The sequence below is a fragment of the Pseudonocardia sp. Ae150A_Ps1 genome (assembly GCF_001932315.1).
Lineage (GTDB): Bacteria > Actinomycetota > Actinomycetes > Mycobacteriales > Pseudonocardiaceae > Pseudonocardia.
Genome location: NZ_MCIJ01000001.1, coordinates 3,975,657 through 4,085,669, shown reverse-complemented (window position 1 = coordinate 4,085,669; position 110,013 = coordinate 3,975,657). Strand labels below are relative to the sequence as shown.

The 110,013-nt window shown below is 73.0% G+C and carries 113 protein-coding genes, 2 tRNA genes and 3 pseudogenes (1 of these 118 cut by a window edge); 49 read left to right on the top strand and 69 right to left on the bottom strand.

The window, feature by feature from the left end:
• Both Ae150APs1_RS33750 and fxlA read right to left on the bottom strand, forming a co-directional pair.
• Positions 1-1,508 (bottom strand): annotated as a pseudogene (locus tag Ae150APs1_RS33750) (lantibiotic dehydratase family protein) (its annotated part extends 361 nt beyond the left edge of the window); the annotation flags it as partial.
• 130 nt (positions 1,509-1,638) lie between these two features.
• Positions 1,639-1,788 carry an FxLD family lanthipeptide gene (gene fxlA / locus Ae150APs1_RS34360; protein ID WP_139316982.1) on the bottom strand — a complete coding sequence of 50 codons (150 nt, stop codon included), beginning with the start codon at positions 1,786-1,788 and terminating at the stop codon, positions 1,639-1,641.
• Between the two features lie 220 nt (positions 1,789-2,008).
• Here fxlA and Ae150APs1_RS19145 point away from each other — a divergent pair, with 220 nt between their 5' ends.
• Together Ae150APs1_RS19145 and Ae150APs1_RS19140 are read left to right on the top strand one after the other, a co-directional pair.
• Positions 2,009-3,175: a helix-turn-helix transcriptional regulator gene (locus tag Ae150APs1_RS19145; RefSeq protein WP_075299391.1), complete on the top strand. Its 1,167-nt coding sequence runs from the start codon at positions 2,009-2,011 to the stop codon at positions 3,173-3,175.
• Positions 3,176-3,189: 14 nt separating this feature from the next.
• Positions 3,190-3,927, top strand: a complete 738-nt coding sequence (locus Ae150APs1_RS19140; RefSeq protein WP_075299389.1) for a 5-formyltetrahydrofolate cyclo-ligase — start codon at positions 3,190-3,192, stop codon at positions 3,925-3,927.
• Positions 3,928-5,551: 1,624 nt separating this feature from the next.
• Here the strand turns inward: Ae150APs1_RS19140 and Ae150APs1_RS31355 are convergent.
• Positions 5,552-6,196: a hypothetical protein gene (locus Ae150APs1_RS31355; RefSeq protein ID WP_139316981.1), complete on the bottom strand. Its 645-nt coding sequence runs from the start codon at positions 6,194-6,196 to the stop codon at positions 5,552-5,554.
• A 288-nt stretch (positions 6,197-6,484) separates the two neighbouring features.
• Between Ae150APs1_RS31355 and Ae150APs1_RS19135 the strand changes: the two genes are divergently transcribed.
• The gene (locus tag Ae150APs1_RS19135) at positions 6,485-7,675 is read left to right on the top strand and encodes a restriction endonuclease (RefSeq protein ID WP_075299387.1); all 1,191 of its coding nucleotides are present in this window, start codon (positions 6,485-6,487) and stop codon (positions 7,673-7,675) included.
• Positions 7,676-7,742: 67 nt separating this feature from the next.
• Entirely contained in the window at positions 7,743-7,967 is a 225-nt protein-coding gene (locus Ae150APs1_RS19130; RefSeq protein ID WP_075299385.1) for a hypothetical protein, read from the top strand.
• 180 nt (positions 7,968-8,147) lie between these two features.
• Here the strand turns inward: Ae150APs1_RS19130 and Ae150APs1_RS19125 are convergent.
• The 5 genes from Ae150APs1_RS19125 to Ae150APs1_RS19105 all read right to left on the bottom strand — a co-directional run bounded on the left by Ae150APs1_RS19125 (position 8,148) and on the right by Ae150APs1_RS19105 (position 12,630).
• Positions 8,148-8,223, bottom strand: a tRNA-Ala gene (locus Ae150APs1_RS19125).
• 44 nt (positions 8,224-8,267) lie between these two features.
• Positions 8,268-9,629 carry a gephyrin-like molybdotransferase receptor GlpR gene (gene glpR / locus Ae150APs1_RS19120; protein WP_075299383.1) on the bottom strand — a complete coding sequence of 454 codons (1,362 nt, stop codon included), beginning with the start codon at positions 9,627-9,629 and terminating at the stop codon, positions 8,268-8,270.
• A 210-nt stretch (positions 9,630-9,839) separates the two neighbouring features.
• Positions 9,840-10,502, bottom strand: a complete 663-nt coding sequence (locus Ae150APs1_RS19115) for a GNAT family protein (protein WP_170918108.1) — start codon at positions 10,500-10,502, stop codon at positions 9,840-9,842.
• Between the two features lie 5 nt (positions 10,503-10,507).
• On the bottom strand, positions 10,508-11,728 hold the full coding sequence (glp, locus tag Ae150APs1_RS19110; protein ID WP_082399152.1) for a gephyrin-like molybdotransferase Glp: 1,221 nt from the start codon (positions 11,726-11,728) through the stop codon (positions 10,508-10,510).
• 2 nt (positions 11,729-11,730) lie between these two features.
• Positions 11,731-12,630, bottom strand: coding sequence for a UTP--glucose-1-phosphate uridylyltransferase (locus Ae150APs1_RS19105; RefSeq protein ID WP_075299379.1), 900 nt, complete (start codon positions 12,628-12,630; stop codon positions 11,731-11,733).
• A gap of 61 nt (positions 12,631-12,691) precedes the next feature.
• Between Ae150APs1_RS19105 and Ae150APs1_RS19100 the strand changes: the two genes are divergently transcribed.
• The 3 genes from Ae150APs1_RS19100 (at position 12,692) to Ae150APs1_RS19090 (ending at position 14,530) form a co-directional block, all read left to right on the top strand.
• Positions 12,692-13,315 carry a 5-formyltetrahydrofolate cyclo-ligase gene (locus tag Ae150APs1_RS19100; RefSeq protein ID WP_075299377.1) on the top strand — a complete coding sequence of 208 codons (624 nt, stop codon included), beginning with the start codon at positions 12,692-12,694 and terminating at the stop codon, positions 13,313-13,315.
• Between the two features lie 103 nt (positions 13,316-13,418).
• Entirely contained in the window at positions 13,419-13,775 is a 357-nt protein-coding gene (locus tag Ae150APs1_RS19095) for an FmdB family zinc ribbon protein (protein ID WP_075299375.1), read from the top strand.
• Positions 13,776-13,885: 110 nt separating this feature from the next.
• A complete protein-coding gene (locus Ae150APs1_RS19090; RefSeq protein WP_212567231.1) occupies positions 13,886-14,530 on the top strand; it encodes an SAF domain-containing protein in 645 nt (214 codons plus the stop codon).
• Positions 14,531-14,557: 27 nt separating this feature from the next.
• On the opposite strand, the gene Ae150APs1_RS32160 is transcribed toward Ae150APs1_RS19090, so the two are convergent.
• On the bottom strand, positions 14,558-14,725 hold the full coding sequence (locus tag Ae150APs1_RS32160) for a hypothetical protein (protein WP_162832149.1): 168 nt from the start codon (positions 14,723-14,725) through the stop codon (positions 14,558-14,560).
• Between the two features lie 161 nt (positions 14,726-14,886).
• Between Ae150APs1_RS32160 and Ae150APs1_RS19080 the strand changes: the two genes are divergently transcribed.
• Positions 14,887-15,270 carry an antitoxin gene (locus Ae150APs1_RS19080; protein WP_075299373.1) on the top strand — a complete coding sequence of 128 codons (384 nt, stop codon included), beginning with the start codon at positions 14,887-14,889 and terminating at the stop codon, positions 15,268-15,270.
• A gap of 64 nt (positions 15,271-15,334) precedes the next feature.
• Here the strand turns inward: Ae150APs1_RS19080 and Ae150APs1_RS19075 are convergent, their stop codons facing one another.
• The 5 genes from Ae150APs1_RS19075 to Ae150APs1_RS19055 all read right to left on the bottom strand — a co-directional run bounded on the left by Ae150APs1_RS19075 (position 15,335) and on the right by Ae150APs1_RS19055 (position 20,898).
• A complete protein-coding gene (locus Ae150APs1_RS19075) occupies positions 15,335-15,832 on the bottom strand; it encodes a MogA/MoaB family molybdenum cofactor biosynthesis protein (protein WP_033200263.1) in 498 nt (165 codons plus the stop codon).
• A gap of 229 nt (positions 15,833-16,061) precedes the next feature.
• Complete coding sequence (locus Ae150APs1_RS19070) at positions 16,062-17,723, bottom strand: trypsin-like peptidase domain-containing protein (protein WP_139316980.1); 1,662 nt, start codon at positions 17,721-17,723, stop codon at positions 16,062-16,064.
• 58 nt (positions 17,724-17,781) lie between these two features.
• On the bottom strand, positions 17,782-19,266 hold the full coding sequence (locus tag Ae150APs1_RS19065; protein ID WP_139316979.1) for a HAMP domain-containing sensor histidine kinase: 1,485 nt from the start codon (positions 19,264-19,266) through the stop codon (positions 17,782-17,784).
• Positions 19,263-19,961 (bottom strand): response regulator transcription factor, encoded by a 699-nt coding sequence (locus Ae150APs1_RS19060; RefSeq protein WP_075299371.1) that lies wholly within the window; start codon positions 19,959-19,961, stop codon positions 19,263-19,265. The genes Ae150APs1_RS19065 and Ae150APs1_RS19060 overlap by 4 nt, the downstream gene beginning before the upstream one ends.
• A 79-nt stretch (positions 19,962-20,040) precedes the next feature.
• A complete protein-coding gene (locus tag Ae150APs1_RS19055) occupies positions 20,041-20,898 on the bottom strand; it encodes an NAD(P)-dependent oxidoreductase (RefSeq protein WP_075299369.1) in 858 nt (285 codons plus the stop codon).
• A gap of 60 nt (positions 20,899-20,958) precedes the next feature.
• Between Ae150APs1_RS19055 and Ae150APs1_RS19050 the strand changes: the two genes are divergently transcribed.
• Complete coding sequence (locus tag Ae150APs1_RS19050; RefSeq protein WP_060574032.1) at positions 20,959-21,645, top strand: SGNH/GDSL hydrolase family protein; 687 nt, start codon at positions 20,959-20,961, stop codon at positions 21,643-21,645.
• Here the strand turns inward: Ae150APs1_RS19050 and Ae150APs1_RS19045 are convergent.
• Positions 21,642-22,838, bottom strand: a complete 1,197-nt coding sequence (locus Ae150APs1_RS19045) for an MFS transporter (protein ID WP_075299367.1) — start codon at positions 22,836-22,838, stop codon at positions 21,642-21,644. The two genes, Ae150APs1_RS19050 and Ae150APs1_RS19045, sit on opposite strands and share 4 nt — an antisense overlap.
• Positions 22,839-22,996: 158 nt before the next feature.
• Between Ae150APs1_RS19045 and ppk2 the strand changes: the two genes are divergently transcribed.
• Both ppk2 and Ae150APs1_RS19035 read left to right on the top strand, forming a co-directional pair.
• Positions 22,997-23,797, top strand: a complete 801-nt coding sequence (ppk2, locus tag Ae150APs1_RS19040) for a polyphosphate kinase 2 (RefSeq protein ID WP_010240989.1) — start codon at positions 22,997-22,999, stop codon at positions 23,795-23,797.
• Between the two features lie 147 nt (positions 23,798-23,944).
• Positions 23,945-25,048, top strand: coding sequence for an SDR family oxidoreductase (locus Ae150APs1_RS19035; protein ID WP_075299365.1), 1,104 nt, complete (start codon positions 23,945-23,947; stop codon positions 25,046-25,048).
• Between the two features lies 1 nt (position 25,049).
• Here Ae150APs1_RS19035 and Ae150APs1_RS19030 read toward each other — a convergent pair whose 3' ends face one another.
• A complete protein-coding gene (locus Ae150APs1_RS19030) occupies positions 25,050-26,249 on the bottom strand; it encodes an FAD-dependent monooxygenase (RefSeq protein ID WP_075299363.1) in 1,200 nt (399 codons plus the stop codon).
• A gap of 137 nt (positions 26,250-26,386) precedes the next feature.
• Here Ae150APs1_RS19030 and Ae150APs1_RS19025 point away from each other — a divergent pair, with 137 nt between their 5' ends.
• From Ae150APs1_RS19025 to Ae150APs1_RS19015, 3 genes are read left to right on the top strand one after another with little or no spacing between them, the layout of a single operon-like run.
• The gene (locus tag Ae150APs1_RS19025) at positions 26,387-27,082 is read left to right on the top strand and encodes an ABC transporter ATP-binding protein (RefSeq protein WP_075299361.1); all 696 of its coding nucleotides are present in this window, start codon (positions 26,387-26,389) and stop codon (positions 27,080-27,082) included.
• A complete protein-coding gene (locus Ae150APs1_RS19020) occupies positions 27,079-28,287 on the top strand; it encodes an ABC transporter permease (RefSeq protein ID WP_075299359.1) in 1,209 nt (402 codons plus the stop codon). The genes Ae150APs1_RS19025 and Ae150APs1_RS19020 overlap by 4 nt, the downstream gene beginning before the upstream one ends.
• A gap of 34 nt (positions 28,288-28,321) precedes the next feature.
• The gene (locus Ae150APs1_RS19015) at positions 28,322-30,004 is read left to right on the top strand and encodes a biotin/lipoyl-binding protein (RefSeq protein WP_060574036.1); all 1,683 of its coding nucleotides are present in this window, start codon (positions 28,322-28,324) and stop codon (positions 30,002-30,004) included.
• A gap of 84 nt (positions 30,005-30,088) precedes the next feature.
• Here the strand turns inward: Ae150APs1_RS19015 and Ae150APs1_RS19010 are convergent, their stop codons facing one another.
• Both Ae150APs1_RS19010 and Ae150APs1_RS19005 read right to left on the bottom strand, forming a co-directional pair.
• Positions 30,089-30,499 (bottom strand): Rid family hydrolase, encoded by a 411-nt coding sequence (locus tag Ae150APs1_RS19010; RefSeq protein ID WP_075299357.1) that lies wholly within the window; start codon positions 30,497-30,499, stop codon positions 30,089-30,091.
• Positions 30,500-30,536: 37 nt separating this feature from the next.
• Positions 30,537-31,178: an N-acetyltransferase gene (locus Ae150APs1_RS19005; protein WP_075299355.1), complete on the bottom strand. Its 642-nt coding sequence runs from the start codon at positions 31,176-31,178 to the stop codon at positions 30,537-30,539.
• 163 nt (positions 31,179-31,341) lie between these two features.
• Here Ae150APs1_RS19005 and Ae150APs1_RS19000 point away from each other — a divergent pair.
• The 3 genes from Ae150APs1_RS19000 to Ae150APs1_RS18990 all read left to right on the top strand — a co-directional run bounded on the left by Ae150APs1_RS19000 (position 31,342) and on the right by Ae150APs1_RS18990 (position 32,338).
• Positions 31,342-31,414, top strand: a tRNA-Arg gene (locus Ae150APs1_RS19000).
• A gap of 217 nt (positions 31,415-31,631) precedes the next feature.
• Complete coding sequence (locus Ae150APs1_RS18995) at positions 31,632-31,925, top strand: type II toxin-antitoxin system prevent-host-death family antitoxin (RefSeq protein ID WP_060574038.1); 294 nt, start codon at positions 31,632-31,634, stop codon at positions 31,923-31,925.
• On the top strand, positions 31,922-32,338 hold the full coding sequence (locus tag Ae150APs1_RS18990) for a type II toxin-antitoxin system VapC family toxin (RefSeq protein WP_227012706.1): 417 nt from the start codon (positions 31,922-31,924) through the stop codon (positions 32,336-32,338). The genes Ae150APs1_RS18995 and Ae150APs1_RS18990 overlap by 4 nt, the downstream gene beginning before the upstream one ends.
• A gap of 141 nt (positions 32,339-32,479) precedes the next feature.
• On the opposite strand, the gene Ae150APs1_RS18985 is transcribed toward Ae150APs1_RS18990, so the two are convergent.
• On the bottom strand, positions 32,480-32,932 hold the full coding sequence (locus Ae150APs1_RS18985) for an Lrp/AsnC family transcriptional regulator (protein WP_060574039.1): 453 nt from the start codon (positions 32,930-32,932) through the stop codon (positions 32,480-32,482).
• A 123-nt stretch (positions 32,933-33,055) separates the two neighbouring features.
• On the opposite strand from Ae150APs1_RS18985, the gene Ae150APs1_RS18980 reads away from it, so the two are divergent.
• The 3 genes from Ae150APs1_RS18980 to Ae150APs1_RS18970 are packed head-to-tail and all read left to right on the top strand — an operon-like array spanning position 33,056 to position 35,515.
• On the top strand, positions 33,056-33,673 hold the full coding sequence (locus Ae150APs1_RS18980; RefSeq protein WP_075299353.1) for a LysE family translocator: 618 nt from the start codon (positions 33,056-33,058) through the stop codon (positions 33,671-33,673).
• A 59-nt stretch (positions 33,674-33,732) separates the two neighbouring features.
• A complete protein-coding gene (locus Ae150APs1_RS18975) occupies positions 33,733-34,713 on the top strand; it encodes an MBL fold metallo-hydrolase (RefSeq protein ID WP_060574041.1) in 981 nt (326 codons plus the stop codon).
• 22 nt (positions 34,714-34,735) lie between these two features.
• On the top strand, positions 34,736-35,515 hold the full coding sequence (locus Ae150APs1_RS18970) for an enoyl-CoA hydratase/isomerase family protein (RefSeq protein WP_060574042.1): 780 nt from the start codon (positions 34,736-34,738) through the stop codon (positions 35,513-35,515).
• 3 nt (positions 35,516-35,518) lie between these two features.
• Here the strand turns inward: Ae150APs1_RS18970 and Ae150APs1_RS18965 are convergent, their stop codons facing one another.
• Both Ae150APs1_RS18965 and Ae150APs1_RS18960 read right to left on the bottom strand, forming a co-directional pair.
• Complete coding sequence (locus tag Ae150APs1_RS18965; protein WP_075299351.1) at positions 35,519-36,106, bottom strand: TetR/AcrR family transcriptional regulator; 588 nt, start codon at positions 36,104-36,106, stop codon at positions 35,519-35,521.
• A gap of 67 nt (positions 36,107-36,173) precedes the next feature.
• A complete protein-coding gene (locus Ae150APs1_RS18960; protein ID WP_060574044.1) occupies positions 36,174-36,620 on the bottom strand; it encodes a helix-turn-helix domain-containing protein in 447 nt (148 codons plus the stop codon).
• Positions 36,621-36,721: 101 nt separating this feature from the next.
• Here Ae150APs1_RS18960 and Ae150APs1_RS18955 point away from each other — a divergent pair, with 101 nt between their 5' ends.
• Positions 36,722-37,111 (top strand): 4-oxalocrotonate tautomerase family protein, encoded by a 390-nt coding sequence (locus tag Ae150APs1_RS18955; RefSeq protein ID WP_060574045.1) that lies wholly within the window; start codon positions 36,722-36,724, stop codon positions 37,109-37,111.
• Between the two features lie 26 nt (positions 37,112-37,137).
• On the opposite strand, the gene Ae150APs1_RS18950 is transcribed toward Ae150APs1_RS18955, so the two are convergent.
• A complete protein-coding gene (locus Ae150APs1_RS18950) occupies positions 37,138-38,463 on the bottom strand; it encodes an MFS transporter (RefSeq protein WP_075302289.1) in 1,326 nt (441 codons plus the stop codon).
• A 225-nt stretch (positions 38,464-38,688) separates the two neighbouring features.
• Positions 38,689-39,378: a TetR/AcrR family transcriptional regulator gene (locus Ae150APs1_RS18945; RefSeq protein ID WP_060574046.1), complete on the bottom strand. Its 690-nt coding sequence runs from the start codon at positions 39,376-39,378 to the stop codon at positions 38,689-38,691.
• 78 nt (positions 39,379-39,456) lie between these two features.
• On the opposite strand from Ae150APs1_RS18945, the pseudogene Ae150APs1_RS33745 reads away from it, so the two are divergent.
• The 6 genes and pseudogenes from Ae150APs1_RS33745 to Ae150APs1_RS18920 all read left to right on the top strand — a co-directional run.
• Positions 39,457-39,894, top strand: a pseudogene (locus Ae150APs1_RS33745) (FAD-dependent monooxygenase); the annotation flags it as partial.
• A complete protein-coding gene (locus tag Ae150APs1_RS34675; RefSeq protein ID WP_349289910.1) occupies positions 39,816-40,592 on the top strand; it encodes an FAD-dependent monooxygenase in 777 nt (258 codons plus the stop codon). The pseudogene Ae150APs1_RS33745 and the gene Ae150APs1_RS34675, both read left to right, overlap by 79 nt.
• A gap of 91 nt (positions 40,593-40,683) precedes the next feature.
• On the top strand, positions 40,684-41,802 hold the full coding sequence (locus Ae150APs1_RS18935) for a class I SAM-dependent methyltransferase (protein ID WP_075299349.1): 1,119 nt from the start codon (positions 40,684-40,686) through the stop codon (positions 41,800-41,802).
• Between the two features lie 24 nt (positions 41,803-41,826).
• Complete coding sequence (locus tag Ae150APs1_RS18930; protein WP_075299347.1) at positions 41,827-42,702, top strand: LysR family transcriptional regulator; 876 nt, start codon at positions 41,827-41,829, stop codon at positions 42,700-42,702.
• A gap of 133 nt (positions 42,703-42,835) precedes the next feature.
• Positions 42,836-43,237 carry a hypothetical protein gene (locus Ae150APs1_RS18925; protein WP_075299345.1) on the top strand — a complete coding sequence of 134 codons (402 nt, stop codon included), beginning with the start codon at positions 42,836-42,838 and terminating at the stop codon, positions 43,235-43,237.
• A gap of 5 nt (positions 43,238-43,242) precedes the next feature.
• Positions 43,243-43,473: a hypothetical protein gene (locus tag Ae150APs1_RS18920; protein WP_075299343.1), complete on the top strand. Its 231-nt coding sequence runs from the start codon at positions 43,243-43,245 to the stop codon at positions 43,471-43,473.
• Between the two features lie 8 nt (positions 43,474-43,481).
• Here Ae150APs1_RS18920 and Ae150APs1_RS18915 read toward each other — a convergent pair whose 3' ends face one another.
• From Ae150APs1_RS18915 to Ae150APs1_RS18905, 3 genes are all read right to left on the bottom strand, one after another.
• Entirely contained in the window at positions 43,482-43,991 is a 510-nt protein-coding gene (locus tag Ae150APs1_RS18915; RefSeq protein ID WP_075299341.1) for a bifunctional nuclease family protein, read from the bottom strand.
• Positions 43,992-44,159: 168 nt separating this feature from the next.
• A complete protein-coding gene (locus Ae150APs1_RS18910; protein ID WP_083680234.1) occupies positions 44,160-45,023 on the bottom strand; it encodes an MBL fold metallo-hydrolase in 864 nt (287 codons plus the stop codon).
• Between the two features lie 45 nt (positions 45,024-45,068).
• Positions 45,069-46,436 (bottom strand): glycoside hydrolase family 140 protein, encoded by a 1,368-nt coding sequence (locus Ae150APs1_RS18905; RefSeq protein ID WP_083680233.1) that lies wholly within the window; start codon positions 46,434-46,436, stop codon positions 45,069-45,071.
• A 155-nt stretch (positions 46,437-46,591) separates the two neighbouring features.
• Between Ae150APs1_RS18905 and Ae150APs1_RS18900 the strand changes: the two genes are divergently transcribed.
• Entirely contained in the window at positions 46,592-47,545 is a 954-nt protein-coding gene (locus Ae150APs1_RS18900) for a DUF808 domain-containing protein (protein ID WP_075299338.1), read from the top strand.
• Between the two features lie 106 nt (positions 47,546-47,651).
• Here the strand turns inward: Ae150APs1_RS18900 and Ae150APs1_RS18895 are convergent, their stop codons facing one another.
• From Ae150APs1_RS18895 to Ae150APs1_RS18885, 4 genes are all read right to left on the bottom strand, one after another.
• A complete protein-coding gene (locus Ae150APs1_RS18895) occupies positions 47,652-48,788 on the bottom strand; it encodes a methyltransferase domain-containing protein (protein WP_075299336.1) in 1,137 nt (378 codons plus the stop codon).
• Between the two features lie 265 nt (positions 48,789-49,053).
• A complete protein-coding gene (locus Ae150APs1_RS34670) occupies positions 49,054-49,668 on the bottom strand; it encodes an MFS transporter (protein WP_349289887.1) in 615 nt (204 codons plus the stop codon).
• A gap of 9 nt (positions 49,669-49,677) precedes the next feature.
• On the bottom strand, positions 49,678-50,400 hold the full coding sequence (locus Ae150APs1_RS34665) for an MFS transporter (protein WP_349289886.1): 723 nt from the start codon (positions 50,398-50,400) through the stop codon (positions 49,678-49,680).
• 115 nt (positions 50,401-50,515) lie between these two features.
• On the bottom strand, positions 50,516-51,433 hold the full coding sequence (locus Ae150APs1_RS18885) for a LysR family transcriptional regulator (protein WP_075299335.1): 918 nt from the start codon (positions 51,431-51,433) through the stop codon (positions 50,516-50,518).
• A 108-nt stretch (positions 51,434-51,541) separates the two neighbouring features.
• Between Ae150APs1_RS18885 and Ae150APs1_RS18880 the strand changes: the two genes are divergently transcribed.
• Entirely contained in the window at positions 51,542-52,618 is a 1,077-nt protein-coding gene (locus Ae150APs1_RS18880; RefSeq protein WP_075299334.1) for a tartrate dehydrogenase, read from the top strand.
• Positions 52,615-53,490, top strand: a complete 876-nt coding sequence (locus Ae150APs1_RS18875) for an alpha/beta hydrolase (protein ID WP_075299333.1) — start codon at positions 52,615-52,617, stop codon at positions 53,488-53,490. The genes Ae150APs1_RS18880 and Ae150APs1_RS18875 overlap by 4 nt, the downstream gene beginning before the upstream one ends.
• 15 nt (positions 53,491-53,505) lie before the next feature.
• On the opposite strand, the gene Ae150APs1_RS18870 is transcribed toward Ae150APs1_RS18875, so the two are convergent.
• The 8 genes from Ae150APs1_RS18870 to Ae150APs1_RS18835 all read right to left on the bottom strand — a co-directional run bounded on the left by Ae150APs1_RS18870 (position 53,506) and on the right by Ae150APs1_RS18835 (position 60,980).
• Complete coding sequence (locus tag Ae150APs1_RS18870) at positions 53,506-53,838, bottom strand: GYD domain-containing protein (protein WP_075299332.1); 333 nt, start codon at positions 53,836-53,838, stop codon at positions 53,506-53,508.
• Positions 53,839-53,937: 99 nt separating this feature from the next.
• On the bottom strand, positions 53,938-54,879 hold the full coding sequence (locus tag Ae150APs1_RS18865) for a helix-turn-helix domain-containing protein (RefSeq protein WP_075299331.1): 942 nt from the start codon (positions 54,877-54,879) through the stop codon (positions 53,938-53,940).
• 55 nt (positions 54,880-54,934) lie between these two features.
• Positions 54,935-55,372, bottom strand: coding sequence for a CBS domain-containing protein (locus tag Ae150APs1_RS18860; RefSeq protein ID WP_075299330.1), 438 nt, complete (start codon positions 55,370-55,372; stop codon positions 54,935-54,937).
• Positions 55,373-55,382: 10 nt separating this feature from the next.
• Positions 55,383-56,357, bottom strand: a complete 975-nt coding sequence (locus Ae150APs1_RS18855; protein ID WP_075299329.1) for an NAD(P)/FAD-dependent oxidoreductase — start codon at positions 56,355-56,357, stop codon at positions 55,383-55,385.
• Positions 56,354-56,668, bottom strand: a complete 315-nt coding sequence (fdxA, locus tag Ae150APs1_RS18850; RefSeq protein WP_075299328.1) for a ferredoxin — start codon at positions 56,666-56,668, stop codon at positions 56,354-56,356. Before fdxA ends, Ae150APs1_RS18855 begins: the two co-directional genes overlap by 4 nt.
• A 39-nt stretch (positions 56,669-56,707) precedes the next feature.
• Positions 56,708-58,855 carry a molybdopterin-dependent oxidoreductase gene (locus tag Ae150APs1_RS18845; protein WP_075299327.1) on the bottom strand — a complete coding sequence of 716 codons (2,148 nt, stop codon included), beginning with the start codon at positions 58,853-58,855 and terminating at the stop codon, positions 56,708-56,710.
• 123 nt (positions 58,856-58,978) lie between these two features.
• A complete protein-coding gene (locus Ae150APs1_RS18840; RefSeq protein ID WP_075299325.1) occupies positions 58,979-59,824 on the bottom strand; it encodes a 3-hydroxybutyryl-CoA dehydrogenase in 846 nt (281 codons plus the stop codon).
• A gap of 55 nt (positions 59,825-59,879) precedes the next feature.
• The gene (locus Ae150APs1_RS18835; protein ID WP_075299322.1) at positions 59,880-60,980 is read right to left on the bottom strand and encodes a hypothetical protein; all 1,101 of its coding nucleotides are present in this window, start codon (positions 60,978-60,980) and stop codon (positions 59,880-59,882) included.
• A gap of 113 nt (positions 60,981-61,093) precedes the next feature.
• Here Ae150APs1_RS18835 and Ae150APs1_RS18830 point away from each other — a divergent pair, with 113 nt between their 5' ends.
• The gene (locus Ae150APs1_RS18830; RefSeq protein WP_075299320.1) at positions 61,094-62,323 is read left to right on the top strand and encodes an amidohydrolase; all 1,230 of its coding nucleotides are present in this window, start codon (positions 61,094-61,096) and stop codon (positions 62,321-62,323) included.
• Positions 62,324-62,406: 83 nt separating this feature from the next.
• On the opposite strand, the gene Ae150APs1_RS34355 is transcribed toward Ae150APs1_RS18830, so the two are convergent.
• From Ae150APs1_RS34355 to Ae150APs1_RS18820, 3 genes and pseudogenes are all read right to left on the bottom strand, one after another.
• Positions 62,407-62,781: a serine hydrolase gene (locus Ae150APs1_RS34355; protein ID WP_254849433.1), complete on the bottom strand. Its 375-nt coding sequence runs from the start codon at positions 62,779-62,781 to the stop codon at positions 62,407-62,409.
• 143 nt (positions 62,782-62,924) lie between these two features.
• Positions 62,925-63,167, bottom strand: a pseudogene (locus tag Ae150APs1_RS34350) (serine hydrolase); the annotation flags it as partial.
• Between the two features lie 128 nt (positions 63,168-63,295).
• Positions 63,296-64,180 carry a LysR family transcriptional regulator gene (locus Ae150APs1_RS18820; protein WP_075299318.1) on the bottom strand — a complete coding sequence of 295 codons (885 nt, stop codon included), beginning with the start codon at positions 64,178-64,180 and terminating at the stop codon, positions 63,296-63,298.
• 93 nt (positions 64,181-64,273) lie between these two features.
• On the opposite strand from Ae150APs1_RS18820, the gene bla reads away from it, so the two are divergent.
• Positions 64,274-65,182 (top strand): class A beta-lactamase, encoded by a 909-nt coding sequence (bla, locus tag Ae150APs1_RS18815; protein WP_075299316.1) that lies wholly within the window; start codon positions 64,274-64,276, stop codon positions 65,180-65,182.
• Positions 65,183-65,189: 7 nt separating this feature from the next.
• On the opposite strand, the gene Ae150APs1_RS18810 is transcribed toward bla, so the two are convergent.
• Positions 65,190-65,996: an SGNH/GDSL hydrolase family protein gene (locus Ae150APs1_RS18810; RefSeq protein ID WP_010226347.1), complete on the bottom strand. Its 807-nt coding sequence runs from the start codon at positions 65,994-65,996 to the stop codon at positions 65,190-65,192.
• 246 nt (positions 65,997-66,242) lie between these two features.
• Between Ae150APs1_RS18810 and Ae150APs1_RS18805 the strand changes: the two genes are divergently transcribed.
• Positions 66,243-66,530 (top strand): DUF1540 domain-containing protein, encoded by a 288-nt coding sequence (locus tag Ae150APs1_RS18805; protein WP_029239296.1) that lies wholly within the window; start codon positions 66,243-66,245, stop codon positions 66,528-66,530.
• Here Ae150APs1_RS18805 and Ae150APs1_RS18800 read toward each other — a convergent pair.
• Together Ae150APs1_RS18800 and Ae150APs1_RS18795 are read right to left on the bottom strand one after the other, a co-directional pair.
• On the bottom strand, positions 66,515-66,931 hold the full coding sequence (locus tag Ae150APs1_RS18800; RefSeq protein ID WP_075299314.1) for a hypothetical protein: 417 nt from the start codon (positions 66,929-66,931) through the stop codon (positions 66,515-66,517). The genes Ae150APs1_RS18805 and Ae150APs1_RS18800 overlap by 16 nt on opposite strands.
• A 60-nt stretch (positions 66,932-66,991) precedes the next feature.
• Entirely contained in the window at positions 66,992-68,545 is a 1,554-nt protein-coding gene (locus Ae150APs1_RS18795; RefSeq protein ID WP_075299312.1) for an AMP-binding protein, read from the bottom strand.
• A gap of 59 nt (positions 68,546-68,604) precedes the next feature.
• Between Ae150APs1_RS18795 and Ae150APs1_RS18790 the strand changes: the two genes are divergently transcribed.
• Together Ae150APs1_RS18790 and Ae150APs1_RS18785 are read left to right on the top strand one after the other, a co-directional pair.
• Positions 68,605-69,318, top strand: a complete 714-nt coding sequence (locus Ae150APs1_RS18790; protein WP_249266394.1) for a GntR family transcriptional regulator — start codon at positions 68,605-68,607, stop codon at positions 69,316-69,318.
• A gap of 13 nt (positions 69,319-69,331) precedes the next feature.
• Positions 69,332-70,477, top strand: a complete 1,146-nt coding sequence (locus Ae150APs1_RS18785) for an acyl-CoA dehydrogenase family protein (RefSeq protein WP_075299310.1) — start codon at positions 69,332-69,334, stop codon at positions 70,475-70,477.
• 51 nt (positions 70,478-70,528) lie between these two features.
• On the opposite strand, the gene Ae150APs1_RS18780 is transcribed toward Ae150APs1_RS18785, so the two are convergent.
• Both Ae150APs1_RS18780 and Ae150APs1_RS18775 read right to left on the bottom strand, forming a co-directional pair.
• Positions 70,529-71,881, bottom strand: coding sequence for a glycosyltransferase family 2 protein (locus Ae150APs1_RS18780; RefSeq protein WP_170918107.1), 1,353 nt, complete (start codon positions 71,879-71,881; stop codon positions 70,529-70,531).
• An 88-nt stretch (positions 71,882-71,969) separates the two neighbouring features.
• A complete protein-coding gene (locus tag Ae150APs1_RS18775; protein ID WP_075299306.1) occupies positions 71,970-72,359 on the bottom strand; it encodes a helix-turn-helix domain-containing protein in 390 nt (129 codons plus the stop codon).
• A gap of 98 nt (positions 72,360-72,457) precedes the next feature.
• On the opposite strand from Ae150APs1_RS18775, the gene Ae150APs1_RS18770 reads away from it, so the two are divergent.
• On the top strand, positions 72,458-73,276 hold the full coding sequence (locus Ae150APs1_RS18770; protein WP_075299304.1) for an NAD(P)H-binding protein: 819 nt from the start codon (positions 72,458-72,460) through the stop codon (positions 73,274-73,276).
• 81 nt (positions 73,277-73,357) lie between these two features.
• The gene (locus tag Ae150APs1_RS18765; RefSeq protein WP_010244001.1) at positions 73,358-73,708 is read left to right on the top strand and encodes a tetratricopeptide repeat protein; all 351 of its coding nucleotides are present in this window, start codon (positions 73,358-73,360) and stop codon (positions 73,706-73,708) included.
• Positions 73,709-73,752: 44 nt separating this feature from the next.
• Here the strand turns inward: Ae150APs1_RS18765 and Ae150APs1_RS18760 are convergent, their stop codons facing one another.
• Together Ae150APs1_RS18760 and Ae150APs1_RS18755 are read right to left on the bottom strand one after the other, a co-directional pair.
• Positions 73,753-75,267, bottom strand: coding sequence for a family 16 glycosylhydrolase (locus tag Ae150APs1_RS18760; protein ID WP_139316977.1), 1,515 nt, complete (start codon positions 75,265-75,267; stop codon positions 73,753-73,755).
• Positions 75,268-75,511: 244 nt separating this feature from the next.
• Positions 75,512-76,750 carry an MFS transporter gene (locus Ae150APs1_RS18755; protein ID WP_083680230.1) on the bottom strand — a complete coding sequence of 413 codons (1,239 nt, stop codon included), beginning with the start codon at positions 76,748-76,750 and terminating at the stop codon, positions 75,512-75,514.
• A 92-nt stretch (positions 76,751-76,842) separates the two neighbouring features.
• Here Ae150APs1_RS18755 and Ae150APs1_RS18750 point away from each other — a divergent pair, with 92 nt between their 5' ends.
• Positions 76,843-78,033: a class I SAM-dependent methyltransferase gene (locus Ae150APs1_RS18750; RefSeq protein ID WP_075299300.1), complete on the top strand. Its 1,191-nt coding sequence runs from the start codon at positions 76,843-76,845 to the stop codon at positions 78,031-78,033.
• On the opposite strand, the gene Ae150APs1_RS18745 is transcribed toward Ae150APs1_RS18750, so the two are convergent.
• On the bottom strand, positions 78,034-78,474 hold the full coding sequence (locus Ae150APs1_RS18745; RefSeq protein ID WP_075299298.1) for a VOC family protein: 441 nt from the start codon (positions 78,472-78,474) through the stop codon (positions 78,034-78,036).
• A 40-nt stretch (positions 78,475-78,514) separates the two neighbouring features.
• Positions 78,515-79,081, bottom strand: a complete 567-nt coding sequence (locus tag Ae150APs1_RS18740; RefSeq protein ID WP_075299296.1) for a GNAT family N-acetyltransferase — start codon at positions 79,079-79,081, stop codon at positions 78,515-78,517.
• A 77-nt stretch (positions 79,082-79,158) separates the two neighbouring features.
• Here Ae150APs1_RS18740 and Ae150APs1_RS18735 point away from each other — a divergent pair, with 77 nt between their 5' ends.
• Positions 79,159-80,184 carry an NAD(P)-dependent alcohol dehydrogenase gene (locus Ae150APs1_RS18735; RefSeq protein WP_249266393.1) on the top strand — a complete coding sequence of 342 codons (1,026 nt, stop codon included), beginning with the start codon at positions 79,159-79,161 and terminating at the stop codon, positions 80,182-80,184.
• Positions 80,181-80,750 carry a hypothetical protein gene (locus tag Ae150APs1_RS18730; protein WP_083680228.1) on the top strand — a complete coding sequence of 190 codons (570 nt, stop codon included), beginning with the start codon at positions 80,181-80,183 and terminating at the stop codon, positions 80,748-80,750. The genes Ae150APs1_RS18735 and Ae150APs1_RS18730 overlap by 4 nt, the downstream gene beginning before the upstream one ends.
• Positions 80,751-80,837: 87 nt before the next feature.
• On the opposite strand, the gene Ae150APs1_RS18725 is transcribed toward Ae150APs1_RS18730, so the two are convergent.
• Genes Ae150APs1_RS18725 through Ae150APs1_RS18715 form a run of 3 tightly spaced genes read right to left on the bottom strand, consistent with a single transcriptional unit; the run spans position 80,838 to position 82,839 of the window.
• Entirely contained in the window at positions 80,838-81,584 is a 747-nt protein-coding gene (locus tag Ae150APs1_RS18725) for a hypothetical protein (protein WP_010240408.1), read from the bottom strand.
• Positions 81,581-82,480 (bottom strand): ABC transporter ATP-binding protein, encoded by a 900-nt coding sequence (locus Ae150APs1_RS18720; RefSeq protein WP_075299294.1) that lies wholly within the window; start codon positions 82,478-82,480, stop codon positions 81,581-81,583. Before Ae150APs1_RS18720 ends, Ae150APs1_RS18725 begins: the two co-directional genes overlap by 4 nt.
• Positions 82,477-82,839: a GntR family transcriptional regulator gene (locus Ae150APs1_RS18715; protein WP_010240402.1), complete on the bottom strand. Its 363-nt coding sequence runs from the start codon at positions 82,837-82,839 to the stop codon at positions 82,477-82,479. The genes Ae150APs1_RS18720 and Ae150APs1_RS18715 overlap by 4 nt, the downstream gene beginning before the upstream one ends.
• Before the next feature lie 119 nt (positions 82,840-82,958).
• Between Ae150APs1_RS18715 and Ae150APs1_RS18710 the strand changes: the two genes are divergently transcribed.
• Together Ae150APs1_RS18710 and Ae150APs1_RS18705 are read left to right on the top strand one after the other, a co-directional pair.
• Positions 82,959-83,300, top strand: a complete 342-nt coding sequence (locus Ae150APs1_RS18710) for a metalloregulator ArsR/SmtB family transcription factor (RefSeq protein ID WP_075299292.1) — start codon at positions 82,959-82,961, stop codon at positions 83,298-83,300.
• A complete protein-coding gene (locus Ae150APs1_RS18705) occupies positions 83,297-83,794 on the top strand; it encodes an SRPBCC family protein (protein WP_010240397.1) in 498 nt (165 codons plus the stop codon). Before Ae150APs1_RS18710 ends, Ae150APs1_RS18705 begins: the two co-directional genes overlap by 4 nt.
• Positions 83,795-83,915: 121 nt before the next feature.
• Here Ae150APs1_RS18705 and Ae150APs1_RS18700 read toward each other — a convergent pair whose 3' ends face one another.
• Positions 83,916-84,524, bottom strand: a complete 609-nt coding sequence (locus tag Ae150APs1_RS18700; protein WP_075299290.1) for a hypothetical protein — start codon at positions 84,522-84,524, stop codon at positions 83,916-83,918.
• 103 nt (positions 84,525-84,627) lie between these two features.
• Here Ae150APs1_RS18700 and Ae150APs1_RS18695 point away from each other — a divergent pair, with 103 nt between their 5' ends.
• Complete coding sequence (locus Ae150APs1_RS18695; RefSeq protein ID WP_075302283.1) at positions 84,628-85,317, top strand: TetR/AcrR family transcriptional regulator; 690 nt, start codon at positions 84,628-84,630, stop codon at positions 85,315-85,317.
• A 12-nt stretch (positions 85,318-85,329) separates the two neighbouring features.
• On the opposite strand, the gene Ae150APs1_RS32155 is transcribed toward Ae150APs1_RS18695, so the two are convergent.
• The 6 genes from Ae150APs1_RS32155 to Ae150APs1_RS18665 form a co-directional block, all read right to left on the bottom strand.
• Positions 85,330-86,025 carry a hypothetical protein gene (locus tag Ae150APs1_RS32155; RefSeq protein WP_075299288.1) on the bottom strand — a complete coding sequence of 232 codons (696 nt, stop codon included), beginning with the start codon at positions 86,023-86,025 and terminating at the stop codon, positions 85,330-85,332.
• Between the two features lie 17 nt (positions 86,026-86,042).
• The gene (locus tag Ae150APs1_RS32910) at positions 86,043-87,041 is read right to left on the bottom strand and encodes an ATP-binding cassette domain-containing protein (RefSeq protein ID WP_139316975.1); all 999 of its coding nucleotides are present in this window, start codon (positions 87,039-87,041) and stop codon (positions 86,043-86,045) included.
• A 155-nt stretch (positions 87,042-87,196) separates the two neighbouring features.
• Complete coding sequence (locus Ae150APs1_RS18680) at positions 87,197-87,835, bottom strand: DedA family protein (RefSeq protein WP_249266392.1); 639 nt, start codon at positions 87,833-87,835, stop codon at positions 87,197-87,199.
• Between the two features lie 70 nt (positions 87,836-87,905).
• Positions 87,906-88,202 (bottom strand): Dabb family protein, encoded by a 297-nt coding sequence (locus tag Ae150APs1_RS18675; RefSeq protein WP_010232566.1) that lies wholly within the window; start codon positions 88,200-88,202, stop codon positions 87,906-87,908.
• Positions 88,203-88,295: 93 nt separating this feature from the next.
• A complete protein-coding gene (locus tag Ae150APs1_RS18670) occupies positions 88,296-90,470 on the bottom strand; it encodes a 3-hydroxyacyl-CoA dehydrogenase NAD-binding domain-containing protein (RefSeq protein WP_075299282.1) in 2,175 nt (724 codons plus the stop codon).
• 34 nt (positions 90,471-90,504) lie between these two features.
• On the bottom strand, positions 90,505-91,725 hold the full coding sequence (locus Ae150APs1_RS18665; RefSeq protein WP_212567230.1) for an acetyl-CoA C-acetyltransferase: 1,221 nt from the start codon (positions 91,723-91,725) through the stop codon (positions 90,505-90,507).
• A gap of 191 nt (positions 91,726-91,916) precedes the next feature.
• Here Ae150APs1_RS18665 and Ae150APs1_RS18660 point away from each other — a divergent pair, with 191 nt between their 5' ends.
• Positions 91,917-92,660, top strand: a complete 744-nt coding sequence (locus Ae150APs1_RS18660; protein WP_075299280.1) for a MerR family transcriptional regulator — start codon at positions 91,917-91,919, stop codon at positions 92,658-92,660.
• Positions 92,661-92,689: 29 nt separating this feature from the next.
• Entirely contained in the window at positions 92,690-93,124 is a 435-nt protein-coding gene (locus Ae150APs1_RS18655; RefSeq protein ID WP_010232571.1) for an acyl-CoA thioesterase, read from the top strand.
• On the opposite strand, the gene Ae150APs1_RS18650 is transcribed toward Ae150APs1_RS18655, so the two are convergent.
• Complete coding sequence (locus Ae150APs1_RS18650; RefSeq protein WP_075299278.1) at positions 93,125-94,306, bottom strand: fumarylacetoacetate hydrolase family protein; 1,182 nt, start codon at positions 94,304-94,306, stop codon at positions 93,125-93,127.
• A gap of 338 nt (positions 94,307-94,644) precedes the next feature.
• Between Ae150APs1_RS18650 and Ae150APs1_RS18645 the strand changes: the two genes are divergently transcribed.
• From Ae150APs1_RS18645 to Ae150APs1_RS18635, 3 genes are all read left to right on the top strand, one after another.
• Positions 94,645-95,196 carry a hypothetical protein gene (locus tag Ae150APs1_RS18645; RefSeq protein ID WP_075299276.1) on the top strand — a complete coding sequence of 184 codons (552 nt, stop codon included), beginning with the start codon at positions 94,645-94,647 and terminating at the stop codon, positions 95,194-95,196.
• Positions 95,197-95,424: 228 nt separating this feature from the next.
• Positions 95,425-96,513: an S-(hydroxymethyl)mycothiol dehydrogenase gene (locus tag Ae150APs1_RS18640; protein ID WP_075299274.1), complete on the top strand. Its 1,089-nt coding sequence runs from the start codon at positions 95,425-95,427 to the stop codon at positions 96,511-96,513.
• Positions 96,513-97,139, top strand: coding sequence for an MBL fold metallo-hydrolase (locus tag Ae150APs1_RS18635; RefSeq protein ID WP_075299272.1), 627 nt, complete (start codon positions 96,513-96,515; stop codon positions 97,137-97,139). The genes Ae150APs1_RS18640 and Ae150APs1_RS18635 overlap by 1 nt, the downstream gene beginning before the upstream one ends.
• 460 nt (positions 97,140-97,599) lie before the next feature.
• Here Ae150APs1_RS18635 and Ae150APs1_RS18630 read toward each other — a convergent pair whose 3' ends face one another.
• From Ae150APs1_RS18630 to Ae150APs1_RS18595, 8 genes are all read right to left on the bottom strand, one after another.
• Positions 97,600-98,862, bottom strand: coding sequence for an MFS transporter (locus tag Ae150APs1_RS18630; RefSeq protein WP_075299270.1), 1,263 nt, complete (start codon positions 98,860-98,862; stop codon positions 97,600-97,602).
• A 22-nt stretch (positions 98,863-98,884) separates the two neighbouring features.
• Positions 98,885-99,895 (bottom strand): iron-siderophore ABC transporter substrate-binding protein, encoded by a 1,011-nt coding sequence (locus Ae150APs1_RS18625; RefSeq protein WP_075302281.1) that lies wholly within the window; start codon positions 99,893-99,895, stop codon positions 98,885-98,887.
• 116 nt (positions 99,896-100,011) lie between these two features.
• A complete protein-coding gene (locus tag Ae150APs1_RS18620) occupies positions 100,012-101,160 on the bottom strand; it encodes an amidohydrolase family protein (protein ID WP_075299268.1) in 1,149 nt (382 codons plus the stop codon).
• A gap of 100 nt (positions 101,161-101,260) precedes the next feature.
• Positions 101,261-102,949, bottom strand: a complete 1,689-nt coding sequence (gene groL / locus Ae150APs1_RS18615; RefSeq protein WP_010242490.1) for a chaperonin GroEL — start codon at positions 102,947-102,949, stop codon at positions 101,261-101,263.
• Positions 102,950-103,113: 164 nt separating this feature from the next.
• On the bottom strand, positions 103,114-103,476 hold the full coding sequence (gene mimD, locus Ae150APs1_RS18610) for a propane 2-monooxygenase effector subunit MimD (RefSeq protein ID WP_010242492.1): 363 nt from the start codon (positions 103,474-103,476) through the stop codon (positions 103,114-103,116).
• The gene (locus tag Ae150APs1_RS18605; RefSeq protein WP_075299266.1) at positions 103,473-104,657 is read right to left on the bottom strand and encodes a toluene hydroxylase; all 1,185 of its coding nucleotides are present in this window, start codon (positions 104,655-104,657) and stop codon (positions 103,473-103,475) included. The genes mimD and Ae150APs1_RS18605 overlap by 4 nt, the downstream gene beginning before the upstream one ends.
• Entirely contained in the window at positions 104,657-105,715 is a 1,059-nt protein-coding gene (locus tag Ae150APs1_RS18600) for an FAD-binding oxidoreductase (RefSeq protein ID WP_075302280.1), read from the bottom strand. The genes Ae150APs1_RS18605 and Ae150APs1_RS18600 overlap by 1 nt, the downstream gene beginning before the upstream one ends.
• A 219-nt stretch (positions 105,716-105,934) precedes the next feature.
• A complete protein-coding gene (locus tag Ae150APs1_RS18595; RefSeq protein ID WP_075299264.1) occupies positions 105,935-107,572 on the bottom strand; it encodes a methane monooxygenase in 1,638 nt (545 codons plus the stop codon).
• Positions 107,573-108,108: 536 nt separating this feature from the next.
• Here Ae150APs1_RS18595 and Ae150APs1_RS18590 point away from each other — a divergent pair.
• Positions 108,109-109,944 carry a helix-turn-helix domain-containing protein gene (locus Ae150APs1_RS18590; RefSeq protein ID WP_075299262.1) on the top strand — a complete coding sequence of 612 codons (1,836 nt, stop codon included), beginning with the start codon at positions 108,109-108,111 and terminating at the stop codon, positions 109,942-109,944.
• Positions 109,945-110,013: the final 69 nt, after the last annotated feature.

The window sequence follows — 110,013 nt, the reverse complement described above, 5'->3', positions numbered from 1 at the left end:
AGGAGGTACATCCCGTGGTGATCAGCCGTGACCAGCAGATCCCGTACGTGCACGACCCGCGTCGAGGGCGGCCAGGAGAAGGGGAACTCTCCTACAGGCAGCACGGCCGGAAGTACCTGCACGACACGGGCAACATCTGCTGCTGAGCACTCTCCCGGCAGGAAAGACAACTGCGCCGGGACGGCGCCGCGGGCCATCGGGGGGAGCGATCGCAACGCAAGGAGCATCCGCTTCCGATCAACTTCGGGCATCAGATCGAGGAAACGTCCGGTCGTCGCAAGGCCGCTACGCCCCACCCCTGTCACAGCCACCCGGAACCCGCCTGCATCGAGTTCCGAGACCGACTGCGCGTGAAGTTGTACCGAGACATCCAGGTGTGGCGCTTCGCGTACCGCCTCCCCGCCTGGATCCAGGCGAGCCAGCAGCGCGTCATCGAGCACGACCTCACGCTGACCTGAGAGCGCCGCCTGCTGAGCAAGATCGAGCAACGTCCGGTCTCGATCGGTCAACTCTCGTGGCGGCTAGATGCCAGTGGCGATGTGCTCCGGAATGCCGAGCCCGGCGGCGGGGTCGAACAAGTCGTCCAGGCCCACTCGTGCCCCGGTCCCGAAACGTTCGAGGAACTCACGGTGGTATGCCTGCCAGCCAGGATGGCCACGACGGTGACGGGTCAGTCGCAGGAGCAGCGCGGCACCGTTCTCGATCTCGTCAGCCACCGTCTCGGGAAGGACAACCGCCCCGGCCAGTCCGAGATCGACGGTTCGGGCTGCGGATCTGCCGTCCGTCACACCACGCTCAACGAGATTCACCATTGGATCGACGACGACCGAGGAGGCGCGTAGACAACTGACCAGCACGCCTCCCCGCAGCAGATCCAGAAGCATGCCCTGTACCGACTCAGGCGCACTACCGGGGAGCTCCGCGACGACCTTCTTCACTAGCAGTGGCATCGCGATCGCCTTGGATGCCGCTGTGAGCGCCACCTCCACCGCACGGGTACGGCGGATCGACACCGCCACACCAGGTGTGGCAGAGACAACTACCCGGCCGCCGTACTGCGCCGCCATATCGCTGCGCACCACTGTCAGCAGAGCGGCGACCTCTGGGGACGCCTCCTTCTGGGAAATCAGCTGGTTGAGCTCAGCGCTTCTCGTCCGGTTGCGGATCGCACCCCTCCCCGGCCATAGCCCCGACGTCGCCCTGCCAAAGCACAGCGGCCCAGTACCTGCGAACAGACCGAACGGCGTCGCCCGCCCCCGCATACGAACCAAATAGCGAACCAGGGCGAACGCCGTTCGGCGGGCGCTTAGCGAATCAGATTGTTTGCCCGCACGCACTGCCTCGATCTGCGTGGCCAACGACGGGCTCGCTACCGATACCGCGTTGGAAACCTCCTGCGACCAGGCCTCCCGAACCCAGGAGCACCATGGTTGTTCGGTCAGCGGCCCGGAGTTCCCAGCATCGGCTGAGTCCGGCCACCAGTCGGGAACGACATCGGACCCGAACATGCTCACCCGCATTTGTGCCGCATCGACACGACGGCAGCGCGTCGATTTCGTCATTCATAGCCTCCGGTCCGAAGAACAGCGAGCCCACCGTGACCGCACAGCAGCATCGAGCGGTCACGGCGGCCTCTGATCAGCAGTCGCCGTTCCGGTCGGTGTCGCAGCCGTCGTCGGTATTGCCGAGCAGTACCGACGCCACCGGCCCGAACTCGACCAAGCGCATGTCCAGGTCGAACTCGTTCCCACTAAGGGGGCCGCTACAGCTCTGCGGATCGCCACCCATGTCGAACCTCCACTGTTGTCGATGTGATCGAACGGATCTCGGCGCACACCCGTTCACCTGCCGCACTTCCGCATATGCGCCCTGGCCACTGCCATCGATCCGTAGTCTCGACTCAACCGCGGATAATCCCCGGCCACCAGCGCACCGGTGCTGCATCGCTGTCGCATCTCTGCCGCAACCGGGTTATTGAGCTGCAACGACACAGACGGAGGAACCGCGAATGTCCCCCCGGCGACGATGCCTAGCCCAACGCCGACGCACGATGGGATACAGCCAGGAACGACTGGCCGAACGACTCGGTGTGGATCGCACGACCATCGCCCGCTGGGAGTCCGGCGAGACGGCCCCCCTCGCCGGATTGCGTCCTCGAGTTGCCTCTGTTCTCGGGCTCTCGCTCGAACAGCTCGACGACATGCTCGACGACATCGCTCCTACGGACTCGAGCAACGACGATCGGCTCACTCGCGCGATGGCCAGCCCAGCAGGCATCGATCTCGTAGCGATCGCTCGTCTCCGCGACTCCGTCCAGGAACTCGACCGGCGATACGACACTGCGCCATCGACGTCGCTGCTGGCCGATACGGGCCAGTGCCTGGCACAAGCTGCGTTCCTGCGAGCGCATGCCATATCGGGCAAGACTCGACGGGAGCTGCTCATCGTGGAGACCGAGGCGGCCATTCTGATGGCGCGACTCGTCTGGGACGCCTCTCAACGGCGCGACCATCGCACCGCGAAGACCCATCTTGACAGGGCCGCCGCTACAGCACGTCAACTCCACGATCCCGTCGCCGAAGGGCACGCTCTACTCCGGCGGAGCTTCGTCGCGCTCTACGGCGAGAACGACGCCCAGGCAGGTCTGTGCCTCACCAAGCGGTCTGCCGAGTTGACGGCACAGCAAAGCCCAGCCCTCGCCGGCTTGGCGATCCTGCACACGGCAGAAGCTCACGCCATTCTCGGCGACTTCAACGAGTGCGAGGCTGCTCTTGCGCGTGCACAAGACTGCCTGGCTGGTTCAGGCCCCGATGACGTCTCCGCCGAGCTCCTCTCGCCGGCCCACTACGGCAGGCTCGCCGGGTCCTGCTATCTGTTTCTCAACGCCCCCGCTCGCGCCGAGCCGGTACTGCGCACCACCGCGGAAGCGCTCTCCGGGCAGACGAAGTCCCAGGCAATCGTCCTGGGCAATCTTGCGTTGGCTCTCATCAGGCAACGCAAGATCGAGGAGGCCGCGAGCTGCCTGAATCGCGCCATCGACGTGGTAGAGACGACGAGGGGCGGAGGTGGCGTCAACATCGTCTTCCGCGCCTGCCAGGAACTCCGCCCGTGGCGCTCGGAGCCCGACGTCGACGATGTCCACGACCGACTCCTCATGCTGATGGCCAGCACCTAGACAGGAGAGCAGAGATGGGCCCCGACCAGGCCAAACACGCGATTCGGCACAAGATCTGGGACCTGCTCGAACAACACGGTGCCTCCCCGGGAGGAGTCCACGGGCGGATCCCCGACTTCACCGGAGCCGGCGTCGCTGCCGACCGCCTCGCCATGCTGGAGGTGTGGCGTGCGGCCCGGACGATCAAGGCTGTCCCCGACAGGCCGCAGCATCCCGCCCGGACCAGGGCGCTCGTCGAGGACAAGCTCGTCTACATGGCTGTTCCGAAGCTCGCCGGCCCGAGGCCCTTCTACCTCCTCGATCCCGCCGAGTTGACCGTGCCTCCGGCCGAGGCCGCTTCCACGGAGGTGGCCGCGACGACCGCCCCGACCGTGGGAGTCGACGAGATGCGGCCTGTCGACCTCGTCCTCTGCGGCAGCGTCGCGGTGAACAGGCGGGGAGCCCGCCTCGGCAAGGGTGCCGGGTACTCCGACATCGAGGTCGGCCTCCTTCAGGAGGCCGGGCTGATCGGCCCCGGAACGACGATCGTGACCACGGTGCACTCCCTCCAGATCGTCGACGAGGACATTCCGGAGTCGCGCCACGACTTCAGCGTCGACGTCATCGTCACTCCCGACGACGTCCTTCACTGCTCTCCGCCACGGCGGCCGGCCGGGATCTTCCAGGAGGAGCTGCGCGCCGAGCAGATCGCTGCCATCCCCGTCCTGGCCTCTCGGTGTCACGTCCCGATAGACGGCGACGGCCCGCCCTGACCGTGGGATGCCGAACTCGTCCTCAGGCCGGCGACACACACGGATTCCTCCAGGTCCACCGCGAGGAGTGGCGGGCCGAGGCCGCCGTGACCGGCCGACAGTCGTCGGAGCACCCGGGGAACGACGAATGCCGGACCCGATCGCCGGGTCCGGCCTGTTAGGTGTGGTGGGCCTCACGGAGGCGCTGTCAAACATGTCGCCACCGGTCAGAAGCCAACGGCGAACGCCCTCCACCCCAGCCGGACGTCAGGTCCGGTCGATCACCCACGCGTTGCTCGCACCGGCATTGATGACGTCGCTGGCGTGCTGTGCTCACCAACGACTTCCGGGTGTATGCCTCGCCCTGCAGCACGACCTTGTTGCTGACTGTGGCAGCCGTGGAGTAGTACCGCTGATCTGTCGAGCGGAGAATCTCGAAGTACATGATCACCTCTCCTCGCAAACGCCCTTGAAGGAGTTCAAATCAGCCTTCTAGTACATGAACGCGCCATGCTCGTCGCGGTTGGTCCAGTTCTTCGTTCGGGAGTTGAAGCTCTGGTTCCGTCTGCGGACAGCGCCGCACCTGGTGCCGTTGCTCACATTGGTCTCCATGACCATCCTCTCCTTGATCCGGCGACGTCGATCCAGTCTCGATCAAACAACGCGGCACACCGCCGGGAGACACATATGCAGCCTGGCCACGACAAGACAGCGCTCGCGGGCACACGACGTATGGCTGCGGCCCCGTGATCGAGAAGGCCACTCTTCAACATCGCAGCCATTGCTCTTGCAAAATCTGCAGATAGTCATACAATTCTACAGGAACTAGAAGGTCTTTTGGAGCAACTCAATAAGAGCTATACATAAGGAAGAGACTGCGATCAATAAGCTGAGGCAGATGCTCCCCGACCCACGCATACCCGTAAAGACTCCTGAAGAAATCTCACTAACAGTCCGCAAGGATCCGTCTAATGAGACGGCACGCCAGTGGCGTCGCAATACTCCCAGCTCAATGAACACCTACGACTTCTTCGTGCGGAAGTTTGAATGTGTAAGAAAAAGTCCTAGTAGCGCAACCGAAGTGAGGCTAACCAGTGCCGGACTTCGAGCGCTAGGCCGCCCCGATGCACCGAGGACGGACAACTTCGCCTCAGGTGACAGGATTCCGACCATTGAGCAGGTCTTGAAAGAAGTGAACCGGTTACGCAGAGAACTCCCCGGCCTGGATATCGTATTTAAGATCTCTCTACGGGACGAACCGTGGGCAACGAGCCAGAGCCCAACTCCGGACTTTTTGAAGCCTAGGGTGGAATTACGAAGGCGCGCTTTCCACTCTGCCTGCGCAGCTGACGGCCGCTGGCGGTAGCAGATGCATGAGTGAAGGACTCCCTGGCCCTTTCAGCAAACGGGAAACGGCGTCCGAACTGCCGGCCGAAGCAACAGCTGCCACTGGCCCAACAAGAACCGAGGTTGACACCGGGCCCCTCATGCAGCGCTACAACAACGGGCGACCGGGCAAGAGCTGGCCGAGTACTACAAGTGCGGCCCGAGCACGGTGAAGCGACTACTGCGGGCTCGTGGAGTGCGAGTCAACAGGTGAACCGCCTATAACCACCACTGCAACTTCCACGTCCCCAGCTGATCGTCAGCCATCGGCGCCCATCGAGTGCAGATTGATCCAGAATCCAATATCTGGATTAGAGTCAGCGCTGTCTGATTCGAGAATTAGGTGCCTGATCGCCAAGACGACATCGAGCTTCTCATCTAGGCTTACGATAACAGGCTGCGGCAAAGGCTTCGAGCTATTAATCCCTACAATTGGAGGTGGAGCATCGAATGCTCCAGCCGGAGTCAGGTAGAACTCAAAGTAGTGCCGCTTAGACCTGGCAGTCTCCGGAACCTTAATCAGAATTGCGCTATCACCGCCCCGAGTCAATGAGCGACTGTAGACCGGACGATGCTCAGGATGCTTATCGACCAGGAGAGCGAACGCACGAGGACCGGAGATTTCAGTCACCGGCCCGACATAGACATCCGAGGAATCTAGAACGCGCTGGCCGGACGAGTTTACGTGCATCACTCCTGACTCATGACTACTAGCTTTCCAGCTCACCCTCGCCAGCTGGCGAACATCCTCGGGAATCTCTATTGTGGCTGACAATCCACTAAAAGTAGTTGCGGGCGTCTCGGGGACTGGGCCAGACGGACCCCAGTAGAAATCGCGTCCTCGAAGAGTAAACCATGCGATGTAGCGAACATCATCCCCTTCCTCGTCGAGCTGAAGAAACAAGCGAAATCTCCTCTGCCGCCTTCCCTTACTCTGATCTTCTGCCACTGACTTCCCCCTTCGCACCTATTTACCGTTGAACGTACCTTAATATATATCGACGGTCGACCATGTTGGCGTTACACGCCGAGTCTAGGAGCGACTTCGTCGCTCCCGGACTTAGTACGCCCGCACTCATCACTCGCGCAGGCACGAGGATCAACTTGCATCTCGCAGCAGCTAACTCCGTGGCGCGTGTTCTACACTATGGGTCACGCAGGAGCGACGCGGGTAGTTCGATATGATTTCTTTATGGTAGAGACCGAGCGCGTCGTGCCCTTCTCAGATCTGGCGATGGCCGATTTGATCGTCGATCAGCTCTACGACGGTGGTACCAGCGGCACCGCAGCAGACGATCCGATCGCCAAGCTTCTTCCGGTCGGCAACCAGGGCGGCTTCCGGTACTCGGGTTCGCCGAAGCGTGGCGCGGTCAGGCTGGCGGTGCTCTACACCACCGGCTCTGAGGTCGACTGGCCAGATGTGCTCGATCCGCAGACCGGGGTCTTCACCTACTACGGCGACAACCGAACGCCCGGTCACGATCTCCACGACACACGACGCCTCGGCAACGTGTTGCTCCGCGATGCCTTCGAGTGGAGCCACGGACCAAGTCAGGACCGTCGCCGGGTGCCGCCCTTCTTGCTCTTCCAGAAGACAGGTCCCGGCCGACGGATAAGGTTCCGGGGGCTACTCGCACCGGGCGCTCCCGGGCTAACCGCCGACGACGAGCTCCAGGCCATCTGGCGCAGCACCGGAGGGCTTCGCTTCCAGAACTACCGGGCCCACTTCACGGTCCTGACCGCGGCGACAGTGACCCGGACCTGGCTCGATGACGTCCTTAAAGGCAACGGCGCGGACAGCCCGGCGTGCCCCGAGGTCTGGTCTTCCTGGGTGGAGGGGCGGCGTTTTCAGCCGCTGCTCGCACCGACGACCTCCACCGTCCGCACGCCCGACGAGCAGATTCCTACCGACGCGCACCAGCGCCAGATCTTGACCCTGATCCGCGAGACGTTCCGGGGTCGTGAGCACGACTTCGAGGCCTGCGCCGTGGAGCTGTGGAGGCTCATCGCGCCGTCGACCGGCAAGTGCGACGTGACCCAACCGAGCCGCGATGGCGGGCGAGATGCCGTAGGCGAGTATGTCTTAGGGCCGAAGTCGGACCCGATAACAATCGACTTCGCCCTTGAAGCAAAGTGCTACAGCGACAACAACTCGGTCGGAGTCCGAGAAGTTGCGCGGCTCATCTCCCGACTGCGGCACCGGCACTTTGGCGTCTTCGTCACAACGTCGCACTTCAATCGGCAGGTATACGTCGAGGTCAGGGCCAACCAGCACCCGATTGCCCTGATCAGCGGAGCCGACATCGTGGACACCCTGCGCTCGGCGGGGTTGGTCGACAAGGATGCGGTGGCGAACTGGCTGCGGCAGTTCATCAGCGATTAGCTCGTCTGTTCACCTAAAGGACACACGTGATAGGTCCGCCATCCCCACCGACCTACTGAAGACCGAGATGGACCGGCTCACCCGGGCCATGGCCCGGGCCCAGCGTGGTGTCGACTCCAGCAAGAGGCACCTGGACGAGGTCGTGGGGCTGGTCGACCAGGCACTGGCCGTCGCGGCACAGGTCCACAACCGGTATGTCATCGCGCCTGACAAGATCCGCCGTCGGATCAACCAGGGCTTCTTCCACAAGCTGTGGATCGACGAGGAAGGCGCGTCGCCAGCTACGAGCTGACCGAGCCGTTCAAGGCCTTGCTGGAGCACGGCCATGGCGGCCGGATCGGGATGGACGGGCCGGAGCGACCGGATGGCCAACCGGACGGCGGGAGCGGGCCGGATGACGCGGGACAGCCTGACCTGGGCATAACGACAACACCCCGACCTCTATTGGAGGTCAGGGCGTGAATCAGACATATGGTGGAGCTGAGGGGAATCGAACCCCTGACCTTCTCGATGCGAACGAGACGCGCTACCAACTGCGCTACAGCCCCGCGGCCCGCCCTCTCGGGCTGACCTGGAGAACCCTAACAGACCCCTATTCGCCCACCGCGCGCCGGTGGGGGGTCAGGTCGTCCATGGTGTCCGGACGCTCCTCCTCGTCGACGTCGACCAGCGACGTCCCGTCGGGAACCGGTGGCGGCGGGGCCACCTCGAGGCGCGGCAGCGACGACTCGTGCTCGGTGGAGGCGGTGCCGTCGACGGTGCGCCGGCGCGCCGGGAGGACCCCCAGGGGCTCCCCGGTGCCGCGGACGCGGGTGGGCTCGCCGTCGTCGGCGGTCCAGTCGGTCTCGTCGTCGGCGTCGCCCGCGTCGTCGTGGTCCGCGTGCGCGGGATCGGTGTCGGGCCGCTCCTCGATCTCCGGTTCGACCTCCGGACGACGACGCGCCCCGGTCAGTCGCGCGGCCCGGCGGGCCCGGATCGACTCCTCGATCCGCACCTGGCGGCGCAGGTAGGTCAGGTAGCCGACGAGCCCGGCGCCGAGGGCGCCCGCGACCCACCAGAACACCGCGGAGACCAGGAGCGCGACGGCACCGGCGGCCAGCAGGAGCACGAGCAGCGCGAGCACGACGCGCTGGCGGAACGCGTACTTGGCGTGCGCGGCCGCGGCGGCGGCCTCCGGGTCGAACCCGCCCCGGCCGGGCCGGTACCGGGTCGGGGCCTGCTCGGGGTCGTCGGCGTCGAGGTCGTCGGTGTGGTCGGACGCATCGAGGTCGTCGGCGTCCTCGGGGTGGTCGAGGTCGTCGTGCCCGGCCCGCTCGTCGAGATCGGCGTCCAGATCGACGTCCGGATCGGCGTCGTGCTCGTCGTCCCGGTCGAGCTCGTCGAGGTCGCGGACGTCGCGCCCGCCGTCGTGCCGCGCGTCGTCCGCGTCCTCGTCGTCGATCCCGCTGTCGGACCCGCGGTCGTCGAACCGGTCGTCGGCGAGGTCCGTGTCGGCGGGACCGGCGTCGCGGTCCGGCCGGTACCGGGCGGCGGCGCGGCCGGACCGGGGATCCCGCTCCCGGTCTCCGGCCCGCCCGCCGTCCCGGCCGTCACCGAGGCCCTCGTCGCCGTCGCCGACGGGACCGTCGAGGTCGTCGCCGAGGCAGTGCACGCGGCCGTCGTCGTCGATCTCGGCGTCGTAGGTGTCGTAGCTGTCGTCGGAGTCGTGGCGGTCGTCGTCGCGGCCGCGCGGGCCCGGGACGTCGTCCCGCGCCTCGACCAGCTCGCCGACGGTGCTCGGTCGCTCCATCTGGCCCACCTCCGGGTATCGATGACGCATCGGACGTTCCAGCACCCGCCCGGACAGCAGCGCCGGACTGAGCCGGGCCACCTCCTGCTGGCGCCGCGCGACGGTCGGCACGAGGATCAGCAGCCACAGCACGACCAGACCCACGAAGATCAGAGAGCTGGGCACGGGCTGCCTCCTCCCCGACCGGCGCAGTCCACCCGGCGAACAGGCCCCGATCCCGTCCACCGTGGATCACCTTAAGAGGGGAATCCTGCGGGACCCGGGTGCGACGCGCCGTCGTCCCCCGGACGGACGTTGCGATTCCAGGGACCGGCGGGACCCGTGTGACTCCGGTGGGTCACTGTTCGCACAGTTCCGACTACGGAGCGTGGTGGATCAGGCGCGCGTCGCGCGACCCTCCCGGATCAGCTTCCCGGCGAACCCGCCGGGCGGGGTCTCCTCCGCCGTCACGGCGAAGCCGTAGTGGTCGCGCCAGGCACCGTCGACGTCGAGGTACCGGCGCAGCAGGCCCTCCCGGCGGAACCCGAGGCGGGTCAGCACCGCGATGCTGGCCATGTTCTCCGGCCGGACGGTCGCCTCCACCCGGTGCAGCCGCACCGGCCCGAAGCAGTGGTCCAGCACCAGGGCGACGGCGGCGGTGGTGATCCCGCGCCCGCCGAGACGCGAGTCGAGCCAGTAGCCGACGTAGGCCGACAGCAGCGGCTCCCGCACGAGGTTGCCGATCATGACGTGTCCCGCGAGCGCCCCGTCCACCGTGATCGCGAACGGCAGCGACAGGCCCCGCCGGCCCGCCGATCGGAGCAGGTACCAGCGGCCCGGCCACTCCACGGTGGAGTTCCGGCGGGACCAGCCGCCGTAGGTGGTGGGTTCCCACGGGCGCAGGTGGTCCTCGTCGCGCAGCCGGATCCGCGCCCAGTCCGCGCCGTCGCGCAGCCGCACCGGGCGCAGCCGGATCTCGTGGTCACGCACCCGCAGCGGCCCCAGCCGCGCCGGCCACCCGGGGTGGCTCCCGGGTGGCTCCGGGACGGGCGGAGGCACGGCGGTCAGCCGCGGCCGCGGGCCACGAGCTCGATCTGCTCGCCGACGGTCAGCTCGGTGACGTCCTCCGGCACGACGGCCAGGGCGTTGACCTCGGCCAGCACCGCGAGGAGGTGCGCACCGGAGGCGCCGAGCGGCTGGGCGAGCAGCTCGCCGCCGTCGTCGGAGCGCAGCAGCCGGCTGGGGATGTAGGACCGCCGGCCCTCCGGCGAGACGACCGGCGAGGTCAGCCGGGCGGTCCAGGTGCGGCGGACCGGCTCCTGGCCGAGCGCCAGCCGCACGAGCGGCCGCACGAACACCTCGAACAGCACCAGCGCGGTGGCCGGGTGCGACGGGAACAGGAACACCGGCACGGCGTCCGGCCCGAGCCGCCCGTAGCCCTGCGCGGAGCCGGGGTTCATCGCGATCCGGGTGTCGTCGATCCCGCCCAGGTCGGCGAGGCCGCTCTTGGCCTCGGCCGCGGTCGCCCCACCACCCGCACCGCAGACGACGACGATCTCGCTGGCCGGCAGCAGGTCCTCCACGGCACCGCGGATCTCGGTGGCGCTGCCGCCGACCGTACGGGCCCGGTTGGTCTCGGCCCCCGCCTCGCGGGCGGCGGCGACCAGGGCGTGCGAGCAGACGTCGGCGACCTGGCCGGACGACGCCGACCGGCTCACCTCGACCATCTCGTCCCCGACCACGACGACCGAGACGCGCGGTCGCGGGTGCACCAGCAGCTTGTCCCGCCCCGCCGCGGCGAGCATCGCGACCTGCGCCGATCCGACGATGTCGCCCTCGCGCACCGCCACGTCACCGGACTGGACGTCCTCGCCGACCCGGCGGACGAACCCGGCCGACGGCACGCTGCGGTGCACCGACAGGCGGGCGGCGCCGCCGTCGGTCCAGCCCACCGGTGCGACGGCGTCGGCGAGGGTCGGCAGCGGCGCCCCGGCCGCGACGCGGACCGCCTGCCCTGGCTGCAGCCGCAGCGGCTGCCGCGAGCCCGCGGCGATCTCCCCGACGACCGGGACGGTGATCGGGGAGGCCTCGCTGGCCCCGGCGACGTCGACGCTGCGCACGGCATAGCCGTCGATCGCGGCCTGGTCGAAGACCGGCAGCGGGCGTCCCGCGACGACCTCCTCGGCGCTGCGCAGTCCCTGCGCGTCCGCGATCGCGACCCGCACCGGCGCGGGCCGCACGGCGACGTCCAGGATGCGGCTCAGGTGCTCGATGACCGTACGCAACGTCAGTCCTTCAGGCGGTCGTTCAGCCAGCCGCGCAGGCTCTCGCCGTACTCCGGATGCCGGAGCATGTGGTCGACGTAGGCCCGCGCGTAGCCGGCGGGGTTGCCCAGGTCGTGGCGGCCCCCGCGGTGCACGACCACGTGTACCGGGTGCCCCTCGGAGATCATCAGCGCGACGGCGTCGGTCAGCTGCAGCTCGCCCCCGGCGCCCGGGGTGATCCGGTCCAGCGCGTCGAAGATCGCCCGGTCCAGCAGGTAGCGGCCGGCGGCGGCGAAGCTCGACGGAGCCTCGTCGGGCGCCGGCTTCTCGACCATGCCGTGGACCTGCTTGACGTCGTCGTCGGTGTCGGAGACCTCGAAGACGCCGTAGGCCGAGATCTGCTCCCGCGGGACGTCGAAGGCACAGAGCACGCTGCCGCCGAGCCGCTCGCGCACCTCGGCCATCTTCCCGAGCACCCCGGTGGGCAGGACGAGATCGTCGGGCAGGAGCACCGCGACGGCCCCCTCGTCGTCGCGCAGCGCCGGCCCGGCCTGGGCGACGGCGTGCCCGAGCCCCTTCGGCTCGTACTGGTAGACCGAGTCGACCTCGAGCAGTCCGGGGGCGCGACGGACCCGTGCGGCCAGGTCGTCCTTGCCGCGACCCTCCAGGGTCTTCACCAGCTCGGCGTCCTCACGGAAGTACTCCGCGACGGACTCCTTGCCCGGCGAGGTGACGATGAGCAGCCGCTCCGCGCCCGCCTCGGCGGCCTCGGCCGCGACGAGCTCGATGCCCGGCGTGTCGACGACGGGGAGCAGCTCCTTCGGCACGGCCTTGGTGGTCGGCAGGAACCGGGTACCGAGACCGGCCGCGGGGACCACGGCGGTACGGAACGCCCCGGCCGTGCTGGAGGTCTGCGCGTTCATGGTCGGCGAGCCTAGCCACAGCACTAGGCTGTGGCGGTGACGGCTCGCGCGGAGGCCACGGATGAGATCGTCCCCTGATCAGGGTGGGCGACCCGGTGACGCCAAACGGACCCTGCGCCGCACGCTGCTGGACGCACGTGCCGCCAGGCCCCCCGGGGACCGCGCCGCGACCACCGCCGCGCTCGCCCCGCATGTGATCTCGCTCGCATCCGATCGGGGGGGTCCGGTCGCCTGCTACCTGCCGATCGGGACCGAGCCCGGCGCCGCCGGACCGGACGGCGGCTCCCTCCCGGACGCGCTGCTCGCCGCCGGGTGCACGGTGCTCGTCCCGGTCGTCCCGGCGGAGCCCGGTCCGCTCGACTGGACCCGCTACACCGGCCGAGACGACCTGGTCCGCGGGTCGCTGGGTGTCGACGAACCCGCAGGCGAGCGCCTCGGCAGCGGGGCGGTCACCTCCGCGGCCCTGGTCCTGGTCCCGGCGCTGGCCGTCGACCGGCGGGGGCGACGGCTGGGACGCGGCGGCGGCTACTACGACCGCACGCTGCCGCTGCTCGCACCCGGGACCCTCACCGCCGTCCCGCTGCACGACGGCGAGTTCCTCGACGAGGTGCCCGCCGAGGACCACGACGTACCGGTCGGTGCGGTGGTGCTCCCGCGGGCCGGGGTGGTGCACGTCTCCCCCTGACCGGTCGGACGGCTCGGACCCGCGCGCGAGGCCGAGTATGCTTGGCACTCGCAGTGTGGGAGTGCCAGCTGCTCGAGTGCCCGACGGCCGCCCGGAGGATGTTGTGCCGACCTACCAGTACGCATGCACGTCGTGTGACCACCGCTTCGACGCGGTGCAGGCGTTCTCCGACGACGCCCTCACGACCTGCCCGAACTGCGGCGGCAAGCTGCGCAAGGTGTTCTCCTCGGTCGGCATCGTGTTCAAGGGGAGCGGCTTCTACCGCACCGACTCCCGGTCGGGCTCGGTCAGTGGCTCCTCCGAGTCGTCAAAGGCGGACAGCACGGCGTCGTCGTCGTCCTCGGACTCGTCGAGCTCCTCGAACTCCTCCGGGTCGTCGTCCGCGGCGGCGACGTCCGGTTCGGGCTCGTCGTCATCGTCCTCCTCGGCGTCCTCGTCGTCGAAGGCCGCCGGCTCCTGAGCCCGGAGTTGTCCACAAGTAGCTGAACCATCCACAGGCCCGTGAACAGGGCCGTGGAGCGCCCGTTCCCGCCCTAGCGTCGGCTCGACGACCACGGCGGAGGAGCGGGCATGGACGACGACGATCGGCGGCGGGTGCCGCGCCCCTGGGAGCGCCTGCTGCGCGCACCGGCCTGGTCCCGTGCCCTGCTGCTGCGGCGGGTCGCCGCCGCGCTGCTCGCGCTGGCCGCTCTCGTGGTGGCGCTGCTCCCCGACGCTGCGGACGACCGCGCCGGCGTCCTCGTCGCGGCCCGTGACCTGGCCCCCGGGGTACCGCTGGAGCCGGCCGACCTGACCGTCACGGCGTGGCCACCGGCCCTCGTGCCCGCCGGTGCGCTGCGCGCGGTCGCCGACGCGGGTGGCCGGGTCCCCACCGGTCCGGGCCGGGCCGGTGAGCCCCTCACGGACCTGCGCCTGGTCGGGCCCGGGCTCGCCGTGCGCGCCGGCGGCCCCGGCGCGTCGGCGGTCCCGCTGCGGCCCGCCGACCCGGCCGTCGCGGCGCTGCTCCCCCCGGCTCCCGGGTCGACGTCGTCACGGACGGCCCGGAGGGACCACGGGTGCTCGCGGCCCGGGCCGTCGTGGTCGCGGTGCTGCCGCCCTCGCCGACGGGCGGGCCCGGTGCGCGCGCCGAGCCCGGCCCCCTGGTGCTCGTGGCGCTGCCGGAGGGCGAGGCCACCGCGGTGGCCGCCGCGACCCTGGGCGGCGAGGTCACGGTGACGCTCCGGTGAGCGGCACCGGTGCGGGTCAGCCGCCGTGGTGCGGGGGCCGGTTCTCGGTGAACCACCGGTCCGGGTCGCGGTCGTCGCGCTCCTCGGCCGAGCCGCCGTCGGAGCGCTCGTCGGCGGTGGTGGCGTGGTCGTCGCCGAAGATCTCCTCGATCCGCCGGCGCAGCCGGTCCGCGGGCTCGGTCATGCCCCCATGGTGGCACCGCACGGAGGTGTCGATCGCGTTGCACCGTGCCGCGCCGGGCTCGCCGGGCACCACCGGATCGCCGTGCGGTGCCACCATGGACCCAGCCGTACGCATCACGTCCACGGGTGTCGTGGGCGCCGACAGCAGGAGGGGGACCGGTCATGGGGTTCCTGGACAAGGCCCGCGAGGCCGCCGAGAACGCGCTGGAGAAGGCCGCACCGCACCTGGAGAAGGCCAAGGAGAAGGCCGGGCCGCTCGTCGAGAAGGCCGCGGAGCGGGTCGACCACGCCACCGGCGGCAAGTACAGCGGCCAGATCGACGGGGTGAAGGGCAAGGTCGAGGGGGCGCTCGGTCACACCAGCGAGACCCCGCCGGGTGCGGGGACCCGGTCGGACTCCGTGCCGCCGGTTCCGCCGGCGCCGCCCGGGGGCGACGCGCTGAAGCCGGACGGCAACCCGGCCGCGTCGCAGCCGCCGGCGACCCCGCCCCCGTCGTCGACCGACGACGGGAAGGGCGGCGTGCCGCCGGTTCCGCCGGCGAACTGAGCCACGACGACGGACGGGCCCCGGCGGAGTCGCTCCGCCGGGGCCCGTCCGTGTTCGGGGGAGATCAGGCCAGCGGCCCGGACAGCTCCGAGATGACGTGCGGGACGAGCGGGGTCAGCGTGGCCATGCCGTCACGGACGGCGGCCCGCGACGCGGCGAGGTTGACGACCAGCGTGCTGCCGGAGACCCCGACGACCCCGCGGGACACACCGGCGTCGACCGCACCGGCCGCGAGCCCGGAGGCGCGGACGGCCTCGGCGATGCCCGGCACCGGACGGTCCAGGACCCCGGTCGTCGCGTCGGGGGTGACGTCGCGCGGCGAGACCCCGGTCCCGCCCACGGTGACGACGAGGTCGACCCCGCCGATCACGGCGGTGTTCAGCGCGCTGCGGATGGCGACGACGTCGCCGGGCGCGGTGACCACACCGTCGACGAGGAAGTTCGCCTCCTCCAGCAGTTCGGTGACCAGCGGACCGGTCTCGTCCGAGCGTTCACCGCCACTGACCCGGTCGTCGACGATCACCACGAGGGCACGGCCGATCTGCGGACCCGGCATCTCCATGGTCGTCACCCTATCGCCGGGCCGGCGGTGCCCACGGGGAGGCCGCACCGGTGCGGGGAGGGGGAACCCGCGCCGGCACGGCGCTCCGGTCGCATCCGGTGGGGCACCACCGAATACGCAGACAGCCCATCATGCGGATGTTTCACAGGTCAACGAGATGCGAGCGGCTCCACCCGGCCGGACCCGTCCGTGTGGACGTTGCGTATTCACGTGCGGATGCATGCGCACCTCACTGCTCCCCGAGTGTCACCTGAACGGTCCGGTCCTGCAGCTGCAGCTCGACGACGCTGCCCGGCGGCTGGGAACGGACGGCCGCCTGGAGATCGGTGCCCGTGGAGATCCGCTGGTCACCGAGCCGCTGCACCACGTCGTTCGGCCGCAGCCCGGCCTGCTCCGCCGCGCCACCGGGTGTGACGGTCCGGACGATCGCCCCGCCGAGCTGCGGGTCGTCGGCGACCTCGACGCCGAGCACGGCGTGCGTGGCCGGGCCACCGGTCCGGAGCTGGTCGGCGATCCGGCGGGCCTGGTTCACCGGGATCGAGAACCCGACGCCGATCGACCCGCCGCCGGGACCCGCCGTCGCGATCGCCGAGTTGATCCCGACGACCCGGCCCTCCATGTCGACGAGCGGCCCGCCGGAGTTGCCCGGGTTGATCGCGGCGTCGGTCTGGATCGCGTTAAGCACGGTCGAGGCACCACCCGCCTCACCGCCGACGCTCACGGCCCGGTCGAGCGCGGACACGATGCCCGTGGTCACCGACCCGCCGAGCCCGAGCGGGGAGCCGAACGCGGTGACCTGCTGCCCGACCCGGACGCCGTCGGAGTTCGCGAGCTCGACCGGGGTGAGGCCGGCGAGCTGCACCCGGACCAGCGCGACGTCGGACTGCGGGTCCTGGCCGACGATCGAGCCCACCGCGACCCGGCCGTCCTGCAGCACCGCTCGCAGCGTCCCGCCGGAGCCTGCCGGTTCCACCACGTGGTTGTTGGTGAGGATCAGGCCGTCCTCGCTGATCACCATGCCGGAGCCCTCGCCGCGGCTGCCGGTGTTGCCGGCACCGCCCTCGACCCGCAGCTGCACCACGCTCGGCAGCACGCGCGCGGCGACCGACTCGACGGGGGTGACGGGCAGGTCGGACTCGGCCTCGGGGACCGGGGAGTCGAGGACACCCCCGCCGGAGGCCGACGAGCGGGCGATGTCGGTGCCGATCGCGCCGCCGATGGCGCCGGCGACCAGGGCCAGCACCAGCCCGCCGACGATCATCGCGACGGTCCGGCGCGGCCGGCGCGGCGGCGGGGCGTCCACCCCGGGGCCACCGGACGGGTCGTCGCCGGGCACCGGCTGCGCCCCGTAGGCCCAGGGCGGCAGCTGCTCGGTGACGGGCCGGGCCGGGTCCGGCGCTCCCGTCCCCCCCGCCACCGCCGGGTCCGGCGCTCCCGTCCCGTGCGCCGGGGCCCCCGGGTCGGTGCCGCCGGAGCGGGACCACGGGCTGGCCGGGGGGACCTCCCACCGGTCGGTCGGCGGGTCCTGGGTGGAGACGGCGTCGGCGTCCGGCCCCGCGTCCGGGTCCGGTCGGTCGGCAGGGTTGGAGGCGGGGGTGGAGGCCGTGACGACCCCGTCCGATCCGGCGTCCCCGGTGCCGGTGTCCCCGGAACCGGTGCCCACCGTGTCCGCCGTGTCCGCGGTGTCCGGACCGCGGTCCGCCGCCGATCCGTCGTCCCCCGCCCGGAGGTCCGCCGGGGTCCCGGCCGCGGCCGTCCCGGAGTCCACGCGCCCGGTCTCCCGCTCGCCGGCACCGGACCTCTCCGGGTACGCGGCTCCCGCCGAGCCGGGACCGCCGGTGGTCGGCACGTCGGCGCCGGTCCCCTCGTCGGGCGGGTTGTCCTGGGCCATGCGTCCACCGTCCGTCACATCGCGTGCACGGCCCGCCGTCCCGGACCGTCCCCCCAGGCTATGGGCTGCCGGCCCCGTCCACGTGCCGGCCCGGCAGCGCCATCGACAGCAGGGCCCCTCCCTCGGGGGCCCGGCCCGCGCGGACCTCGCCGCCGTGCCGGGCCGCGGCCTGCGCCACGATCGACAGGCCCAGCCCGGAGCCGGGCATCGTCCGGGAGAGGTCGGCCCGGTAGAAGCGGTCGAAGACGTGCGGGAGGTCCTCGGCGGCGATGCCGTCGCCCGCGTCGGCGACCTCGACGACCAGCCACTCCGGGGAGATGGGGACCATCGACAACCGCACCGTGCCGCCCGGCGGGCTCCACTTCACGGCGTTGTCGAGCAGGTTCAGCACGGCCCGTTCGAGGGCGTTCGCGTCGCCGTCGAGGGTCCAGCGGGTGAGGTGGACGTCGAACTCGACCTCCCCAGCCCGGCGGCGGACCCGGGCGAGTGCGCGCTCGACGACCTCGCCCAGTTCGAGGGCCTCGGTGGCCATCGTGGGGGCGTCGTCGCGGGCCAGCTCGACGAGATCACCGACCAGGTGCGAGAGCTCCTCGACCTGGGCGCGGACGTCGCCGAGCAGCTCCACGCGGTCGTCGGCGGGGAGGTCCGGGGTGTCCGGCCGGTCGGCCGCGGCGAGCAGCTCCAGGTTGGTGCGCAGGGACGTCAGCGGTGTGCGCAGCTCGTGTCCGGCGTCGGCCACCAGCCGTCGTTGCTGCTCGCGCGACGCGGCCAGCGCCCCGAGCATCGCGTTGAAGCTGATCGTCAGGCGGGCCAGCTCGTCGGACCCGGACACCGGGATCGGCCGCAGGTCCCCGGTGTTCGCGACCCGCTCGGTCGCCGCGGTCAGCCGCTGCACGGGCCGCAGCCCCGTCCGGGCGACGGCCACACCGGCCAGCGCGGCCAGCACGACCCCGCCCAGGCCGACCAGCGGCAGCGCGGTGCCGAGCCGGGACACCACCCGGGTCATCGTGTCCAGCTGCTGGGCGATGACGAGTGCACGCCCCTCCCCCGCCGGTACCGCGACGACCCGGTACGGGACGCCCTCGAGCGACGCCGTCCGGCCCGGCTGGATCTTCTCCTCGCCCTGGGCGACCGCGAGCTCCGGGCCGTCGACCGGCGGCATCGAGGTCGGGTCGGCGGAGGTGTAGACGCCCGAGGCGTAGACGAGCGCGATGTGCAGGTCCGCCGCGCCCAGCACGGCGGGTGGCAGCGCTGCGAGCAGCTGCGGGTTGATCAGGTCGCTCTCGGCGGCGGCCTGCGCGCGCAGCTGCAATGTCTCGTCCAGCGAGCTGGTGAGGTTCTGCCGGACCACGAGGAACGCGGCGGCCGACACGATCAGCACCATCGCCGCGGCGACGAGCGCGGCGAGCACGCCGATCCGGGCGCGCAGGGTGAACCGCTCCCGGTCCGGGGCGCGGTACCCGTACACCCGCCGCCACCAGCGCTCGCCCCGTTCCTCGGTCTCGCCGAGCCGGATCGGGCCGGAGTGGGGCGGGCCGGTCACGGCGGCGACTCCCGCAGCACGTACCCGACGCCGCGCACGGTGTGGATCAGTCGCGGCTCGCCGTCGGCCTCGGTCTTGCGGCGCAGGTACCCGACGTAGACCTCGAGCGCGTTGCCGCTGGTCGGGAAGTCGTAGCCCCACACCTGCTCGAGGATCTGCCCGCGGGTCAGCACCCTGCGGGGGTGCGCGAGCAGCAGCTCCAGCAGGGAGAACTCGGTGCGCGTGAGGCTGATCGACCGTCCGCCGCGCGACACCTCGCGGGTGTCGGGGTCCAGCGACAGATCGGAGAACGTCAGCGCGGCACTGGGCGGGTCGGCGCCGTCGTCGGTGTCGGGGACCCGCCTGCGCAGCAGCGCCCGGAGCCGGGCCAGCAGCTCCTCCAGCGCGAACGGCTTCGGCAGGTAGTCGTCGGCGCCCGCGTCGAGACCGGCGACCCGGTCCGACACCGCGTCCCGCGCCGTCAGCACCAGGATCGGCAGGTCGTCGCCGGCGCTGCGCAGCCGGCGGCACACCTCGAGGCCGTCGACCCGCGGCATCATCACGTCGAGGACGAGCGCGTCCGGCCGGTCGGTGAGCATCCTGTCCAGCGCGGCCTGGCCGTCCTCGGCGAGATCGACCTGGTAGCCGTTGAAGGCCAGGGAGCGGCGCAGCGAGTCACGGACCGCCTTGTCGTCGTCGACGACCAGAATGCGCATGGCGCCAGTCTCGCCCAGACGTCTGAGAGGCTGCTGAGCGGCGCTCGGGTAGCGACCGTCACCACCGGGCGGGAGCAGGTCAGGACGCCTTGTAGGCCGCGGCCATGTCGTCGCCGCCGTGCCCGCGCCCGGACGCCCGCCGCAGCCGCTCCCGCACCGCCTCCGCGACGTCGAGCCGCACCCCGGCACCCTCCGCGGCCGCGACGATCAGGCCGGCGTCCTTCGCCGCGTTGTCGACGGTGAAGTTCGGCGTCCAGTCGTCGGCGAGGATCGCGGCGGCCTTGTTCTGCAGGTAGGGCAGGTCGAGCGGGCCACCGGCGACCGCGTCGAGGAACGCCTGCGGGTCCACGCCCAGCCCCTGGGCGAGCGCCACGGACTCCCCGGTGGCGGCGGTGATCGCGAGGACCCAGCTGTTCGCGACGAGCTTCAGCCGGCTCGCGGCCGCGGTGGCGTTCGTGTCGGCGACCCACACGGTCTGCCTCCCGACGGCGTCGAGCACCGGGACGACGATCGCCCGCACCAACGGGTCGCCCGCCACGAAGATCACGAGCTGGCCGGACTCGGCGGGCGCCCGGGTCCCGAGCACGGGGGCGTCGAGCAGCACCAGGCCGTGCCGCTCCGCGATCGGGCGGAGCCCGTCGAACGGCTCGACGCCGACCGTGGTGGTCTGCAGCCAGACCTGCCCCTCGGTGAGCCCGCCGGCCGCCCGCTCCATGACGGCGGTGACGTCGCCGGCGTCGCCGAGCATCGTCACGACCACGTCGGCGCCGCGGACGGCGTCGGCCGGGTCCTCGCACAGGGTCGCGCCGGCGTCGGCCAGCGGCTGCGCCTTCGACGACGTCCGGTTCCAGACCCGCAGCTCCAGACCCGCGGCCAGGACGTTGTGCCCCATCCCGGCGCCCATGATCCCGGTTCCCAGCAGTGCCACGCTCGTCATGGACCTCACCGTAGGACGACGTCGCCGGGTGCGCCGGGCGGTCTCTGCTTGACTGGCGGCGTGACCGACACGGGTGATCCCGGCTTCTCCAACCGGACCGGCCGCCCACCCGGGCGCCTGATCACCCTCGCGTCGCGGTTCGTCCCGGCGATCCGCCGCGTCCAGGAGCAGATCGGGCCGTTCGCCGCCTACTGGGGGGAACGCAACCGCGCCGAGCTCGCCCGGACCGGGCCACTGTGCGTGGTGCTGGGCGACTCGATGGCCCAGGGCCTCGGTGCGACGAGCCCGGAGGGCGGCTGGGCCGGCCGCCTGGAACCGGAGCTCCCGGGGTGGCGGCTGGTGAACCTGTCGCAGCACGGCGCCCGGGTCGACGACGTGCTCCACCAGCAGCTGCCCGCGGCGCTGCGGCTGCGGCCGGACCTGCTGATCTGCCTGATCGGCTCGAACGACCTGATGCAGCCGAAACACCAGGACGGCGTCGGCGACCGCTACGCCGTCCTGCTCGACCGGCTGCCGCGCGGGACGGTGATCGGCAACCAGCCGGGCACGTTCGCGGCCGCGTTGCAGGTCAACGGCCTGATCGACGACGCCGTGCGGCGCCGCGAGCTCGTGCTCGCGGAGCTGCGCGATCCCCGGACCCGGCACTGGCGCGGCAAGCTCGCGTCCGACCGGTTCCACCCCAACGACCGCGGTTACGCCGCGATCGCCGAGGTGTTCACCGAGGCCCTGCGCCGGGCCGGGTACTAGCTGCCGACCTGCGCGGGCTCGCGGCGCGCGTCGGCCTTCGCGGTGCGGCCGGCGACGATCGCGACGCCCAGCCCGACGACGGCCAGCCCGGCCGCGACGACGTTCGGCGAGGCGAACCCGAAGCCCGCGGCGATCACCGCGCCGCCGAAGGCGGCGCCGAGCGCGTTGGCGACGTTGAACGCAGCCTGGTTCGCCCCGGACGCGAGGTTCGGCGCGTCCCCGGCCGCGGTGATGATCCGCAGCTGGACCGGCGGGACGATCGCGAACGTCGTCACCGCGAGGGTGAACAGTGCGATCATCGCGGTCGCCTGGTTCTGCAGGGCAGGGACGAACAACAGCGAGACGACCGCGGTCGCGGTGAGCGCGCCGTAGATCGTCGGCATGGTCGCGATGTCGGCGAGCCGGGCGCCGACGATGTTCCCGACGGTCATGCCGATGCCGAACAGCGCCAGCAGCAGCGTGACCTCGGTCGGGGTGAAGCCGGCGATCTCGGTGAGCATCGGGGTGATGTAGCTGTAGGTCGAGAACAGCGCGGCACCGCCGACGGTCCCGATCAGCAGCGCCATCCACACCGGACGGCGGCCGAGCGCGCGGAGCTCCTGGCCGAGGCGGACCGGGGTGGCGCTGCGGACGTCCGGCACGCACAGCACGATCGCGGCGGCGGCGAGCGCGGCGATCAGCCCGACGACGGCGAACACCCACCGCCAGCCGGCCTGCTGGCCGACGAGCGTCCCGACCGGGACGCCGGCGACGTTGGCCAGGGTGAGCCCGGCGAACATCATCGCCATCGCGCGGGCCCGGCGGTCCTTGGTGACCAGGCTCCCGGCGACGACCGCACCGATGCCGAAGAACGCGCCGTACGGCAGTCCGGCGAGGAACCGCGCGCCGAGCACGAGGCCGTAGCCCGGTACGAGGGCGGAGAGCAGGTTGAACCCGGCGTAGCCGCCCATCAGCGCGATGAGCACGGCCTTGCGCGGGAACCGGTTCGCCGCCGCGATCAGCAGCGGCGCACCGACGACGACGCCGAGCGCGTAGGCGGAGATCAGGCGGCCGGCGTCGGGGATGTCGACGCCGAGGCCCCCGGCGACATCGGGCAGCAGGCCCATGATCACGAACTCGCCGGTACCGATGGCGAAGGCGCCGACGGCCAGCGCGGCGAGCGCGAGCGAGGGGCGCGTGGTGACGGCACGCATCAGCGGACCCTTCCTGGGACGTGTGGTGGGTGAGCCGACGTGGCTCGGAGATGACGGGCGGCGGCCTCGACGCGAATATCCACGCTAGACGAGGAAACTCGCGGATTGCCAGCCGGAACCGTGTCCACTCCGTCACGTCGATCTGGTTGGGTGGTCCGATGGCGACCGGAAAGCTGCCCCGCAAGGTCTACGACGCCGAACTGCTCCGTCTGCAGGGCGAGCTGCTGAGGATGCAGGAGTGGGTGCGGGCGAGCGGCGCACGCGTCGTCGTCGTGTTCGAGGGCCGTGACGCCGCGGGCAAGGGTGGCGCGATCCAGCGGGTCAGCCAGTACCTCAATCCCCGGTTCTGCCGGATCGTCGCGCTGCCCGCGCCGACCGAGCGGCAGACGACGCAGTGGTACTTCCAGCGCTACGTCGAGCACCTGCCGGCGGCCGGGGAGATCGTGCTGCTGGACCGGTCCTGGTACAACCGCGCCGGCGTCGAGCGGGTCATGGGGTTCTGCTCGGAGGCCGAGTACCGGCGGTTCCTGCGCCAGGCCCCGGTGTTCGAGCAGCTGCTCGTCGACGACGGCATCCACCTGCTCAAGTACTGGTTCTCGGTGAGTGCCGACGAGCAGGCCCGCCGGTTCGCCGAGCGGCTGGACAACCCGCTCAAGCAGTGGAAGCTGTCCCCGATGGACCTCGAGTCGATGACCCGGTGGGACGACTACTCGAAGGCCCGCGACGACATGCTGGTGCACACCGACACCGACCACGCCCCGTGGTGGATCGTCGAGGCCGAGCAGAAGCGCAACGCGCGGATCAACATGATCCACCACCTGCTGTCGGCGATCCCGTGGGAGCCGGTGGAGCGCCGGGTGCTGACGCTGCCGGAGCGGGCCCCGTCGTCGGGCTACGAGCGGCCGTCGCGCGAGGTCCAGCGCGACGTCCCCGACCACGCCGCGACGCTCGCCGGGTAGCACCGCCCGGACGGGTGGCGTCCCGCACACCACGCCGTCCGGTACCGGCGGTACCGGATACCGTCGCCCGCGACACGGGCCCGCGCCCCGGCCGGGCCGATCGACGACGGGCGCGGCGCCCCGGCCGCGCGGAGAGGTGGCGCGGCCGTGAGCGTCGTCCTGTTCACCGGATTCCCCGGCTTCCTCGGATCGGCCCTGCTGCCGCGCACGCTGCGCCGCGCCCCCGGCGCCCGCGCGGTGGCACTGGTGCAGGCGAAGTTCGCCGGGCAGGCCCGGGCCACGCTGGACCGGATCGAGCACGAGGACCCGGAGATCGCGGGCCGCACCGATCTCGTCGTCGGCGACATCACCGCGCCCGGCCTCGGCCTGTCCGGCGAGGACCGGGCCCGGCTGCTCGCCGCGCCGCTGGAGATCTTCCACCTGGCCGCGGTCTACGACCTGTCGGTGCCTGCGGACGTCGCCTGGCGGGTCAACGTCGAGGGCACCCGCCACGTCGTCGAGCTCGCCGTGGCGACCGCCGGCGGCGCCGGCCTGACCCGGCTCCAGTACGTCTCCACCTGCTACGTCTCCGGCCGCTACGACGGCATCTTCTCCGAGACCGACCTCGAGCTCGGCCAGGCGTTCGCGAACCACTACGACCACACCAAGCACGAGGCGGAACGGGTCGTCGCGAAGGCCCGCGACGCGGGACTGCCGGTGACGGTCTACCGGCCCTCGATCGTCGTCGGGGACGCGGTGCGGGGCGCGACGCAGAAGTTCGACGGGCCCTACTACCTGCTGCAGCTGCTGGCCCGGCAGGGCCGCACCGCGTTCGTGCCGCTGCCCCGGCAGGCGGCGCGCACGCAGTTCAACCTGGTGCCGTCCGACTACGTCGTCGACGCGATCGCCGCCCTCGCCGGGCACGACGGCGCGGCCGGCCGGACGTTCGCGCTCGCCCAGCCTGACCCGCCGACGGTGACCCGGATGTGCGAGACCTTCGCCGAGCAGCTCGGCACACGCCTGCGGGTGGTCCCGATGCCGACCGGTGCGGCCGCGTTCTCGATCGACCACGTGCCCGGTGTCGGACGCCTGTTCAAGGTCCCGTCCAGCACGCTCGACTACCTCACGCACCCCTCGCGCTACGACACCGCGGCGACGACGGCGACCCTCGCCGGGCTGGGCGTGCACTGCCCGGCGTTCGACGAGCATGTCGGCCCGATGGTGCGGTTCTACCGGGAGAACCCGCAGGTCGGCACCGCGGCGATGGTCTGACTCAGGCGGCGAGCGGCCCGCCCGGCACCGGGTAGGCGGGGAGCGTGATCGCCTCGGCGGGCGGCCGGACCAGGCCGGAGAGCGCCCCGAACGCCGGTGACGCGGCGAGCCGGGTCGCGGCCCGGAACGCGGCGAGCCCGGCCGCGGTGCGCGGGTGGGCGAGCCGCGGCGTGCCGGGCGGCAGCTTCTGTGCCCGCGTCACCAGCGGCCGGAGCACCGGCTCGTAGCGGGCGAGGGCGGTCCGCGGGTCGTCGTGCGCGACGAGCTCGCCCGCCAGCACGTAGGCGCCGGCGAGAGCCAGCGTGGTCCCCATCCCGCTGATCGGGGACGACGCGTACGCGGCGTCGCCGAGCAGCGCGACCCGGCCGCTGCTCCAGGCGGGGAGCCGAGCCTGGCCGATCGCCTCGAAGTACAGCTCGGCGTCGTCGAGGTCGCGCAGGATCCGCGGGACCTCCCAGCCGGCGTCGGCGTAGGTCGCGCGCAGCACGGCGACGACGTCGTCGCGGCCGAGCCGGTCGAGCCCGCGCACGTCGGAGACGAAGCTGAGGAACACCCGGGTGGTGCCGGCGTCGTCGGGCCGCAGCGACGCCGTCCGGCCGCGGCCGCAGGGGTGCCAGCGCCAGCGGTCGTCGTCACCGGTGGTCCGCGGGATCGCGGCGTACGCGCAGTAGAGGCCGAGCTCGTGCACGGCGGCGCCGGGCACGATCAGCTCCCGGGTGCGCGAGCGCAGCCCCTCCGCGACGACGACGAGATCGAACCGGCGCCGCGGCCCGCGCTCGAACTCGACCTCGACGCCCTCGCCGTCGTCGTGCAGGGCGGTGATGCGGTCGCCGAACACGTACCGCGTCCCGGGCAGCGAGTCGTCGTGCAGGATCCTGGCGAGCCTGCCGCGCAGGATCTCCAGCTCGGCGGTGGCGCCGCCGGAGTCGTCGGTCCCGGCGTCGAACGACGCGAACGGCCGCCCGCGCCCGTCGACGAAGTCGGTGCCCGACTCGCCGGTCCCCGCCGCGCGCACGGCGTCCTCCAGCCCCATCCGGCGCAGCACCTCGCGGCCGACCCCGCGGACGTCGACGTTCTGTCCCTCCTCGCGCAGGCCGTCGGCCCGCTCGACGACGGTGACGTCCACTCCGGACGCCGTCAGCAGGGAGGCGAGCGCCGGGCCGGCGACGCTCGCTCCGGAGACCAGGACGTGCTGCACCATGCCCCGACGGTAGGCGCTCCACCGCCGCCCCGGACGGGTGGAATCCGTGCCCGTTCACGATGTCTTCCGATTTGTTCGTTACCTCCTACGCCGTAACCCGTTGGACCGTTCGAGCCATCCGGGGGGACCAGGCGTAGATGATCGAACTCCGATCCGTGACGAAGACCTATCGAGCGGGTGCCGGCGACGTGCACGCACTCGCCGGCGTGGACCTGACGATCGACGAGGGCGAGCTCGTCGCGATCATGGGGCCGTCCGGGTCGGGCAAGTCGACGATGATGAACATCCTGGGGTGCCTGGACGTCCCCACCGACGGTCACTACCGCCTCGACGGCGAGGACGTCGTCGGGCTGCGGGAGAACCGGCTGGCCGACCTCCGCAACCGGCGGATCGGGTTCGTCTTCCAGTCCTTCAACCTCATCCCCCGGACCAGCGCGGCGCGCAACGTCGAGCTGCCCCTGGTCTACGCGGGCGCCGGGCGCCGGGCGCGCCGGGACCGGGCGCTCGCCGCGCTGTCCCGGGTCGGCCCCGGCGACAGCATGCCGAACGAGCTCTCCGGCGGGCAGCAGCAGCGGGTCGCGATCGCCCGCGCGCTGGTCACCGAGCCGTCGATGATCCTGGCCGACGAGCCGACCGGCAATCTCGACACCCGCTCCACCGTCGAGGTCATGGAGCTGCTGGTGGAGCTCAACGAGGCGGGCCGGACCGTAGTCCTGATCACGCACGAGGACGAGGTCGCCGAGTTCGCGCGACGGGTCGTACGGCTGCGCGACGGCCGGATCACCAGCGACGTCCGGCAGGAGCCGACCCGCACGACGGCCGGTCCGGCATGAACGTCGTCGAGGCGGCCCGCCTGGCACTGCGCGGGCTGCGTGCCAACAAGCTGCGCTCCGCCCTGACCACGCTCGGCATCATCATCGGGGTCTCCGCGGTCATCGTGCTGGTCGCGCTCGGCAACGGGATCCAGCGCGGTTTCAGCGACTCGTTCGGGTCGCTGGCCACCCAGATCACGGTGAACACCGACCAGGACGGCGGGGGCACGCCGCGCGCCCTCACCGACGCCGACGTCGCCGCGCTCGACGACCGCACCGACGCCCCGGACGTCGCCTCGGCGACACCGGTCGCGGGCGGCCCGGTCGTCGTGCAGCGCGACGGCAGCGAGCGGTTCCGCGGCACGGCCACCGGCACCACCGCGGACTACCTCGACGTCACCGGCCGTGACCTCGTCGTCGGCCGAATGTTCGACGACGCCGAGGTCCGGTCCAAGGCCAAGGTCGCAGTGCTCGCGCCCGGGCCGGTGCAGGAGCTGTTCGGCGGGGACGCCGGGGCCGCGCTGGGCTCGGAGCTGCGGATCGGCCGGAGCTCGTTCCGGGTGATCGGCGTCGTGGAGGCCACCGGGGACGACCAGACGGTGATCATGCCGCTGGACACCGCCCGCGGGTTCGTCCTCGGCGGCGGCGAGGACATCGGCACCGTGCTGGTGCAGGCGACCTCGTCGGCCACCGTCCCGGCGGCGCTGGACCAGGTCACGGCGTTGCTCGACGGCCGGCGCGACGTCCGCGACCCCACGGACCGCGACTACTCCGCCACGGCGCAGCAGAACCTTCTCGACCAGGTCAACCAGACGCTCGGCTTCCTCACGCTGTTCACCGTGGCCGTCGCCGCGATCTCGCTGATCGTCGGCGGGGTCGGCGTCGCGAACATCATGCTGGTCACGGTCACCGAACGGACCCGCGAGATCGGGATCCGCAAGGCCATCGGCGCGCCCCGGCGGGCCGTGCTGCAGCAGTTCCTGCTGGAGTCGACGATCCTCGCCGGGCTGGGCGGGCTCGCCGGCATCCTGCTCGGCGTCGGTCTGTCCACACTGGCCGCCGCCACCCTGCCGCAGGTGGTCCCCGACTTCCCGCCGCCCGTGGTGGATCCCGCCTCGGTCGTCGTCTCCTTCGTGATCAGCCTCCTCATCGGCCTCGTCGCCGGCGGGTACCCGGCCAACCGCGCCGCGCGGCTGCGCCCGATCGAGGCGCTCCGGTTCCAGTGACATCTCCACCCACGACCGACGACAGGGGCCCCGCATGCCGGTTCCGGCATCCCGGCAGACGACTCGACGACGACCCGGCCGGCGCTGGGCGGCACTGCTGCCGCTGCTCGCCGTCGCGTCGTGCACCGCGGGCCAGACACCGCCACCGGTCGTCGACGTCGACCGCGGCGAGGTCGTGTCGAGCGTCGCGGCGACCGGCTCACTGGTGTCGATCACCGAGCAGAACCTCGGGTTCGCCGAGGGCGGCCGGCTGTCCGAGGTCCTGGTCGAGGTGGGCCAGCGGGTCGAGCCCGGCCAGATCCTCGCCCGGCTCGACGACTTCGCCCTCTCCCAGGCCCTGGAGCAGAGCCGGGCCCAGCTCGCCCAGCAGCAGGCGGCGCTCGACAAGATCCGCAACAGCAACTCGGTGGAGGCCGCGGCCGCGAACCTCGACCAGGCACGGGCCGTCCTCGACGCGACCCGGGGTCAGGTGGACGCGACGAACCGGGCGGGCGAGGTCGCCGTCGAACGGGCGCGGGTCCAGCTGGACTTCGACCGGAAGAGCCTCGAGCGCGCGGAGGAGCAGCTCCGGGAGGCCGAGGCGGCCTGCGGCACCGGGAGCTCCACGTCGCCCTCGACCTCGCCGTCCACCTCGCCGTCGGAGCCCGGCTCCGGAGGCCTCGGGAGCCTGCTCGGCCGTGGCGCCGAGGGCGGTACCGACGGGGCCACCGGTGCGACGCCCGGCGGGTCCACCGGCGGGCTGACCACCGACCCGGCGTGCCAGAACGTCCCGACGGCCGAGAGCGCCGTCCAGCAGGCCAAGGGCGTGGTGGTCACGTCGAAGACCAACCTGGCGACGGCCGAGCAGCAGGCCAGGACCGAGCAGGCCGCGGGCCGGGTCTCCATCGAGCAGGCCCGCACCAGCGTGGTCACCGCGGAGAACGACCTCGGCCTCGCGGGCACGGACCGGCCGGCCGACACCAGCGCCCAGGAGGCGATGGTTCGCGACGCCGAGGCCGCCGTCGCCCTGGCCCAGAACGACCTGGACGCCGCCGCACTCCGCGCCCCGACCGCCGGGGTGGTCTCCGAGGTCAACGGCGCCACCGGCGAGTTCCTCCCGGCCGCGTCCGGGACGACCGCCCTCGCGCCGGGCAGCTCGGCCCGGATCCCCGACGCCGCCGCGAGCGGTGCGTCGGGCACTGGCGGCGGGGACGCCGCAGGCGCCGCCGGGGCCGGCGGCGGACCGTTCATCGTCCTCAACGACGTCGCGTCGTTCCAGCTCGTCGTGCCCTTCGAGGAGTCCGACGCCGCGCGCATCCAGCCCAACCAGGAGGTCGACGTGACCGTCGACGCGGTCCCCGGCCTGACCACGCCGGCCACCGTGCTGGCGATCGCGCCGACCGGTCGCGACGTCTCCGGCATCGTCAACTACTACGCCTCGATCGTCCTCCGGGAGGGCGACCCGCAGCTCCGCGACGGACAGACCGCTGAGGCCGCCGTCCGGGTCGAGGCGGCCGACGGGGTGCTGCGCGTCCCGTCGTCCACGGTCCGGACGGAGAACGGGCAGCGGATCGTCGACGTCCTCGGCGAGGACGGCGAGGCCGCCCCGGTGCCCTTCGTCCCGGGCATGGTCGGGGACGAGTTCACCGAGGTCCGCTCCGGGCTCGACGAGGGCCAGTCGGTGCTGCTGCCGCAGGGTCAGGTCGCCGCTGCGCCGGGTGGGCCGCCGCAAAACTGAGGTTCGCCGTGCACCCACGGCCCGGACGGCCCGTGCCTGCTCCGGGCCGTGGGTGACCCTCGTGGCTCGACAGGCTCCAGCCGGTCAGCGGTCACGGACCGCGGCGACGGCCTCGATCTCGACGAGCTGGTCGTCGTAGCCCAGCACGGTCACCCCGAGCAGCGTGCTGGGCGCGTCGTGCTCGCCGAAGGCATCCCGCACGACCTCCCACGCCGCGACCAGGTCGGCCTGCCTGGTCAATGCGACCAGCACCCGGGTGCTGACGACGTCGCTCAGCGACGCCCCGCTCTCCTCCAGTGCCGTCGTCAGGTTCTCGACGGCCTGGGCCGCCTGACCCGCGTAGTCACCGACCGCGACGGTCGCACCGTCCGCGTCGAGCGGGCAGCTGCCCGCCAGGAAGATCAGTCGCGTGCCGGCGGGCACCGTCGCGGCGTAGGCGTACTCGGCGACGTCGGAGAGTCGCGAGGAACGGATCAGGGTCACGGCCGTGGTCATCACCGCCGACGTTAGCCGGACGCTCCTCCCGGCGGGATCAGATTTCCGGTGTCCGGAGCGGGTCGTCCTGCGGCGCGGGCTCCTGCACGAGCGTCATCGACACGAGCTCGGTGAACCCGACCCGCTTCGCGAAACGCACCGAGCGACGCTTGTACACCGTGAAGCCGAGCTTCGTGTACAGCCCGAGGGCGGCGACGTTCGTGTCCTTGATGTCCTCGAGCACGTACTCGCGGTATCCCGGCAGCGCGAGCAGGTGACGCAGCAGCGCGGTGCCGACTCCCCGCCCCTGATGCTCCGGTTCGGTGGCGACGAACCCGATCTCGGCGAGCCCCGGCCGTGCACCCTCCGAGGGAGGCATGAACCACCTCCGGATCACAACGTAACCGAGCAGCCCGCGGACCAGCCCGAGATGACGCCTGATCTCCCGGAACCGCGGCGCGAACAGCGTCTGCTCCGCCTCGGTGAGCGACGCCAGACCGGCGGGCTCCCCCTCCACGAGGGCGACGTGGAACCGTTCGAGCAGCAGCATGTGCTCGAACGCGTCGGCCAGTCTCCCGGGGTCGCGGGAGAAGGCGACGAAGTCGTCGGCGAAGCTCCGTACGTACACCTCGGTGATGCGGCGCCGGTACTCCTCGCCGAGGACGTCTCCGCGCTCGACCACGACACTGGACTCGATCATTCCCGGCTGCTCCGCTCGTCAGGCACTCTGCCGGTGAACACTAGCCAGCGGCCCGGCCCGCACCGGGACACCGGACGGACGCCGCACCATGTGTCCCGGATGTGCCCCCTGACGACGACGGCGGCGACGAGGCGCCGGAGACTCCCAGGTAACCTCCACGTACGCCCTCGTAGCTCAGGGGATAGAGCACCGCTCTCCTAAAGCGGGTGTCGCAGGTTCGATTCCTGCCGGGGGCACGCAGGTCAGAGGCACATCGACGATCCTCCGACCGACTGCCGCCGAGCCCGCGAAATCCTCCACAGCCTGTTCCAGGCCTGCGTGACTCACCACCCTGTCGATCCAGCGCGCCGCTTTCTTCGAGAGCGGTCCATCAGATGGTGTTCGACGACGTCGTCGGGCACCCCGATCCGGCAGACTGGACCCTGATTGCTATGAGAGCGCTATCGTGACGCTATGAGCCAGGAGATCCGGCAGTCGGAGTTGCGCAACGACAACGCGTCGGTCATGCGCCGGGTCGCCGAGGGCGAGTCCTTCGTCGTGACGGTGAACGGCCGTCCGGTAGCCGATGTGGTCCCGCACCAGCGGGGCACGGGCAAGCGCCGGTTCGTCCCGGTGTCCGAGCTCGTCGATACGTTCGCGACGGAGCCGCCTCCCGACCCGGCGGCGTGGCAGGCCGACCTGGATGCCGCTGACGAGCTCTTCGGCGACGACGACATCGCCGACCCGTTCGACGGTGGCCGGCGTTGACGAGGAGCGAGCCGCGCCGAGCCCTGCTCGACACCTCCGTCGTGATCGACTTCCCGGCCGCTCGGGTTCTCGAGGTCGCCGACGAGGTCGCTGTCTCGGCGGTCACGATGGGCGAGCTGCACTACGGGGTGACCGCCACGGCCGACCCTCTGGTCCAGATGCGCCGACGCCGACGCGTGCAGGCCGTCCTCGACCGGTTCGAGGTACTGCCGTTCGACGTGGTGACCGCCGAGTACTACGGGGCGTTGGCCACCCTGGTGCGCCAGATCGGGCGGAATCCCCGACCACGACGGATGGACCTGCAGATCGCCGCCACCGCGGCGCGGCACGATGTCGCGCTGTTGACCCGCAACGCCGCTGATTTCGCCGGCCTCGAGTCGGCGCTGACCGTGATCGACCTGATGGACGGGTAGCGGACGCCGTGGACCTCGTGACCGGCACGCTGCATCAGCCCGGCGCAACCGATCCCATTGCGCCGCAACCGACGACAGCGACCTCTGCCATTCTGTCTCCCCTTCCGGTGTGTTGCGCCCTCAGCCGACAGGTGTCCGCCGTCAGAGCGGGAGCACTCGATTCTCGACGACACTCTTCATGACCAGGGTGGAGCTGAGGCGCTGAACTCCGGGGAGCGCCGCGAGTCGCTCGTCGTAGAGCTCCTGGAACGCGGTCAGGTCGCGTGTGAGGACGCGGAGCAGGTAGTCGGGGTCTCCGAAGAGACGTTGGGCCTGCACGACGTGTGCGATGTCGGCGACGGCCCCCTCGAAGGCGTCGATGGTGTCGCGGTCGGACTCGCGCATGGTCACGAAGACGAGGGAGTCGAAGTCCAGGCCGAGGACGTGGGGATCGAGATGGGCTCGGTACCCGGCGACGGCGCCGGCCTGCTCGAGCGCCCGCAGTCGCCGGTGACACGGCGACACGCTGAGCTGCACCCGCTCCGCCAGTTCCGTGATGGTCATTCGGCCGTCCTCCTGGAGCTCGGCAAGAATTTTTCGGTCAGTGGCATCCACCCATGGATTCTTACTTCAAGTGAGCCGCTCCGTCGAAAGAATGAGAACACCTTCCACCGCTGCGCTCCTAGCGTTGCCGGCAGGCCCGGAGGCGCTCCGGAGCCCGGAACAGAGGAGGCAGGCATGGTGGTCGGGACGGTCGTCGCGTTCTGGGGACTGTCGCTGCTACTCGTGTGCACTCCCGGTGCGGACTGGGCGTACGCGATCGGCGCCGGAGTCGGGCAGCGCAGCGTCCTCCCCGCCGTCGCAGGCCTGATGGCCGGGCACCTGACCCTGACGGCGGCGGTCGCCGCGGGGATGGCGGCGGTCATGGCGGGTTCCCCGACGATCCTGACCGCACTCACGGCGATCGGTGCCGCCTACCTCGTGTGGCTGGGGCTGTCCGGCCTCACCCGCCCCGCAGGCGCGGTGCCGGGCGCAACGGTCGAGACGGCGTCGTGGCTGCGGCAGGTCACGAAGGGCGCAGGGATCAGCGGGTTGAACCCGAAGGCGCTACTGCTGATCCTTGCCGTGCTGCCCCGGTTCACGGACCCTGCGAGCTCCTGGCCGGCGGGTATCCAGATGCTGGTTCTCGGCGCGGTGCACGTGGTGACCTGCGGAGTCGTCTACATCGGCGTCGGGATCGGCGCACGACGCCTCCTCGCCGCGCGGCCGACATGGTCACGGCTGGTGTCGTGCGTGTCCGGCGCCGCGATGGTCGTGCTGGGCGCGGGCCTGCTCGTCGGACAGTTCGCCGGCTGAACCTCCCGCTCCATCGTGGGTCCTGGCCCCCGATCGTTGTTGAGCATAGAGTCAAAAACATGACGGACGACGCGCTCGACGACGACCGGCTGCCGAAGTGGGTGCGCTATCGGCCGCGCCCGTTCCCGGATGCCAACCTGTTGTTGCTGCCGGGACCGGAACCCGCGTTGGTGGACACCGGCTTCGTCGGCCACGCCGAGCAGACCCGCGCGTGGGCCGAAGCCGAGGCCGGCACCCGGATCGCCACGGTCGTCAACACGCACTGGCACGCCGACCACGTCGGCGGCAACGCCGCCCTGCAGGCCACCGGCGCACAGATCGCCGCCGGCGCCCCCGATGCCGATGCCGTCGCCCGGCGCGATCCCGGCTGCTGCATGGCCGAGTACCTCGACCAACCCGTCAGCCCGTACACCGTCGACCGCTCCCTCGAGGACGACGAGATGCTCCGGCTCGGCGAGGTCGAGTGGCAGGTCGTGCACACACCCGGCCACACCCGCGGACATCTGAGCCTGTGGCAGCCCGAGGAGCGGCTGCTCGTCGTGGGGGACGCGCTGTCGGACCACGACGTCGGCTGGGTCTCCACCGCACTCGACGGCCCGGACGCCGCCGCGATCGCGAAGGCGTCGCTGGAGCGGCTCGACGGCCTGCACCCCAGGGTGCTCCTCCCGGCGCACGGACGGATCCCCGACGACCCCGCCGCCGCACTGGCGAACGCCCACCGCCGCGCCCAGCGCCTGGTCGACGATCCGCAGGGTGCCGTCTGGTATGCCGCCCGCCGCATCTTCGGCTACGCCCTGATGATCCGCGGCGGCATCCCGCTCCCCGAGCTGCAGGACTACCTGCTCGCCCGGGCCTGGATCACCGACACCGCGACCCAGCTCGACCGGTCGGCCCCGGACGTCGTCGACGAGCTCGTCACCACGATGCGGCGCAGCGGTGCGGTCGTCGAGCAGGACGGACGTCTGTGGGCGGCCGCGGAATACGTCCCCGTCGACCCCACTGCGCTCGACCAGCCCTGGCCGCGCGACTGGCCACTCTGACCCCGTCCACCGAGGAGATCCCATGAGCTGGACCATCGACCGACACGGCCGCGTCGCCGTGGTCACCATGACCACCAACAAGGTCAACGCCCAGAACCGGGCCTTCTTCGCCGACCTGCACGACGCGTTCGACCGCCTCGAAGCCGACCACCCGGATTCGCCGGTCGTGCTCACCGGACAGGACGGCCGGTTCTCCGCCGGCCTCGACCTCGGCGAGCACTTCCCCCTGTTCGCCGGCCCGGCCGACGGGGTCCGCGACTGGTTCGCCGCCTACCGGGCCACGAACGTCCGCCTGTTCACCTACCCGCGCCCCACCGTCGCCGCGGTCAACGGCCATGCCTTCGCCGGCGGCCTGATCACCGCCGCGGTGTGCGACCGACGCATCGCCGTCGACACCGGTGCCCGCTTCGCGCTCAACGAGGTGCCCATCGGCATTCCGATGCCCGCGGTCTACGTCCGCATGCTGACCTACGCCTGGGGCGAGCGCACCGCTGCCCGCGCATCCCTGTTCGGAGAGACCGTCGACCAGGACCAGGCCCTCGACCTCCGCATGGTCGACGAGCTGCTGCCCGCCGACCGGCTGCTCGGCCGCGCCGTCGAGATCGCCGACTCCATCCCCGCCGACACGCTCGAGCACTATGCCTTCACCAAACGTGCCACCCAGGCCGCCGCCCTGCGCGACATAGCCGACCTGTCCGACCCCCTCGACGACGAGCTCCCACGCTGGTTCACCACGCCCGACGCCCGCCACGCCCACAAGCGCTACTGGCAGCAGCTCAAGGGAACCGAAGCGACCTGGTGACACTCATGCCGCATCGAGCGCAGCACGGGAGGCGGCGAGGATCACGGCATCCAGACCGGACGGGGGCGGTCGCCCGGCCAGCAGGTAGCGGCGGATCGCCGCGCCGGGCAGATCCAGCAACGCCAGCGTCGCCGCCCGCCGCCGCGCCGGAGTCACCTCGCCGTACCAGCTCCCGGTGAACCGGGACACCGCCGCGGCCAGGTCGTCGTTCACCGTCGCGAGCTCCGCCGCGAGGTCGTCGGGCCAATGCGGGCTGAGCTGCTCACGGCCGTAGGCGGCGAGCACCTGGGCGGCGGGCCGGTCCTCCCGCGCCCACCGCGGATAGTGCAGCACGGCCGTACGCAGCGCGGTCTCGACGTCCTCGACCGACAGGGCGGCAATCATGCCCGCCTGACCGGTGCGGGCGCACCGGATCCACAACCGCGCCAGCAGATGGTCCTTCGTCGGGAACCGGTAGTAGATCGACCCGACGTGCCCGCCCATCTCCCCGGCCACCGCCTCGACCGTCATTCCCGCCGGCCCGTGGGCCGCGATCACCCGGAGCGCGGCGTCGAGGATCGTGCCCTGGTCGAAACGGGCAGGTCGTGGCACCCCGGCAGCCTAGGGGCCGCCTCCCGGACCCGACGAGCCCGTCACGTACGCCCCGTGAGCACCGGCCTCACCACGCGTCCGGCTCGAACTCGGCCGTCATGTCCCGCCACCCGACGGGCTCGCCGCAGTGGGCGCAGGTCGGCCTCGGCTCCGCGGCGTGCCCACAGCCCCGGTGGACCAGCCGCACCGGCGGGACGTCGTTCTCGTACCGGTCACCCCACGCCATGAGCGCGACCAGCACCGGGTAGAGATCGGCGCCCTTGGTCGTGAGCCGGTACTCGTACCGCGCCGGCCGCTCCTGGTAGCGGACACGATCCAGGATCCCCTCGGCCACGAGGACCCGTAGCCGGTCGTTGAGCACGTTGCTGCCCAGGCCGAGCTTCGACCGGAAGTGGTCGTAGCGACGCTCCCCGCGGAAGCACTCGCGGAGGATCATCATCGTCCACCGTTCGCCGATCACCGACCAGGTGCGGGCGACGGAGCAGTACACGTCCTGCAGTTCGTCGTGCTTCACCCCTCCATAGTAGGAAACGATTCGAGTCCGACGAGTTTGTGGCTGTGCCGAATCCTCGCTACGGTCGAACTCTCTTCGAGTCCTACCTGTGGAGGCCCCGGATGCCCTACTACCAGTTCACCGTCCCCACCGGCGGCGCGACGCTGCAGCACAAGCGCGAGATCGCCGCCGCCGTGACGAAGGTGCACAGCGAGGTCACCGGCGCGCCCGCCGCGTACGTCCACTGCTCGTTCGCCGAGGTCCCGGCCGGGAGCATCTTCGTGGCCGGCGAGCCGGTGGACGGCCCGCGCATGGTCGGGCTCATCCGGGACGGCCGGTCCGCCGAGGTCCGCGGCCGGCTGATCCACGGGATCGCGGACGCGTGGTGCGGCCTCACCGGGGACGCCAAGGAGAGCCTGGCGATCTTCCTCCACGAGGTCCCCGGCGCCAACGTGATGGAGGACGGGGTGATCCTCCCGGAGTCCGCCGACGATCCGGGTGCTGTCCACTGAGGACCGTGGCCGCGTCGGGTACTGCTTCAGACCGGTACCGGACCGTGCGGGTGCCGGTCGTCGACGACGATCGGGTGCGAGTGCACCCAGCCCCGCCCGGTCCACCGCGCCAGGGCGACGTGGGCGTGGTCGGCGCCGTCGTGGCGGTGGCGGATCAGGTCGGCGCCGGTCCTCGGCCACAGCGTCACCGCCGCGACGGTCCCGGCGACCGCCGCCACTGCGAGCACGACCCAGGTACCGGTGAACCCGGCGACGACCATGAGCCAGCCGGTCAGCGGGTAGGTGACCAGCCAGCAGGCGTGGGAGAGGGAGAACTGCGCGCTGAACAATGCGGGCCGCTGCGCCGGACCGGACGACACCCGCAGCAGGCGCCCGGTGTTGACCATGATCAGTCCCGGCCCGGCGCCGACGAGCGCCCAGGCCACCACCGCCGCGGGCCACGACGGGTGCAGCCCGACCAGCACCGTCGCGGCCGCGGCGGCGAGCGAGACCACCGCGCCGGAGAGCATGACCGTGCGGGTCGACGCGCGCCGCGCCGCCCAGGGCGAGAGGACGGCCGCGAGCGCGGTCCCCGCCCCGCACACCGCCAGGAGCAGGCCCACCTCGGGATCGGACCCGCCCAGGAGATCGCGGACGACGTTGACCGTGGTGACCAGCGAGACGACGCCGACCGTGGCGACCACCGCGTTCAGCGCGAGCAGCCCGCGCAGCTGCGGGACCGCCCGGAACAGCCGTACCCCGAGGAGCACCCGGGTGCCGAAGCCGCCCTCCGCGCGCGCGGTGACCGCCGGCACGGCCGTCCCGGCGACGAGCGCGGCCGAGACCAGGAACCCGGCCACCGTCCCGACGAACAGCGACGAGTAGCCGAGCACCGCCAGCGCCGCCGCGGCCAGGAGCGGGCTCCCGACCGTCTCCAGGCTGCTCGCCAGCTGCGACGCCGACAGGGCCCGCGTGTAGTCCTTCTCGCCGGTGACGACGTCCGGAAGGACCGACTGGAAGACGGGCGTGAAGGTCGCCGAGGCCGTCTGCAGCACCCCGATCAGGACGAACACCTGCCAGACCTCGGCGACCCACGGCAGGAGCAGGACGACGCCGGCGCGCACGAGGTCCGCGCCGACCATCAGCCGTCGCCGCGGTACCCGGTCGGCGACCGCGCCGACCACGGGGCCGACGACCACGTACGCGACCATCTTGACCGCCAGTGCCGCCCCCAGCACCAGCGCGGCCCGGTCGGCGGCGAGGTCGTAGGCGAGCAGGCCCAGCGCGACCGTGGCCAGGCCGGTGCCGGTGAGGGCGACGACCTGCGCCACGAACAGGTTCCGGAACCGCGTGTCCGCGAACAGCGATCGCATCACGTCCCTTTCGGCTCGATTCCGCGAACCGTACGGACAGAACGGGATCGCCCCAACGGATCACCTGCCAGGAATCTGCACCAAGGAATTGTTCTCTTGTGGCACCCGGTTCCGAGTAGACCCGGCTCGACACGGAAACCCTGGGTGGGGCCGATCGGCGAGATCAGGACCGGTCAGCGCCCCGACGCAGCCGAAGCCCGGAATCCCCGGAACGAATGACCGGGATCACGGCGACGATCCCGGCGAGAGCGCGGCGATCCCGGCGAGCACGAGGTCGATCCCGGCGAGGAACTGCTCCCGGTCGTCGTGCTCCCGCATCCGGTCCGCCACGGCACGGACGAACGGGTACTCGACGGGATCGAGCTCCTCCCACGCCCGTGCGGCGACGCCGAGCATTGCGCTGCGGTCCGCGTCCGGCCCGGCCACACGGGCGTTCGCGGCATTCTGCGCCGCGGCGCCGAGGATGTGGTGCACGAGCGCGGTGGTCGCCGTGAACCACGCGTCCTCGGGCACCTCCAGCGCGCGGACCCGCTGCCCGACGCTCTCCAGGATCCGCGTCGTCACCGGCCCCCACGGTGCACGGGAGAGCTGCGACGACAGCTGCGCGCCGAGCCACGGGTGGTCGTCGATCGCGTCGAACAGGCCGAGCGCGACGGCGCGGACCCCGTCCCGTGGCGTGACGTCCCGGCCCGGGTCGACGGCCAGCGCGGCGGCGACGACATCGTCGGTCGCCGCGGCGAGCAGCTCGTCCTTGTTCGCCACGTGCCAGTAGATCGCGCCGGGACCGGTGGCCAGGCGCTCGGTGAGCGCCCGGAACGTGAGCCCGTTCTCGCCGGACGCGTCGAGCACCTCGACGGCGGTCCCGACGATGCGCTCGCGGGAGAGCGCATCCCTGCGACGCGTCCGAGGTGTCATGCCGCCATCTTGACAGGTCTGGAACGTTGTTCCAAACTCTCCCTTGGAACAACATTCCAATCGTCGGAAGGAGCCGTCGTGAACTCCCCTGTCACGATCATCGGTGCCGGACTCGGCGGCCTCACCCTGGCCCGCGTCCTGCACGTCCACGGGATCCCCGTCACGGTCCACGAGGCGGAGGCCTCCCCCACGGCCCGCACACAGGGCGGGATGCTCGACATCCACGACGAGACCGGCCGGCCCGCGCTCGAGGCGGCGGGTCTGGGCGAGCAGTTCCGCGCCCTCGTCCTGGCGGGCGGGGAGGCGACGCGGGTCGTCGCCCCGGACGGGACCGTCCTGTTCGACGAGCCCGACGACGGCTCCGGAGGGCGGCCCGAGGTGCAGCGCGGCGAGCTGCGCCGGATGCTGCTCGACTCCCTCCCGGACGGCACCGTCCGGTGGGGACACAAGGTCACCGGCGTCCGGGCGCTCGGCGGGGGCCGGCACGAGGTGACCTTCGCCGACGGCGACACCGCCGTCACGATGCTGCTCATCGGCGCGGACGGGGCGTGGTCCCGGGTCCGCGCGCTGCTGTCCGGCGCGCGTCCGGAGTACGTCGGCACGTCGTTCGTCGAGACCTACCTGTACGACGGCGACACCCGCCACCCGGCCACCGCCCGGGCCGTCGGCAGCGGGGCACTGTTCGCGCTGACCCCGGGCACGGGCATCGTCGCCCACCGCGAGCGCGGCGGGACCCTGCACTCCTACGTGGCGCTGACCAGGCCGCAGGAGTGGTTCGCCCCGATCGGCACCGGCGACACCGCCACCGCGACCGCGCTCGTCGCCGCGGAGTTCGACGGCTGGGCGCCCGAGCTCACCGCGCTGATCACCGACAGCGACACCGCTCCCGTCGTACGACCGATCACGACCCTGCCCGCGTCGGGGTACCGGTGGGACCGGGTGCCGGGGTGACCCTGCTCGGCGACGCCGCCCACCTCATGGCGCCGTCCGGCGACGGCGCCAACCTGGCCATGCTCGACGGCGCCGAGCTGGGCCGGGCGATCGCCGCCCACCCCGGCGACGTCGAGGCCGCGCTCACCGCGTACGAGCAGGCCCTGTTCCCCCGCAGCGCCGAGGCCGCGGCGGAGGGGGCCGTCGTCTTCGACGCCTGCTACGGCGCCGACGCACCGCACAGCCTCCTCGACTTCTTCGCCGAGGTGGGTCCGGACCGATGAGAGCCGCCCCTCCCCAACCTTGACGATTCCGGCCCGCAGAGGGACGGCGGACGATCGGCCGCTTCCACGGCCACGTCCAGGGGAGGACGCGATGTCAGGAACGACGGAGACGACGACCACCGGGTCCGACGCCCCGGAGGCGGCCGAGGCGGTGGCCGAACGCGTCCTCGCCGCGACGCTCGGCGCGTTCGACGTGCTCGCGTGCTACCTCGGCGACCGGCTGGGCTGGTACCGGGTCCTCGCCGAGGCGGGCCCGCTCTCCCCCGGCGAGCTCGCCGACCGGAGCGGGACCGACCCGCGCTACGCCCGCGAATGGCTGGAGCAGCAGGCCACGTCGGGGTTTCTGACCGTCGTCGGAGACGGCGCAGACAGCACCGAGCCGCGCCGGTTCGGGCTCGGACCGGGCGTCGCCGAGGTCATGACGGCCACCGACAGCGTCAACTTCCTGGCCCCGCTGACCCGGTTCGTCGGCGCGGCGGCCGTCCAGCTGCCGGCGCTCGGCGCGGCCTACCGCTCCGGCGGCGGGGTGAGCTGGGCGCAGTTCGGACCGGACGCGCGCACGGGGCAGGCCGACATGAACCGGCCCTGGTACGAGCACCGGCTCGCCGATGCGCTCGCCGGCGTCCCCGACCTGCACCGGCACCTCGACCGGTCCGGTGCCGCGATCGCGGACCTCGGCTGCGGCGAGGGCTGGTCGACGATCGCGCTGGCCAGGGCCTACCCGGGTGCCACGGTCCACGGCGTCGACCCGGACCCGCCGTCGACGGCCGCCGCGGCAGGCCACGCCGTGGCGGCCGGGCAGACCGAGCGGGTCACGTTCCGCACCGGCGACGCGGCGACCGCCCTCCCGGAGGCCGCGTACGACGCGGTGTTCGCGTTCGAGTGCCTGCACGACCTGCCCCATCCGGTGGAGTTCCTGACCTCGGCCCGTCGCGCGCTGCGTCCCGGCGGCGTCGTGGTCGTGATGGACGAGGCGGCCGAGGACACCTTCCGCGCACCGGCCGGGGACGTCGAACGCCTGCTCTACGGTTTCAGCACGATGCTGTGCCTGCCCGACGCGATGTCGCACGAGCCGTCCGCGGCGACCGGCACCGTCATCCGCGAGTCGACGGTGCGGGACTACGCCGCCTGGGCCGGGCTCACCGACGTCGAGGTCCTGCCGATCGAGGACTTCGGGTTCTGGCGCTTCTACCGGATGCGCCCCCGCTGACGGGGGCCTCGCTAGGGTCCCGCCATGGACGTCCGGCAGGTGCGGTACTTCCTCGCCGTCGTCAAGACCGGGACCGTGCACGCGGCCGCCGCCCGGCTGCACGTCGCGCAGCCGTCGGTGTCGCAGGCGCTGCGCCGGCTGGAGCGGGAGCTCGGCAGCGACCTGTTCCTCCGGACCGGACGCCGGCTGGTCCTCACCGCGGCCGGCCGCGCGCTCGTCGAGCCCGCCCGCGACCTCGTCCGGGCACTCGACGTCGCCCAGGCGACGGTCGCGTCGGTCGAGGGCCTGCACGGGGGACGGCTCGCCGTCACGTCGATGCCGTCCCAGGCGGTGCACCCGCTCCCGACGATGATCGCCGGGTTCCGCCGGGCCCATCCCGGTGTGTCGGTCGGCGTCGCCACCGCGCCCGGACCGGACGAGGTGTGCGACGCGGTCTGCACCGGAGCGGCCGAGGTCGGGCTCCTCGCGACGGCGAACGGCCCGGTGCTCGAACCGGACCTCCGGGTCGAGCCGCTGTTCGTGCAGGGCTACGTCGTCGTCGCCCGTGACGCGGCCGACCTCCCGGCCGGCGACGGACCGGTCGAGCTGGACGCCCTGCGCGGCCTGGACCTCGTCGTCGGTCAGCACGGCACCGGGATGCGCCGGGTGGCGGAGGCGATCCTGTCCTCGACCGACTGCCGGATCGCGGTCCAGGTGGAGCAGCGCGAGGCGTTGCTGCCGCTCGTGCTCGCCGGGATGGGGGTCGCGGTCGTCGCGGACTCGTGGCGCGGGCTCGCGGAGGAGGCCGGACTCGTCGTCCGCCCGGCCGCCACGGGCGAGAGCCTGCACGGGGCGCTGGTGCTGCCGCGGACGTCGGCGAGCCCGGCCGCGGCCGCGTTCACCCGGATCGCGACCCGGTGAGAGGTACGTCCGGCTACGGCCGCGAGCCTCTCGACACCCCCCGCGACGTGCGGTACAAGTACTTTCTCGGCATCGCCCTGGACCTCGGTGATCCGCACGTCGTGTGTGATCGAGGGTCGGGGAGGGCTCGGCGATGCACTACGGAGAAGCGCTCGGGACGCGGAGCGTCAGCTTCGTCGGGTCGTTCATCGACGGTCCCGGTGACTGGTTGATCGTCCTCCGGGGCGCGATCGACGAGGCGGTCCTCGACCGGATCGACACGCACATCGCGGACTTCCTCGCCGGCACGAGACAGGTCCTGACGATCGACGCCTCGTCGGTCGCCCGGTACGACGACCGGTTGCCGGCCCTCCTGGGCCGCACCCAGCACCGGCTCGGCACCCGGCGGCGGCTGCTGCGGGTCCGCCAGGTCACCCGGGTCCCCGACGGCGACGCGGTCCCGGACCGGAGCCCGGCGCCTGCCGGCGGTGCCGTCGTCACGCCGCTGCGGCGGGGCCACCGGCGTCGTCGCGGCGTCGCGGCCGCCGACGGGTGAGTGCGGTGTCCCGGGCCCGCCCGGCCCGCCCGGCGGGCGACGAGTCGCACGTGACCGCGCGGCTGGCGGCCGAGTTCGCCGCCGACCTGGACCACCGCACCGTCGTCGCCGTGGTCCGGACCTGCCGGCGGCGGCTGGCCGGTGTACCGCCCGGATCGCTGCCCGAGCTGCTGGAGCGGCTGGCCCGCGAGGAGCTCCACGACGTCGTGGGAGCGGACCGGCATCCCGCCCGGTGACGTCGGCGTCAGTCCTGCGGGTCCGGGCCGAAGTCGTCGGGGGTGGCGGTGTCGAGGAACCGCCGGAGCTCCTCCTCGATCTCCGCGTCCGCGCCGGCGCGCCCGGCACCCTCGATGGTGACGGTCTCGGCCGCGACCCCCGCCGCCACGAGGATGTCCTCGTCGACCTGGATGCCGGCACCCGCCCACAGGGCGAGCACGACGGCGTCGCTGGTCCGGGAGTCGACGGTCGTGCCGTCGTCGAGCATCAGCTCGGCGTGGAAGATCCCCTCGGCGAGCGTGTGCACGCGTACCTGCACCAGCTGCCGTCCGAAGGTCGTCAGCAGCTCACCGATCAGCCGATGGGTGTCGGGACGGACACCGTGCACCCGTTCCAGCGCCACGACCAGCGCGGTCGCCTCCGGCCCGCCCACCGACACCGGGACGACGCGGCCCGCCCCGCCGATCTCCTCCAGCAGCAGGACCGGGGTGTCCGGCCCGACGTCGATGCCCACCGCACGAACCCGTACCTGCGCCATGACCGCTCCCGTCCTCGGCGTCGGCACACCTACCCGGACCGGTCGTCCCCGCACACCGACCGCTCCGTGGGAGGAGGAGCTGTGAACGTACTCGCCGATCCCGGTCCGGACGAGGCCCCGACCCCCATACCGACGAGACGACCGCCTGCCGGTGGGCCGTCCGGACGCCTACCCGTCGGCGTCGGCCGCACCCGGGTCGAGCCCGAGATGACGCAGGTAACGCCGGGCCGAGCGGACGACGGCGTCGTGCGCGTCGCCCTGGACGACATGTCCCCACCAGGCGCCGTAGAGCGCGCCGTAGCGGAGCCGTCCGAGCTCGGCGACGGCCCGGCGGACCGTGTCCGGATGCTCCGGGATCAGGTTCGGGTAGCTGTACATGAAACCGACCCAGCGCCGGTCCGGGACGACGGTCACGATGTCGCCGGCGCAGACCGCACCGCGCCCGTCGGTGCCGTCGGCCCAGTGCAGTACCGATCCCCCGGCGAAGTGCACGCCCAGGTGCACCAGGGTGCGGCCGGGCAGGATCTCGCGTCCGGCGCCGTCCCACGCCTCGACGTCGACACCGCGCGGGACCCAGTCGAGGTCGGCGGCGTGCACGTACACGGGCACGTCCCCGAACTCGCTGCTCCAGGCAGCGACCGTCGAGTAGTAGTGCGGGTGCGAGACGGCGATCGCGTCGATGCCGCCCAGCTCGTGCACCCGTTGCACCGTCGCGTCGTCGAGCAGGGCGGTGCAGTCCCACAGGACGTTGCCGCCGGGCCCGGGCACCAGCAGTGCCCGCTGCCCGATCCCGACGGACGGCGTCGTGCCGACCCCCCACAGGCCCGGGACCTCCTCGCAGACCTCGCCGCGGACGCCCTCGGCGTGCAGGCCGGCGGGCGTCGTCCAGTGCTGGCCGGACCAGTCGACGTACTCGCGCTCGTCCTCGCAGACGGGGCACGGGCCGGACCCGGCCCCGAGCGGGTACTGGACGCCGCACCGGCGGCAGAGCGGTCCGTCCTGCAGGTGCATCGGGCCTCCGATCGTCGCCACCCGTCCGGCTCCCCGGGGTCCGCCGTGGGGAAACGTCCTGTCCGGTCAGCGCCGCGCGACCAGCACCCAGTCCTCGTCCGACGGCGGCGCGAACTCCCCGCCGGATCGCGGCGCGTCCCGGTACTCCCCGGTCCGCGGGTCGAACCACTGCGCCCGGGCCGTCCCGTCGAGGGCCCCGGGCCGGAGCGCGACCGACCGGCCCGACGGGGTGTAGACCAGCAGGTAGGACCCGTCGGCGGCGCGGTTGGCCACGATCCGGTCGGCCCCCGATCCGGTGTCCGACGCGAGCACCGACGGCGCCGGCTCCCCCTGCGTGAACGGCAGCGACGTCATCAGGTCGCGCAGGTGCACCATCTGCCGCCCGGCCGGGAGCTCGAGTGCGTCGGTCCAGCTCCCGCGCGCACCGAGCTCGCCGCTGCCGCCGTCGCTGAACTGCCAGACCGCGTGCGCGCCGTAGGTGTGGCCTGCGGCGCCGCCGAGCACGGCCCAGTACGCGTCGCGGCGCACGTCCTGAGCGGTCGAGAAGCCCTGGTCCGGCTCCCAGCAGTACGGGTGGTCCTCGTAGATCGGCTCGCCGTCGACGAACGGCCGGGCAGGGGTGGCGGCGTAGGTGGACTCGACCAGCTCCCGCCGGACGTCGTAGCGCAGGCAGTGCCCGCCCTGGATCATGTGGAAGTCCAGCCAGGGGGCACCGGCGAACCACTGGGCGGAGCTCTGGTCGCCCTGCGGATGGTACGTCGTCAGCTGGGTCCCACCGCCGGCGTCGAGGCCCTCCGCGAGCGCGGCCCAGAGCTCCTCCTCGCCGTCGGCGGGATGGTCCCCGCCGAGGGTCCAGGTCACGTTGTCCCGGTCCCCGTAGCGCTCGCCGAGGAACCGGCCGTAGGCACCGGCGTTGCCCTCGTCGACCACCGAGCCGGTCTGGTCGTCGCCCCACACCGGGTGGATCGCGAGGTACAGGCCGCGCTCGGCGGCGGCGTCGATCACGGCGTCGACGCGGTCCCAGAACTCGTCGTGCTCACCGACGCTGCTCACGTCGCCGTTCACCGGCCTCGTCGCCCCGGCCTGCGGGAAGATCGCCACGGTCTGGATCACCGTGTAGCCCTGGGCGGCGCGGGTGTCGAGGTAGCGGAGGGTCTCCTCCCGGTCCGCCTTCCCGAGCAGTGCCCACGCGGTGTCGCCCAGCCAGAAGAACGGCCGGCCGCCCGCGGAGAACCACCGGCCGTCGGTCTCCAGCCGCGGCGTCCCGGCGTCCGCGGCCGGGACGGGCGGTGGCCCGGCCGGCCCCTCGGACCGGTCCGGGCCGCGTGACGGCAGCGACGAGGTGACCCCGGCGGCGGCGAGCACACCGACCGACAGCGCGACACCGAGCGCCACCGAAGTCCGCCGGGTGCGGCTCGGTGTCGGGCGTGGCATGGGGCCTCCGGACCGCAGCGGGACCCGCAGGTCCGTCGATGATCGACCGCGAACCTACCGGCGGAGGGGGCGGTTCCACCGGAACGACCCGTCGACGGCCGAGTGATGTCTCCGTGCAACGCCGACCCCGTAGGCTGCGCCACCGTGATGACCCGATGAGCGGCCTGTTCGCCCTGCTCGACGACGTGGCGGCACTGGTGCGGCTGACCGCGTCGTCCCTCGACGACGTCGCCGGAGCGGCCGGGCGGGCCGGGGCGAAGGCGGCCGGCGTGGTCGTCGACGACGCCGCCGTGACCCCGCGCTACGTCCAGGGCCTCAAGCCGGAGCGGGAGCTGTCGATCATCCGGCGGATCGCCACCGGCTCGCTGCGCAACAAGCTGCTGGTCATCCTGCCGGTGGCGCTGCTGCTGAGCCAGTTCGCGCCGTGGCTGCTCACCCCGATCCTCATGCTCGGCGGCACCTACCTCTGCTACGAGGGCGCCGAGAAGATCTGGGAGAAGCTCGCCGGGCACACCCCGACCGCCGAGACCCAGGACGAGCAGGCCGCCGCCGATCCCGACGCGCACGAGAAGAAGGTCGTCTCCGGTGCGGTGCGGACCGACTTCATCCTCTCCGCCGAGATCATGGTCATCGCGCTGAACGAGGTGGCGTCCGAGGGATTCGTCGCCCGCGCCGTGATCCTGGCCGTGGTGGCCGTCGCGATCACCGCGCTCGTCTACGGCGTGGTGGCGCTGATCGTGAAGATGGACGACGCCGGGCTGGCACTGGCCGCGCGCGGCTCCGGGGCGGTGGCCGCGTTCGGCCGCGGGCTGGTGCGGGCGATGCCGGTCGTCCTCACGGTGCTGTCGGTCGTCGGCGTCGCCGCGATGCTCTGGGTCGGCGGGCACATCCTGCTGGTGGGCACCGACGAGCTCGGCTTCCACCCGCTGTACGGATTCGTCCACCATCTGGAGCTGCTGGTGCACGACGCGACCGGCGCGCTCGGCGGGTTCCTCGGCTGGCTCACGAACACCGTCGGCTCGGCGATCCTCGGCATCGTCGTGGGCGCGATCGTCGTCGCGGTGCTGCACCTGGTCCCCTGGCCCCGGCGGGCGTCGGCCGCGCACTGACCGGCGTGCCTCGGCCGCGCACCCCGTTGCCGTGCCGCGCACCCCGTTGCGGTGCCGCGCACCCCACGCAGCGGGTGCGCCACGCCGTGACGGGGTGCGTCGCCGATCAGATGTCGCCGACCTCGGCGGGCAGCTCGTCGGTCGGGCGGTCCAGCCAGAACCGGTGCGTCCCCGCGGAGTCGACGGTGACGCCGAACCGTTCGGTGCCCGGCGTGCCGAGCTGCCGCCAGATCCGGGCGACCGCCTCGATCCGGGCCCACGGACGCCGCGGGCCGCCCTGGGTGACCGCGCTCCCGTCGAGCCGGGCCCACGAACCGGCGCCGTCGGAGATCGGTTGCCCCGGTACCGGCGGGATCTCCAGCTCGGGGCAGGCGATCCCGATCAGCGTCCGCAGCCCCGGGGCGTCGAGATCGCGGGGATCGACGACGCTCTCCCGGGGGCCGATGCGTTCCCCGGCCCGGATGTCCGGAGTGGTGCGCGCCGGGTCGAGGAGCGGATGGTCGACGGTCGGGCGCATCCACATGAACAGCCCGGGGCGGCCGACGAGGTGCCCGGCGACGTGGTCGTGGTCGATCGCGTCGAGCGCCACCAGGCTGCTGCTGGACTCGCTGCGCAGGTCGGCGACGATCCGGCCACCGGCGGCGAGCTGGGACACCCACGCGCCCGGCACCCTGGAGACTCCGCAGGTGGCGATGATCCGGTCGTAGGGCGCCCCCTCCGGCGCCCCGTCGCCACCGTCCCCGGTGACGACGGTCGGGTGCAGACCGATCGCGGCGAGACGCTCACGGGCGATCGAGGCGAGATCGGGCTGCAGCTCGACGGTGGTGACCCGTGCCGCGCCGACGACGGACGACAGCAGGGCCGCGTTCCAGCCGGTGCCGGTGCCGATCTCCAGCACCCGGTCCCCCTCGGTGACGTCGAGCAGCTCGAGCATGCGGACCATCAGCGACGGCAGCGTGGACGACGACGGGATCGGGTGCCCGTCCAGCACCGTCGGTGACGACTGGAGCTCGGTGACCAGGGACCGGTCCGCGTGGACCGCGTCGGCCCACCGCTCGGGGTCGGTGGTGGGGTCCACGCGCTCCCAACCGCTCCCGTCGGTGGTCTGCTCGAAGAACTCGGGTACGAACACGTGGCGGGGCACGGTGCGCAGCGCCTCCGCCCACCGCGGGTCGGTCGACGCCCCGTCGTCGGCGAGTGTCTCGGCGAGCCGTTCCGCACGGATCCTCCAGTCGGGTGTCACCGCGCGTCCTCCCCCGCTCCCCGGGCCGGCCCGTCTCGAGGTCGGCGCTCCGGCGCCACGCATCCTGGCGGTCCCGTCGTCCGCGCCCCGCACCTACACCCTCGTCCCCTCTCCATGCACCCCGTCACCGGCCCGCGCACCCGCTGCGACGGGTGCGCCGGTCGACGACGGGGTGCGTCAGGCGGCGACGGGGTGCGCCGCGCGGCGACGAGGTGCGGCGTGGTGACGGGTGCGGCGGGCGGTGACGGGGCGGGCGGGGCGGGGATCACCGGCCGATCGGACGCACCTCGGCGGTCTGCGCCGCGGCCGCCTTCCGCAGCCCGGCCTTGTACGGATCCGGCGACAGGAACGCCGCGACGATCGTGATCAGCACCATCGCCGACATGTAGATCGCGATGGCGTCGAAACCACCGGTGGCGTCGAGCAGCGCCGTCGCGATCACCGGGGCGAGTCCCCCGGCGAACACGCTCGCACCCTGGGCCCCGATCGACGCGCCGCTGTAGCGCACCTCCGGCTCGAACAGCTCCGAGAAGTAGGCGGGCTGCGGCGCGTAGACGGCCGAGTTGCCGACGTTCACCGCGACCACGGTGGCCAGCACGATCAGCGGCAGCGACCGGGTGTCGAGGGCCCAGAAGTACGGCCAGCTCATCCCGAGCAGCACGAACGAGCCCCACAGCACGGTGCGCCGCCGCCCCCACCGGTCGCACGCCCAGCCGTAGAACGGGATGCTGACCAGCCCGATCGCCGACGAGACGATCACGGCGACCAACAGGTCGCCGCGTGCCATCCCGAGGACGACCGTGCCGTAGGTCAGCACGAACGTGGTGTGGATGTAGAAGGTGCTGTTCTCGGCGAACCGCAGGCCGGCCGCGCGGAGCACGTTGACCGGTTACCGCCGCAGCACGGCGAGCACCGGCTGCCGCTCGATCTTCCCGGCCGCCCGGGCCTGCTCGAACACCGGCGACTCGGCGACCTTGAGCCGGATCGCGATCCCGAGGGCGACGAGCACGATCGACACGAGGAACGGGACCCGCCAGCCCCAGGCGAGGAACGCCTCCTCCGACATCGTCGCGGACATGACCAACAGCGCCAGGTTCGCCGTGAGCATGCCGGCGGGCACACCCGTCTGCGGGAAGCTGCCGAAGAACCCGCGCCGGTGCGGTGGCGCGTACTCGACGGCCATCACCGCGGCCGCGCCCCACTCGCCGCCGAGCCCGATGCCCTGCACGATCCGCAGCAGGACGAGCAGGATCGGCGCGGCGACGCCGATCGTCGCGTAGGTCGGCATCAGCCCGACGAGGAACGTGCCCCCGCCCATCAGCACGACCGACAGCACCAGCATCGACTTGCGGCCGATCCGGTCGCCGAAGTGCGCGAAGATCACCCCGCCGAAGGGCCGCGCGACGAAGCCGACGCCGAAGGTGGACAGCGCGAGCAGGGTGCCGGTGAGTGGGTTGGCGGTCGGGAAGAAGAGCTTGCCGAACACGAGCGCGGCGGCCGCGCCGTAGACGAAGAAGTCGAACCACTCGATCGACGTGCCGATCAGGGTCGCCAGGGCGACCCGGCGGGTCTCCCGGGGCGTCGGCGTCGTCGTCGGGGACGGATGCGTCATCGAACCCTCCCGCACTGCGGAGATCACCATCGGATGTGATCTGCACCATACGTTGCAGTGAGTAACGACACCAGGCCACACGACGACGTGGTTCTCCGCCAGACGGGGGGCCGTCTCAGAGCAGCGGCGACCCGGCCGCGGGCAGCCGCTCCGCGAGCCCCGCGACGAGGTGGTCGAGCGCCGCGACCACCCGACGGGGCGGCGACGCATCGTGCACCGCGACGAGGTCGGCAGGCGGCGTCGGGATCCCGGGCAGCACCTGCACCAGCTCCCCCGCCTCCAGCAGCGGCGCCACCTGCCACAGCGACCGCATCACCAGCCCCCGCCCGGCCAGGCACCACGCCGTCGCGACCTCGCCGTCGTTGCAGGTCGTCGACCCCGTCACCCGGACGCCCGCGACGTCGGCCCCGGTCCCGAAGCGCCAGTGGGCGTAGGCGGTGTCGTTCTCGCGGATCACGATGCAGTCGTGCTCGGCGAGCTCGCCGAGCGTGCGCGGCTCGCCGCGCCGGGCCACGTAGGACGGGGCGGCGCAGACGACCCGCCGGTTGCGCAGCAACGGCCGCGCGTGCATCCGCGAGTCCGGCAGCGGCCCGGCGCGCACGGCGAAGTCGTACCCGGTGCCGCCCACGTGCACCGGCAGGTGCGAGAGCTCCAGGTCGATCCGCAGGTCCGGGTGGGCCGCCCCGAACGACCCGAGCAGCGGCGCGAGGTGCGACCGCCCGAACCCCATCGTCGCGTGTATCGCGATCCGGCCGTGCAGCCGCGCGGACCGGCGGCCGATGTCGTCCTCCAGGTCGTCGATCCGTCCGAGGACGTCGACCGCACCCTCGGCGTAGCGGCGCCCCTCGTCGGTCAGCGTCAGCCGCCGGGTACTGCGGTTGACCAGCCGCGCTCCCAGCCGTCGTTCCAGCCGCGCGAGCCGCTTGCTCACCGCCGACACCGACACGCCCCAGACCCGTGCGGCCTCGGTGAGCGTGCCCGCCGCGGCGATGCCGGTGAAGAAGCGGAGGTCGTCGAGCTCGGGGAGGTCCACGCGGTTCCTTTCGTCTCCCGAAAGACTGTCACGGGCAGACGGGCCTTCAACCGGCGGAGTTCGCGGGAGAGGCTAGGAGGAACCAGCCCCGGCCGTAGGAGGAGTTCCATGCCCGCCACGCACCGCATCGCCGTCATCCCCGGTGACGGGATCGGCAAGGAGGTCGTCCCGGAGGGCGTCCGCGTGCTCGAGGCCGCCGCGGAGCGGTTCGGGTTCGGGCTGGACCTGACCGGCTTCGACTTCGCGAGCGCCGACTACTGGCTCGAGCACGGCACGATGCTCCCCGCCGACTGGTTCGAGCAGCTGAGCGGCTTCGACGCGCTGTTCTTCGGCGCCGTCGGCTGGCCCGAGGTGCTCCCGGACCACGAGTCGCTGTGGGGCAGCCTGCTGCAGTTCCGGCGCCGCTTCGACCAGTACGTCAACCTGCGCCCGGCCCGCCTGCTGCCCGGCGCCGCCGCGCCGCTGGCCGGACGCTCGCCCTGCGACATCGACATGCTGATCGTCCGCGAGAACACCGAGGGCGAGTACTCCAGCGTCGGCGGCCGGATGTTCGAGGGCACCGACCGGGAGACGGTGATCCAGGAGACCGTCATGACCCGCACCGGCGTCGACCGGGTGCTGCGCTACGCGTTCGAGCTGGCCCGCAGCCGCCCGGACCGGCACCTCACCTCGGCGACCAAGAGCAACGGCATCGCGATCACCATGCCGTACTGGGACGAGCGGGTCGCCGCGATGGCCGCGCAGTACCCGGACGTCGACGTGGACAAGTACCACATCGACATCCTCACGGCGCAGTTCGTGATGAACCCGGACCGGTTCGACGTCGTCGTCGCCAGCAACCTGTTCGGCGACATCCTCTCCGACCTCGGCCCGGCCTGCACCGGCACGATCGGCGTCGCCCCCAGCGCGAACATCAACCCGGACCGCACGTTCCCCAGCCTGTTCGAGCCGGTGCACGGCTCCGCACCGGACATCGCCGGCAAGGGGATCGCGAACCCGGTCGGCCAGATCTGGTGCGCCTCGATGATGCTGGAGCACCTCGGTGAGCAGGCCGCCGCGGACGCGGTCCTGGCCGCGATCGAGGACGTGATCGGCCGTGGCGGCGCGACGACGACGCCCGACCTCGGCGGCACCGCCACGACCGCCGAGCTGGGCGCGGCGATCACCGAGGCCGTCCGCGGATGAGACTGCCGGAGCCGTTCCGGACCACCGACGTCGACGCCGGCGGGGTCCGGATCCGGGCGGCCGTCGGCGGCGACGGCCCGCCCCTCCTCCTGCTGCACGGCTACCCCCAGACGCACCTGATCTGGCACGACGTCGCGCCGCGGCTGGCCGGGCGGTTCACCGTCGTGGCGACCGACCTGCGCGGGTACGGCGACAGCGACAGGCCCGCGCCGGGTCCCGGCGACGCGGCGTACGCGAAACGCGCGATGGCGGGCGACCAGCTCGCCGTCATGGCCGCGCTCGGGTTCGACCGGTTCGGGGTCGCCGGGCACGACCGCGGCGGCCGGGTCGCGCACCGGCTCGCGCTCGACGAACCGGAAGCGGTGTCGGCCCTGGCGGTGCTCGACATCGTCCCGACCCGGCACGCGCTGCGGCACGCCGACGCCGACTTCGGGCACGGCTACTGGCACTGGTTCTTCCTGACCGCGCCGGCCGGGATCCCGGAACGGCTGATCGGCAACGACCCCGAGTTCTGGATCACCGCCCGGATGCGGTCCCGGCACCACGGCGGGACCCCGTTCGACCCGGCCGCCGTCGCCGAGTACGTGCGGTGCTTCGCCGACCCGGCGGCGATCGCGGCGTCGTGTGCGGACTACCGGGCGGCCGCCGGGATCGACCTCACCCACGACGACGCCGACGCCGGCCGGCTCGTGCAGGCGCCGCTGCTCGCACTCTGGGGTGCGCACTCGTTCGTCGGGCGGACCTACGACGTGCCGGGCGTCTGGCGGGAGTACGCGCGGGACGTCGTCGGGATCCCGGTCGACGCCGACCACTACCTGCCCGAGGAGCGGCCGGAGATCGTCGCGGAGCACCTGGCGGCGTTCTTCGGCTGAGCGGCCGGGGCCCGGTCAGCTGCCCGGCCGCACGTACTCCGCCCGCGCCGCCCCCGCGGTGCCGAGGACGTCCACCAGCTCGCCGGCCTCGATCAGGCGGCAGGTCCGCAGCGACGAGAACGCGCCCGTGCTGTTCACCGCGAGGGACAGCGCGCCGGCGGCGCGGACGTCCGGCGCGTCGAACAGGACGAACCCGTCGTCGTCGCCCAGCATGTAGTAGAGGCCGGTGAGCTCGCCGCCGACCGACTCGGTCAGTGCGCGCACGGCCGCCGTGCGGTCACCGGGGTTCTCGATCAGCTTGCCCCAGGTCTCGGGGGTGTAGGAGAAGAACAGCGCGAACTTCGTCATCGGTGCCTCCCGCCCGGACGTAGGCGGCCCAGTGTCGGATCGGGACCGGGCGACGTCCATCGGCAGGGCGGGGATCCGGCGCGGGCCCGGCGCCCCGGGTCAGGTCGAGCCGGCCCGGTGGGCGCTCGGGGAACGGCCGAAGCGGGCGCGGAACGCCCAGCTGAACGCCGCCGGGTCCGGCATTCCCCACCGCGCGCCGACCGCACCGACACCGAGATGGGCCAGCTCGCGGCGGCGCAGGTCCTCCCAGGCCCCCTGCAGACGCTCCTCCCGGATCACGCCGACCACGGAGGTGTCCTCCTCCGCGAAGAGCTTGTGCAGGTAGCTGACCGAGATCGCGCAGGCCGCGGCCACCGAGGCCGGGCACAGGTCCCGGTCGGCGAGGTTCCCCCGGATATGGCCACGAGCGCGTGCCACGTGCAGGTTCTCCGGTGCGGCGGCCGGGACGTGGCTCCGGACCAGGGCGACGAACAGGTCCCCGATCGTGCGGGCGACCGCGTCCTGGCCCGCCACGGGCAGGTCGTCGGCGACGGCGCGGTCCAGCGACGACAGCAGCGGCGGCAGCATCGCGCCGACCCCGCGGCGGCCGTCGAAGGTGACGGCGGTGGCCGCGGACATCTCCGCGGCGGAGAGCGGCAGCCGGCTCTTCGGGTGCAGGCACACCGAGTACTCGAAGCTGTCGGAGGTCACGAAGCTGAACGGGCGGCTGCTGTCGTAGATCACGAACTCGCCCGGGCCGATCACGGTCTCCCGCCCGTCCTGCACGACGAGCGTCCGGCCACGGCGGGCCAGCGCGATCTGCAGGTAGCCCTCGTCGGCGGCGCGTACCTGCCGCTCGGTGCGCACGAACCGGTGCGGCACCGACGAGATACGACGGACGTGGGTGTCGGCGACGGTCGCGGCCGTCACCCGGCCCGCGACGAGGCCGCGCCCGGCCGGCCGCACGTCGAGCGCGACGAACTGGTCGCAGACGGTGGACCGCCAGAAGTCCAGGCGGTCGCACTCGGCCACGGTGGTGGTGTCGATCGTGACCAGGGCCATACCGCAGCGTGACACGCGCAGGTCACGCGCGCATTGCCCGGACGTTCGCTGTCGATCACCGGTGCCGGTCGGCGGCCCGGGCCCGCACGCCGGCGTCGGAGCAGAAGCCCGCGCCGGAACGCTTGAGGCACAACAACCCGAGCAGCCGGCCGTCGTCGTCGACGACGACGGCGAGGCGGCGCCGCCGCGCCGCGCGCATCGCGTCCCGGGCGTCCCCGAGCGGTGTCCCGGGAGCGGCCGTGCGGCCCCGGGTCGTCCCGAGCCACCGCACCGGTGCCGCGGGCGGCCGGCCGATGAGGTCGCCGCGCTCGACCACGGCGAGCAGCGTCCCGCGATCGACGACGAGCAGGGCGTGCACGTGGTCGTTCCGGAACGCCTCCCGGGCCTGGTGCACCGTGGTCGTGCGGGAGCACGTCCTCGGGAACCGGAGCATCGCCCCGGCGACGTCCACCGGCGCGGCGCCGGCACGGCCCGTGGCGGGTGCGGTGGTCATCCGGGTCCTCTCAGGCGGCGTCGCTGGAGTGACCGGGGACGACCGGCAGGCCGGGCCGGACCAGCGGGACGAGGTTGTTGACGGCCAGCGCCGCCTCCCCGAACCCGACCGAGATCAGCCGCACCTTGCCGTCGAAGTCGGTGATGTCACCGGCGGCGAACACCCGGGGCAGGTTCGTCCGCATCGACCGGTCGACGGCGATGTTCCGCCGGTTCAGCCCGATCCCCCAGGACGACAGGGCCGTCAGGTCCGCCCTGAACCCGAGCGCGGCGACGATCTCGTCGGTGGGCAGGGTCAGCACACCGTCCGGGCCCCGCAGGTCGACCTCGGCGACGCGGTCGCCGCCGCGCACGTCGAGCACCTCGTACGGGGTCAGGATCCGTACCCCGGACGCCCGCAGGTCGGTCACGCTGCGCTCGTGCGCGCGGAACGCGTCGCGGCGGTGCACGAGCGTGACCGAGGACGCGACGGGTTCCAGGCACAGGGCCCAGTCGACGGCCGAGTCACCGCCCCCGACCACGAGGACGTCCTTCCCGGCGAGCTCGGCCGGACGCGGCACGGCGTAGCGCAGGCCGCGTCCGGCGTACTCGTCGCCCGCGGGGAGCGGGCGCGGGGTGAACCGCCCCATCCCACCGGTGATCAGCAGCGCCCCGGCCCGGATCCGGGTGCCCCGGTCGGTGGTGACGGCGACGCCGTCCGGGAGCTGTTCGAGCTGCGTGGCGTCGTGCCCGAGCAGGTAGGTCGGCCCGCCGGGCGCGGCCTGCTCGACGAGCGAGTCGACCAGGTCCTGGGCCCGTACCCGGGGGAAGCCGGCGACGTCGAACACCGGCTTCTCCGGGTAGAGCACCGACATCTGCCCGCCCAGCTGGTCGAGCGCGTCGACCACGACGACGGACAGGCCGCGGAACCCGGCGTAGTAGGTGGCGTACAGCCCGGCCGGTCCCGCGCCGACGACGACGAGATCGGCCTGCAGGTCCCGGCTCACCGGGGCCTCCGCTCCGCGACCAGCGGGTGGTCCTCCCCGACCGGGTCGGCGTCCTCGCCGCCGCCGGTCAGGCCGTGCGAGCGCACGAAGACCACGTTGGCCTCGACGAACGCCGCCTGCTCGGCGGGGACCTTGTACTCCCAGTGGATCGCCTCGCTGGGGCAGGCCGGCATGCACTTGCCGCAGTCGACGCACTCGTCGGGATGGATGTACATCATCCGGTCGCCCGGGTAGATGCAGTCGACCGGGCACTCCTCCATGCAGGCGCGGTCCTGGACGTCGATGCAGGCCTCGGTGACGACGTACGCCACGGGGGTCTCCTCTCCGGAGGGGGTGCGGCGGGGCCGGACTCAGGCGATCTCGACCTCGACGAGCGTGTCCGAGAACGTGGGCGCGTTGCCCAGGTCGCCGAACACGGTGAGGTTGACGGCGGCGAGCGTGGAGCCGGCCTTGGAGTTCTTCCGCCAGCCGCCCATCGGGCTGACCACGACCCCGCGGGGCACGGTGTCCTGCAACGACGCGACGACGGTGAACTCCCCGCGGTCGTTGAACACCCGCACCGGGGCGCCGTCGGTGATCCCGCGGGAGGCGGCATCGTCGGGGTGCACGACCAGGCTGTGCTCGTCGGCCACCCGGCGGTGGAACTCGTGGCTGCCGAAACTGGAGTTCAGGAACGCGTGCGACTTCGGGGTCAGCAGGTTCAGCGGGTAGCGGGCGGCGAGCTCCGGGTCGGCGGCGGCGGACTCGCGCGGCGGGATGTAGTGCGGCAGCGGGTCGACCGGCTGGCCGGGCTGGTGGTCGTTGCTGCCCTGCCGGAACAGCGGGACGACGAAGTTGCCGCCCGCGGCGGCAGCGGACACGAACTCGACCTTGCCCGACGGCGTCGGGAAGCCGCCCTCGGCGTGCGGGGCGTAGGCGTCGGGCGGGGCCACGGAGAGCCGCTGCCAGCCGCGCTCCTGCAACGACCCGACGGTGATCCCCTCCATGTGCGGGTGGGACCAGTCGAACGCCTCGGCGATCATCTCGGCGTCGGTGCGCCGGAACACCGGGTCGTCGAAACCCATCGCCGCGGCGAGCCGCCGGAACAGCTCGGTGTTGGGGACCGCCTCGCCGATCGGGTCGATCGAGCGGTGGTTGTAGGTCACGTAGAGGTGGCCCCAGGAGAACATGATGTCGTCCTGCTCGAGCTGCGTCGTGGCGGGCAGGACGATGTCGGCGTACTCCGCGGTGTCGGTCATGAACTGCTCGGACACGACCGTGAAGAGGTCCTCGCTGCGGAGCCCCTCGATCAGCCGGTCCTGGTCCGGGGTGGTGACGACCGGGTTCGAGTTGTAGACCATCAGCCCCCGGATCGGCGGGCCGGCGGGGAGGTCACCGGCGAGCGCGGCACCGAGCCGGTACTGGTTCACCACCCGGGTGCCCGGGGTGAGCATCTCCGGGTGCATGAAGGCGCCCCAGTTCACCGGGAACGCCCAGAGCGGCAGCTGCAGGATGCCGCCGCCGGGCCTGCGCCACGCCCCGACCAGGCCGGGCAGGCAGGACAGCGCGCGCACGGTCTGCCCGCCGCCGGCGTGGCGCTCGACGGCGACCCCGATCCGGATCACCGACGGTTGTGCGGTCGCGTACTCGCGGGCCAGGACCCGGATCGTCTCGGCGGGGACGCCGGTCTCGGTCTCGGCCCACTCCGGCGTGTAGCGCTCGACGCGCTCGGCGAACTCGGGGAAACCGACCGTGTAGCGGTCGACGTAGTCCTGGTCGGTCAGTCCCTCGACGATGATCACGTGCGCCATGGCGAGGGCGAGCGCGCCGTCCGTGCCGGGCCGGATCGCGATGTGCTGGTCGGCGGCGGCCGCGGTGCGGGAGCGGATCGGGTCGACGACCACGACCTTCGCGCCGTTCCTGCGCGCCTTCGCGATGTAGGGCCAGAGGTGCAGGTTGGTGCTCATGATGTTGCAGGCCCACACCAGGACGAACTTCGAGTGCACGAGGCTCTCGGGATCGACACCGGCGGTGTCGCCGATCGTCATCGCGTACGCGGTGCAGGAGCCGGAGTCGCAGTAGGTGCGCTCGGCGACGGTGGCGCCGAGCTTCGCGAAGAACGGGTCGCCGACGTTGAGCCCGTTCAGGATGCCCTGGGTGCCCAGGTAGCTGACCGGCATGATCGCCTCGGGGCCGTGCTCGTCGGCGATCGCCCGGAACCGCGTGGCGATCTCGGCGACGGCGTCGTCCCAGGTGATCCGCTCGAAGCGGCCGCTGCCCTTCGGTCCGGTGCGGCGCATCGGGAACAGCACCCGGCCGGGGTCGTACACCCGGTCCAGGTAGTTGTTCACCTTCACGCAGAGCCCGCCGTTGGTGTACGGGTGCCCGGGGTCCCCCGCGACGTCGACGGCGCGGCCGTCGCCGTCGACCGTCACCAGCATCGCGCAGGTGTCCGGGCAGTCCTGGGGACAGGCTGCCCGGACCACCGTCGTCGCGGTCGGGTCGAACGTCGCGGTCATGGCAGTACCTCCGGCCTCGTGGTGGATGGCGCGTCGTCCACGAGACTGGCTGCCGGACCGGGTCCGGGTCTTGGCGTTGCGGGCAGAGCCCTTGTCGGCGGGTGCAGTACCCCCCGGTACCGCTCAGGCGTAGGTGTGGAACCCCCGGCCGGCCTTCTTGCCCAGCAGACCCGCCTCGACCATCCGGGCCAGCAGCGGCGGCGGCGCGTACAGCGGCTCCTTGAACTCGGCGTACATCGACTCCGCGACGGCCTTCACCGTGTCCAGCCCGATCAGGTCGGACAGCGCCAGCGGGCCCTGCGGGTGCGCACACCCGCGGACCAGACCCTCGTCGATGTCCTCCGCGGTGGCGAACCCGGACTCCATCATCCGGATCGCCGAGAGCAGGAACGGCACCAGCAGGGCGTTGACCACGAACCCGGCCCGGTCCTGGCAGTCGATCGCCTTCTTGCCCAGCCCCTCCTCGACGAAGGAACGGGCGCCGGCGAGCGTGCCGTCCGACGTCATCAGGCTCGGCACCAGCTCGACCAGCGACAGCACCGGCACCGGGTTGAAGAAGTGGATCCCGACGACCTGGTCGGGGCGCGACGTCGCGACCGCCAGCTTCATGATCGGGATGGAGGACGTGTTGGACGCCAGGATCGCGCCCGGGTCGGTGACGACCCGGTCCAGCTCCCGGAAGACGCCCGTCTTGATCTCCTCGTCCTCGGCGATCGCCTCGACGACGAGCTCGCGGTCGGCCAGCGCGTCCAGCCCCTCGACGACCTCCAGCCGCTCCAGCAGGGCGTCCGCGGACTCGATCCGGCCGCGCTTCTCGGCCCGCCGCAGCGACGACTCCAGCCGCTCGACACCGGCCTGCACCGCGGCCGGCGACGTCTCGACGACGCGGACGTCGTACCCGGCCCGCGCGGCGACCTCCGCGATGCCGGACCCCATCTGACCGCAGCCGACGACCCCTACCCGTTCCACTGTCACTCCTCGTGTCGACACCGCGTCCGTCCCGACCCCATCACGGCCGGGCGCCTCAGCCGAGGGCGACCCCGGCGAGCCGGTCCCGCACCTGCTCGGAGAACGTCCCGCGGAACGCGGCGAACGTGACGACGCCGCTGTCCCGGAAGTCCTGCCGGGTGGGCTCGTCGAGCCCGGTCAGCACGAGCGCGGCGGACGCGACCGTGCCGTCGTCGTTGCGTGTGGCGAGCGCGGTGCTGCAGACGCCGGGCAGGTCGCCGTCGGTGATCCCGACGGCCGCGACGCCCGCTGGCAGCCGCGCGGGCCGGGCACCCTCCAGGTGCCGGCGGGCGACCGCTCCGGCACCGGGCACGCCGAGGTCGTCGGCGGCGCACGCCCGGTGCAGGGACGCCAGGCCCCGGGCGGTGCCGCCCGGTGACCCCGCCCAGAACTCGCGGTCACCGGGGACCGCGGAGGCGGCGGCCCGGGCCGCCGCCGCCACGGCGGAGCGCTGCTCCGGCGACGACGCGTACGCCCGGCCGGCGGCGAGCGCGTCGGCCCGCCGGGTCGCCGGGTCCGGCACCCGGCCACGGGTCGCCAGCAGCGTCTCGCCGGCGTGGCAGGGCAGGTCGTGGCCGGGCAGGCCGCCGGCCGCGGCGGCCTCGGTCAGTGGGTCGTCACCGAGCGTCTCGCGCAGCAGGTCGGCGGCGGCGGGGTCACCGTGCGCGGTCAGGGCGCGGACCACGTCGTCCCAGTCCACGCTGCTCTGCGGTCCGGCGCCGAGCGCGGTGAGCGCGTTGCGGTGCGCGTCGCGGTCGGTGCCGGGTACGTACCAGCGGTCCCACTCCGCCACCGGGACCGGCGCGTCGGCCGGGAACCCGGCGGCGACGGCGCGGGCGTAGGCGGCGAGGGGCACGACCGCGCCCGCGGCCGCGATCGGGCGCACCGTCGTGGCGCGGTGCTTGACGACGGTCCCGCGGCCGTCGTCCAGGTACAGCGACCAGCTCTCCGGTGCGGACCGGAGCCGCTCGAACAGCGGGCCCGCCGGGTCGTCCGGATCGACCGGCTCCGGCTGCACGGGACGGCCGGTGATCCGGTTGTCGGCCTCCGCCGAGCAGGCGGTCGTCCCGAGCAGGACGGCGGCGGCACCCAGCAGGGCGCGGCGGCTGATCGGCATAATGGCTCCCCCGTGCACCCGGACGGCAGCTGTCCGGAACGTCCGATGAACGTAGCGCGTGCGCATCGGTGCGCGGGTGCCGCACCGGGCGTCCCGGACTAGGTTCGGCGCACGTGAGCACCGACCTCGCCGACCTCTACCGAGACCTGCACCGCCATCCCGAGCTGTCGTTCGCCGAGACCCGTACCGCAGGCATCGCCGCCGACCGGCTGCGCGCCGCCGGGTTCGAGGTCACCGAGGGCGTAGGCCGGACCGGGGTGGTCGGCGTCCTGCGCAACGGCGACGGGCCGACCGCCCTGCTGCGGGCCGACATGGACGCGCTCCCGGTCGCCGAGGACACCGGCCTGGACTACGCGAGCACCGCGCGGGGCACCGGCCGCGACGGGGAGGAGACCGCCGTCGCGCACGCCTGCGGGCACGACGTGCACGTCACCTGCCTGGCCGGGGCCGCCGCCGAGCTCGCGTCCACACGCGACACCTGGTCGGGGACGCTGCTGGTGGTGTTCCAGCCGGCCGAGGAGTTCGGCGCCGGGGCCGACGCGATGCTCGACGACGGCCTCTTCGAGCGGTTCGGGACACCGGACGTCGTGCTCGGCCAGCACGTCGCCCCGCTGCCCGCGGGCGTCCTCGCGATCACCCCGGGCCCGGCGTTCGCGGGGAGCGACACCGTGCGCGTGACCCTGCACGGCTCGGGCGGCCACGGTTCCCGCCCGGAGACGACCGTCGACCCGGTCCTGCTGGCCGCGTCGACGGTGCAGCGTCTGCACGCCGTGGTCTCGCGGGAGGTCCCGGCGACCGAGACGGCGGTGCTCACCGTCGGCATGCTGCGGGCCGGGACGAAGGAGAACGTCATCGGAGACTCGGCGGAGCTCGGGCTGACCGTGCGGTCCTACACCCCGGCCGTCCGGACGCGGGTGCTCGGCGCGATCGAGCGGATCGCGCGCGGCGAGTCCGCCGCGTCCGGGTCGCCGCGGGACCCGGACATCCGGGTCCTCGAGTCGTTCCCGCCGGTGGTCAACGACGCCGACGCCGTCGAGCGCACCCGGCACGCGCTGACGACCGCGACCGCGCTCCCGGTCGTCGACCCGGGGCCGGTCACCGGCAGCGAGGACGTCGGCCGGTTCGCGGTCGCGGCGGGCGTACCGTGCGCGTACTGGCTGCTCGGCGGGGCGGACCCCACGGAGTTCGCGCACTGCACGAGCGTCGACGACATCCGGGAGCGGGTCGCGGAGCTGCCGTCGAACCACTCCCCGCGCTACGCCCCGGTGATCGAGCCGACGCTGTCCACCGGAGTCGCCGCCCTGACCGCCGCCGCCCGCGCCTGGCTCCCGCCGTCCGCCTAGAGGATTCCGGCGCTCACGGGTTCCGGGGTCGCTCGCACGATCGGGCGAGCGCGGCCGCAACCGGTGAGCGTTCGCCTGGGCACTCAGAGGGCCGGTGCGCGGACCGCGTTCACCGCCGTCCGGGCGGCCGCGCCGATGGCCGCGTCGGCCCGGGGGACTGCCGCGTCGCTGCGGGCGGCGTGGGTGAACACCGCGACGGCGACCGGGTGCTCGCCCGGGTAGGTCACCACCCCGACCTCGTTGCGGACGGCGCCGACCGTGCCGGTCTTCCCCGCGACCGCGGCGGTCGCCGGGAACCCCGCCCGCAGCCGGTGCGGCCAGATCTGGGCCGAGAGGACCTGCCGGGCGAACGCGGTCCCCGCGTCCGACGCCAGCTCGCCGCGCCACAGTCGCGCCAGCAGCGCCGTCGCGTCGGCCGCGGTGGTCGAGGACCCGAAGACCGGGTTGAGCGCCCGCACCTGTGCCGGGACGTCGTTGTCGGCGAGGACGGCGAAGGCGGCCGCGACGTCGTCGGTCCCGGTGTCGGCGACGAGCCCGGCGAGACCTCCGCGGTGCCGCCCCGGATCCGGGTGCCGGTCAGGCCCAGCTCGGCGGGCAGGGCGGCGACCCGGTCCCGCCCGACCGCGGCGTGCACGACGTCGGCGGCCGCGTTGTCCGAGACGGTGATCATCGAGGTCACCAGGTCGCGCCTGCTCATCGTCACCGGGTCGGCGAGCGCCGAGATCCCGGTCGCGCCCGGCGTCCGCCCCGGCGGGACGACGACCGGTTCCCGCGGGTCGAGCCGGCCCTCGTCGACCGCGCGGCAGTACCCGACGAGCACGAGCAGCTTGTAGACCGAGGCCATCACCACCGGGACGTCCGCCCCGACGGCCACCTCACCCGGGCCGGAGCCGTCGGACGTGACCGGACGTGCGTGCAGCCAGCCCCGCACGCCTGCGTCCCGGAACACCGCGCGGACCTCGGCGGCCGCGGTCACGGGCCCGCCGCCCGGGCCACCTCACGCAGCACGGCGGCGAGCGCGTCGACGACGCCGTCCGGGGTGTCGTCGCGGTGCACCACCCGCACCCGGAACGGCACGGGCTCCCCGGCCGCGGGCCGGCGGGCCACCCCGGCGGCGGCCAGCGTCCGGTCCGGGGTGAGCGCGAACGCGGTGCCGGTCGCGACCAGCGCGAGCGCCTCGGCCTGGCCCGCCGCGTCCGCCGCCCGGACCGGACGCCCGCGGGTCTCCAGCGTGTCGAGCAGCAGGTCGTGCGCCGCCGGGGCGTGCACCCGCGGGGCGGTCGCCAGGTCGAGGGCACGCAGCGTGCGCAGCACGACCGGCCCCGCACCGGCCGCGGCGGGATGGCCGGCCGGCACCAGGACGTCGGTGGGCAGGGCGACGACGGGACCGGCCCGCGCCGACTCCAGCACCGCCGGGTGCGCGACGACGGCGACGTCGAGCGTCCCGACCGACACCGCGTCCACCAGCGTCACGGTCGGCCCGGCGGTCAGCACCGCCCGGCGCCCCGCAGCGGCACCGGCCCGCGCGGCGAGCTCCGCCGACGCCCGTGCGCCCAGGTCACCGACGACACCGATCCGCAGCACCTGCGCCGCCTCGGCGTGCCGGTCGGCGGCGCGGCCGAACGCGTCGGCGTCCTCCAGCAGGGCACGGGCCCGGGGCAGCAGGTCCCGCCCGGCGGTGGTCAGGGCGACCCCGCCGGGCCCGCGGTCGAACAGGACGACGCCGAGCCTGCCCTCCAGCCGTCGCACGCCCTGGGACAGCGGCGGCTGCGCCATGTCCAGGCGTGCGGCGGCACGCCCGAAGTGCCGCTCCTCGGCGACCGTCACGAAGAAGGCCAGGTGCCGCAGCAGGTCCACCGGAGATCGTCACCTCGCCTCATATTCATTCGATATGGCACACGCCGTACGAGCATATTCGCGATATGGCGTGCGCTCTGCTGGTCTGGCGCCATGACGCTCTCCCGCCGCTCCCTGCTGCTCGCCGGCGCCGCCGGTCTCGGTGGCGCACTCCTCGGCTGTTCCGCGCCCACCGCACCGGTGGCCCCCGCCGCGCCGGCACCGCGCCCGATCCCCGCGATGGACGGGGTGGAGCGCGAGTTCGGCCGCCGGATCGGGGTACACGTACTCGACTCCGGCACCGGCACCGGCACCACCGCAGGCCACCGCGACGGCGAGCGGTTCCTGATGTGCTCGGTGGTCAAGGCGCTGATGGCAGGGTTCGTGCTGCACCGGTCGGTGGCCGACCCGGCCCTGCTGGACCGCCCGGTCCGCTGGGGCCGCGCCGACCTGCTGGAGTACGCGCCGGTCACGTTCCGGCACGTGGACTCGGGACTGTCGGTGGCGCAGCTGTGCGAGGCCGCCGTGACGGTCTCCGACAACACCGCGCACAACCTGCTCCTGCGCGAGGTCGGTTCCCCCGCCGACCTGACGGCGTGGCTCCGCTCCACCGGCGACGGCGTCACCCGCGCCGACCGGTACGAGACGGCGCTCAACGACGTCGACGGCGACCGCGACACCAGCACCCCGGCCGCACTGGCGGCGACCCTGCGCGCACTGACCACCGGTGACGTGCTGCCGTCCGCCCAGCGGGACCGCCTGGTGGGCTGGCTGCGCGCGAACACCACCGGCGACGAGCAGATCCGGGCCGGTGTGCCGGACGGCTGGCAGGTCGGGGACAAGACCGGCAGCGGGCCGCTCGGGGAGAAGAACGACGCGGGGGTGCTGTTCCCGCCGCAGGGCGCCCCGGTGCTGCTGACGGTGTTCACGGTCCCGGCCGACCCCGCCGCACCGGACGACGACCGCGGCGCGGCGGCCGTGGCCTCGGCGACCCGGGCGGCGCTGGCGGCGCTGCGCGGGTGACGCCCGCTCAGATCGCGGAGAGCACCGCCCGCAGGATGGCGACCTGACCGATCGGGCTGGGGTGCAGGCCGTCGTCCTCCCAGAAGTCCGGGCGCGCCGGGAGCCGGCTCAGGTCGACGGCGTCGGGGTCGACGTCGCGCACCATCGCGACGAGCTCGGGCAGGTCGGCGGCGTCCCACCACTCCCCCGTCAGCTCCCGGGTGAGCCCGACGCGGGCCGGATCCACCGGCGGCGGCACGACGAACCGCACCCGCGAGCCGGCCTCGGTCTCGAGCAGCAGGCGCAGCGCCCGCAGGTTCCGGGCGGTCTCGGTCGCCGAGACCATCCGGATGCCGGTGGTCGCCCCCTCCCGGCGGACGTCGTTCGTACCCAGCATGACCAGCACCCGCGTCGGGACCCGGGACACCAGCACCGGGCCGAGCGCGAGCGCCTCGGAGCTCGTGCGCCCGGACAGCGCCAGGACCTCGACGGAGGCCTCCGGCTCGGCCATCGGCACCAGCTCGGCCAGCAGCCGGGCCCAGCTCAGCCGGTCGGCCGAGATCGAGTCACCGACGACCACGACCCGCTCCCCGGGGCGCAGCGCCATCCGGTGCAGTCCGGCGGCGACCGGGCGTTCGCCGATCAGCGCACCGGCGGCGGCCCGGACCCGGCCGGCCAGGGCGTCGCGCACCCCGGACACGGCGGACGGGTCGAGGCCCGCCGTGGAGGCGAGGACGCGGTCGATCTCCTCCTCCTGCACCCCGAACGCCGCGAACGCAGGCCACGCCGTGAGATCGGCGTACCGGATCAACCGGGTCATCAGGTCGCTCTCCACGGATCCCTCCAGGTCGCGTGCGGACGGGCACGAGCATGCCCGTCCACCGCTCCGGTGGATCACCCGGCCCGGTGCTGACCCACATCACTCGAACGGATGCCAGTTTCTGTGACTCGCATCATATGAACGCGAGGTTTCCGGGCATGTTTCCACAGCTCGGGCGGCGAACTGAGGCGGACCGCACCGCGGGTCAGGCGAGCCTGCGTTGGCTGGTGCGCCGCAGCCGACACCGCCACGCTGCGCCCCATGACCACCGCTCAGGACATGCCCCAGGTGCAGCAGTGTTCCGCGACCAGCTGCTCCTACAACTCCGACTCGCACTGCGGCGCGGGAGCGATCACGATCTCCGGTGACCACGCCCACTGCGGCACCTTCGTCGAGATCTCGTTCCGCGGCGGCAACGGCAACGGCCTCGTCGGCGCGTGCCACCGCTCGGACTGCCGCTACAACGAGAAGCTCGAGTGCACCGCCTCGTCGGTGAACATCGGTCAGGGTGCCGACGCCGCCGACTGCCTGACCTACGAGGCCAGGTAGGTCAGCTCCTCCGCACGCACCTCGCCACGCTCGTCGACGCGCAGCGCGCCATCGGCGACGGCGAGGGCCGCCACGGGGTCGATGTCGTCGACGAGGACGGCCACCCCGCCGGCGGCGACCTCCCGCAGCGCGGCCAGGACCGCGCTGCGGTCGTGCGCACCGAGGCCGTCGGTCAGGCGGTCGGCGAGGACCATCGCGGTGACCCCGGTCCGGACCACCTCGACCGCGGCCAGCCGGTCCGCGACCGGCTCCGCCACGCGTGCGCCCAGGCGCCGGACGACGGCGTCGTGACCGTCGGCGGACCGCCCGGACGCGTCGTCGAGCCGGTTCATCATCCGTCGGCGCTGCACGGACGGCCCGAGCAGCACCGTGATGCTGCCGGCCGGCAGGCGCAGTGACATGAGCCCTCCCTGACCGCTGTTCAGGTCAGGCTAACCGTAGATAACGGTGAGGTGAAGGGATCAGCCGATGGTCCTGCCCACTCCGGCCCAGTAGGGCGCGCGCAGCTCGCGCTTGAGAATCTTCCCGCTCGGGTTCCGCGGGAGGGCCTCCACGACGTCCACCGAGCGCGGGCGCTTGTAGCCGGCGATCAGCGGTCGCATCCAGTCGAGCAGCGCGTCCGGGTCGATCGTGGCCCCGTCACGCGGCACGACGACCGCCTTCACCGCCTCGCCCCAGCGCTCGTCCGGCACCCCGATGACGGCGACGTCGGCGATGTCCGGGTGCTCGGACAGGACGTTCTCGACCTCGATCGGATAGACGTTCTCGGCGCCGGTCACGATCATGTCCTTGATCCGGTCGGTCAGGAACAGGAAGCCGTCGGCATCCAGGTAGCCGGCGTCACCGGTGCGGAGCCGGCCGTCGTCGCCCAGCGCGGTCGCGGTCTCCTCGGGCCGCCGCCAGTAGCCGGACGTGACCTGGTCGGACCGGATCCGCACCTCCCCGACCCGGCCGGCCTCGAGCTGCTCACCGGTCGCCGGGTCGACGACGGTCAGCTCCACCCACGGGTAGGCCCGCCCGGCCGAGCGCATCAGGTGCGCCCGCGGCCCGTCCGGGTCGTGGTCGCCGGGATCGAGCTGGGTGATGGCCCCGGTCGTCTCGGTGGCGCCGTAGACCTGGAACAGCGGGGCGCGGAACGTCTCGACGACCTTCCGCAGCGCTCCGGCCGTGATCGGTGAGGCGCCGTAGGCGACCGAGCTCAGCGCCGACCAGTCGCGGTCCGCGGCGCCGGGCACCGCGACCAGCATCTGGAGCACCGCCGGGACGAGGAACGCGTTGGTGACCCGCTCGCCGGACATCGTATCGAGCAGCGCGTCCGGGACGATGTCGGCGACCAGCACCAGCCGGGACCCCGCGGCCAAGCAGACCAGCGCGTAGCCGACCCCGCCGATGTGGAACAGCGGCATCGCGACCAGGGCGGTCGAGGTGGTGTCGATCGACCAGTGCCCGGCCGCGAGCAGCAGCGCGGAGAACTGCCGGTGGGCCAGCAGCACGCCCTTCGGCAGCCCGGTGGTGCCCGAGGTGTAGAGCTGCAGGACCGGGTCGTCGACGGTCGTCCCCTCCGGCACCGACGGCGGCAGCGGCGCGTCCGGCGCGTCCCGCCAGTCCGCGTAGTCCTCCCCGACGACGAGCACCCGGCGGCCACCGAGGTCCGCACGCAGTCCCGCGAACTCGGGGCCGAGGACGACGAGCCCCGCGTCGGCGTCGGCGACGAGCGCGTGCAGGTCGGACTCGGTGAGGCGGGTGTTCAGCGGCACCGAGACCGCCCCGATCCGGGGCGCGCCGAGCAGGAGCTCCAGGAACTCGGGCCGGTTCTTTCCGATCCAGACGACCCGGTCCCCCACGCCGAGCCCGAGGTCGCGCAACGCCGCACCGGCCAGCCCGGCCCGCCGGTCGAGCTCGCCGTAGGTCGTCTCGGCACCGTCGACCGTCACGGCTGGCAGATGTGCGCGGCCGGGGTCGGCGAGGATGTCGGTGAGCCGGAAGTCGGTGGCAACACTCGTCTGACCAGGCACGTCGGTCTCCCTCGATCGTCGTCGGCACAGGGTTTCGAACAACCGTATATGATAGTGGAGTGCTCCTGCCGGATCTCGCGCCCGACACCTCGCCGGGACGTGCGCCGCAACTTCCCGACCGGATCGCGCTCGTCCTGCGGGACCGCATCCTGTCCGGCGAGCTGCGCCCGGGCACCTTCCTGCGGATGGACCGGATCGCCGCCGAGCTGGGCGTCAGCCACACCCCGGTCCGCGAGGCCCTGCAGTCGCTGCGGGCCGAGGACATGGTGCTCGCGGTCCCGCGCCGTGGCTTCGTCGTGGCCGAGCTGACCCGGGGCGACGTCGCCGACCTGTTCGAGGTGCAGGCCGACCTGACCGGGACGCTGGCCGCCCGGGCCGCGGGTCGGCTCGGCCCGGCCGATCTCGACGACCTGCGCACGCTGGCCGGCCGGGTCTCCGAGCTGTGCGGGCGGATGCCGGACGACGCCGGCCCGGAGGACCTCGAGCCGCTCGTCTCCGCCGAGCACCGGCTGCACGCCGAGATCAACCGGCTGGCGTCGTCGCGCAAGCTCGCCTGGCTGGTGGGGCGCTCGTCGCACTACCTGCCGGCGCACTTCTACACCGGCTCGCCCGCCTGGCGCACCGGTGCGCTGCGGGCCCACAGCGAGCTGCTCGACGCCCTCGGCGCCGCCGACCCGGAAGCCGCCCGGTCGGCCATGCGCCGGCACGTGCTCGACGGCCGGGACCTGCTGCTGGCCCATCTGGACACCATCGGAATGTGGACGACCGACTGAGGAGGGGGCACCGATGCCCGTCACCCTGACCGAGGACCAGGCCGACCTGGCCACCGCGATCGGCGAGTTCTGCCGTCGCGAGATCGGCTCGAAGGAACGCCGCGACGAGCTCACCGACCACGGGAGGCACCCGCACTCCGAGGAGGTCTACCGGAAGATGGCCGACCTCGGCTGGCTCGGCATCGCCGCCCCCGAGGAGTACGGCGGCGCCGGGCAGGGCATGCGCGAGCTGCTGGTCTTCCTGGAGGAGACCGCCTACGGCCAGGCCCCGATCTCCGGGTTCGGCACGACGATCATCACCGCGGCCGCGATCGAGAAGTTCGACACCGAGGCCCAGAAGCAGGAGCTGCTCGGCGGCATGTGCCGCGGCGACGTGCTGTCGATCTCCATGTCCGAGCCCGAGGCCGGCTCCGACGTCGGCGGCCTGAAGTGCAGGGCCACGAAGACGGAGAACGGCTGGCGCATCGACGGCCAGAAGACCTGGTGCTCCAACGCGCACATCGCCTCGCACATCCTGCTCGTCGCGCGGACCTCCACCGAGGGCGGCAAGCACGACGGCCTGACGATGTTCGTCGTGCCGGCCGGTGCCGCGGGCCTGAGCGTCCACGGCATCGACACGATGGGCGGCAAGGAGGTCAACGACCTCTACTTCGACGGGTGCGAGCTGCCCGCCGACGCCGTCGTCGGCGCCGAGGGCCAGGGCTGGAAGCAGCTGATGGCCGGGCTGAACCTGGAGCGGATGATCCTCGCCGGGCTGATGCTGGGGCTGGCCCGCCGGGCGTTCGACGACACCGTCGCCTACGTGAAGGAGCGGAAGCAGTTCGGCCGGCCGGTCGGCAGCTTCCAGGCCCTGCGGCACCGGATCGCCGACAACGCCACCGAGCTGGCGGCGACGAAGCTGCTGGTGCACGACACCGCGCGGACGATCGACGAGGCCGAGCCGGGCGCGCTGTTCCCGCGGGAGGCGTCGATGGCCAAGCTGAAGGCCACCGAACTCGCCAAGCACCTCTCCCTGGAGGGCATGCAGATGCTCGGCGGCTACGGCTACGCCACCGAGTACGGCATGGAGCGGCTGCTGCGCCAGAGCGTGGTGTCCACCGTGTACGGCGGCACCAGCGAGATCCAGCGCGACATCATCGGCAAGACCTACGGCCTCTGACGGGCACCGGTCCCGGGCGGGCCGTCGCGCCCGCCCGCCCGGGGCCGGCGGTCAGGCCGAGAGCGGCTGGCGCCGCGCGGTGTCACCGGGACCGGGCTGCGGCGGCGGCGGCGGGAAGCCACTCACCGTCCCGGACGTCTGCGCGGCCTCCCGGGCCGCGCGCCGGACGTGCGCGGGGACCGTGCTCGCCCGTCGCGGGGGCAGCATCGGCGGCACCGCACCGCCGGCCCGGCGCACCTCGCGGGAGCGGCGCAGGTAGGCCCAGCCGCCACGGGCCAGCCGGGCACCGCGCTGCGCGGCACCGGCCTCGGGCACGGCGTCGCCCGCGTCGGCCTCGCGGGCGGAGATGTGGCGCAGCCGGGCGACGGCGGCGGGCAGCCGGCGCAGGGCCGCGGAGCGGCCCTGCGGGGACAGTGCGACCTTGGCCAGGAAGCTGCCCAGGCCGACCGCGTAACCCTCCATCTGCTTGCGCAGGGCCTCCTGGTCGGGGCGGTGGTGGTGCCACAGGTAGGCGCCGGGCAGGTAGCCCAGGACGTGCCCGGCCAGGATCATGCGGACCAGGAACTCGCCGTCCTCGCCGCCGTGGGTGGGGGTGCCCGGGCCCATGGCCTCGTCGAAGCCGCCGACCGAGCGGGCGGCGGTGGCGCGCACGGCGAGGTTGGCGCCGATGCCGAGCAGGCCGGGGGCGAACGGGAAGATCGGGGAGTCCGGCGGGGGTGCGGCCAGGGAGAAGCGGCGGGCGGTGAAGCCCTTGTTCCAGGCCAGGGCGGTGTCGGCGGCGCGTTCCTCGGGGCTGCCCAGGCGGGCGGCGAGGACGGGGCCCGACACGCAGGCCAGGTCGGGGTCGGCGGCGAAGGCGCCGGCGATGCGGGAGGCCCAGGCGGGGTCGACCTCGGTGTCGTCGTCGGTGAAGGCGACCAGGTCGGTGCGGGCCTCGGCGAGGCCGCGGTTGCGTCCGACCGAGGCGCCGCGGCGGGGTTCGCGGACGTAGCGGACCCGGGGTGAGCCGGTGGCGGTGACGGCCTGCTGGGTGCGTTCGTCGTCGGGGTCGTTGTCGACGACGACGACCGAGAGGGCGGGGTGGTCGGAGGCGAGCACGGCGCGCAGGCAGCGGGCCAGGGACTCGGGGCGGTTGCGGGTCGCGACGACCACGGTGACCGGGTCGGACCCGACCGGCGCCCGGTCGACCGCACCGGCGGGCGGTAGGGCCGCGATGGCCATCGCCAGCTCGGCCGCGGTGGCCCGCCCGTTCCGCAACGGCACGGTCACCTGGTCCTGCGGGGTCCCGTCCACGGTGATCAGCAGCCGGGCGGCACCGAAGCGCGGGTCGACCACGAGGTCGGCAGCGGGGGCGAGCCGGTCCAGCTCGCCCACCCAGGTCGGTCCGTCCGGGTTCGTCGCCATGGACACCATGGTGCTCACCGCGGCTGTGACGACGCTGAGACGTGCCCCGGGAGGAGGTCCGCTGTGGCGGAGCACACCCGGCCGGCGGTCACCGGCCGGCCGCCGCCCGCGACCGCGCCACGACGACGTCGGGCACCCGCTCGTTGATCCACCCGATCAGCCCGGTGAGGTGGCCGGTGACGTCGCGGCCCAGCGCGGTGAGCCGGTAGCCGACCTGGGGCGGCGAGGTGGGGGCCACCTCGCGGTGCACGAAGCCGTCGGCCTCCAGGGTGCGCAGGGTCTGGGCCAGCATCTTCTCGCTGACCCCGCCGATGGTGCGGCGCAGAGCGGAGAACCGGAGGTCCTCCCGGGAGAGAGCGACGAGCACGAGCACCGCCCACTTGGACGTCACGTGGTCGAGCACCGTGCGTGCCGGGCAGTCGCTGTCGAACGCGTCACCCGGCCCGAACCACTCGACGGTCCCGACCTGCGTGCTCACATCCGCCTCCCGTGCTTACCCGAAGGTGAGTACTTACTTTTCGTAAGTAGAGCACACATCGTGGGTACGACAGGGATCGCGAACGAGGAGGAACGACGATGATCGTGGTGACCGGAGCGAGCGGGCGGCTGGGCCGCGCGGCGGTACGGGCCCTGCTGGAGACCGTGCCCGCCGAGGGGATCGCCGTGCTGGTGCGCGACCCCGCCTCGGTGACGGACCTGGCCGCGGCCGGCGTCGTCGTGCGCCGGGGCGACTACGAGGACCCGGCCTCCCTGAAGGAGGCCTTCACCGGCGCCGACCGGCTGCTGTTCGTGTCCGGTTCCGACGTGACACCCGGCGTGCGCGCACGCCAGCACGGCAACGTGGTGCGCGCGGCGGCCGAGGCGGGCGCCGGGCAGGTCGTGTACACCAGCGCGATCGCGGCGGACGCCGAGGGCGGCGCCCCCGGGTTCCTCGCCGACCACACGACGACCGAGGCCCTGCTGCGCGACTCCGGCCTGCCGGTGACGCTGCTGCGCAACACCTTCTACACCGATCTGTTCGTGAACCGGGACGCCGTCGCGACCGGCGCCACGGTCGCCGCGGACGAGGGCCGGGCGCTCAACACCGCCACGATCGACGACCTGGCCCGGGCCGCCGCCGCGGTACTGACCTCCGACGGCCACACCGGCCGCTCGTACGAGCTGCGCGGGCCGCTGTGGACCTTCGACGAGCTCGCCGCGGTGATCGGCGAGGAGTCGGGGACGCCGGTCGTCCACCGGGGACCGACGCCGGAGGAGGCCGGTGACCACGCGTTCCTCGGGTCGCTGGTGTCGTCGGGCCTGTTCTCCGAGCCGTCGGACGACCTGGACGGGCTGCTGGGTCGCCCGGCCACCGGCATCCGCGAGGTCGTGCGGGCGGCGCTCGACCGGTCCTGACCACCGGTCCGGGAACAAGGACGGCCGCACCCCGGTTGTGGTTGATGTATCAACTTCCACGACGCCGAAGGAGGCCGAGCGATGAACTTCCTGCCCTGGACCCTGGACGAGGTCACGGCTCCGGCCGACCGGTGGGAGCGCGCGAGCTACCTGTTCGACTCCGGCGACCACGTCGGGGCCGCCCGGATCCTCGCGGACCTGGCCACCGAGGAGCCCGGCGCGGATGCGGTCCGGCTGCTGCTGGCCCGGGCGTACTACCACTCGGCCCAGCTCGGACGCGCCGAGTCGGAGCTGCGTGAGCTGGTGGAGCGCGTCCCGTCCGACGGGTACGCCCACCTGCTGCTGGGGCGCACCCTGCAGCGGCGGTCCCGGCACGACGACGCCGCGCCGCACCTGCGGCTGGCCGGCGCGCTCGGGGTCACCGCGGACTGACCCCGCCAGGGCGGCACCGGGACGACCCGGTGCCGCCCGGCCGGTCAGTCGTCGTCGAGGTCGTAGATGCGGACCCAGTCGACCTCGTAGGTCGCCGGCTGCATGTCGCCGCCGAAGAAGTTGTCGAGCTGGATCGTCAGGTGCCCGCTGGGCATGTCCTGGATGGCGCGCCGGCCGGCCTGCGCCCCGCCGGAGAAGCTGAACCACTCCTCGCCGTCGATGAAGCCCTTGATGTGGTCCGGGGTCCACTCGACCGCGACGTTGTGCCACTCCGAGAGCGGCTCCCCGCAGTCGGTCTCGCGGACGAACTCCTGCTGGATCGCACCGCGGCCGTGCGGGTAGTGGATGAACGCCTCGGCGCACTGCTCGCCGGGGGCACCGTTCTCCAGGAAGTCGTACTCGCCGTCCTGGGGCCACCGGTCCGACTGCGGCCAGATGATCAGCAGCGGGTGGTACTGCCTGCCGTTGTCCGGGCCGTTGGCCTCGGAGCGGACGCGCACCTCCCAGCGGCCGTACTGCTGGTTGAACTTCGAGGAGATCCACGCCGAGTCGCCGTTGCGCAGCCCGGTCTGGACGAGCTTCTCCCCGTCGACGGTGGAGCGGCTGAGGCAGCGGCCGCCGTTGCCGTCGTGCCCCGGCCAGCACTCGCCGGGGTGGTTCCACCGCTCCGGGTCGGGCCGCCCGGTGTAGTCGAACTCGTCGGACGCCGGCAACGGGGTCCCCCAGCCGAACCGCTCGGCGGCGGTCGGTGCGCCGGGCTTCGGGACGCTCTGGTCGGCGGGCCGCGCGGACGGGTCGGGTCCGTCGGCGGGGTCCTCGGCGGGCTCCGCCGCGGGGTCCTCGGCCGGGGTCCCGGCCGGGTCCTCCGCGGGCCCCGCCGCCGGGTCCGCGGGCTCTGCGGCCGGATCCCCGGGGTCCTCCCCCTGACCCGCGGGACCCGCGCCCGGACCGGAGGGCTCCTCGGCCGGAGCGGCCGGAGCGGCCGGGTCCTTCGCAGGATCAGCGGGGTCCGCGGGCTCGTCCGCCGGACCGCCGGGCCGCTCCGCCGGACCTGTGGGCCGCTCGAGCGGGGCGCCCGCCGGTTCCTCCGCCGGGCCTGCCGGGCCCGCCGGATCGGCCGGGTCCGCCGCGGGGGCCGGATCCGCCGGGTCCACCGGTTCGGCCGCGCGGGCCGGACCCTGCCCCGGGCCACCGGCCGGGTCGCCCCCGGGCTCCGGCTCCTCCGGGCCCGGCACCGCCCGGGAGCCGGGCCCCGTGTCCCCCGGGGGGCCGCTGCCCTGGCCCGGTGGTGGGTCGGCCTCCGCCGTACCCGACGACGAGCGCAGTGCCGATCCCGACGCGGGGACCGGCCCGAGACCGCCCGGCTCCGGGTCCGGCGTGTCCGCGCCCGCCGCGGGCGGAGCGCCCGGGACGGGGGCCCCGGACACGGGGGGTGTGGCAGGCGGCGCGCCACTCACCCCGTCGGCGAGGGCGAGCCCACCGCCGGACACGGCGAGAACACTCGCCGTGACGACCGTTGTCGCGCCGATCACCGTGCGTCGCGCCAGTCCGCGTCTCATGGCTCCGATCCGCTCCCGTCCGTGTCCGGCTTGTCCGATATGGCGGACGTTAGAGGCGTTCCGTGCACGACAACCACGCGTTCCACCCGTCGGTGGGGTGAGCCCACCCGGTCGTGGGTCCCCCGCTCCGGGTCCCGCGGTGACGATGCGGCAGCGGGCGCGGGACGGGCGGGCACCCGGTGACCGGGGTGACGCGGGAGAGGCACGAGGTGCCCCGCGTCCGGGTGGCGACGACGGCCCGGGCTCAGCCGCGGCGGCCCGGCAGGGTCTCCGGCGCCCGCCACCACACGACGGCCGCCACCAGGGACAACGCACCCGTCAGCGCGAAGGCGGGCCCGTACCCGAGTCCCTCCGCGAGGGCCCCGGCGACCAGCGGGCCGGCGATCGCGCCGAGATCGGCCGCCATCTGGAACCCCGCGAGCACCGGACCTCCGCTCGCCCGTTCCCCGATGACGTCCGCGACCGACGCGTTCAGCGGCGGGTTCACCAGACCGCTGCCCAGACCCGCGACGAGGGACAGGACCAGGAACAGCCACGGCGCCGACACGTAGCCGAGCACCGCGGTCGCGAGCCCGGACACCACGAGCCCGGCGATCAGCGGCGGTCGGCGGCCCGCTCGGTCGGCGACCCGACCGGCGAGCAGCAGGGTCGCCGCGTTCCCGACGGCGAAGACCGACAGCGCGACCCCGCCGAACGCGTCCTCCCGGCCGAGCGTCTCGACCACCATCAACGGCACGAGCGCCACCCGGACACCGAAGACCGCCCAGCCGTTCGCGAAGTTCCCGATCAGCGACGCCCGGTACGCGCGGTGCCGCAGCGCCCCGGAGAACCGGGCGGCCGGGACCGGTCCGCCGTCGGCGGCCCCGTCGCCGTCGTCCGTACCGGCCCGCGCGGGACGGCGCAGCATCCGTCCGCACACCGCGAGGACCAGCACGAGCAGTCCGGCGTAGACCAGGAACGGGGCCCGGACGTCGATCGCGGCGAGCGTCCCGCCCAGCAGCGGGCCGCCGATGTTGCCGAGCAGGAACCCGGTCGCCCACACGCCGGTGGCCCGTCCGCGCAGGTGCGGGGGCGCGATCCGGACCAGCAGCGACACCGCCGAGATCGTGAACATCGTCGACCCGATCCCGGCGACGAGCCGGAACGCGATCAGCTGCCAGTACGCCGTGGCGAAGGCCAGCCCCGCCGTCGTCACGGCGACCACGGCCAGACCCCACACGAACACCGGCAGCTCACCGAGGCGGCCCACGACCGAGCCGGCCAGCGGGGCGAAGACCAGCCGGGAGAACGCGAACACGCTGATCACCGCGGAGGCCGCCGTGATCCCGACGTCGAACGAGCGGACGAACGCGGGCAGCACCGGCGCGACCAGCCCGAACCCGACGGCGATCATGAAGGCCGCGGCGGCCAGGACGTGGATCTCGCGCGGCAGCGACTCCCGCCGGGCGGGTACGGCGGGGACCCGGTCGTCCTGCTCGACCACGGTCCCTCCTCCACTCTCCCGGCCGGGAGACGGTACGCCCGTGCCAGAGCCCGGCGCGCACCCGGCCGCCGGGCATCCGGGAGGGTGAGCGGGTGGATCGCGAGGACACCGCCTGGCTGGACCGGCTCGACGGGCCGGAGGGCACCGCGCTGCTCGACCGGCTCGCCGCGGCCGACCGCTCCGGCGACGCCGCGCTGCGGCTCGGCACCGCCCTGCGCCGCGAGTACGACGCGACGCTGGTCGCCGACGCGATGGCCGTCGCCGGGCTGCGGGACAAGGCGGCGGCGAAGTTCGCCCGTGCCCCGCGGATGTGGTTCACCCGCGACGGGCTGGAACAGGCGTCGTCGGAGTCGATCGCCCGGCACCGCGCGGCCCGCTACGCCGGCCGGGACCGGCTCACCGACCTGTGCTGCGGCATCGGCGGCGACCTGGTCGCCCTCGCCGCGGCCGGGCACGAGGTGACCGGCGTCGATCTCGACCCGGTGCACCTGTGGATGGCCGGGCGCAACGCCGCCGCCCACGACCGGAGCGTGCGGACCGTCCGCGGCGACGTCCGCGACGCCGACCTGACCGGCGCCGACGGGGTCTTCGTCGACCCGGCCCGGCGCGGTGCGGGGCGGCGGATGCGCACCGGGGACTCCGAGCCGCCGCTGGACTGGTGCCTCGCCCTGGCCGGACGGGTGGACGCCGTCGGGATCAAGGCCGCTCCCGGGATCGACCACGACACCGTCCCGGACGGCTGGGAGATCGAGTTCCTCGCGCTGGGCCGCGAGCTCAAGGAGGCGGCGGTCTGGTCGCCCGCGCTGGCCGGGGCGCGCACCCGGGCCACCGTGGTCGACGGCGACGGCGTGCACTCCGTCGCCGGTGAGCCCGACCCCGAGGACGGGGACACCGGCGTCGCCGTCACCGGGCCGGGCGGCTGGCTGCTCGACCCGAACCCGGCGGTCACCCGCGCCGGCCTGGTGTCCGGGCTCGCCCGGAGCACCGGGACCAGCCGGATCGACCCCCGGATCGCGTTCCTCACAGGCGACGACGAGCCGGGACCGACCCCGTTCGCGCGGCGCCTGCGCGTCATCGACTCCCGGCCCTGGGACCAGAAACGGCTCCCGCGGGTGCTGCGCGACCTCGACGTCGGCGCGGTCGACGTGCGGCGCCGCGGCCTCGCCGGGGACGTCGACGCGCTCGCCCGCACGCTGCGCGGGCGCGGCTCGCGTCGGGCGACGGTCGTCATGACCCGGGTCGAGGACCGGCCGTGGGGCCTGGTCTGCGTCGACCCGGCGTAGCTAGCCGCGGCCGGGGAAGTGGATGAACTCGAGCGCGACGCCGTCCGGGCCCTGGAACTCCAGCGTCGCGTAGCGGGTGGGGTCGGTCCGGTCGACGACGCCGCCGTGCGGCACCGAGAGGGTGTCCAGCCAGGCCGCCCAGTCGTCCAGCGTCGCGCGGTCGGCGACGCCGAAGGCCAGATGGTCGAGCGCACCGCGGACCGGGCCGCCGTCGCCGTCCGCCGGGGCGTGCAGCTCGATCATGACGCCGGTCGCGGGGTCGAGCAGCAGCGCCGCCTTCTCCGGGTCGCCGCCGCCGGCGTCGTGGTGCGGGAAGGTCATCGGCAACCGTTGGAGCCCGAGCACGCGCTGGTACCAGGTGGCGCTGGACTCCACGTCGGAGACGACCACCGACGCGTGGTGGAAGCCGGTGACCGTCGGCCGCTCGATGCCCGAAGCCATCTCCCACCCTTTCCCGTCCCGTCGCCGATGCGGCGCCCAGTCAACACCCGCGGCCCGTCCGGCGTCCGGCCGCCGGGCCGCCATCATGATCGACGGTGGGCAGCCGCGCCGTCACCGTCCCCTCCGTGCCCGGTGCCGTAGCGGCGCCGAGCGTGCGGAGGAGGCCCCGTGCGCCGTGGTTGGACGCGGTCGTCCGGGCGACGAGCGGTGCGCCGGACGCGGCCACGGACTGCTCCGAGCGGAGCAGGCGCAGCGCGGCGGTACCGGTCCCCCGGCCGCGGTCACCGCGCGCGAGCCAGATCCCGACCTCGTCGCCGTCCGCTCCCGGCTCGACGCGGACCGCCCCGGCGGCCCGGCCACCGGACCGGACCACCCAGGTGCGCTCGACCGGCTCCGCGGCCAGCGCCCGCCCGCGGTGGAAGGCCAGGAACCCGGCCCGCAGCCCCTCGTCCCAGCCGGCCCCGTCCGGTGCCGGCATCACCTCCGCGGGCGCCGCCCCGGCCACGGCCGCCTCCAGCAGCTCGGCCAGCCCCGCCTCGTCGAGCGGGACGAGCGCGACGTCCGGGGGTGTGCCGGGGCCCGTGCCGGAATCCGTGCCGGGGTCCATGGCCGACAGCCTGGCCCGGAACGCCTCCCGCCGCGAGCGCGTTGCCGGGCGGGTCGCCGCGTGCCACCGTCGTCGTCGTGATCGCGTCCGCCGAGGTGCCCGAGTCGATGCGGTGCAGCGTGCTGCGCGCCGCCGGTGACCTGGAGGTGCGGCAGCGGGCGGTGCCCCACCCCGGGCCGCGCGAGGTGCTTGTCCGGGTGGGCGCGGTCGGCACCTGCGGGTCCGACGTGCACTACTTCCGGCACGGCCGGATCGGCGAGTTCGTGGTGCGCGAGCCGCTGGTGCTCGGGCACGAGCCGTCGGGACGGGTCGTCGCCGTCGGTCCCGGGGTCGACGCCGCCCGGATCGGCGAGCGGGTGTCGCTGGAGCCCGGCGTCCCCTGCCGGCGCTGCCGGTACTGCCACACCGGTGCCTACAACCTGTGCCCGGACATCGTCTTCTTCGCGACGCCGCCGGTGGACGGCGCGTTCGCCGATTACGTCACGATCGCCGACGACTTCGCCCACCCGGTGCCCGACCACGTGTCGGACGACGCGGCCGCGCTGCTCGAACCGCTCTCCGTGGCGATCTGGGCGAACCGGAAGGCCGGGACCGGCCTCGGGTCGCGGCTGCTCGTCGCGGGGGCCGGGCCGATCGGGCTGCTGGTCGCCCAGGTGGCCGCCGTGCAGGGCGCGGCCGAGATCCTGGTCAGCGACCCGGACCCGGTGCGCCGCGAGCTCGCCCGCGCGTTCGGTGCGACGGCGACGCTCGACCCGGCCGCCGACGCCGTGTCCACGTCGGACGCCGTCGACGCCTTCGTGGACTGCTCCGGCGTCGCGCCCGCGGTGGCCACCGGGCTGCGCGCCGTGCGGCCCGGCGGGACGGTGGTGCTGGTCGGCATGGGTGCCGACGAGATGACGCTGCCGGTCTCCGCGCTGCAGTCCCGGGAGATCGTCCTGACCGGCACCTTCCGCTACGCCAACACCTGGCCCACCGCGGTGCGCCTCGCCGCCTCCGGGTCGGTCGACCTGGACCGGCTGGTGACCGGGCACGTCGACCTCGACCACGTCGGGGACGCGCTCGACCCCGGGCCGTCCCAGGTGAAGATCATGGTCCGTCCGTGACCCCTGCCGTACTGGCTGCCCGGCCGGGCTGGGAACGGCGGGCCGCCGCCCTGGTGCGCTCCGCCCCGGCGGGACCGGCCGGGAACCGGCTGGTCACCGTCGACGGGTTCTCCGGCGCCGGGAAGACCACCCGCTCCGGCGAACTGGCCCGCGAGCTGGGGGCGCCGCTGCTGGAGATCGAGGACCTCTGCCCCGGCTGGGCCGGCCTGCCCCGTGCGCCGGAGCTGGCCCGGCACGGGATCGGCGAGCCGCTCGCGGCCGGGCGGACGCTGCGCTGGACGTCGTGGGACTGGGAGCGCGACCGGCCCGGGCCGGAGCGGGAGCAGCCGCCGGCGGGCATCGTCGTGCTGGAGGGGTGCGGGGCGGGCGCCGCGCCGCTGGCACCGGTCACGTCGCTGGTGGTGTGGGTGGACGTGCCCGCGGACGTCCGGGAGGAACGGCTGCGGGCACGTCCGGACTGGCCGCTGTACCGGCCCCACTGGGACGGGTGGCGGCGTGCCGAGGAGGAGCTGGCGGCGGACGGCCGCACCCGGGAGCGGGCCGGCCTGTTGCTGGTCGACCCTTGACGACACACGTCCGCGGCCCGGCACCACCCCCCAGGAGGCGCCGGACCACGGATCGCGGATCGGCCGGGTTCCCGCCCGGCCGTGGTCTCAGGGCCGCGCGCGGCGGACGACCAGGTACCCACCCGCCGTCGCGACGGCCGCGAGGATCAACGGCCAGCCGGCCATCAGCACCACGGTGGGGGTGTCGACGAAGAACCGGCCGAAGGCGACCCAGGCGTCCTGCCAGGTCACCGTGACGACCACCGCCCCCAGCGCGAGCACGATGCCGACCATGACCGCCCACACCCCGACCTGGCCCCAGCGGCGGAAGACCGCACCGATCGCGACGAACACGAGCGCGATCGTCAGCAGCGGCACCCAGTAGGTCACGACCTGCAGGAGGACGTTCTGCTCGGGCATGAACGTCATCGAGAAGAAGTCCATCCCGATGCCCCAGCCCGCGGTGGCCCGCTCCAGCTCCAGCAGCACGGTCAGCGCGACGGCGTGCACCAGCGTCTCCGCGGCCAGCAGCAGGCAGATGCCCGCGTAGAAGTGCTTGCGGGTGAGACCCAGGCTCAGCGCGAACGGCATCACCTGGGTCATCGCGGTGAGGTAGAAGCCCCCCACGATGAAGAACAGGGCGGAGACCGCGCCCGTCGTGCCCGCGCCGGCGTCGTCGACGTTGGCCCGGATCGTCCACCAGATCGCGAAGTTCACCGCGAAGATGGCGGCCAGGATCAGCCACGGTCCCCCGACCCGCTCCCGGACGTCGACCATGTTCATCCGCAGGGCCGCGCCGATCCGGCTCGTGCCGGTGACGGGCCGCTCGGGCGCGGTGGTGACGGCGGCGGTCATGACAGGACCTCCCGGTCGGTACGGGCCCCGTCGACGCGGGGCCCGGCGTTCAGCTGCGTGGTGCGGACGACGAGCTGCTGCAGCGAGACCGGCTCGAACTGCAGGTCCGGCTCGGCCCGCTCCGGGCGCGCCCCGGAGAGCGTGACCCGCAGGAACCCGCCGAGCTGCTCGCGGTGGAGCTCCACGTGCCCGCGGGCGAAGCGCTCCACCGGCTCGACCGGCCCGGTGACGGTGACGGCGCGCCCCCGCAGGTCCTCCGCGTCGGAGTCGATCAGCACGCGGCCCTGGTCGATCAGCACGACGTGCTCGATCAGGTCGGACACCTCGTCGATCAGGTGGGTGGACAGCACCACCGTGCGGGGGTGCTCGGCGTAGTCGGCGAGCAGGCGGTCGTAGAACAGCTGCCGGGCGACGGCGTCGAGACCGAGGTAGGGCTCGTCGAAGAAGGTCAGCGGGGCCCGCGAGGCGAGCCCGACCACCACACCGACCGCGGACTGCTGGCCGCGGGAGAGCTTCTTGCAGGCCCGGTTCGCCGGCAGCCCGAACTCGGCGACGAGCTGGTCGGCGAAGGCCTGGTCCCAGTGCGGGTAGACGGACGCCGCGGCGCGCAGGGCGTGCCGGACCTTGTAGGCGTCCGGGTACTTCAGCGACTCGCGGATGAAGCAGGTGCGGGCGAGGACCGGGGCGTTCTCGTAGGGCCGCTCGCCGAAGATCTCCGCGGTGCCGGACGTCGCGAAGTTCTGCGCGGTGAGGATCTGCATCGCGGTGGTCTTGCCGGCGCCGTTGCGGCCGAGCAGGCCGTGGATGCGGTTCTCCTCGAGCGTGAAGCTCACGTCGTCCAGTGCGGTCACGTCGCCGTAGCTCTTGGTCACGCCGTGCATCGCGATCACGCTCATCGCTCGTCCCCCCAGACGTCGATCATCTTCTTCAGCTGCTCCGGGTCGAGCCCGATCTTGCGCGCCTCAGTGACCAGCGGAGCGATGTACCGGCGGGCGAAGTCCTCCCGCCTGCTCTCCAGCAAACGGGTCCGCGCCCCTTCGGCCACGAACATCCCGATCCCCCGTCTCTTGTAGAGGACACCCTCGCTGACCAGCTGGTTCAGCCCCTTCGCCGCGGTCGCCGGGTTGATCCGGTGGAACGCGGCGAGCTCGTTGCTGGACGGGACCTGGGTCTCCTCGGGGTAGGTCCCGTCCACCACCGCGGAGGTGATCTCCCCGGCGATCTGCACGAACAGCGGGCGGCCGTCGTCGTTCACGGCGACCTCCCGGTGTTGTAGTGCGGTGGTTCATTACTCATGTAATGAACCATAGAGCCGAAGAACCTCTCCGTCCAGCCGGCCTTCTATTTCCGTCGTGTCTTATATAAGCTGCGGCCGTGCACGCGTTCGACGTCCTGGGCGACCCCGTCCGACGCCGGATCCTCGAGCTGCTGGCCCGCGGCGAACACACCGCGGGCGGCGTCACCGAAGTCATCCGGGCCGAGTTCGGGATCTCCCAGCCTGCCGTGTCGCAGCAGCTGAAGGTGTTGCGGGAGAACGGATTCGCCACCGTCCGGGCGGAGGGGACGCGGCGCATCTACGCCGTCGACCAGTCCGGGGTGGACGACGCCGGGCAGTGGCTCGACGGGCTGCGCGCCTTCTGGTCGCAGCGCCTCGACGCACTGGACACCGAGCTCGCGCGCGGCCGTCGTCACCGCCGGAAAGGGACCTCCGCATGACCGCGACACCCGGAACCGTGACCCGCGATCCCGACGGACGGGCACGGCTCACCTTCCGCCGCACGTTCCCCGAGCCCGTGGACGACGTCTGGTCGGCGATCACCGATCCCGGCCGGTGCGCCCGCTGGTTCGGCACCTGGACCGGGGACGCCCGGCCCGGCGGGACCGTCCGGCTCAGCCTGACCAGCGACGAGGACGGTGGTGGCCCGCCGTCCGACGCCAGGATCGTCGTCTGCGAGCCGCCGCACGAGCTGGCCGTGGAGATCGCCGAGGAGTCGGGGCCGCCGTGGGAGCTGGCCGTCTCCCTCACCCCGGACCCGCCGTCGGGGACCGTGCTCGTGTTCGAGCACGTGCTGCCGGACGGGTTCTCCCCCGCCGACGCCGGGCCGGGCTGGCACTGGTACCTCGACCGGCTCGCCGCGACCCTCTCGGACTCGGCGATGCCCGACTGGGAGCAGACCCTGGCCGCGACCGGCCCGCACTACCCCCGCTGAGCCCGTCGCCCGGGACGTCGGGACGCACGGTACGGCCCCGCCGAGGGCCGTACCGTGCAGCTCGGCCGCGTGGCCTGCGGGCGCGCCCCGGCGCGGCCTGTCAGCTTCAGGTGCTGCGGGGTCAGGCCGGCGCGGGGGCGGGACGCGCACGCGTCCGCGTGGCCGCCGCCAGGAGCAGGCAGCCCGCCGCCAGCAGGACGCCGTGGGCGATCCGCACCCCCGGTGCAGCGAAGAACTGCGGCAGGTACAGCACCAGAGCGGCCGCGAACACGCCCGCCGCGGCCACCGGGACGGTGCCGCCGCTGCGCCGTGCCGCGACCAGCACCGCGACGCCCGCCGCGGCCAGCGCGAGCAGGCCGGCGGCGAACGTCGTCACCGCCCAGGGGTCCATCCGGATCGCCTCGCCGACCGCCACCGCGTCCGGACCGGTGAGCCGGCCCAGCGCGAACGCCTCGGCGCCGTAGTAGGGCAGCACCAGCGCCGCCCCGGTCCCGGCCGCCACGACGGCGACCCGGGCCGCCCGCTCCCCCGTCGTGCCGTGCAGCCGCTGCCGCACCGCGACCAGCCCCGGGACGAGCAGCGCGAACCCGAGCACCCCGAGCAGGTGCGACGGCACCCACCACGGCTGCGCCCACACCTGCGGGCCGTCCACGTACGGGCGCAACGCCGGGTACGCCGCGAACGCCACCCCCGCCACGCCGAGTGCCACCGCGCCACCGTTCCGCACCATCCCGCATCCCCTCTCCCGAACGACGAGAGCAATGCTCTCCTCTCGGAGCGCCAATCGCAAGAGCGGTGCTCTTGAATGTGACCGGTGGTCTACGGTGGTGCGGATGAACGCCTCCCGCACGGCCCGCGAACGGGCCCGCACCGAGCTCGTCGCCGAGATCACCGCGGCCGCGCGGCGGCAGCTGGCCGAGACCGGGGCCGCCGCGCTGTCGATGCGCGCGGTGTCCCGGGAGATCGGGATGGTGTCGTCCGCGCTGCACCGGTACTTCCCGACCCGCGACGACCTGCTCACCGCGCTGATCGTGCAGAGCTACGAGGCCCTCGCCGGCGCCGTCGGCCCGGCCGCGCGCGCCGAGCCGGACCCCGCGGGCCGCTGGCGGGCGATCGCCCGCGCGGTGCGCACCTGGGCACTGGCGCACCCGCACGAGTACGCGCTGATCTACGGCTCCCCCGTCCCCGGCTACCGGGCGCCCGCCGAGACCGTCCCGTCGGCCGCCCGGGTGATCGCCCCGTTCGCGGAGCTGCTCGCCGACGCGCACGCCGCCGGCACGCTGCGGCTGCCCGAGGACACCGCGTCCGCTCCGGCGGGCGACGCCGCGCGGCTGCGGGACGCGCTCGGGACCCCGGACCTGCCCGACGCCGCGCTCCTGGCCGGCGTCACCGCGTGGACCGGCGTGTTCGGGCACGTCTCGTTCGAGCTGTTCGGCCAGTTCGAGAACGTCCTCGAGGACCGCGACGCCGTCTTCGAGGGCACCGTCGAGCGCCTCGGCCGCCTCGCCGGGCTGGTCCCCTGACCGCGGGCGCCCTCAGGAGCCGGGCCGGATCCGCTCCACCAGCGCCGACCACGAGTCCCGCCAGGACGCGAACCGCCCCTGCTCGACCCGCACCACCAGGGTGAGCGCCGCGACCGCGACGAGGACCGCCAGCAGCAGGTCGCCGAACAGGCCCAGCCCGCCACGCCCGTTGCCCAGCGACGCCGCGGCCGTCCCGACCGGCGGCAGCCAGGAACTCGTCCCGGTGACCACCAGGACCGTCAGGGCGGCGACGAGCGCCACGCCCTGGCTGCGGAACAGCGGCCGCGCGAACACCGATCCGACGGCGGCGCCGGTGATCCCGCAGGCCAGGTGCGCCAGCAGGCCGTCGAGCAGGCCACCCGTCGTCGCCGTGCCCCAGGCGGCGACCACCCCCCACACGGCGGCGACGAGACCGAGCGCGGCCACCCCGGCCGTCGCCGCCAGCAGCACCCCGGCGGCGACCGGCAGCGGCCCGCCCGCGGCGGACAGCGTCACGGTGCGGGCGGTGTCGTCCTCCGTCTCGGCGACCGCGTGCGCCAGCCAGGCACCCACCGGGTACAGCAGCAGGGCACTCGCCGCCCACGGCTCCGGGAGCGGCCCGGGTGCCCCGCCGAAGAGGATCGCGAGGAAGCCGACGTAGAGCACGGCGGGCGCGATGAACCGCTCGGACCGCGCGACGTCCTCACCCAGCAGCATGGCCACGGCCACGGCGGAACGGGCCCTCCTCACCACGCGGGCCCCCGTGCGCCGCGGCGCGGGCGCGCGGCGCGGTGGGCCTCGGCGTAGGGGGTCCGGTCGGGCTGCGGCGCCGCCCCGGGGCCGTCGCCCACCGGGCCGGACGCACCCCTCGGCGTCCGGCCGGAGGGCGCGCCGTCCCGGGGCCGCTCGGTACGGACCGGGCGCACGGACCGGACGGCACATCCGGCGGAGAGGGCGGCGGCGAGCCAGGCGTCGGCCTCCGGGGCGGGCACCCGCACGGTGAAGCGGCCCGGGGCGGCGCCCTCGACCCGCGCCGGCGGCAGGACCTGCTCGATCAACGGGCGAGGATCGCCGGCGCACGCCAGGTCGATCCGCATCATCGCGCCGGGTGGCGGCGCCGCCGGCAACGGCACCGACTCGGGATCGGCGTCGGTCGCGATCCGGCCCTCCCGGAGCCGGTGCACCCGTGCCCCGGGCAGCTCGAGGGCGGTGCCGGTGTGGTCGGTGACCAGGGTCGCCCCGGTGCGGCCGGCGAGCAGCCGGGTGAGGGCGTCGGCGGCGTCGTCGTCGAGGCCGGACCAGGGCTCGTCCAGGACGAGCGCGCCCGGGTCGCACACCAGTGCCTGGACGAGGCCGATCTTCTGGGTGTTGCCCTTGGAGAGCTCGGCCATCGGCTCGTCGTCGTCACCGTCGTAGCCGAGCTCGGTGAGCAGCTCGTCGGCCCGGTCGAGGAGGTCGTCGGGCTCGAGCCCGCGGACCCGGGCGAGGTGGTCGAGCCAGCGCCGCGGCGGGATCTTCATCGTGGCGGGGAACCGGTCGGGCAGGTACCCGACGACGGCGGGCCGGTCCTCGACCGCACCCGCGGTGGGCACCACGGCGCCCGCGGCGATCCGCAGCAGGGTCGACTTCCCCGCGCCGTTCCCACCGCGCAGCACGGTGGCGACGGCCGGATCGACGTCCAGATCGACACCCCGCAGCGCGACCGTCCCGGACGCATGGGTGTGGTGGATGCCGACGAGGCGCACGACCACCTCCACCTGTCCGACGGCTCCGAGTTCGCCGATCAGGTTCGCACAGCACGACGGACGGGCCCCCAGCCGGTAGCACAGCGCTGCACGCCGTGGTGGGACCGGCACGCAGGGCGTCCGGATTCACCCGCCCGTCGCAGCGGGCCGTGTACTCAGCGCGGCGCTGCGTCGGCCTCCTCCACCCCGCCGCGGGCGCGACGCTGCCGGACCTTCCGCCAGACCAGCCACACCAGGACGAGCGCGCCGGCCACCGCGACGACCTTGCTGATCGGCGACATGTAGCCCTCGACGACCTCCCAGCGCTCCCCGAGCGCGAACCCGAGGTAGACGAACAGGGCGTTCCACACGGCGCTGCCGAGCGCGGAGAGCGCCGTGAACCGGGACAGCGGCATCCCGGCGATGCCGGCCGGGATCGAGATCAGGCTCCGGACGATCGGGATGCACCGTCCCCCGAGCACGAACCAGCTGCCGTAGCGCTCGAAGAGGACGAGTCCCTTCTCCAGGTCCTTCTGGCTGGAGAGGACGAACCAGCGCTTCCCGGCGAGGGCGTGCACCCGCTCGAAGCCCAGCCACGACCCCAGGGCGTAGAGGACGAGTGCACCGGCGACGGCGCCGATCGTCGCGGCCGCCCAGACCCCGATCGGGTCCATCGCGCCGGTCGACGCACGGAACCCGCCGAGCGGGAGGATGACCTCCGACGGGATCGGCGGGATCACGTTCTCCAGGAAGATCAGCAAGCCGATCCCGGCCGCGCCCAGCCGGTCCACGATGTCGAACACCCATTGCGTCACGCCCACCATGGTGCATGTCCGGCGAACCGGACATCGTCCGGGATCACCCGGAGTGACTCCCGGACCCGCGTCAGCCGGGCAGCCGGAACTGGATCCGCTCGATCGAGGTGCACAGCGGGGCGACCATCTCGCGCCGGATCCGGTTGTGCTCGTCGTCGGCGTCGTAGATCCGGTACGACTCCTCGTCGGGCAGGTCGAGGGTCAGCACGAAGTGTGCGTTGCCCTCGCGGAGCCCCAGGTCGAGACCGGCCATGAGGTCCAGGTCGAGGCCCTCGACCTCGAGGTCGCGCAGCGCCTGCAAGCCCTTCTCGATCTCCGCGGGACCGACCCCGTCCTTCAGCCGTCCCACGACCACGTTGCGGATCATCCGCCGACCCTACGACGGCCGGGACGACCCCCGCGACGACACCGAGGCCCCGCCGGCCAGGGTGCCGGCGGGGCCTCGGTGGGCGGAACGGGATCAGGCGGCCGCGGTGGCCGACTCCCCCTTCGCGGCCCGGTCACGCAGGCTCTGCGGGACGTCGAACCGGTCGCCGTAGGACGCCTTGAGCTCGTCCGCGCGCGCGACGAAGCCGGCCGGGCCACCGGGGTAGCCCTCGATGTACTGGAGCACGCCACCGGTCCAGGCCGGGAAGCCGATGCCGAAGATCGAGCCGATGTTGGCGTCGGCCACGGTCTCCAGCACGCCCTCGTCGACGCAACGCACGGTCTCGATCGACTCGATGAACAGCATGCGCTCCGACAGCTCGTGCAGGTCGACGTCGTGGTTCGTCGCGCCGAACTGCTCGCGCAGGCCCGGCCAGAGCCCGGCGCGCTTGCCGTCGGAGTACTCGTAGAACCCGGCGCCCGAGCTCTTGCCCTTGCGGTCGTACTCGTCGAGCATCCGGTCGATCACCGCGTCGGACGGGTGCGGGGTCCAGGTGCCACCGGCGGCCTCGACGCCCTTCTTCGTCTCCTCGCGGATCTTGCGCGGCAGCGTCAGGGTCAGCTCGTCCATCAGCTGCAGCACCGGTGCCGGGTACCCGGCCTGCGACGACGCCTGCTCGATCGTCTGCGGGTCGATGCCCTCGGCGATCATCGCGACGCCCTCGTTGATGAAGGTGCCGATCACGCGGCTGGTGAAGAACCCGCGGGAGTCGTTGACGACGATCGGCGTCTTCTTGATCCCGAGCGTGAGGTCGAACGCCTTGGCCAGGGCCTCGTCGTTGGTCCGCTCGCCCTTGATGATCTCGACCAGCGGCATCTTGTCCACCGGCGAGAAGAAGTGCAGGCCGATGAAGTCGTCCGGCCGGTCGACGCCCTTCGCGAGCTCGGTGATCGGCAGGGTCGAGGTGTTCGAGCACAGCAGCGCGTCCGGCTGGATGTGCTTGGCCGCCTCGCGGAACACCTCCTGCTTGAGCTCGACCGACTCGAACACGGCCTCGATGACGACGTCGCAGCCGGCGAGATCGGCGTAGTCGTCGGTCGGGGTGATCCGGCCGAGCAGGGCGTCGCCCTTCTCCTGGGTGGTCTTCCCGCGGGAGACGCCCTTCTCGACCAGGCTCTGCGAGTACGCCTTGCCCTTGTCGGCCGCCTCCTTCGAGACGTCCTTCAGGACGACGTCCCAGCCGGCGAGCGAGCAGACGTAGGCGATGCCCGCGCCCATCATCCCGGCGCCGAGCACGGCGACCTTGGTGGGCTGCCACTTCTCGGGGCCGTCCGGGCGGGACTTGCCGCCGTTGATCGCGTTCAGGTCGAAGAAGAACGCCTTGGTCATGTTCTTCGAGACCTGGCCGGTGACGAGCTCGGCGAAGTACCGGCCCTCGATCCGCAGCGCGGTGTCGAAGTCGACCTGGGAGCCCTCGACGGCCGCGGCCAGGATGTTGCGCGGGGCCGGCATCGGGGCGCCCTTGAGCTGCTTGCGCAGGTTCGCCGGGAAGGCGGGCAGGATCGAGGCCAGCGACGGGTTCGACGGGGTGCCGCCGGGGATCTTGTACTTCGGCTTGTCCCAGGGCTGCGCGGCCTCCGGGTTCGCCGCGATCCACGCCTTGGCCTTCGCCAGCACCTCGTCGGGCGTGGCGGCCAGCTCGTCGACGATCCCCAGCTCGAGGGCCTTGGCCGGCTTGTGCCGCTGGCCCTGTGCGAGGACGTTCATGAAGCCGTTGGCGATGCCGAGCATCCGGGTGATGCGGGTGACGCCGCCGCCCCCGGGGAGCAGGCCCAGCGAGACCTCCGGCAGGCCGTAGACGACGCCCTTGGCATCGATCCCGACCCGGTGGTGGCACGCCAGCCCGATCTCCAGGCCACCGCCGAGCGCGGTGCCCGCCATCGCGGCGACGACGGGCTTGCCGAGGGTCTCCAGCTTGCGCAGCTGGGCCTTGACCTCGGTGACGTTCTCGAACACCTGGGCGCCGTCGTCCGGGCCGGCGGACGAGAGCTGCTCCAGGTCGCCACCGGCGAAGAAGGTCTTCTTCGCCGAGGTGACGATCACGCCGGTGATGTCGTCCTTCGCGGCGACGAGTTCGTCGACGACCTCGCCCATGGCCGCCTTGTAGCGGTCGTTCATGGTGTTGGCGCTGCGGCCGGGGTCGTCGAGGGTGACGATCGCGATCCCGTCCGCGTCCTTCTCCCAGCGGACGGCCTTCTGCTCACTCACTGTGATTCGTTCCTTCCGAAGTCCGCTGCCGGTCTCACACACGCTCGACGATGGTCGCGATGCCCATGCCGCCGCCCACGCACAGCGTGGCGAGGCCACGGCGCAGGTCGCGGCGCTCGAGCTCGTCGACCAGGGTGCCGAGGATCATCGCGCCGGTGGCGCCGAGCGGGTGGCCCATCGCGATGGCGCCGCCGTTGACGTTGGTCTGCTCGGCCGAGATGCCCATGTCACGCATGTAGCGCAGGGCGACCGCGGCGAACGCTTCGTTGATCTCGAAGAGGTCGATGTCGTCGACGGTGAGGCCGGCCTTGGCGAGCGCCTTCTTCGACGCCGGTGCCGGGCCGGACAGCATGATCGTCGGGTCGGCGCCGGACAGCGCGGTGGCGACGATCCGGGCCCGCGGGGTCAGGCCGTTGGCCTTCCCGGCCGCCTCGGTGCCGATCAGCGTCAGGGCGGCGCCGTCGACGATGCCCGACGAGTTCCCGGCGTGGTGCACGTGGTCGATCTGCTCGACCCAGTGGTACTGCTGCAGAGCGACGGCGTCGAACCCGCCGTCGCGGCCCATCATCTCGAACGACGGCTTCAGCCCGCCCAGGCTCTCCAGCGTGGCGCCGGCCCGTACGTGCTCGTCGCGGTCGAGGATCGTCAGACCGTTGCGGTCCTTCACCGGGACCACCGAGTTGGCGAAGTACCCGTTCGCCCACGCCTTGGCGGCGCGGGTCTGGGACTCGACGGCGAAGGTGTCGACGTCCTCGCGGGAGAAGCCCTCGAGGGTGGCGATCAGGTCGGCGCCGATGCCCTGCGGCACGAAGCCGGTCTCGTAGGCGGTGTCCGGGTCCATCGCCCAGGCGCCGCCGTCGGAGCCCATCGGCACGCGGCTCATGGCCTCGACGCCACCGGCGACGACCATCTCCTCCATGCCCGAACGCACCTTCTGGGTGGCGGTGTTGACCGCCTCCAGCCCGGAGGCGCAGAACCGGTTGAGCTGGACACCGGCGACGGTGTCGGGCAGACCGGCGGCGATGGCGGCGGTCTTGGCGATGTCACCGCCCTGGTCGCCGACCGGGGAGACGACGCCGAGCACCAGGTCGTCGATGACGGCCGGGTCGAGCTCGGGGTTGCGGGCGCGCAGCTCGTCGATCAGACCGACCACCAGGGAGATCGGCTTGACCTCGTGCAGCGAGCCGGAGGCCTTGCCCCGGCCGCGCGGTGTGCGGATCGCGTCGTAGATGTAGGCCTCGGGGATATCGCTCATCCGAACCTCTCGTGGGTGGTCGGGCGCTGGGGTCCAGCGCGAGGCGCGACGGGCGCCGTCGCCTCCTACTTACCGGTAGCTTTTGTTACAGCAGCACTGTCACATGGTCAAGGCGCACGCCCGAGTATGTGACAGCATCGATGTCACATCAAGACTGTCACGTTCGCGTCCGGGCCCGTAACCTGCTCGCCATGTCCGCCGCGCCGACCGAGTCCGAGGACCTCCTGACCGTCGACCAGCTCGCCGAGCGGACCGGGGTCTCGGTGCGGACCATCCGGTTCTACGCGGGCAAGGGCCTCATCCCCGCACCACGGCTGCGCGGCCGCACGGGCCTGTACGACGCCGGGCACCGCGCCCGCCTCGAACTGATCAGCGAGCTGACCGGGCTGGGCTTCACCCTCGCCGCGATCGAACGGCAGCTGGAACGGCTCCCGCACGACGCCGGCCCCGAGGATCTCGCGCTGCAACGGGCGCTGCTCACCCCGTGGATCCCGGAGAGCGGCGAGGACCTGACCCGCGCCGAGCTGGACCGCCGGGCGGGCCACCGGCTGTCCGACGCCGACGTCGACACCCTCGCCCACCTCGGCGCCCTCGTCCGGCGCGACGACGGCACCGTCCGCGTGCACGGCGCCATCGCACTGGCCACCGGACTGGACGCGCTCGCCTCCGGGCTGCCGCCCGAGCTCTGGCAGCGCGCCCAGGCGGCGATCGAGAAGCACACCGCGGCCCTGGCCGAGGACCTCATGAGCCTGTTCCAGGACGAGGTGCTCCAGCCCTACCGGGACCGCGGCCGCCCCGCCGACGAGCGCACCCGGCTCGCCGCGGCGCTGTCCCGGCTCAAGCCCGTCACCGTGCAGGGCGTCGTCGCGACGTTCGGCCGGGCCGTGAACCGGACGATCCGGGAGCGGGTGGGCGGGACGCCGCAGAACGGGTGATCACCCGCGGGCCGCCGTAGCATCGCGCCATGGCGTCGTTCGAGTTCCCGGTCCGGGTGCGCTACCACGAGGTGGACGCGCAGGGTGTCGTCTTCAACGCCTGGTACCTCGCCTGGTTCGACGAGGCGATGACCGAGTTCCTCGAGTTCCGCGGCCTCACCTACCGCGCGATGCTCGACGCCGGGTTCGACGTCCAGCTCGTCCACACCGAGATCGACTGGCGGGCCGGGGTGGGCTGGGGCGAGGACGTCGCCGTCGCCGTCTCCACGGCCCGGCTCGGCCGCACGAGCTTCGCCCTCGACTTCCAGGTCCGCAGCACCGGCGAGGACGGCGAGGTCGTCGTCACCTGCGACTGCCGCACCGTCTACGTGGTCATCGCCGTCGACGGCTCCGGCAAGCAGGAGATCCCGCCGCTGATCCGGCACGCGCTCGGCGAGCCGGAGCCGATGCTGCCCTTCGCCTGATCAGACCGCGGGCCGGATGCGGCCCCGCACCTCGCCGAGGGAGAAGCGGCTCCCGTCGGCCGCGGGTGCGGTCGCGGTGACGACGACCTCGTCGCCGTCGGACAGCCAGCTGCGCGGGGTGCCGCCCGGGAGCATCACCGGGTCCCGGCCGTTCCAGGACAGCTCCAGCAGCGAGCCGAACTGCTCCCGGCGGGGACCGGAGACGGTGCCCGAGCCGAGCAGGTCGCCCGCACGGAGACCGGCCCCGTTCGACGTCAGGTGGGCCACCATCTGCTCCGGCGACCAGTAGAGGTCGGCCGCGGGCGGGGACGAGACCCGGTGCCCGTCGAGGTGCACCTCCAGGCCGATGTCGAGACCGCGGGCGGGCTCCCGCGGGGACAGGTACGGCAGCGGCGCCGGGTCGTGCGGCGGGAGCGGGACGCGGGCCGCCGCCAGCTCCGCCATCGGCGTCACCCACGCCGAGATCGACGTCGCGAACGACTTGCCCAGGTGCGGGCCGAGCGGCCGGGTCTCGAACCCCTGGACGTCGCGGGCCGACCAGTCGTTGAGCAGCACGACGCCGAAGACGTGGTCCGCCGCGTCGTCCACGGACACCGGGCCGGGAACCGGTCCACCCAGGACGAACCCGAGCTCCGCCTCCAGATCGAGCCGGCGGGTCGGGCCGAAGTCGTCCACGCCGCGCTGCCCGGACGGGCGCACCACCGGGCTGCCGCTGACCCGCACCGTCCCCGCGCGACCGTGGTAGCCGACCGGGAGGTGGCGCCAGTTCGGGGTGAGCGGCTCGGCGTCCGGCCGGAAGATCAGCCCGGCGTTCCGCGCGTGCTGCTCGCAGGCGTAGAAGTCGACGTAGTCGGCGACGGTGAAGGGCAGGACGGGGACGAGCCCGTCGACCGGCAGCCGGTGCGCCGCGGCCCGCTCGTGGTCGTCGCGCCAACCCCGCAGCCACTCGACGACCTCGCGCCAGGCCGGGGCGCCGGCGTCGAGCAGGCGGTCGAGGTTCGGCGCGGTCAGCAGCTCCGGGTGGGGGCCGCGCTGCGCGGTGGCGAGCGACCCGACGTCGAGCAGACCGCCGTCGGGCAGCGGGCACACGATCCGTGAGCCGCCGGGGCGACCGGCCCCCGCGACCGCGCCGAGCGCGAGTCCGGGCGGCGGGCTGGACGGGAGCTGCGGCGCGATCGTCACGGCGTCCGACCGTACCCGGACACACCGCGATCCGGCCCCCCGCGCTGCACCCGTCCGACCGCCCCTCGCACAGACCGGCTGCCTCCCGCACGGGTTGCCTGCCTCCCGCACAGGTTGGCGGCATCCGCACAGGTTGGCTGCCTCCCGCACGGGTCCGGTCCCGTGCGGGAGCCCGTGAGCCTGTGCGGTTCAGCGGAACCTGTGCGGCTCGCGGTGGGACGGGACGGGCAGGGAGCGTTTCGGTGGCGGGAACCCCGGACCCTGGTGGTGCGTTCGTCCTCCGTGCCCGGTTCGGTCGGACCGGGCGTGACTCCCCGATTCCAGGAGGACACCCCCAGATGGGTCTGCTCGACAAGCTCAAGGAGCGCCTCACCGGCGGCCAGGCCGAGCCCCGGCAGCACGCCGGGTTCGACGGAACGCCGCAGCAGCCGCAGGACCCGGACCAGCAGGCGATCGAGCGCTACCGCTACATGCTCCGGACCGCCCCGCCGGAGCAGGTGGAGCAGGCGCACGCCGAGGCGTTCGCGAAGCTCACCCCGGAGCAGCGGCAGAAGGTCCTCACCGACGTCGGCGAGAACGTGCCGGAGTCCGAGCGGGCCACCTCGACCGAGCCACAGGCGCTGGCCCGGATGGCGACACGCGCCGAGATGCGCGAGCCCGGCACGATGGAGCGCTCGCTCGGCGGTGGCCGCGGACCGGGCATGGGCGGCATGATCGCCGGCTCGCTGCTGGCCGGCGTCGCGGGTGCGTTCATCGGGACCGCGATCGCCGACGCGATGTTCGACGACTCCGGCGACGCCGGCGGTGAGGACCTGGCCGCGGCCGACGAGCCCCCGGCCGAGGACCCCGGGTTCGACGGCGGGTTCGACGGCGGCGACATCGACTTCTGAGGCGGCGCGGGACCGGCCCGCCCACCCGGCGTGGGCGGGCCGGGGCCCCGGTCGCCGACACCGCTGCGTCACCGCCGGGGCGGGCCGTGATCCCGCAGCCGGGGGTAACCCGCGAGTAACACGTGTTTCGCCCGGATCCGGCGAGACAGTGACCCACGACGCATGCCAGAGTCGCGATCCGAGCATCCGTCCTACCGGACGTCGTCGATGACGAGTGGAGTACAACGAATGGCACAGCAGGTACGCGGGGTCGTTGCCCGCGCCAAGGGCGAGCCGGTGACGGTCGAGACGATCAACGTTCCCGATCCCGGTCCGGGCGAGGCCGTCGTGAAGATCCAGGCATGCGGGGTCTGCCACACCGACCTGCACTACAAGCTCGGCGGGATCAGCGACGAGTTCCCGTTCCTGCTCGGTCACGAGGCCGCCGGCATCGTCGAGTCCGTCGGCGAGGGCGTCTCCGACCTCGAGCCCGGGGACTACGTCGTCCTGAACTGGCGTGCGGTGTGCGGGGTCTGTCGCGCGTGCAAGAAGGGCAAGCCCCACCTCTGCTTCGACACGCACAACGCGAGCCAGAAGATGACCCTCACCGACGGCACCGAGCTCTCCCCCGCGCTCGGGATCGGTGCGTTCATCGAGAAGACCCTCGTCCACTCCGGACAGTGCACCAAGGTCGACCCGACCGCCCCGCCCGAGGTCGCCGGCCTGCTGGGCTGCGGCGTCATGGCCGGGCTCGGCGCCGCGGTCAACACCGGGCAGATCGGCCGCGGCGACTCCATCGCGGTGATCGGCTGCGGCGGTGTCGGTGACGCCGCCATCGCCGGCGCGAAGCTCGCCGGCGCGACGACCATCATCGCCGTCGACACCGACCCGAAGAAGCTGCAGTGGGCCGCCGACTTCGGCGCCACCCACACCGTCAACGCCAAGGAGCAGGACGCGGTCGAGGCCATCCAGGCCGCCACCGGCGGCTTCGGCGCCGACGTCGTCGTCGAGGCGGTGGGGCGCCCGGAGACCTACAAGCAGGCGTTCTACGCCCGCGACCTCGCCGGCACCGTCGTCCTGGTCGGGGTGCCCACCCCGGACCTGCAGGCACCGGAGATCCCGCTGATCGACTACTTCGGACGCGGTGGCGCACTCAAGTCCAGCTGGTACGGCGACTGTCTGCCCAGCCGTGACTTCCCGATGTACGTCGACCTGTTCCTGCAGGGCCGGTTCCCGCTGGACAAGTTCGTCACCGAGAAGATCGGCCTCGACGACATCGAGTCCGCCTTCGAGAAGATGCACCACGGTGAGGTCCTGCGTTCGGTGGTGATCCTCTGATGGCCCCCGTCGACCACGTCGTCACGTCCGGCACCTTCAACCTCGACGGCGGCAGCTTCGACGTCGACAACAACGTCTGGATCGTCGGCGACGACCGTGAGGTCTTCGTCATCGACGCCGCCCACGACGCCGTCGCGATCGCCGCAGCGGTCGGCGACCGCCGGGTCAAGGCCATCGTGTGCACCCACGCGCACGACGACCACGTCAACCAGGCTCCCGCGCTCGCCGACCGGTTCTCCGCGCCGATCCTGCTCAACCCGGCCGAGATGGTCCTCTGGGACATGACCTGGCCCGACCGCAAGCCCGACGACACGCTCGCCGACGGCCAGGTCCTCTCGGCCGGCGGCATCGACCTACGGGTGCTGCAGACCCCCGGCCACTCGCCGGGTTCGTCCTGCCTCTACGCGCCCGAGCTGAGGATCGTGTTCACCGGCGACACCCTCTTCCAGGGCGGTCCCGGCGCCACCGGACGGTCGTACTCGTCGTTCGACACGATCATCGAGTCGATCCGCACCACGCTGCTGACCCTGCCCGGCGACACGCAGGTCCGCACCGGCCACGGTGACTCGACGAAGATCGGCGACGAGGCACCGCACCTCGAGGAGTGGATCCGCAACGGGTCCTGACCCGCACGACGTCACACCCGGGCCCGGCACCGACCTCGGTGCCGGGCCCGCGTCGCGCCACGGCCCGCTCGTACCGAGCCGGCCCACAGCAACCCACCTCGCGCGGCCCGCCCGCACCGATACCGCACCCGCCCAGGCCGGCTGCACCGATGCCGCACAGCCTCCACGGCAGCCGCACAGGTACGCGGGCCCCCGCACAAGACCGATCCTGCGCGGGAGGCCGTTAACCTGTGCGGCAGCAGCGGCGTCGCTCTGCGCGCGCCCCGCGCCGCACCGCCGAGCCCAGCCGCGCCGCCGAGCCGAAGGCGCCCCCACCACCGGCCCGCCCCGCCGACGAGAACCCGTGGAACCGCACGGGTTCTGCAACAACCGCGCAGGTTTTCGGGCTGCCGCACGGGATCGGCCCTGTGCGGGAGGCCTCCGACCAGTGCGGCTGATTGGTTGGGCGGGGTGAGGTGGGTCAGGGGGCCCGGCGGCGGTGGCGCACGAACGGGGTGGCGATCAGCAGGGCCGCGGCTGCGGCGCCGAAGGCGGCGGCGAAGCCGAAGGGTTCGGCGATCGCGCCGAGGCCGGAGGCGCCGAGGCCGGTCCCGGCGTCGTAGGCGATGTTCCAGGCGGCGCTCGCGGCTCCGTAGTGCAGCGGGCCCGCGGCGGCGAAGAGGGTGACCATCGCGTCGTTCTGCACCAGGCCGAACCCCGCACCGACCGCGGCCGCGCCCACCATCAGGAACGCCGCACCGACCGGAGCGGCCAGCACGCCGGTCATCCCGGCCGCGGCGACGAGCGTCCCGATCGGCAGCAACGCCCCCGGTCGTCCGCTGCGGTCGGTGCGCGCACCGGCGACACCCCGCCCGACCAGCGCGCCGAGCGCGGTGGCGAACAGCGCGGCCGGCACCGCGAGGCCCGACCCGGGAGCGGCGAGCGGGGCGAACGTGATCACGCCGCCCTGGGCGGTCGAGCACACCAGCATCGCCAGGACCGGTGCGGCCGGGAGCCGGCGGCGGCCGTCACGGGGGTGGCCGGTGGCGCCGGCGAACGGCGACCGACGTGTGTATCCCGCGACGCCCGGCCCCGGCACCTCCGGAGCGTGTCCCGCGCCGCCCGGACCCGATCCGGTCCGACGGTCTCCCCCGGCGCCAGGCCCCGTCCGAGCGCGTCCCGCGACGGCCGGACCGCGCACGAACGCGATCACCAGCGCCCCGCCGACCGGGGCCAGCCCCGCGGCGACGAACACCCCCGTGAACCCGATCGCGTCGACGACGGCCACCCCGGCGGGCAGCAGCGCCAGCTGCGGGAGGCCGACCGCGTAGCCGTACCGGGCCGACGCCCGCCCGTGCGCCGACGGCTCGACCAGCTCGGCGACCAGGGCGCTGCCCGCCACCGTCGCCATCCCGAACCCGACACCGCGCACGGCCGAGACCGCCAGCACCGGCGCGAGGTCCGCGGTGAGTGCGAGCAGCGGCGTGGGCAGCCCGAGCAGCAGCGATCCCACCACGAGCACCGGGCGGTGCCCGACCCTCCGCAGCATCGCGGGCACGAGGAGCTGGGTGCCGACGGTGACCGCCATCAGCACCCCGGTCGTCAGCCCGGCGCCGAACTCGCCCGACCCGCCGCGCGCCACCCACAGCGGCACCACCGGCAGCAGCAGCGCGTAGCCGCCGAAACCGAGCGCGGTGGCACCGAGGAGCAGCAGGAACGGCGGGGAGGACAACGAGCGGGGCACGCCCCACCCTGTCAGTCCCCGGTCAGGTCCTGGGCAGCGCCTGTTCCACCATCGGGACGATGCCGTCGAGCGCGGCGGGCAGGCTCAGCACGGTCTGCCAGCCGAAGACGTTCTCCACCGCGCCCTCGAGGAAGATGCTGCGCTGCTCGCGGGTCACCGGCAGCCGGGAGACCAACTGGTCGTTCTCGACCGTGGCCCTCCCGCCGGGGGTGAAGGACAGCTGGTCCCAGACGAGCAGGTCGTGGTCCAGCTCGGTCGCCTGCTCGAAGCTCAGGTCGGCGTAGAAGTTGGTCCCGGCGATCTCGTCGAAGCGCGGCGGGGTGACGAACCCGAGGTTGCCGAAGAACCGCGACCGCGGGTCCTGCGAGGCGAAGATGCTGAAGTTGTCGGCGCCGCGGGTCGCGACCGCCGCCTGCTTGCCCGCCCACTGCGGGTTCGCGTCGCGGACCTGCGCGAACCGCGCGTCGAGGTCGGCGACCAGCTGGTCGGCCTGCGCCTCCCGGCCGAGCGCGCGCCCGGTGAACCGGGTCGCGTCCTGCCAGGGGACGCCGTAGTCGTTGAAGCCGGCCGGCGGGCCCACGGTCGGTGCGATCGCACTGATCGTGGCGTAGTTCTGCTGGTCCAGGTCGGAGTAGATGCCGATGATCAGATCCGGCTGCAGCGCGGCGATCTTCTCCGGCTCCAGCGTCGGCATGTTCAGGATCTGGGGCTGCGAGCCGGTCTGCTGCGCCGCGGCCGTCGCCCACGGCTGCACGGCGGTGTTCTCGTCGCCGTACCAGTAGCGGACGCCGACGACCGGCACTCCGAGCGCCAGGATCGCGTCGTGGTCGGAGTAGCCGATGCTCACGACCCGCTGCGGGGCGCGCTCGATCGTCGTCGAGCCGAACTTGTGCTCGATCGTCACCGGGAAGCCCTCGCCGTCGGCCGCGCCGCCGCTGCCCCCACCGGACTCACCACCACCGCACCCGGACAGCAGCACACCGCCCGCCGCCGCCAGCGAACCCAGCAGCACCTGCCGCCGTGAGAACTCCATGACCAGCACCTCCGTGATCGTTCCGGCGGAATGCTAGCCAGCGTTGCCTCACCTGCATACAGGTGACCCTGACATGATTCCTGCGCCGACGATCACACGATCGAGGTGACCGTGGATCAGCGGGAGCCCTGGCGCGGCGCCCCGCGCCGCACGGTGCGCGGCGCGTGCGGCAGGTCCAAGCCGTAGAGCCGGGCCGCGGTGCCACCGAGGACGGCCTCGCGGACGTCGTCGTCGAGCTCGGGGTAGCGGCCCCGCAGCGGCTCCGGGTAGCGGAACGTCATGAGGTCCCGGATCAGCCGGGCCGGCCGCACCAGCGGGTAGCCGCTGCCGAACATCAGCCGGTCCGGGCCGTAGGCGGCCAGCAGCTCCCCCAGCGCCTCCGCGGCGGGGACCGGGTCGCGGCGCAGCCCGACCAGCACCTCGGTGAGCAGGACGTGCACGTTCGGCAGCCGGGCCAGCCGGACCAGCGCCGCGGTCGGCGCGATCGTCGCCCCGAGCACGAACCGCACCCGGGGCAGGGCGGCGGCGAGCTCCCGCACCTCGGCGAGCTCGATCCCGCCGGCCGGGAGGGGGCCCGCGGTGCGTGCCCGCACCGGGAGCGCGGAGCCGGCCCGGACGGGCTCGGCCCAGCTGGGCCACCGCGGCCGCGGGGTGGCGTCCCCGGCGTCGACCACGCCGGCGTACGCCCAGCCCGGTGCCGCGGCCGGCGGCCGCGCCGTCGGTGCGACGCCGACGTGCACCACCCCGGCGCCCGCCTGCTCGGCGCGGATCAGGGTCCGCCGCAGCCACGACGCCCGCAGCGACACCGCCGTCTCCGGACGGCGCGAGGGCAGGACGGTCAGCGCGCGCATCCCGCCCCGGGTCACCTGGGCACCGATCCCGCGGGCCCGAGTCCGGTCGGCCGGGTCGAGCTCCCCGGCGAGCACCAGCCGTCCGGGATGTTCCTCGGCCAGCTCGGCGTGCCACCCGGGTGCCGCGAAGCCGAGCACGAACAGGTCGTCGAGCGTGGCCGGGACCAGGACGGCGCGGTCGACGGCCGACAGCACGTGTGCGGCCAGCGCGTCCGGCGTGACCAGGCCGAACGCATCGGCCGAGAGCGGCGACGGCGAGGGGTCGACCATCCGGTGCCGGTGGTGCAGGTCGGCGACGAACTGTTCCCCGGCCGGACCGGCCTGGTTGTGGGGGCGGCCGTCCCAGCCGTGGACCTGGGCGTCCACCACGGACGGGACGTCCGTACCCGCGCACCACCGGTCCACCTCGACCATCCCTCCACTCTCGCGAACCGGCCCGGCACGCGCAGGGCGTGCCGGGCCTTCGATCCGGACCCGCGACCCGGGTCCGGATCGCCGTCGTCGTATGCCGGGGTCAGCCCACCGACGGTCCGAGGCCCATCGACTGCGGTGTGCTCGAGTCCGGGTCGGGCTGCGGGATGCCCTCGTCCAGCTGGCCGAACTCCGTCATGAGCGCCTTGTTCCACGGCGTCTGCTCCTCGGCCACCAGCGAGTTGGTGGTGAGGATCAGGCCGGCCACCGACGCCCCGTTCTGCAGGGCGGAGCGGACCACCCGGAGCGGGTCGATGATCCCCAGCTCGACCATGTTCCCGAAGCGGCCCTCCAGCGCGTCGAACCCGTCGTCGGAGGCCATCGCGGTGACCTGCTTGACGACGTCGTCGCCGTCGTAGCCGGCGTTGGACGCGATGAGGTGCACCGGCTCGGACAGCGCGTGCCGGACGATCTCGACGCCGAGCCGGTAGTCCCCGGTGACGTCGAGGGCGTCGAGCGCCGGCTCGGCGTGCAGCAGCGCCGCGCCGCCGCCCGCGACGATGCCCTCGGCGACCGCGGCCCGGGTGGCCTGCAGCGAGTCGTCGACGCGGTGCCGGATCTCGCGGGTCTCGGCGTTCGTCGGAGCGCCCACCGAGATGATGGCGGCCTTACCGGAGAGCCGGGCGATCCGGTCGGAGAAGAAGTCCTCGTCGGTGCCGATGGTGGCCCTGGCGAGCTCGGCACGGAGCTGGGCCAGCCGGTTCTCCAGCGCGCCCCGGTCGCCCTTCCCGCCGATGAAGGTGGTGCTCTCACTGGTCACCCGCACCTGCGAGGCGCGGCCGAGGTGCTCGATGTCGATCTGCTCCAGCGAGAACGACGAGCTCTTCGAGTGCACCTTGCCCCCACACAGCGAGGCCATGTCCTCGAGCAGGTGGATGCGCTTCTCCCCGAACCCGGGCGCCTTGATCGCGACGGCCTGGAAGTGCCCGTTGACGTGGTTGTGCACCAGCATCTGGAGTGCGGTGCCCTCGACGGTCTCGGCGACGACGACCAGCGGCCGGCGCTCGTTGCGCATGATCCGGTCCAGCACCGGCATGATCTGCTGGACGTCCTTGATCTTCTCCGCGGAGAAGAGGATGTAGGGGTCGTCGACGATCGCCTCGAGGGTGCCGGGGTTGGTCACCATGTAGGGCGACACGTACCCGTTGTCGAACTCGAAGTCCTCGACGAACGAGACCGTGACGCCCGGGATCGGGGCGTCGTCGACAGTCACCACGCCGTCGTCGCCGACGGTGTGGAGCGCCCGCGCGACGACGTTGCCGATCGACCAGTCGTCGTTGGCGGAGATGGCGGCGACGCGGGCGTACTCCTCCTCGGAGCTCACCGGGTGCGAGACGGCCTGCAGCCGCTCCACCAGTGCCCCGACGGCGAGGTCGATGCCCCGCTTGACCAGGACGGGGTTGCCGCCGCGCTCGATCGCGCCCATGCCCTCGCGGACCATGGCCTGCGCGATGACGGTCGCGGTCGTCGTGCCGTCGCCGACGGTGTCGTTGGTCTTCACCGCCGCTTCCTTGAGCAGCTGGGCGCCCATGTTCTCGAACGGGTCGCGCAGGTGGATCTCGCGGGCGATGGTCACGCCGTCGTTCGTGACCTCGGGCGAGCCCGTGATCTTCTCCAGGATGACGTTGCGTCCCTTGGGACCGAGCGTGCTCTTGACGGCTTCGGCGAGCTGGTCGACGCCGGCCTGCAGCAGGTGCCGGCCCTCGGCACCGAAGCGGAGTTCCTTGGCCATGGTGGGAGTCCTCCCGGAGAAAGTTGGTCCAGTGCGCGGGTGCGGATCAACGTGAGCGGCGCCGCACCGCCCGAGCCGGCTCGGGTGTGTGGTGGGGCCCGCACCGGGTCGCTGCGCCATCAGCCCCGGGCGGTACGGCGTCGTGGTGGACGAACGGCCGGGCGTCAGTACACGGGCTTCAGGTCGAAGTCGATGTACTCGGCGGCGTCCTCGGGATTGGCGAACATGATCGTCTTGTCGTCGAGGTGGACCATGCGCCCGTAGTGGGTCGACATGTTCTCCTCGAACTCGGCCGCGTCGAACCAGCCGTCCTCGTGGCCGGCCTCCTCGTCCATCTCGGCGTAGTCGACCTCGAACTTGCCCTTGCCGTCGACGCGGATCATCGAGGGCAGGTGCTGCACGGTCACGTTGTCCTGACGGTCCAGGACGGTCGCGATCACCGAGCCGATCTGGTTGTTCATCAGCGTGAAGCCGCACATGTTCGAGGCGGTGCTGTCCTGCTTGAACGGGCTGTCGGTGCTGGTCACTGCTTCAGCTCCTCGGGGACGTCGAGACCGAGATCGGCGCAGATCCCGGCGAAGCGGTTCTTCGCCCGGTCGAGGGAGTCCTCGAACGTCGGCGGCTTCGAGTCGGACTGGGACCACATCGGCTGCATCGTCCGTGCGGCCTCCAGCGCCTGCGGGACGTACGTCCGCAGCCATCCGCTCATGAGTCCGCGGTTGTGCTCGGCGAACTCGCGGTCCTGGTTCAGCGGTGCGAAGCAGGCGACCGTCCAGCGCAGGTCGCGCTGGGCGTAGTCGTACTCGCCGGCACCCATGACGGTCGGCGTGACGAAGTCGCCGTTGGTGGCCGCGGACTGCATCACCAGGTTCGACCGGAACAGCTCCCCGACCAGCGGCTCGAAGACGCAGTTGGTCGCGAAGATCGCCTCGCCCCAGTCGTCCTGCACCGCGGTGAGCGCCTCGGTCAGCTTGCGGGCGCCCTGCCACTCCGGTGCGTTGTCCCACGCGTCGAGGTGTGCGGAGCCGTCGAAACCGTCGATCTCCTCGGAGAGGGTCAGGTTGTAGAGCGCGAGGTCCTGGGCGAACCGGATCTTGCGGGTGGAGTTGGCGGCCAGCGCCGTGTTGTGCATGTTGGTCGGCGCGGACCGCTCGTTGGAGGCGAAGACGTACAGGCCGAGTACGTGCTCGATGTGCATCCAGGCGCCGACGTTGCGCTCGACGAACCGGGCCCAGTTCGGGTTCCAGAGCTCGAACGCCTTCGCGTTGCGGGCGTTCTCGATGTTCTGGGTGAGCTGGCGGACGACGTTCGCGTTGTACCGGTAGAGGGACTGCTCCCATTCCTCGTTCGGATCCCGGAACTCGTGCCAGCCGTGGGCCGGCCAGTTCTTGACGTGCAGGCCGCCGGTCCCGATCCCGCGCTGCGGCTCGGGCTCGTCGACGCCCCAGGCCTTCAGCTTGGTCCAGTGCAGCGGGTAGCCGCCCTCACCGTTGGCGAACCCGTAGATCCAGCCCTGGGCGAGGTAGTGCCGCGGGTCCGGCTGGACCTCGACGGTGGTGTCCTCGTACAGGGTCTGCTTGCGCTTGGCGGGGTTGTAGTAGTTGTAGTGGCGCGCGCTCGAGCTCGAGTCCGGGAACTCCCGCGCCCCGGCCTCCGCGTCGGTCAAGACGGGCTTGGGAACGCTGCGCCTCTCCGGCTGTGTCGTCATCAGGATCCGTCGCCTTCCTGCTCACCGGTGGTGGTGAACCTGTCGTAGAAGATGTTCTGCTCGCTCACGCCCAGCTGGGTGAGCGTCGCGATCGCCGCGTCGACCATCGGCGGCGGTCCGCAGACGTAGGCATCGACTCCCTTCAGATCGGCCTCGTGTTTCCGGACCACGTCGGTGATGAGTCCGGTCTCCCCGTCCCACTCCGCACTGCCGGCGTCCTCCGGCTCGGACAGCGCCGGTACGAAACGGAAGTCGGTGAGCTGGGGCGACAGCGCGGCGAGCTCCTTCTCGAAGCACAGGTCACGCACCGTCCGCGCGCCGTAGTAGAAGGTGGCGCGCCGCTCGACCCCGCCCTCCGCCATCGCCCGCAGCAGCCCCAGCACCGGCGCCATGCCGGCCCCGCCACCGACGAAGATCAGCGGGGAGTTGCGGTTCTGCCGCAGGGTGAACGTCCCGAACGGGGCCTCGACCTCGAGCCTGTCGCCCACCTGGAGCTGCGTGTCGAGGTACTCGGAGAACAGGCCGTCCGGGTAGATCTTGACGACGAACTCGAGCAGGCCGTCCCGGTTGGGGACGTTCGCCATCGAGAACGAGCGGGTCTCCTCCGTGCCGGGCACGACGAAGTCCATGTACTGGCCGGGGAAGAACTTGATCTCGGCGGGCTCCACCAGCTTCACCGTGAGGTGGCGCATGTCGTGGGTGACCGGCTCGATCGAGACGACCTCCACGGTGCCCTTCGTGAGCGGCAGGCCGGACCGGATGATCTCCTCGTCGTAGTTGAGGAGCTCGATCACCAGGTCCTCGTACGCGTGCGCCCGGCAGAGCAGGGTGGAGCCCTCCTCCTTCTCGTAGTCGGGGAGCGCGAACGTCGAGTAGCTGTCGTACTCGATGTCCTCGCCCTCGAGGACGAACGACTTGCAGGCGGAGCACTGCCCCTCCTTGCAGCCGTGCATGAGCTGGACGCCCTGCTCGGCGGCCGCCCGGAGGATGGTCTGGTCCTCGTCGACCTCGATCTCGATGCCGACCGGTTCGAACCGCACGACGTGTTTGTCACCCACGGTCTTCACATCACCTCTCTGGCGCTCCCGCGGAGCGGGACCGCCGCACGACCGACGTGGTAAAAGCGACGAATCGGACAGATAGGGACACACGGGTCCCCGGTGCCCGGGCAGGACGGGCGGGGTGACCCGGCCGGGAAGACGACCTCCCGGCCGGGCCGCGGGAAGAGGGCCCCGTCATGGCGTGACGGGAGCCCTCCCCCCTCGCCTGACCCGCGCTCAGGCGTCGGTGGGCGCGGGCCGGCCCGCGGGGCCCTGGCGGTTGTAGTCCGCCACGAAGGCCTCGCGCTCCGAGTCGCTCATCTCGTTGAGGATCACGTTCGGGCTCGCCAGGTGCGGCATCCGCCGCATGTGGTCCAGGGTCCACATCTTCTTCGGATCCAGGTCCAGGTGCGGCTGGGCCGTGAGCGTCTTGCCGTCGTCGCGGACGAAGCCCATGTCCTGGATGACGTCGGCCCAGTTCCAGCCGTGGTACAGCGTCTCCCACTCGCGGTGGCCGACGAGCTTGCCCATGTTCGGGGTCTCGCGACCCTGGTACACGGGGCGGAACGCCTCGGCGTCGGTCCAGCGGCAGACCTCGTGGCAGTACGTGCGCCACTGGCCGTCCACCTTGTCGACGACCATGTCCTCACGCGCCAGGCACGGGACCATGCAGGTCCAGCAGCGGTGCGGGTACACGTAGTCGACGTCCTCGGCGACGATCGCGTGGTGACCGTTCGGCTTGGCGAGGCGGTTGTAGTTCTCCCACCACTTGCCGTACCGGTCGTACCAGCCCGGGTACTTGTACTCGAACCACTCGAAGTCCTCGTCGGTCATGCCGTCGATCCGCCAGTAGTTGGCGCACCAGCCGGTGGCGAAGAACTGCGCGACCTCGTGGACGTAGCCCTTGTTCCAGATCTGGTTCCAGGACTCCTCGACCAGGTCGTGCGGGATGACGAGGCCGTACTTCTCGAGCGGCAGGAGGTACGAGCGGTAGTAGTCGTCGTAGATCCAGCGGCGCCACATCTCCGCGTAGGACTCGCGGTCCTTGCGGCGGTCCTTCGTGCCGTACTCGATGAAGGTGCCGATCGCGGCGTCGACGACGCGGTGGTTGTTCCACCACGCGTAGCGCAGGTCCCGCTCGAGCAGCTGGCGGTTGTCCTCGTCCGACAGCGCCATCAGCAGCGTGGCGTAGCCGTTCGAGATGTGCCGGGACTCGTCGGACTGCACCGAGTGGAAGACCGTCGGCAACAGGTAGTCGCCGTTCGCCGCAGCTTCTGCCGGCATCGCCACGAACAGCGTGTTCGTGAACGCCGTCTCCGCGACGATGGTCAGGTAGATCGACGCCGCGGTGATCGCGTCACCGGTGATGAACCCCTCGGCGAACTGGCGGCCGATGGTGCCGCAGTAGTCCGACTGGAAGTTCCGCAGCGAGTTGTTGAAGCCCGCCGGGTCGATGTAGTTGTTCATGTACAGGCGCTTGAGGTTCTGCTGGATCGTGCTGTGCCGAACCTCGTCGATCATCTGGATCGCCTGGCCGTTGTGCAGCTCCGGGTTCGGAACCACGTGGAACAGCATCGGCATCGAGCGCGCCGCCGAGATCTCCGGCAACGGGATGATCGACAGGAAGAGCTTCTGCCACTCCAGCCAGCGCTCCTGCACCTGCCGGAACATGTTGCCGCGGATGGCGCCGTCCTGGGCACCGTAGACGCGGTGGCCCTTCTCCTCCTCCATCGGGAAGTACGAGCGCAGGACCTGCTTGAGCGGGTCCTTCTTCTGCGCCTTCTTGAAGGTGTAGTCGGTTCCGTACTTCATGTACGGCTCGTGGTACTGCGGCTCCCAGGAGAGCTCCTGGATCTTCTGGTGCGCCTTCGCCAAGCTCTGCCGACTCACGTCGTCTCCTCACAGTGGTGGGTGGTGGTCGGATTCGGTCCGTGCTGGTCGCGCGTCGTCCGGTGGGCCGCCGTCACACGTCCTCCGCGGGTCCCCGCCGAGCGGGGAGAGTGCGTGCCGCGCGGTCCACCTCGCCCGACCGCCGGACCTCGGGGCGAGCGCGGGTGCCCCGGGTGGAGATCGGTCGCGGGAGCGCCGGCCGGAGGTTCGCGAGTGGATCCCGCGGCTCATCGCCGGTCGTCCCGTGCTGCGAATCACACCGGGTCCGTACGGCGACAGAGGTCTCAATATGAGACGCTGCCGCGCCGCCACGTCTGGTGATCTTCCTCTCACGGCGCGTACCGTCGCCGTCACACGATCGTCCGGAGCAGGTCACCGCTGCTCAGGCACCGGACGACGGGTGTGGTTCCCGATCTCGACGCACGGCGAGGAGGCCACGCGTGACATCCCTGCCCGACGGCGTGCGGGGCGGTACCGGAACCGCCGGTCCACCGGGCCCACGGCGCCCCGCGGACGACCCGATGAACGATCTCCTGGCCGCGTCGGCGACGTCGACGACCGCGGCGGAGCGCATCGCGGCCGCGCGCGACGCCTTCCTGCACAGCGACGGCGTCGGCGCCGACGTCGTCCGGCCGCCGATCCTCGCCTCGTGGATCCGGTCGCGGGACATGGCCGTGCCGTACGACGCCATCGACCTGCCGGAGCTCGACCGCGAGACGGACAGCCCCCTGACCAGGGCGGCCCGGCCGATCGTGACCGAGCTGTGCGACCAGTTCACCACCGAGCCGGTCAGCCTCATCCTCTGCGACTCCGACGGCGTCGTGCTCGACCGGCGGACCGGGGACTCCGCGCTGGGCCAGCACCTCGACCGGGTGTGGCTGGCGCCCGGCTTCTCCTACGCCGAACGGCACGTCGGCACGAACGGCATCGGGACGGCCCTCGAGGGGCGCCGTCCGACCGCGGTGTTCGGGCACGAGCACTTCGTGGAGCACCTGGAGGACCTGGCCTGCGCGGGTGCGCCGATCCGGCACCCGATCACCGGCAAGATCCTCGGTGTGGTCGACCTGACCTGCTGGCGGCGGGAGGCGAACGCCCTGATGATGGCCACCGCGTCCACCACCGCCCGGCGGATCGAGGAGGCGCTGCTCGCCGCCTCCGGACGGCACGAGCTGACCCTGCTGCACGACTACCTCATCGCGGTGCAGCGCGCCGGGAACTCACCGGTGCTCGCCGTCGGCGACGACCTGGTGATGATGAACGACCGGGCCCGGGAGCTCATCGCCCCCGGCGACCAGGTGCCGCTGCTCGCCGACGCCACCGACGCCCTGCGCACCGGACGCTCCCGGCAGCTGGTGGTGGACCTCCCCAGCGGCGTGACCGCCCGGGTGCAGTGCCGCCCGAGCTGGGCCGAACCGGGATCGGCCGGCGGGGTGCTCCAGGTGACGCTGACCCACCGGGAGACCTCGTCACGGACGCCGGGGACACCGACCATCACCACCGCGCTGCCCACCGCCGTCGGGGCCGGGGCGCTGTGGACCAAGTGTGCGCAGGCCGTGGACCGGCACTTCCGCACCAACGAGTGGGTCGTGCTGCAGGGCGAGCCAGGCTCCGGCCGGACGACGCTCGCCCGGGCCACCCACCACCTGCACTCCCCCGCCGGGCACGTGCGCGTCCTCGACGCCGCCGACTGCTCCCCGCGCTGGCTCGCCGAGGTGTCCGACGAGCTGGCGGGCCGCAGCGGGACCCTGGTGCTCCGCGACATCGACAAGCTGCCGCCGGCCGCGGCGACGGCGCTGACCGACCTCCTGGAGCCGCAACGGGAGTCGACCTGCCACGAGCGCCCGTGGATGGTGGCCACCCGCGGGCCGGGCGCGGAGGACGGCGTCTCGGAGAGCCCCGAGCTGACCGCGCTGCTGCGGGCCTTCCCCCGCACGATCGAGGTGCCGCCGCTGCGTCACCACGTCGAGGACGTCGCCGAGCTGGTGCCGTACCTGCTGGCCCGGCTGACCCGCGGCAACGACCTGAGCTGCTCACCGGAGGCGCTGCGGGTCCTGATGCGCAACCGTTGGCCGGGCAACGTCGAGCAGCTCTACCAGGTGCTGCGCAAGGTCGTGGCGCGCCGGCGGACCGGGACGATCCGGATCGAGGACCTCCCGCCGGAGGCGCGGGCGCTGACCCGCCGGGTGCTGACGCCCCTGGAGTCGATCGAGTGCGACGCCATCGTCGACGCGCTGCTCGACGCCGACGGGAACAAGGCCGAGGCGGCCCGGCGGCTCGGGATGAGCCGGGCGACGATCTACCGCAAGATCCGGGGCTACGGGATCGCCGTACCGGAGGGAGTAACCGCACCCGGGTGACCCCCTGCTCCGTCCCGGCTCCGTCCTGCACCTCGCACGGGAACCCGTCGCTCGCAGCAGAACCGATCC

Bases quoted from the DNA above. Each gene is read 5' to 3' on its own strand.
- fxlA (WP_139316982.1), bottom strand. From the start codon at position 1,788: ATGGGTGGCGATCCGCAGAGCTGTAGCGGCCCCCTTAGTGGGAACGAG.
- Ae150APs1_RS19145 (WP_075299391.1), top strand. From the start codon at position 2,009: ATGTCCCCCCGGCGACGATGCCTAGCCCAACGCCGACGCACGATGGGA.
- Ae150APs1_RS19140 (WP_075299389.1), top strand. From the start codon at position 3,190: ATGGGCCCCGACCAGGCCAAACACGCGATTCGGCACAAGATCTGGGAC.
- Ae150APs1_RS19135 (WP_075299387.1), top strand. From the start codon at position 6,485: ATGGTAGAGACCGAGCGCGTCGTGCCCTTCTCAGATCTGGCGATGGCC.
- Ae150APs1_RS19130 (WP_075299385.1), top strand. From the start codon at position 7,743: ATGGACCGGCTCACCCGGGCCATGGCCCGGGCCCAGCGTGGTGTCGAC.
- Ae150APs1_RS19105 (WP_075299379.1), bottom strand. From the start codon at position 12,630: ATGAACGCGCAGACCTCCAGCACGGCCGGGGCGTTCCGTACCGCCGTG.
- Ae150APs1_RS19100 (WP_075299377.1), top strand. From the start codon at position 12,692: ATGAGATCGTCCCCTGATCAGGGTGGGCGACCCGGTGACGCCAAACGG.
- Ae150APs1_RS19090 (WP_212567231.1), top strand. From the start codon at position 13,886: ATGGACGACGACGATCGGCGGCGGGTGCCGCGCCCCTGGGAGCGCCTG.
- Ae150APs1_RS32160 (WP_162832149.1), bottom strand. From the start codon at position 14,725: ATGACCGAGCCCGCGGACCGGCTGCGCCGGCGGATCGAGGAGATCTTC.
- Ae150APs1_RS19080 (WP_075299373.1), top strand. From the start codon at position 14,887: ATGGGGTTCCTGGACAAGGCCCGCGAGGCCGCCGAGAACGCGCTGGAG.
- Ae150APs1_RS19075 (WP_033200263.1), bottom strand. From the start codon at position 15,832: ATGGAGATGCCGGGTCCGCAGATCGGCCGTGCCCTCGTGGTGATCGTC.
- Ae150APs1_RS19070 (WP_139316980.1), bottom strand. From the start codon at position 17,723: ATGGCCCAGGACAACCCGCCCGACGAGGGGACCGGCGCCGACGTGCCG.
- Ae150APs1_RS19060 (WP_075299371.1), bottom strand. From the start codon at position 19,961: ATGCGCATTCTGGTCGTCGACGACGACAAGGCGGTCCGTGACTCGCTG.
- Ae150APs1_RS19055 (WP_075299369.1), bottom strand. From the start codon at position 20,898: ATGACGAGCGTGGCACTGCTGGGAACCGGGATCATGGGCGCCGGGATG.
- Ae150APs1_RS19045 (WP_075299367.1), bottom strand. From the start codon at position 22,838: ATGCGTGCCGTCACCACGCGCCCCTCGCTCGCGCTCGCCGCGCTGGCC.
- ppk2 (WP_010240989.1), top strand. From the start codon at position 22,997: ATGGCGACCGGAAAGCTGCCCCGCAAGGTCTACGACGCCGAACTGCTC.
- Ae150APs1_RS19030 (WP_075299363.1), bottom strand. From the start codon at position 26,249: ATGGTGCAGCACGTCCTGGTCTCCGGAGCGAGCGTCGCCGGCCCGGCG.
- Ae150APs1_RS19025 (WP_075299361.1), top strand. From the start codon at position 26,387: ATGATCGAACTCCGATCCGTGACGAAGACCTATCGAGCGGGTGCCGGC.
- Ae150APs1_RS19020 (WP_075299359.1), top strand. From the start codon at position 27,079: ATGAACGTCGTCGAGGCGGCCCGCCTGGCACTGCGCGGGCTGCGTGCC.
- Ae150APs1_RS19015 (WP_060574036.1), top strand. From the start codon at position 28,322: ATGCCGGTTCCGGCATCCCGGCAGACGACTCGACGACGACCCGGCCGG.
- Ae150APs1_RS19010 (WP_075299357.1), bottom strand. From the start codon at position 30,499: ATGACCACGGCCGTGACCCTGATCCGTTCCTCGCGACTCTCCGACGTC.
- Ae150APs1_RS19005 (WP_075299355.1), bottom strand. From the start codon at position 31,178: ATGATCGAGTCCAGTGTCGTGGTCGAGCGCGGAGACGTCCTCGGCGAG.
- Ae150APs1_RS18995 (WP_060574038.1), top strand. From the start codon at position 31,632: ATGAGCCAGGAGATCCGGCAGTCGGAGTTGCGCAACGACAACGCGTCG.
- Ae150APs1_RS18980 (WP_075299353.1), top strand. From the start codon at position 33,056: ATGGTGGTCGGGACGGTCGTCGCGTTCTGGGGACTGTCGCTGCTACTC.
- Ae150APs1_RS18975 (WP_060574041.1), top strand. From the start codon at position 33,733: ATGACGGACGACGCGCTCGACGACGACCGGCTGCCGAAGTGGGTGCGC.
- Ae150APs1_RS18970 (WP_060574042.1), top strand. From the start codon at position 34,736: ATGAGCTGGACCATCGACCGACACGGCCGCGTCGCCGTGGTCACCATG.
- Ae150APs1_RS18955 (WP_060574045.1), top strand. From the start codon at position 36,722: ATGCCCTACTACCAGTTCACCGTCCCCACCGGCGGCGCGACGCTGCAG.
- Ae150APs1_RS18950 (WP_075302289.1), bottom strand. From the start codon at position 38,463: ATGCGATCGCTGTTCGCGGACACGCGGTTCCGGAACCTGTTCGTGGCG.
- Ae150APs1_RS18945 (WP_060574046.1), bottom strand. From the start codon at position 39,378: ATGACACCTCGGACGCGTCGCAGGGATGCGCTCTCCCGCGAGCGCATC.
- Ae150APs1_RS18935 (WP_075299349.1), top strand. From the start codon at position 40,684: ATGTCAGGAACGACGGAGACGACGACCACCGGGTCCGACGCCCCGGAG.
- Ae150APs1_RS18930 (WP_075299347.1), top strand. From the start codon at position 41,827: ATGGACGTCCGGCAGGTGCGGTACTTCCTCGCCGTCGTCAAGACCGGG.
- Ae150APs1_RS18925 (WP_075299345.1), top strand. From the start codon at position 42,836: ATGCACTACGGAGAAGCGCTCGGGACGCGGAGCGTCAGCTTCGTCGGG.
- Ae150APs1_RS18915 (WP_075299341.1), bottom strand. From the start codon at position 43,991: ATGGCGCAGGTACGGGTTCGTGCGGTGGGCATCGACGTCGGGCCGGAC.
- Ae150APs1_RS18905 (WP_083680233.1), bottom strand. From the start codon at position 46,436: ATGCCACGCCCGACACCGAGCCGCACCCGGCGGACTTCGGTGGCGCTC.
- Ae150APs1_RS18900 (WP_075299338.1), top strand. From the start codon at position 46,592: ATGAGCGGCCTGTTCGCCCTGCTCGACGACGTGGCGGCACTGGTGCGG.
- Ae150APs1_RS34665 (WP_349289886.1), bottom strand. From the start codon at position 50,400: ATGACGCATCCGTCCCCGACGACGACGCCGACGCCCCGGGAGACCCGC.
- Ae150APs1_RS18880 (WP_075299334.1), top strand. From the start codon at position 51,542: ATGCCCGCCACGCACCGCATCGCCGTCATCCCCGGTGACGGGATCGGC.
- Ae150APs1_RS18875 (WP_075299333.1), top strand. From the start codon at position 52,615: ATGAGACTGCCGGAGCCGTTCCGGACCACCGACGTCGACGCCGGCGGG.
- Ae150APs1_RS18870 (WP_075299332.1), bottom strand. From the start codon at position 53,838: ATGACGAAGTTCGCGCTGTTCTTCTCCTACACCCCCGAGACCTGGGGC.
- Ae150APs1_RS18865 (WP_075299331.1), bottom strand. From the start codon at position 54,879: ATGGCCCTGGTCACGATCGACACCACCACCGTGGCCGAGTGCGACCGC.
- Ae150APs1_RS18860 (WP_075299330.1), bottom strand. From the start codon at position 55,372: ATGACCACCGCACCCGCCACGGGCCGTGCCGGCGCCGCGCCGGTGGAC.
- Ae150APs1_RS18845 (WP_075299327.1), bottom strand. From the start codon at position 58,855: ATGACCGCGACGTTCGACCCGACCGCGACGACGGTGGTCCGGGCAGCC.
- Ae150APs1_RS18835 (WP_075299322.1), bottom strand. From the start codon at position 60,980: ATGCCGATCAGCCGCCGCGCCCTGCTGGGTGCCGCCGCCGTCCTGCTC.
- bla (WP_075299316.1), top strand. From the start codon at position 64,274: ATGACGCTCTCCCGCCGCTCCCTGCTGCTCGCCGGCGCCGCCGGTCTC.
- Ae150APs1_RS18805 (WP_029239296.1), top strand. From the start codon at position 66,243: ATGACCACCGCTCAGGACATGCCCCAGGTGCAGCAGTGTTCCGCGACC.
- Ae150APs1_RS18800 (WP_075299314.1), bottom strand. From the start codon at position 66,931: ATGTCACTGCGCCTGCCGGCCGGCAGCATCACGGTGCTGCTCGGGCCG.
- Ae150APs1_RS18785 (WP_075299310.1), top strand. From the start codon at position 69,332: ATGCCCGTCACCCTGACCGAGGACCAGGCCGACCTGGCCACCGCGATC.
- Ae150APs1_RS18780 (WP_170918107.1), bottom strand. From the start codon at position 71,881: ATGGCGACGAACCCGGACGGACCGACCTGGGTGGGCGAGCTGGACCGG.
- Ae150APs1_RS18770 (WP_075299304.1), top strand. From the start codon at position 72,458: ATGATCGTGGTGACCGGAGCGAGCGGGCGGCTGGGCCGCGCGGCGGTA.
- Ae150APs1_RS18765 (WP_010244001.1), top strand. From the start codon at position 73,358: ATGAACTTCCTGCCCTGGACCCTGGACGAGGTCACGGCTCCGGCCGAC.
- Ae150APs1_RS18760 (WP_139316977.1), bottom strand. From the start codon at position 75,267: ATGAGACGCGGACTGGCGCGACGCACGGTGATCGGCGCGACAACGGTC.
- Ae150APs1_RS18745 (WP_075299298.1), bottom strand. From the start codon at position 78,474: ATGGCTTCGGGCATCGAGCGGCCGACGGTCACCGGCTTCCACCACGCG.
- Ae150APs1_RS18740 (WP_075299296.1), bottom strand. From the start codon at position 79,081: ATGGACCCCGGCACGGATTCCGGCACGGGCCCCGGCACACCCCCGGAC.
- Ae150APs1_RS18725 (WP_010240408.1), bottom strand. From the start codon at position 81,584: ATGACCGCCGCCGTCACCACCGCGCCCGAGCGGCCCGTCACCGGCACG.
- Ae150APs1_RS18720 (WP_075299294.1), bottom strand. From the start codon at position 82,480: ATGAGCGTGATCGCGATGCACGGCGTGACCAAGAGCTACGGCGACGTG.
- Ae150APs1_RS18705 (WP_010240397.1), top strand. From the start codon at position 83,297: ATGACCGCGACACCCGGAACCGTGACCCGCGATCCCGACGGACGGGCA.
- Ae150APs1_RS18700 (WP_075299290.1), bottom strand. From the start codon at position 84,524: ATGGTGCGGAACGGTGGCGCGGTGGCACTCGGCGTGGCGGGGGTGGCG.
- Ae150APs1_RS18695 (WP_075302283.1), top strand. From the start codon at position 84,628: ATGAACGCCTCCCGCACGGCCCGCGAACGGGCCCGCACCGAGCTCGTC.
- Ae150APs1_RS18675 (WP_010232566.1), bottom strand. From the start codon at position 88,202: ATGATCCGCAACGTGGTCGTGGGACGGCTGAAGGACGGGGTCGGTCCC.
- Ae150APs1_RS18665 (WP_212567230.1), bottom strand. From the start codon at position 91,725: ATGAGCGATATCCCCGAGGCCTACATCTACGACGCGATCCGCACACCG.
- Ae150APs1_RS18660 (WP_075299280.1), top strand. From the start codon at position 91,917: ATGTCCGCCGCGCCGACCGAGTCCGAGGACCTCCTGACCGTCGACCAG.
- Ae150APs1_RS18655 (WP_010232571.1), top strand. From the start codon at position 92,690: ATGGCGTCGTTCGAGTTCCCGGTCCGGGTGCGCTACCACGAGGTGGAC.
- Ae150APs1_RS18645 (WP_075299276.1), top strand. From the start codon at position 94,645: ATGGGTCTGCTCGACAAGCTCAAGGAGCGCCTCACCGGCGGCCAGGCC.
- Ae150APs1_RS18640 (WP_075299274.1), top strand. From the start codon at position 95,425: ATGGCACAGCAGGTACGCGGGGTCGTTGCCCGCGCCAAGGGCGAGCCG.
- Ae150APs1_RS18635 (WP_075299272.1), top strand. From the start codon at position 96,513: ATGGCCCCCGTCGACCACGTCGTCACGTCCGGCACCTTCAACCTCGAC.
- Ae150APs1_RS18625 (WP_075302281.1), bottom strand. From the start codon at position 99,895: ATGGAGTTCTCACGGCGGCAGGTGCTGCTGGGTTCGCTGGCGGCGGCG.
- Ae150APs1_RS18620 (WP_075299268.1), bottom strand. From the start codon at position 101,160: ATGGTCGAGGTGGACCGGTGGTGCGCGGGTACGGACGTCCCGTCCGTG.
- groL (WP_010242490.1), bottom strand. From the start codon at position 102,949: ATGGCCAAGGAACTCCGCTTCGGTGCCGAGGGCCGGCACCTGCTGCAG.
- Ae150APs1_RS18605 (WP_075299266.1), bottom strand. From the start codon at position 104,657: ATGACGACACAGCCGGAGAGGCGCAGCGTTCCCAAGCCCGTCTTGACC.
- Ae150APs1_RS18590 (WP_075299262.1), top strand. From the start codon at position 108,109: ATGAACGATCTCCTGGCCGCGTCGGCGACGTCGACGACCGCGGCGGAG.